At 73.2% G+C, this 115,343-nt stretch carries 99 protein-coding genes, 1 rRNA gene, 2 pseudogenes and 1 riboswitch (1 of these 103 running past the window's edge); of the genes and pseudogenes, 76 read left to right on the top strand and 26 right to left on the bottom strand.

Annotated elements, in window-relative coordinates; all coding sequences use genetic code 11:
• The 7 genes from aroC to nusB all read left to right on the top strand — a co-directional run.
• On the top strand, window positions 1–67 hold the final stretch of the coding sequence (aroC, locus tag VKA29_RS27130; protein WP_324788621.1) for a chorismate synthase. The gene continues 1,118 nt to the left of window position 1, outside the view; only the last 67 of its 1,185 coding nucleotides appear in the window; its start codon lies off the left edge, out of view; its stop codon occupies window positions 65–67.
• Entirely contained in the window at window positions 64–579 is a 516-nt protein-coding gene (locus VKA29_RS27125) for a shikimate kinase (protein WP_324788620.1), read from the top strand. Before aroC ends, VKA29_RS27125 begins: the two co-directional genes overlap by 4 nt.
• Window positions 576–1,667, top strand: coding sequence for a 3-dehydroquinate synthase (gene aroB, locus VKA29_RS27120; RefSeq protein WP_324788619.1), 1,092 nt, complete (start codon window positions 576–578; stop codon window positions 1,665–1,667). Before VKA29_RS27125 ends, aroB begins: the two co-directional genes overlap by 4 nt.
• Before the next feature lie 176 nt (window positions 1,668–1,843).
• On the top strand, window positions 1,844–2,719 hold the full coding sequence (locus VKA29_RS27115) for a Pro-rich N-terminal domain-containing protein (RefSeq protein WP_324788618.1): 876 nt from the start codon (window positions 1,844–1,846) through the stop codon (window positions 2,717–2,719).
• Window positions 2,720–2,850: 131 nt separating this feature from the next.
• Window positions 2,851–3,957: an aminopeptidase P family protein gene (locus VKA29_RS27110; RefSeq protein WP_324788617.1), complete on the top strand. Its 1,107-nt coding sequence runs from the start codon at window positions 2,851–2,853 to the stop codon at window positions 3,955–3,957.
• Window positions 3,958–4,004: 47 nt separating this feature from the next.
• The gene (gene efp / locus VKA29_RS27105) at window positions 4,005–4,571 is read left to right on the top strand and encodes an elongation factor P (RefSeq protein ID WP_324788616.1); all 567 of its coding nucleotides are present in this window, start codon (window positions 4,005–4,007) and stop codon (window positions 4,569–4,571) included.
• A 2-nt stretch (window positions 4,572–4,573) separates the two neighbouring features.
• Window positions 4,574–5,008, top strand: a complete 435-nt coding sequence (gene nusB / locus VKA29_RS27100) for a transcription antitermination factor NusB (protein ID WP_324788615.1) — start codon at window positions 4,574–4,576, stop codon at window positions 5,006–5,008.
• A 278-nt stretch (window positions 5,009–5,286) separates the two neighbouring features.
• Here nusB and bldD read toward each other — a convergent pair whose 3' ends face one another.
• The gene (bldD, locus tag VKA29_RS27095; RefSeq protein ID WP_324788614.1) at window positions 5,287–5,790 is read right to left on the bottom strand and encodes a transcriptional regulator BldD; all 504 of its coding nucleotides are present in this window, start codon (window positions 5,788–5,790) and stop codon (window positions 5,287–5,289) included.
• A 254-nt stretch (window positions 5,791–6,044) separates the two neighbouring features.
• Here bldD and pyrR point away from each other — a divergent pair, with 254 nt between their 5' ends.
• The 14 genes from pyrR (at window position 6,045) to VKA29_RS27025 (ending at window position 22,707) form a co-directional block, all read left to right on the top strand.
• Entirely contained in the window at window positions 6,045–6,617 is a 573-nt protein-coding gene (pyrR, locus tag VKA29_RS27090) for a bifunctional pyr operon transcriptional regulator/uracil phosphoribosyltransferase PyrR (protein WP_324788613.1), read from the top strand.
• Between the two features lie 88 nt (window positions 6,618–6,705).
• Window positions 6,706–7,683: an aspartate carbamoyltransferase catalytic subunit gene (locus VKA29_RS27085; protein WP_324788612.1), complete on the top strand. Its 978-nt coding sequence runs from the start codon at window positions 6,706–6,708 to the stop codon at window positions 7,681–7,683.
• A 5-nt stretch (window positions 7,684–7,688) separates the two neighbouring features.
• The gene (locus VKA29_RS27080) at window positions 7,689–8,975 is read left to right on the top strand and encodes a dihydroorotase (protein WP_324788611.1); all 1,287 of its coding nucleotides are present in this window, start codon (window positions 7,689–7,691) and stop codon (window positions 8,973–8,975) included.
• Entirely contained in the window at window positions 8,972–9,532 is a 561-nt protein-coding gene (locus tag VKA29_RS27075) for a hypothetical protein (protein WP_324788609.1), read from the top strand. Before VKA29_RS27080 ends, VKA29_RS27075 begins: the two co-directional genes overlap by 4 nt.
• Window positions 9,529–10,686, top strand: a complete 1,158-nt coding sequence (carA, locus tag VKA29_RS27070) for a glutamine-hydrolyzing carbamoyl-phosphate synthase small subunit (protein WP_324788608.1) — start codon at window positions 9,529–9,531, stop codon at window positions 10,684–10,686. The genes VKA29_RS27075 and carA overlap by 4 nt, the downstream gene beginning before the upstream one ends.
• Complete coding sequence (gene carB / locus VKA29_RS27065; RefSeq protein WP_324788607.1) at window positions 10,679–13,990, top strand: carbamoyl-phosphate synthase large subunit; 3,312 nt, start codon at window positions 10,679–10,681, stop codon at window positions 13,988–13,990. The genes carA and carB overlap by 8 nt, the downstream gene beginning before the upstream one ends.
• A gap of 57 nt (window positions 13,991–14,047) precedes the next feature.
• Window positions 14,048–15,154, top strand: coding sequence for a quinone-dependent dihydroorotate dehydrogenase (locus VKA29_RS27060; protein WP_324788606.1), 1,107 nt, complete (start codon window positions 14,048–14,050; stop codon window positions 15,152–15,154).
• Window positions 15,151–15,993, top strand: a complete 843-nt coding sequence (pyrF, locus tag VKA29_RS27055; protein WP_324788605.1) for an orotidine-5'-phosphate decarboxylase — start codon at window positions 15,151–15,153, stop codon at window positions 15,991–15,993. The genes VKA29_RS27060 and pyrF overlap by 4 nt, the downstream gene beginning before the upstream one ends.
• Window positions 15,994–16,324: 331 nt before the next feature.
• Entirely contained in the window at window positions 16,325–16,648 is a 324-nt protein-coding gene (locus tag VKA29_RS27050; protein ID WP_003977346.1) for an integration host factor, read from the top strand.
• 60 nt (window positions 16,649–16,708) lie between these two features.
• Window positions 16,709–17,266 (top strand): guanylate kinase, encoded by a 558-nt coding sequence (gene gmk, locus VKA29_RS27045; protein WP_324788604.1) that lies wholly within the window; start codon window positions 16,709–16,711, stop codon window positions 17,264–17,266.
• Window positions 17,267–17,315: 49 nt separating this feature from the next.
• A complete protein-coding gene (rpoZ, locus tag VKA29_RS27040) occupies window positions 17,316–17,588 on the top strand; it encodes a DNA-directed RNA polymerase subunit omega (protein WP_003977348.1) in 273 nt (90 codons plus the stop codon).
• A gap of 138 nt (window positions 17,589–17,726) precedes the next feature.
• Window positions 17,727–18,932 carry a bifunctional phosphopantothenoylcysteine decarboxylase/phosphopantothenate--cysteine ligase CoaBC gene (gene coaBC, locus VKA29_RS27035; RefSeq protein ID WP_324788603.1) on the top strand — a complete coding sequence of 402 codons (1,206 nt, stop codon included), beginning with the start codon at window positions 17,727–17,729 and terminating at the stop codon, window positions 18,930–18,932.
• Window positions 18,933–19,173: 241 nt separating this feature from the next.
• Window positions 19,174–20,382, top strand: coding sequence for a methionine adenosyltransferase (gene metK / locus VKA29_RS27030; protein WP_324788602.1), 1,209 nt, complete (start codon window positions 19,174–19,176; stop codon window positions 20,380–20,382).
• A 144-nt stretch (window positions 20,383–20,526) separates the two neighbouring features.
• Complete coding sequence (locus VKA29_RS27025) at window positions 20,527–22,707, top strand: primosomal protein N' (protein WP_420718573.1); 2,181 nt, start codon at window positions 20,527–20,529, stop codon at window positions 22,705–22,707.
• A gap of 174 nt (window positions 22,708–22,881) precedes the next feature.
• Here the strand turns inward: VKA29_RS27025 and VKA29_RS27020 are convergent, their stop codons facing one another.
• On the bottom strand, window positions 22,882–23,415 hold the full coding sequence (locus VKA29_RS27020; RefSeq protein WP_324788600.1) for a hypothetical protein: 534 nt from the start codon (window positions 23,413–23,415) through the stop codon (window positions 22,882–22,884).
• Between the two features lie 320 nt (window positions 23,416–23,735).
• Here VKA29_RS27020 and fmt point away from each other — a divergent pair, with 320 nt between their 5' ends.
• The 10 genes from fmt to VKA29_RS26970 all read left to right on the top strand — a co-directional run bounded on the left by fmt (window position 23,736) and on the right by VKA29_RS26970 (window position 35,109).
• Complete coding sequence (gene fmt, locus VKA29_RS27015) at window positions 23,736–24,674, top strand: methionyl-tRNA formyltransferase (RefSeq protein WP_324788599.1); 939 nt, start codon at window positions 23,736–23,738, stop codon at window positions 24,672–24,674.
• 127 nt (window positions 24,675–24,801) lie between these two features.
• Window positions 24,802–26,220 (top strand): RsmB/NOP family class I SAM-dependent RNA methyltransferase, encoded by a 1,419-nt coding sequence (locus VKA29_RS27010; RefSeq protein WP_324788598.1) that lies wholly within the window; start codon window positions 24,802–24,804, stop codon window positions 26,218–26,220.
• Between the two features lie 145 nt (window positions 26,221–26,365).
• Window positions 26,366–27,052, top strand: a complete 687-nt coding sequence (gene rpe / locus VKA29_RS27005) for a ribulose-phosphate 3-epimerase (RefSeq protein ID WP_324788597.1) — start codon at window positions 26,366–26,368, stop codon at window positions 27,050–27,052.
• Between the two features lie 90 nt (window positions 27,053–27,142).
• Window positions 27,143–28,186, top strand: a complete 1,044-nt coding sequence (locus tag VKA29_RS27000) for a sugar-binding transcriptional regulator (RefSeq protein ID WP_324788596.1) — start codon at window positions 27,143–27,145, stop codon at window positions 28,184–28,186.
• Between the two features lie 142 nt (window positions 28,187–28,328).
• A complete protein-coding gene (locus tag VKA29_RS26995; RefSeq protein WP_324788595.1) occupies window positions 28,329–28,643 on the top strand; it encodes a barstar family protein in 315 nt (104 codons plus the stop codon).
• A gap of 131 nt (window positions 28,644–28,774) precedes the next feature.
• On the top strand, window positions 28,775–30,217 hold the full coding sequence (locus tag VKA29_RS26990; RefSeq protein ID WP_324788819.1) for a GuaB1 family IMP dehydrogenase-related protein: 1,443 nt from the start codon (window positions 28,775–28,777) through the stop codon (window positions 30,215–30,217).
• A gap of 113 nt (window positions 30,218–30,330) precedes the next feature.
• Window positions 30,331–30,783, top strand: a complete 453-nt coding sequence (locus VKA29_RS26985) for an Lrp/AsnC family transcriptional regulator (protein WP_324788594.1) — start codon at window positions 30,331–30,333, stop codon at window positions 30,781–30,783.
• 231 nt (window positions 30,784–31,014) lie between these two features.
• On the top strand, window positions 31,015–32,220 hold the full coding sequence (locus tag VKA29_RS26980) for an MFS transporter (RefSeq protein WP_324788593.1): 1,206 nt from the start codon (window positions 31,015–31,017) through the stop codon (window positions 32,218–32,220).
• Window positions 32,221–32,519: 299 nt separating this feature from the next.
• Entirely contained in the window at window positions 32,520–33,308 is a 789-nt protein-coding gene (locus VKA29_RS26975; protein ID WP_324788592.1) for a carbon-nitrogen hydrolase family protein, read from the top strand.
• Window positions 33,309–33,396: 88 nt separating this feature from the next.
• Entirely contained in the window at window positions 33,397–35,109 is a 1,713-nt protein-coding gene (locus tag VKA29_RS26970; RefSeq protein ID WP_324788591.1) for an NAD(P)/FAD-dependent oxidoreductase, read from the top strand.
• Here the strand turns inward: VKA29_RS26970 and VKA29_RS26965 are convergent.
• Complete coding sequence (locus tag VKA29_RS26965; RefSeq protein WP_324788590.1) at window positions 35,070–35,798, bottom strand: DUF5995 family protein; 729 nt, start codon at window positions 35,796–35,798, stop codon at window positions 35,070–35,072. The two genes, VKA29_RS26970 and VKA29_RS26965, sit on opposite strands and share 40 nt — an antisense overlap.
• A 555-nt stretch (window positions 35,799–36,353) precedes the next feature.
• Window positions 36,354–37,733, bottom strand: a complete 1,380-nt coding sequence (locus VKA29_RS26960; RefSeq protein WP_324788589.1) for a uracil-xanthine permease family protein — start codon at window positions 37,731–37,733, stop codon at window positions 36,354–36,356.
• A 211-nt stretch (window positions 37,734–37,944) separates the two neighbouring features.
• Here VKA29_RS26960 and VKA29_RS26955 point away from each other — a divergent pair, with 211 nt between their 5' ends.
• Window positions 37,945–38,403 (top strand): acyl-CoA thioesterase, encoded by a 459-nt coding sequence (locus tag VKA29_RS26955; protein WP_324788588.1) that lies wholly within the window; start codon window positions 37,945–37,947, stop codon window positions 38,401–38,403.
• On the opposite strand, the gene VKA29_RS26950 is transcribed toward VKA29_RS26955, so the two are convergent.
• On the bottom strand, window positions 38,363–39,565 hold the full coding sequence (locus VKA29_RS26950) for an MFS transporter (RefSeq protein WP_420718579.1): 1,203 nt from the start codon (window positions 39,563–39,565) through the stop codon (window positions 38,363–38,365). The genes VKA29_RS26955 and VKA29_RS26950 overlap by 41 nt on opposite strands.
• 224 nt (window positions 39,566–39,789) lie before the next feature.
• On the opposite strand from VKA29_RS26950, the gene VKA29_RS26945 reads away from it, so the two are divergent.
• The 11 genes from VKA29_RS26945 (at window position 39,790) to VKA29_RS26895 (ending at window position 50,194) form a co-directional block, all read left to right on the top strand.
• Window positions 39,790–41,004 carry an ROK family transcriptional regulator gene (locus VKA29_RS26945; RefSeq protein WP_324788586.1) on the top strand — a complete coding sequence of 405 codons (1,215 nt, stop codon included), beginning with the start codon at window positions 39,790–39,792 and terminating at the stop codon, window positions 41,002–41,004.
• A gap of 263 nt (window positions 41,005–41,267) precedes the next feature.
• Window positions 41,268–42,032, top strand: a complete 765-nt coding sequence (locus VKA29_RS26940) for an SDR family oxidoreductase (protein WP_324788585.1) — start codon at window positions 41,268–41,270, stop codon at window positions 42,030–42,032.
• 464 nt (window positions 42,033–42,496) lie between these two features.
• Window positions 42,497–42,627: riboswitch (FMN riboswitch) on the top strand.
• 146 nt (window positions 42,628–42,773) lie between these two features.
• Complete coding sequence (locus VKA29_RS26935) at window positions 42,774–43,379, top strand: riboflavin synthase (RefSeq protein WP_324788584.1); 606 nt, start codon at window positions 42,774–42,776, stop codon at window positions 43,377–43,379.
• Entirely contained in the window at window positions 43,376–44,017 is a 642-nt protein-coding gene (gene pnuC / locus VKA29_RS26930; RefSeq protein WP_324788583.1) for a nicotinamide riboside transporter PnuC, read from the top strand. Before VKA29_RS26935 ends, pnuC begins: the two co-directional genes overlap by 4 nt.
• A complete protein-coding gene (locus VKA29_RS26925) occupies window positions 44,014–45,363 on the top strand; it encodes a bifunctional 3,4-dihydroxy-2-butanone-4-phosphate synthase/GTP cyclohydrolase II (protein WP_324788582.1) in 1,350 nt (449 codons plus the stop codon). Before pnuC ends, VKA29_RS26925 begins: the two co-directional genes overlap by 4 nt.
• A gap of 25 nt (window positions 45,364–45,388) precedes the next feature.
• Entirely contained in the window at window positions 45,389–45,874 is a 486-nt protein-coding gene (gene ribH / locus VKA29_RS26920) for a 6,7-dimethyl-8-ribityllumazine synthase (protein ID WP_324788581.1), read from the top strand.
• A gap of 34 nt (window positions 45,875–45,908) precedes the next feature.
• Window positions 45,909–46,181: a phosphoribosyl-ATP diphosphatase gene (locus VKA29_RS26915; RefSeq protein ID WP_028423093.1), complete on the top strand. Its 273-nt coding sequence runs from the start codon at window positions 45,909–45,911 to the stop codon at window positions 46,179–46,181.
• A 79-nt stretch (window positions 46,182–46,260) separates the two neighbouring features.
• Window positions 46,261–47,109 carry an ATP phosphoribosyltransferase gene (gene hisG, locus VKA29_RS26910; protein WP_324788580.1) on the top strand — a complete coding sequence of 283 codons (849 nt, stop codon included), beginning with the start codon at window positions 46,261–46,263 and terminating at the stop codon, window positions 47,107–47,109.
• Window positions 47,110–47,121: 12 nt separating this feature from the next.
• Complete coding sequence (locus VKA29_RS26905) at window positions 47,122–47,577, top strand: PH domain-containing protein (RefSeq protein ID WP_324788579.1); 456 nt, start codon at window positions 47,122–47,124, stop codon at window positions 47,575–47,577.
• Window positions 47,578–47,786: 209 nt separating this feature from the next.
• Window positions 47,787–49,112, top strand: coding sequence for a hemolysin family protein (locus VKA29_RS26900; protein ID WP_324788578.1), 1,326 nt, complete (start codon window positions 47,787–47,789; stop codon window positions 49,110–49,112).
• Entirely contained in the window at window positions 49,109–50,194 is a 1,086-nt protein-coding gene (locus tag VKA29_RS26895; RefSeq protein WP_324788577.1) for a hemolysin family protein, read from the top strand. The genes VKA29_RS26900 and VKA29_RS26895 overlap by 4 nt, the downstream gene beginning before the upstream one ends.
• A 20-nt stretch (window positions 50,195–50,214) precedes the next feature.
• Here the strand turns inward: VKA29_RS26895 and VKA29_RS26890 are convergent, their stop codons facing one another.
• Together VKA29_RS26890 and VKA29_RS26885 are read right to left on the bottom strand one after the other, a co-directional pair.
• Entirely contained in the window at window positions 50,215–52,074 is a 1,860-nt protein-coding gene (locus VKA29_RS26890) for an AAA family ATPase (protein WP_324788576.1), read from the bottom strand.
• Window positions 52,075–52,504: 430 nt separating this feature from the next.
• Entirely contained in the window at window positions 52,505–53,125 is a 621-nt protein-coding gene (locus VKA29_RS26885; RefSeq protein WP_324788818.1) for a hypothetical protein, read from the bottom strand.
• 414 nt (window positions 53,126–53,539) lie between these two features.
• Between VKA29_RS26885 and VKA29_RS26880 the strand changes: the two genes are divergently transcribed.
• From VKA29_RS26880 to VKA29_RS26865, 4 genes are all read left to right on the top strand, one after another.
• Window positions 53,540–54,892 carry a peptidase C39 family protein gene (locus tag VKA29_RS26880; RefSeq protein WP_324788575.1) on the top strand — a complete coding sequence of 451 codons (1,353 nt, stop codon included), beginning with the start codon at window positions 53,540–53,542 and terminating at the stop codon, window positions 54,890–54,892.
• A 218-nt stretch (window positions 54,893–55,110) separates the two neighbouring features.
• Complete coding sequence (locus tag VKA29_RS26875; RefSeq protein ID WP_324788574.1) at window positions 55,111–55,257, top strand: SCO1431 family membrane protein; 147 nt, start codon at window positions 55,111–55,113, stop codon at window positions 55,255–55,257.
• Window positions 55,258–55,323: 66 nt separating this feature from the next.
• Window positions 55,324–55,983: a TetR/AcrR family transcriptional regulator gene (locus VKA29_RS26870; protein ID WP_324788573.1), complete on the top strand. Its 660-nt coding sequence runs from the start codon at window positions 55,324–55,326 to the stop codon at window positions 55,981–55,983.
• Between the two features lie 343 nt (window positions 55,984–56,326).
• Window positions 56,327–57,499, top strand: a complete 1,173-nt coding sequence (locus VKA29_RS26865; RefSeq protein ID WP_324788572.1) for an acyl-CoA dehydrogenase family protein — start codon at window positions 56,327–56,329, stop codon at window positions 57,497–57,499.
• 424 nt (window positions 57,500–57,923) lie between these two features.
• On the opposite strand, the gene VKA29_RS26860 is transcribed toward VKA29_RS26865, so the two are convergent.
• Window positions 57,924–58,358: a hypothetical protein gene (locus VKA29_RS26860; RefSeq protein WP_324788571.1), complete on the bottom strand. Its 435-nt coding sequence runs from the start codon at window positions 58,356–58,358 to the stop codon at window positions 57,924–57,926.
• A gap of 270 nt (window positions 58,359–58,628) precedes the next feature.
• Between VKA29_RS26860 and VKA29_RS26855 the strand changes: the two genes are divergently transcribed.
• From VKA29_RS26855 to fxsA, 4 genes are all read left to right on the top strand, one after another.
• Window positions 58,629–59,069 carry an Lrp/AsnC family transcriptional regulator gene (locus VKA29_RS26855; protein WP_018548954.1) on the top strand — a complete coding sequence of 147 codons (441 nt, stop codon included), beginning with the start codon at window positions 58,629–58,631 and terminating at the stop codon, window positions 59,067–59,069.
• Window positions 59,070–59,158: 89 nt separating this feature from the next.
• Entirely contained in the window at window positions 59,159–60,772 is a 1,614-nt protein-coding gene (locus VKA29_RS26850) for an amidohydrolase (protein WP_324788570.1), read from the top strand.
• 534 nt (window positions 60,773–61,306) lie between these two features.
• Window positions 61,307–62,122: a polyprenol monophosphomannose synthase gene (locus tag VKA29_RS26845; protein ID WP_324788569.1), complete on the top strand. Its 816-nt coding sequence runs from the start codon at window positions 61,307–61,309 to the stop codon at window positions 62,120–62,122.
• Between the two features lie 47 nt (window positions 62,123–62,169).
• On the top strand, window positions 62,170–62,727 hold the full coding sequence (fxsA, locus tag VKA29_RS26840; RefSeq protein ID WP_324788568.1) for an FxsA family membrane protein: 558 nt from the start codon (window positions 62,170–62,172) through the stop codon (window positions 62,725–62,727).
• 194 nt (window positions 62,728–62,921) lie between these two features.
• Here fxsA and VKA29_RS26835 read toward each other — a convergent pair whose 3' ends face one another.
• The 4 genes from VKA29_RS26835 to VKA29_RS26820 all read right to left on the bottom strand — a co-directional run bounded on the left by VKA29_RS26835 (window position 62,922) and on the right by VKA29_RS26820 (window position 66,412).
• Window positions 62,922–63,296 (bottom strand): RNA polymerase-binding protein RbpA, encoded by a 375-nt coding sequence (locus VKA29_RS26835; RefSeq protein WP_003977404.1) that lies wholly within the window; start codon window positions 63,294–63,296, stop codon window positions 62,922–62,924.
• A 266-nt stretch (window positions 63,297–63,562) separates the two neighbouring features.
• A complete protein-coding gene (locus VKA29_RS26830) occupies window positions 63,563–64,897 on the bottom strand; it encodes an MFS transporter (protein ID WP_324788567.1) in 1,335 nt (444 codons plus the stop codon).
• 61 nt (window positions 64,898–64,958) lie between these two features.
• On the bottom strand, window positions 64,959–65,726 hold the full coding sequence (locus tag VKA29_RS26825; protein WP_324788566.1) for a glycerophosphodiester phosphodiesterase: 768 nt from the start codon (window positions 65,724–65,726) through the stop codon (window positions 64,959–64,961).
• Window positions 65,723–66,412: a hypothetical protein gene (locus tag VKA29_RS26820; protein WP_324788565.1), complete on the bottom strand. Its 690-nt coding sequence runs from the start codon at window positions 66,410–66,412 to the stop codon at window positions 65,723–65,725. The genes VKA29_RS26825 and VKA29_RS26820 overlap by 4 nt, the downstream gene beginning before the upstream one ends.
• A 64-nt stretch (window positions 66,413–66,476) precedes the next feature.
• On the opposite strand from VKA29_RS26820, the gene VKA29_RS26815 reads away from it, so the two are divergent.
• Window positions 66,477–67,976: a PLP-dependent aminotransferase family protein gene (locus VKA29_RS26815; RefSeq protein ID WP_324788564.1), complete on the top strand. Its 1,500-nt coding sequence runs from the start codon at window positions 66,477–66,479 to the stop codon at window positions 67,974–67,976.
• Between the two features lie 253 nt (window positions 67,977–68,229).
• On the opposite strand, the pseudogene VKA29_RS26810 reads toward VKA29_RS26815, so the two are convergent.
• Together VKA29_RS26810 and VKA29_RS26805 are read right to left on the bottom strand one after the other, a co-directional pair.
• Window positions 68,230–69,942: pseudogene (locus VKA29_RS26810) on the bottom strand (hypothetical protein); the annotation flags it as partial.
• Between the two features lie 39 nt (window positions 69,943–69,981).
• Window positions 69,982–70,176 (bottom strand): hypothetical protein, encoded by a 195-nt coding sequence (locus VKA29_RS26805; protein ID WP_324788563.1) that lies wholly within the window; start codon window positions 70,174–70,176, stop codon window positions 69,982–69,984.
• Window positions 70,177–70,426: 250 nt separating this feature from the next.
• Between VKA29_RS26805 and VKA29_RS26800 the strand changes: the two genes are divergently transcribed.
• The 5 genes from VKA29_RS26800 (at window position 70,427) to VKA29_RS26780 (ending at window position 75,929) form a co-directional block, all read left to right on the top strand.
• Window positions 70,427–70,819, top strand: coding sequence for an ankyrin repeat domain-containing protein (locus VKA29_RS26800; RefSeq protein WP_324788562.1), 393 nt, complete (start codon window positions 70,427–70,429; stop codon window positions 70,817–70,819).
• Window positions 70,820–71,131: 312 nt separating this feature from the next.
• Entirely contained in the window at window positions 71,132–72,550 is a 1,419-nt protein-coding gene (locus tag VKA29_RS26795; protein ID WP_324788561.1) for a HEAT repeat domain-containing protein, read from the top strand.
• A gap of 238 nt (window positions 72,551–72,788) precedes the next feature.
• Window positions 72,789–73,931, top strand: coding sequence for a glycosyltransferase family 1 protein (locus tag VKA29_RS26790; protein WP_324788560.1), 1,143 nt, complete (start codon window positions 72,789–72,791; stop codon window positions 73,929–73,931).
• The gene (locus tag VKA29_RS26785; protein WP_324788559.1) at window positions 73,928–75,079 is read left to right on the top strand and encodes a glycosyltransferase; all 1,152 of its coding nucleotides are present in this window, start codon (window positions 73,928–73,930) and stop codon (window positions 75,077–75,079) included. The genes VKA29_RS26790 and VKA29_RS26785 overlap by 4 nt, the downstream gene beginning before the upstream one ends.
• Before the next feature lies 1 nt (window position 75,080).
• On the top strand, window positions 75,081–75,929 hold the full coding sequence (locus VKA29_RS26780; RefSeq protein ID WP_324788558.1) for an SGNH/GDSL hydrolase family protein: 849 nt from the start codon (window positions 75,081–75,083) through the stop codon (window positions 75,927–75,929).
• A gap of 64 nt (window positions 75,930–75,993) precedes the next feature.
• On the opposite strand, the gene VKA29_RS26775 is transcribed toward VKA29_RS26780, so the two are convergent.
• The 5 genes from VKA29_RS26775 to VKA29_RS26755 form a co-directional block, all read right to left on the bottom strand.
• Entirely contained in the window at window positions 75,994–76,881 is an 888-nt protein-coding gene (locus tag VKA29_RS26775; protein ID WP_324788557.1) for a biotin-dependent carboxyltransferase family protein, read from the bottom strand.
• A complete protein-coding gene (gene pxpB, locus VKA29_RS26770) occupies window positions 76,878–77,495 on the bottom strand; it encodes a 5-oxoprolinase subunit PxpB (RefSeq protein ID WP_324788556.1) in 618 nt (205 codons plus the stop codon). Before pxpB ends, VKA29_RS26775 begins: the two co-directional genes overlap by 4 nt.
• Window positions 77,492–78,250 carry a 5-oxoprolinase subunit PxpA gene (locus VKA29_RS26765; RefSeq protein WP_324788555.1) on the bottom strand — a complete coding sequence of 253 codons (759 nt, stop codon included), beginning with the start codon at window positions 78,248–78,250 and terminating at the stop codon, window positions 77,492–77,494. Before VKA29_RS26765 ends, pxpB begins: the two co-directional genes overlap by 4 nt.
• A gap of 85 nt (window positions 78,251–78,335) precedes the next feature.
• Window positions 78,336–79,157 (bottom strand): putative hydro-lyase, encoded by an 822-nt coding sequence (locus VKA29_RS26760; RefSeq protein ID WP_324788554.1) that lies wholly within the window; start codon window positions 79,155–79,157, stop codon window positions 78,336–78,338.
• Window positions 79,154–80,449, bottom strand: a complete 1,296-nt coding sequence (locus VKA29_RS26755; RefSeq protein ID WP_324788553.1) for an MFS transporter — start codon at window positions 80,447–80,449, stop codon at window positions 79,154–79,156. The genes VKA29_RS26760 and VKA29_RS26755 overlap by 4 nt, the downstream gene beginning before the upstream one ends.
• A 176-nt stretch (window positions 80,450–80,625) precedes the next feature.
• On the opposite strand from VKA29_RS26755, the gene VKA29_RS26750 reads away from it, so the two are divergent.
• The 4 genes from VKA29_RS26750 to VKA29_RS26735 all read left to right on the top strand — a co-directional run bounded on the left by VKA29_RS26750 (window position 80,626) and on the right by VKA29_RS26735 (window position 88,686).
• Window positions 80,626–81,330 carry a GntR family transcriptional regulator gene (locus VKA29_RS26750; RefSeq protein ID WP_324788552.1) on the top strand — a complete coding sequence of 235 codons (705 nt, stop codon included), beginning with the start codon at window positions 80,626–80,628 and terminating at the stop codon, window positions 81,328–81,330.
• A 166-nt stretch (window positions 81,331–81,496) separates the two neighbouring features.
• Window positions 81,497–83,023 (top strand): hypothetical protein, encoded by a 1,527-nt coding sequence (locus VKA29_RS26745; RefSeq protein WP_324788551.1) that lies wholly within the window; start codon window positions 81,497–81,499, stop codon window positions 83,021–83,023.
• A 31-nt stretch (window positions 83,024–83,054) separates the two neighbouring features.
• Window positions 83,055–83,939, top strand: coding sequence for a hypothetical protein (locus VKA29_RS26740; RefSeq protein ID WP_324788550.1), 885 nt, complete (start codon window positions 83,055–83,057; stop codon window positions 83,937–83,939).
• 55 nt (window positions 83,940–83,994) lie between these two features.
• Window positions 83,995–88,686, top strand: coding sequence for a hypothetical protein (locus tag VKA29_RS26735; protein WP_324788549.1), 4,692 nt, complete (start codon window positions 83,995–83,997; stop codon window positions 88,684–88,686).
• A 142-nt stretch (window positions 88,687–88,828) separates the two neighbouring features.
• Here VKA29_RS26735 and VKA29_RS26730 read toward each other — a convergent pair whose 3' ends face one another.
• Window positions 88,829–89,332, bottom strand: coding sequence for a hypothetical protein (locus VKA29_RS26730; protein WP_420718578.1), 504 nt, complete (start codon window positions 89,330–89,332; stop codon window positions 88,829–88,831).
• A gap of 418 nt (window positions 89,333–89,750) precedes the next feature.
• Here VKA29_RS26730 and VKA29_RS26725 point away from each other — a divergent pair, with 418 nt between their 5' ends.
• The 5 genes from VKA29_RS26725 to VKA29_RS26705 are packed head-to-tail and all read left to right on the top strand — an operon-like array spanning window position 89,751 to window position 97,727.
• Complete coding sequence (locus VKA29_RS26725) at window positions 89,751–92,657, top strand: nitrate- and nitrite sensing domain-containing protein (RefSeq protein WP_324788547.1); 2,907 nt, start codon at window positions 89,751–89,753, stop codon at window positions 92,655–92,657.
• Window positions 92,654–93,091: a roadblock/LC7 domain-containing protein gene (locus tag VKA29_RS26720; RefSeq protein WP_324788546.1), complete on the top strand. Its 438-nt coding sequence runs from the start codon at window positions 92,654–92,656 to the stop codon at window positions 93,089–93,091. The genes VKA29_RS26725 and VKA29_RS26720 overlap by 4 nt, the downstream gene beginning before the upstream one ends.
• A 9-nt stretch (window positions 93,092–93,100) precedes the next feature.
• Window positions 93,101–93,496, top strand: coding sequence for a DUF742 domain-containing protein (locus tag VKA29_RS26715; protein WP_324788545.1), 396 nt, complete (start codon window positions 93,101–93,103; stop codon window positions 93,494–93,496).
• 24 nt (window positions 93,497–93,520) lie between these two features.
• Complete coding sequence (locus VKA29_RS26710) at window positions 93,521–97,138, top strand: hydantoinase B/oxoprolinase family protein (protein WP_324788544.1); 3,618 nt, start codon at window positions 93,521–93,523, stop codon at window positions 97,136–97,138.
• A complete protein-coding gene (locus tag VKA29_RS26705; protein WP_324788543.1) occupies window positions 97,119–97,727 on the top strand; it encodes a GTP-binding protein in 609 nt (202 codons plus the stop codon). Before VKA29_RS26710 ends, VKA29_RS26705 begins: the two co-directional genes overlap by 20 nt.
• A gap of 53 nt (window positions 97,728–97,780) precedes the next feature.
• On the opposite strand, the gene VKA29_RS26700 is transcribed toward VKA29_RS26705, so the two are convergent.
• Window positions 97,781–98,383 (bottom strand): TetR family transcriptional regulator, encoded by a 603-nt coding sequence (locus tag VKA29_RS26700; RefSeq protein WP_324788542.1) that lies wholly within the window; start codon window positions 98,381–98,383, stop codon window positions 97,781–97,783.
• A 140-nt stretch (window positions 98,384–98,523) separates the two neighbouring features.
• On the opposite strand from VKA29_RS26700, the gene VKA29_RS26695 reads away from it, so the two are divergent.
• Together VKA29_RS26695 and VKA29_RS26690 are read left to right on the top strand one after the other, a co-directional pair.
• Entirely contained in the window at window positions 98,524–99,447 is a 924-nt protein-coding gene (locus tag VKA29_RS26695; RefSeq protein ID WP_324788540.1) for an SDR family oxidoreductase, read from the top strand.
• 100 nt (window positions 99,448–99,547) lie between these two features.
• Window positions 99,548–100,531 (top strand): alpha/beta hydrolase, encoded by a 984-nt coding sequence (locus tag VKA29_RS26690; protein ID WP_324788539.1) that lies wholly within the window; start codon window positions 99,548–99,550, stop codon window positions 100,529–100,531.
• A gap of 190 nt (window positions 100,532–100,721) precedes the next feature.
• On the opposite strand, the gene VKA29_RS26685 is transcribed toward VKA29_RS26690, so the two are convergent.
• Window positions 100,722–101,330 carry an XRE family transcriptional regulator gene (locus VKA29_RS26685; RefSeq protein ID WP_324788538.1) on the bottom strand — a complete coding sequence of 203 codons (609 nt, stop codon included), beginning with the start codon at window positions 101,328–101,330 and terminating at the stop codon, window positions 100,722–100,724.
• Window positions 101,331–101,446: 116 nt separating this feature from the next.
• Between VKA29_RS26685 and VKA29_RS26680 the strand changes: the two genes are divergently transcribed.
• From VKA29_RS26680 to VKA29_RS26670, 3 genes are read left to right on the top strand one after another with little or no spacing between them, the layout of a single operon-like run.
• Window positions 101,447–102,907, top strand: a complete 1,461-nt coding sequence (locus tag VKA29_RS26680; RefSeq protein WP_324788537.1) for an MFS transporter — start codon at window positions 101,447–101,449, stop codon at window positions 102,905–102,907.
• Window positions 102,908–102,936: 29 nt separating this feature from the next.
• Complete coding sequence (locus VKA29_RS26675; RefSeq protein ID WP_324788536.1) at window positions 102,937–103,572, top strand: class I SAM-dependent methyltransferase; 636 nt, start codon at window positions 102,937–102,939, stop codon at window positions 103,570–103,572.
• Between the two features lie 32 nt (window positions 103,573–103,604).
• A complete protein-coding gene (locus VKA29_RS26670; protein ID WP_324788535.1) occupies window positions 103,605–104,414 on the top strand; it encodes an SDR family oxidoreductase in 810 nt (269 codons plus the stop codon).
• A 98-nt stretch (window positions 104,415–104,512) separates the two neighbouring features.
• On the opposite strand, the pseudogene VKA29_RS26665 reads toward VKA29_RS26670, so the two are convergent.
• Window positions 104,513–105,168 (bottom strand): annotated as a pseudogene (locus VKA29_RS26665) (beta-ketoacyl synthase N-terminal-like domain-containing protein); the annotation flags it as partial.
• 257 nt (window positions 105,169–105,425) lie between these two features.
• Between VKA29_RS26665 and VKA29_RS26655 the strand changes: the two are divergent.
• Both VKA29_RS26655 and VKA29_RS26650 read left to right on the top strand, forming a co-directional pair.
• Window positions 105,426–106,235 (top strand): M15 family metallopeptidase, encoded by an 810-nt coding sequence (locus tag VKA29_RS26655; RefSeq protein WP_324788534.1) that lies wholly within the window; start codon window positions 105,426–105,428, stop codon window positions 106,233–106,235.
• Between the two features lie 47 nt (window positions 106,236–106,282).
• The gene (locus VKA29_RS26650; RefSeq protein WP_324788533.1) at window positions 106,283–106,819 is read left to right on the top strand and encodes an NUDIX domain-containing protein; all 537 of its coding nucleotides are present in this window, start codon (window positions 106,283–106,285) and stop codon (window positions 106,817–106,819) included.
• Between the two features lies 1 nt (window position 106,820).
• Here the strand turns inward: VKA29_RS26650 and VKA29_RS26645 are convergent, their stop codons facing one another.
• The gene (locus VKA29_RS26645) at window positions 106,821–109,187 is read right to left on the bottom strand and encodes a glycoside hydrolase family 31 protein (RefSeq protein WP_324788532.1); all 2,367 of its coding nucleotides are present in this window, start codon (window positions 109,185–109,187) and stop codon (window positions 106,821–106,823) included.
• A gap of 213 nt (window positions 109,188–109,400) precedes the next feature.
• On the opposite strand from VKA29_RS26645, the gene VKA29_RS26640 reads away from it, so the two are divergent.
• Together VKA29_RS26640 and VKA29_RS26635 are read left to right on the top strand one after the other, a co-directional pair.
• Entirely contained in the window at window positions 109,401–111,377 is a 1,977-nt protein-coding gene (locus tag VKA29_RS26640; protein ID WP_324788531.1) for an acetoacetate--CoA ligase, read from the top strand.
• Window positions 111,378–111,538: 161 nt separating this feature from the next.
• Window positions 111,539–112,438, top strand: coding sequence for a hypothetical protein (locus VKA29_RS26635; protein ID WP_324788530.1), 900 nt, complete (start codon window positions 111,539–111,541; stop codon window positions 112,436–112,438).
• Window positions 112,439–112,517: 79 nt separating this feature from the next.
• Here VKA29_RS26635 and ptsP read toward each other — a convergent pair whose 3' ends face one another.
• Together ptsP and VKA29_RS26625 are read right to left on the bottom strand one after the other, a co-directional pair.
• Complete coding sequence (ptsP, locus tag VKA29_RS26630) at window positions 112,518–114,188, bottom strand: phosphoenolpyruvate--protein phosphotransferase (protein ID WP_324788529.1); 1,671 nt, start codon at window positions 114,186–114,188, stop codon at window positions 112,518–112,520.
• 77 nt (window positions 114,189–114,265) lie between these two features.
• A complete protein-coding gene (locus VKA29_RS26625) occupies window positions 114,266–114,715 on the bottom strand; it encodes a PTS glucose transporter subunit IIA (protein ID WP_324788528.1) in 450 nt (149 codons plus the stop codon).
• 554 nt (window positions 114,716–115,269) lie between these two features.
• Between VKA29_RS26625 and VKA29_RS26620 the strand changes: the two genes are divergently transcribed.
• Window positions 115,270–115,343, top strand: a 16S ribosomal RNA gene (locus VKA29_RS26620); the annotation flags it as partial.

The raw sequence follows: 115,343 nt of genomic DNA, 5'->3' as shown, positions 1-115,343 counted from the left end.
CGGCGACAGCGTGGCCGAGACCCGCCGCAACGTGCGGTCGTACCTCGACCACCTGCCGATCCGATGAGCGGGCCGCTGGTCGTCCTGGTCGGGCCGATGGGTGTGGGCAAGTCCACCGTCGGCCGGCTGCTGGCCGAGCGGCTCGGCGTGGCCTACCGCGACACCGACGACGACATCGTGGCCGAGCAGGGCCGCGCCATCGCCGAGATCTTCGTCGACGAGGGCGAGCCGGTCTTCCGCGCGCTCGAGAAGCAGGCCGTGCGCACCGCACTGGCCGCTCACGACGGCATCCTCGCGCTCGGCGGCGGCGCCGTCCTCGACGCCGACACCCGCGCGCTGCTGGCCGGACGGCGCGTCGTCTACCTCTCGATGGACGTCGAGGAGGCGGTCAGGCGCACCGGGCTGAACGCGGCCCGTCCGCTGCTCGCGGTCAACCCGCGCAGGCAGTGGCGGGAGCTGATGGAGGCGCGGCGGCACCTGTACGAGGAGGTCGCCACGGCCGTGGTGACCACCGACGGCCGCACGCCCGAAGAGGTCACCCAAGCCGCCCTGGACGCACTGGAGTTGAAGGAAGCATGAGCGAGGCAGTCACCCGCATCCAGGTCGGCGGCACCGCGGGCAGCGAGCCCTACGAGGTCCTGGTGGGCCGTCAGCTGCTGGGGGAGCTGGCCGGCTTGATCGGTGCGAAGGCCAAGCGGGTCGCCGTGATCCACCCGGAGGCGCTCGCCGAGACCGGTGAGGCGCTGCGCGCCGACCTCGCCGGGCAGGGCTACGACGCGGTCGCCATTCAGGTGCCCAACGCCGAGGAGGCCAAGACCGTCGAGGTCGCCGCCTACTGCTGGAAGGCGCTCGGCCAGTCCGGCTTCACCCGCTCCGACGCCATCGTCGGCGTCGGCGGCGGCGCGACCACGGACCTGGCCGGGTTCGTGGCCGCGACCTGGCTGCGCGGGGTGCGCTGGATCGCCATCCCGACGACCGTGCTGGCCATGGTGGACGCGGCGGTCGGTGGCAAGACCGGCATCAACACCGCCGAGGGCAAGAACCTGGTCGGCTCCTTCCACCCGCCGGCGGGCGTGCTGTGCGACCTGGCCGCGCTGGAGTCGCTCCCGGTCAACGACTACGTCTCCGGCCTCGCCGAGATCATCAAGGCCGGATTCATCGCCGACCCGGTGATCCTCGACCTGATCGAGTCCGACCCGCAGGCCGCCCGCGGCCCCTCCGGACCGCACACCGCGGAGCTCATCGAGCGCTCCATCCGGGTCAAGGCGGAGGTCGTCTCCGCCGACCTGAAGGAATCGGGCCTGCGCGAGATCCTCAACTACGGCCACACCCTCGGCCACGCCATCGAGAAGAACGAGCGCTACAAGTGGCGGCACGGCGCGGCCGTCGCCGTCGGCATGCACTTCGCCGCCGAACTCGGGCGGCTGGCGGGCCGTCTGGACGACGCCACCGCCGACCGCCACCGCACGATCCTGCAGGCCGTCGGGCTCCCGCTGCACTACCGCCACGACCAGTGGCCCAAGCTGCTGGAGAACATGAGGGTCGACAAGAAGTCCCGCGGTGACCTGCTGCGCTTCGTCGTGCTGGACGGCCTGGCGAAGCCCACCGTCCTGGAGGGCCCGGACCCGGCCGTGCTCGTCGCCGCGTACGGAGAAGTGGGCCAGTAGGCCCGGCCGGACACCGGCCACCCGAAAACCCCTGTCCCCGACGGGCACTTCGGACCGTCCCCGGCCGTTTCACCGAACGGCGGCGGGGGACGGTACCGTTCGGTGGCGAGCGGGGTCCGCGCAGAGCGTGCCCCGCGGCCAGCGCCAATTGCCTGTACGAGACGGAGTGGCACCGGATGCAGCACGCAGTGGGTTCTCCGCTGCCGCCGCCCCACCAGCCGGGGCACGGACCGGCCGCCGGCTGGTCGTCGGCCGCACACCACCCGGGCCAGCACCCCCCGGGCACCCACCAGGGCTCGGCACCCGTGCCCCCGCCGCCCGCGGCCCCGGGTTTCCCCGCCGCGACGCCCGCGGCTCCGGCTGCCGCCCCGCCCGCCCCGCAGCACGCCCCGGCCGCGCCGGTCCCGGAGACCACGGGCCACGTCCCGCTGCCGCCGGGCGGCCCGGTCGCCATGCCCAGCGCCCCGCCCGCCACCGCCGTGCCCGATCCGACCACCACGATCCTCGCGGTCCTGCTGATCGGTCCCGCGGGCGCCGGCAAGACGAGCGTCGCCAAGTACTGGGCCGACCACCGCCGGGTCCCCACCGCCCACATCAGCCTCGACGACGTGCGGGAATGGGTCCGCTCCGGCTTCGCCGACCCGCAGTCCGGCTGGAACGACAACTCCGAGGCGCAGTACCGCCTGGCCCGCCGCACCTGCGGATTCGCCGCGCGCAACTTCCTGGCCAACGGCATCTCGTGCATCCTCGACGACGCCGTCTTCCCCGACCGCCCGGTCGTCGGCCTCGGCGGCTGGAAGCGCCACGTGGGCCCCGGCCTGCTCCCGGTGGTGCTGCTGCCCGGTCTGGAGGTCGTCCTGGAGCGCAATGCCGAGCGCACGGGCAACCGCCGCCTCAGCGACGAGGAGGTCGCCCGCATCCACGGCCGCATGGCGGGCTGGTACGGCTCGGGACTGCCGATCATCGACAACTCCCAGCTGGACGTGGCACAGACCGCCCAGGTCCTGGACGAGGTGCTGGCCCGGGCGATCACCAGCCCCCCGAGCTGGTAGCCGCCGGGGTCCTCCGGGCCGGGTCCGCCGGACCGGGCGCCCCGGGCCGGGTCCGCCGGTCCGTCCCCCGTTCGGCACCCTTCACACCCTCCCAACCGGCACAAAACGGTCAGCGCTCCTAGGCTCATCTCATGTCAGAGATGCACGCCATCCGCCGAACCCGGCTCAGGGAGCAGTGCAACGCGGCCGGCAACGCGGCAGCGCTCGTCACCCGCCCCGCCAACGTGCGCTACCTCGCGGGCGCCGCCCCGCGCGGCGCCGTCCTGCTGCTCGGCAGGACCGAGGACCTGCTGGTCTGCCCCGGCCCGCCGGACGACCGCCCCACGCAAGGCCGCCCCGACGAGACACTGCGCGTGCACACGCTCCTGGGCGCCGGCGGCGACCCCGCGGTCGCCGCCGCCGGCCTCGCCGAGGCGCAGCGCGCCGACTCCCTCGCCGTCGAGGAACACCACCTCACCGTCTCCCGGCACCGCGCCCTCGCCTCGGTCGCGCCGCGGCTGCGCTTCGCGGACCTCTCGGCCGCGGTCGAACAGCTCAGAGTGGTCAAGGACGAGGAGGAGATCTCCTGCCTGCGCATCGGTGCCGAGATCGCCGACCAGGCCCTCGGCGAACTGCTGGAGTCCATCCTCGTCGGCCGCACCGAACGCCACCTCGCCCTGGAACTCGAACGACGCCTCGTCGACCACGGCGCCGACGGCCCCGCCTTCCCCACCTCCGTCGCCACCGGCCCGAACGCCGGCCGCCGCGCCCACCGGCCCACCGACCGGCGGGTCGAGGAGGGCGACTTCCTCTCCGTCTGCCTGGGCGCCATGTACCGCGGCTACCGCTGCGAGATCGGCCGCACCTTCGTCATCGGCACCACCCCGGCCGACTGGCAGATCGAGCTGTACGACCTCGTCTTCGCCGCCCAGCGCGCCGGCCGCGAGACCCTGGCGCCCGGTGCCGCCCACCGTGACGTGGACCGCGCGGCACGGCAGGTCCTGGACTCGGCGGGCTACGCGGAGGCCCTCCCGGCCCTGACCGGACACGGTGTCGGACTCGAAATCGACGAGGACCCGCAGTTGGCTCCCGCTTCCATGGGTAAACTGGACGCTTGCGTGCCGGTCACCGTCGAACCGGGGGTCCACCTCCCGGGCCGGGGCGGCGTCCGGATCGATGACACGCTCGTCGTCCGCCCCGAGGCGGACGGCGGACCCGAGCTACTCACCATCACGACCAAGGAGCTGCTCGCGCTATAGGTGCGTGCCCCGGGGTCGTCCACGTCAGTCCAGGAGATTCCGCAACCGTGGCTTCCACGAACGACCTCAAGAACGGCATGGTGCTCAAGCTCGAAGGCGGCCAGCTCTGGTCCGTCGTCGAGTTCCAGCACGTCAAGCCCGGCAAGGGCCCGGCCTTCGTGCGCACCAAGCTCAAGAACGTGCTCTCCGGCAAGGTCGTCGACAAGACCTTCAACGCCGGTGTCAAGGTCGAGACGGCCACCGTCGACAAGCGCGACATGCAGTTCTCCTACATGGACGGCGAGTACTTCGTCTTCATGGACATGGAGACCTACGACCAGCTCATGGTCGACCGCAAGGCCGTCGGCGACGCCGCCAACTTCCTCATCGAGGGCTTCACCGCCACCGTCGCGCAGCACGAGGGCGAGGTGCTCTTCGTCGAGCTCCCGGCCGCCGTGGAGCTGACGGTCGCGGAGACCGAGCCGGGCGTCCAGGGCGACCGCTCCACCGGCGGCACCAAGCCCGCCACGCTGGAGACCGGCCACCAGATCCAGGTCCCGCTCTTCATCACCACCGGTGAGAAGATCAAGGTCGACACCCGTACGAGCGACTACCTCGGCCGGGTGAACAGCTAACCGTGGCTGCCCGCAACACGGCCCGCAAGCGCGCCTTCCAGATCCTCTTCGAGGGCGACCAGCGCGGCGCCGACGCCCTGACGGTTCTCGCCGACTGGATCCGGCTGTCCCGGACCGACACCCGTCAGCCGCCGGTGAGCGAGTACACGATGCAGCTCGTCGAGGGCTACGCGGGACACGCGAAGCGCATCGACGAGCTGATCGCGCAGTACTCGGTCGGCTGGACGCTCGACCGGATGCCGGTGGTCGACCGCAACATCCTGCGCCTGGGCGCCTACGAGCTGATCTGGGTCGACGAGACCCCGGACGCCGTCGTCCTGGACGAGATGGTGCAGCTGGCGAAGGAGTTCTCCACGGACGAGTCGCCCTCGTTCGTCAACGGCCTGCTCGGCCGGCTGAAGGACCTCAAGCCCTCGCTGCGCCGCGAAGAGGCGTGAGGGGCACCAGCGACGCACCACGCCGGAGGGCCCGCGGCACGACCGCCGCGGGCCCTCCGGCGTTTCCGCGCGGGCTTCGAAGGCCCCGCGCAGGTGTCGAAGGCCCCGCGCAGGTGCCGAGGGCCGTTCCCGCGCAGGAGCCGAGGGCCGGTTCCGCGCGGGTGTGGAAGGCACCGTCTTCCGCGCAGGCGCGGCAGGCCGCACAAAACCGCCGGGGTGGCCGGAACCGTGAAGTTCCGGCCACCCCGGCGGCACGTTTCTGCTGAGGCGCCCGGGACTCAGTTCTCCTCGTGGGCCGCGACGGCACGCCGCGCGTCCGCGTCCAGCACGCCCCAGCTGATCAGCTGCTCGGTCAGGACCGACGGGGACTGGTCGTAGATGACGGCGAGTGTGCGCAGGTCGTCCTGGCGGATCGACAGCACCTTGCCGTTGTAGTCACCGCGCTGCGACTGGATCGTCGCCGCGTACCGCTGGAGGGGTCCCGCCTTCTCGGCCGGCACGGTGGCCAGCCGCTCCAGGTCCAGGACCAGCTTCGGCGGCGGCTCGGCGGCCCCGCCCGGGGTGGTGCCCGGCAGCAGCTCCTGCACCGGAACGCCATAGAAATCCGCCAGCTCGGCGAGGCGCTGCACGGTCACGGCGCGGTCGCCGCGCTCGTACGAACCGACCACGACCGCCTTCCAGCGGCCCTGGCTCTTCTCCTCGACACCGTGGAGGGAAAGGCCCTGCTGGGTGCGGATGGCCCGGAGCTTGGCCCCGAGCTGTTTGGCGTATTCGCTGGACATATGGCTCCCCGGACACTGTGTCGACGCGGCTGCGGGTGGGTCCGCGCCGCGCGTCTGGTAACTCACTGTGAGGTTACGCAGCGTGACTCTCGCGCGTCAAGCCGAATGGTCCACACCGACCCTTCCGTGGCGGCGGTGGCTGAATACGCCAGGGGGGTGATCAGGGATGTCACGTGCGCCTGCTACCGTGGATGGCGCAAATCCGACGTCCTTTAAGGTCCGTCCCGTGAGGCGGAGAAGGAGGTCCGTTTCTCATGGACACCCAAGCATCCGATGCGCGGCCCGTTCTCGAGGCTCCCGACATCGCGCGGGTCCTGACCCGCATCGCCCACGAGATCGTCGAGCGCGCCAAGGGCGCCGACGACGTGGTGCTCCTCGGCATCCCGACCCGAGGCGTCTTCCTCGCCCGGCGGCTCGCCGCGAAGCTCGAGGAGATCACCGACCGCAAGATCCCGGTCGGGTCGCTGGACATCACCATGTACCGCGACGACCTGCGCATGCACCCGCCGCGTGCGCTGGCCCGCACCGAGATCCCCGGTGACGGCCTCGACGGCAGGCTGGTCGTCCTCGTCGACGACGTGCTCTTCTCCGGCCGCACCATCCGCGCCGCCCTCGACGCCCTGAACGACATCGGGCGCCCGCGCGCGGTGCAGCTCGCGGTCCTCGTCGACCGCGGCCACCGCGAACTGCCCATCCGCGCCGACTACGTCGGCAAGAACCTCCCCACGTCGTTGCGGGAGACGGTCAAGGTCCAGCTCGCCGAGGAGGACGGTCGCGACACCGTGCTGCTCGGTGCCAAGCGGACCGCTCCGGGCGCGCAGCAGTAGCGCACGCGCGTACGTCACCGCCGTACCCGCGCGCAGTCGCGCCCCCGCCTGCCCGAAATCTCCTGAACTGCCTTACGGAGCCTGACAGATGCAGCGTCATCTCATCTCGGCCGCCGACCTCACCCGCGACGACGCCGTCCTGATCCTCGACACCGCCGAGGAGATGGCCCGGGTCGCCGACCGGCCGATCAAGAAACTGCCGACCCTGCGCGGCCGCACGGTCGTCAACCTCTTCTTCGAGGACTCCACCCGGACCCGGATCTCCTTCGAAGCCGCGGAGAAGCGCCTGTCCGCGGACGTCATCAACTTCTCCGCCAAGGGCTCCAGCGTGTCCAAGGGCGAGTCCCTGAAGGACACCGCCCAGACCCTGGAGGCCATGGGCGTCGACGCCGTGGTCATCCGGCACGGTGCCTCCGGAGCGCCCTACCGCCTCGCCAACTCCGGCTGGATCGACGCCGCGGTCGTCAACGCCGGCGACGGCACCCACCAGCACCCCACCCAGGCGCTGCTCGACGCGTTCACCATGCGCCGCCGCCTGGTCGGCCGGGACGCCGGCCTCGGCCAGGACCTGTCCGGCAAGCGGATCACCATCGTCGGCGACGTCCTGCACAGCCGGGTCGCCCGCTCCAACGTCGACCTGCTGCACACCCTCGGCGCCGAGGTCACCCTGGTCGCCCCGCCCACCCTGGTGCCGGTCGGCGTCGAGCACTGGCCGTGCGAGGTGTCGTACGACCTCGACTCCACGCTTCCCAAGTCCGACGCGGTGATGATGCTGCGCGTCCAGCGCGAGCGCATGAACGCCGCCTTCTTCCCGACCGAGCGCGAGTACTCCCGGCGCTACGGCCTCGACGGCGACCGCATGGCGCGGATGCCCGAGCACGCGATCGTGATGCACCCCGGGCCGATGGTCCGCGGCATGGAGATCACCGCCGAGGTCGCCGACTCCGGCCGCTGCACCGCCGTCGAGCAGGTCGCGAACGGGGTGTCCATCCGGATGGCCGTCCTGTACCTGCTGCTCGGAGGCAACGAGCCCGCCGTCACCCACACCCGTACCGAGGAGAAGTAAGACCCATGAGCAAGATCCTTATCCGTGGTGCGAAGGTGCTCGGCGGCGAGCCGCAGGACGTGCTGATCGACGGCGAGACGATCGCCGCGGTGGGTGAGGGGCTGAGCGCGGACGGAGCCGAGGTCGTGGAGGCGGCCGGCAAGGTGCTGCTGCCGGGCCTGGTCGACCTGCACACGCACCTGCGCGAGCCCGGCCGCGAGGACTCCGAGACCGTGCTGACCGGCACCCGCGCCGCGGCGAGCGGCGGATACACCGCCGTGTTCGCCATGGCCAACACCTTCCCGGTCGCCGACACCGCCGGCGTGGTCGAGCAGGTCTACCGGCTCGGGCAGGAGCACGGCTACTGCGACGTGCAGCCCATCGGCGCCGTCACCGTCGGCCTGGAGGGCAGGAAGCTCGCCGAACTGGGCGCCATGCACGAGTCGGCGGCGGGCGTCACCGTCTTCTCCGACGACGGCAAGTGCGTCGACGACGCGGTGATCATGCGCCGGGCGCTGGAGTACGTGAAGGCCTTCGGCGGCGTCGTCGCCCAGCACGCGCAGGAGCCGCGGCTGACCGAGGGCGCGCAGATGAACGAGGGCGTCGTCTCCGCCGAGCTGGGCCTCGGCGGCTGGCCCGCCGTCGCCGAGGAGTCGATCATCGCGCGGGACGTGCTGCTCGCCGAGCACGTCGGCTCCCGCGTCCACATCTGCCATCTGTCGACGGCGGGCAGCGTCGAGATCGTCCGCTGGGCGAAGTCCCGCGGCATCGACGTCACCGCCGAGGTCACCCCGCACCACCTGCTGCTCACCGACGAGCTGGTGCGCACCTACAACCCGGTCTACAAGGTCAACCCGCCGCTGCGCACCGAGCGCGACGTGCACGCGCTGCGCGAGGCGCTCGCCGACGGCACGATCGACATCGTCGCCACCGACCACGCCCCCCACCCGCACGAGGACAAGGACTGCGAGTGGGCCGCGGCCGCCATGGGCATGGTCGGGCTGGAGACCGCGCTGTCGGTGGTCCAGGAGACCATGGTGGAGACGGGCCTGCTGGACTGGGCCCAGGTCGCCGAGCGCATGTCCTTCACGCCCGCCCGGATCGGCCGGGCCACCGGTCACGGGCGTCCCGTCTCGGCTGGTGAGCCCGCCAACCTCACCCTCGTCGACACGGCATACCGTGGGACGGTGGACCCCACGGGCTTCGCCTCGCGCAGCCGCAACACCCCCTACGAGGGGCGTGAGCTGCCGGGCCGTGTGACGCACACGTGGCTGAGGGGCAAGGCCACCCTCGTCGACGGGAAGCTCACGTGACACCTGTAATCCTGCTCGCGGCCGAGAAGAAGTCGGCCGAGGTCACCGACTGGGCCGCCCGCGTCGGCTGGCTCGTCGGCCTCGCCCTGTTCGTCGCGCTCGTCTACTGGCTGATGCGCGAGGGCTGGAAGTGGCGCGGCACGCTCCAGGGCGACCTGCCCGAGCTGCCCAGCGCGCCGGACGAGCCCGGCGAGCCGAAACTGACCATGAGCGGCCGCTACCACGGCTCCACCACCGCCGGACAGTGGCTCGACCGGATCGTGGCGCACGGTCTCGGCACCCGCAGCCTGGCCGAGCTCACGCTGACGGACGCGGGACTGGACGTCGTACGCCCCGGCGCGAGCGACTTCTTCGTCCCGGCCGCACAGCTGCGCGGGGCCCGCCTCGACAAGGGCATCGCCGGCAAGGTCCTGACCGAGGGCGGCCTGCTCGTGGTGACCTGGGCGCACGGTGAGCGGCTGATCGACTCCGGGTTCCGCTCCGACCGGGCGGCCGAGCACACCGAGTGGGTCGACACCCTGAACGAGATGATCAACAAGACGGAAGGCGCACGATGACAACCTCCACCAAGGGAGCTGCCAGGGTTCCCGCCGTACTCGTCCTGGAGGACGGCCGGATGTTCCGCGGCCGTGCCTACGGGGCCGTGGGGGTGACCTTCGGCGAAGCCGTGTTCTCCACCGGCATGACCGGCTACCAGGAGACCCTCACCGACCCGTCGTACCACCGCCAGGTCGTCGTGATGACCGCACCGCACGTCGGCAACACCGGCGTCAACGACGAGGACCCGGAGTCCCGGCGCATCTGGGTCGCCGGATACGTCGTGCGCGACCCCGCGCGCGTGCCGTCCAACTGGCGCTCCCGCCGCTCCCTCGACGAGGAACTGCGCCACCAGGGCGTCGTCGGCATCAGCGGCATCGACACCCGCGCGCTCACCCGTCACCTGCGCGAGCGCGGCGCCATGCGCGTCGGCATCTTCTCCGGCCAGGCGCTGCCCGACGAGGGCACCATGCTCGCCGAGGTCCGCCAGGCCCCCGAGATGCAGGGCGCGGACCTGTCCGCCGAGGTCGCCACCAAGGAGGCGTACGTCGTCCCGGCGATCGGTGCGAAGAAGTTCACCGTCGCCGCCGTCGACCTGGGCATCAAGGGAATGACCCCGCACCGCATGGCCGAGCGCGGCATCGAGGTGCACGTGCTCCCGGCGACCGCGACCGCCGAGGACGTCTACGCCGTCAACCCCGACGGAGTGTTCTTCTCCAACGGCCCCGGCGACCCCGCCACCGCCGACCACGCGGTCTCCGTCATGCGGGCGGTCCTGGAGCGCGGCACGCCGCTGTTCGGCATCTGCTTCGGCAACCAGATCCTGGGCCGCGCCCTCGGCTTCGGCACCTACAAGCTCAAGTACGGCCACCGCGGCATCAACCAGCCGGTGCAGGACCGCACCACCGGCAAGGTCGAGGTCACCGCGCACAACCACGGCTTCGCCGTCGACGCCCCGCTCGACGAGGTCTCCGACACCCCCTACGGCCGCGCCGAGGTCTCCCACGTGTGCCTCAACGACAACGTGGTCGAGGGCCTGCGGCTCCTCGACCGCCCGGCCTTCAGCGTCCAGTACCACCCCGAAGCGGCCGCCGGCCCGCACGACGCCGCCTACCTGTTCGACCGCTTCACGTCTTTGATGAGCACAGCACTGATGGAGGGCCAGCGTGCCTAAGCGCACCGATATCCAGTCCGTCCTGGTCATCGGCTCCGGCCCGATCGTCATCGGCCAGGCCGCCGAGTTCGACTACTCCGGCACCCAGGCGTGCCGCGTGCTCAAGGCCGAGGGCCTGCGCGTCATCCTCGTCAACTCCAACCCGGCGACGATCATGACCGACCCGGAGATCGCCGACGCCACCTACGTCGAGCCGATCACCCCGGAGTTCGTCGAGAAGATCATCGCCAAGGAGCGGCCCGACGCCCTGCTGCCCACCCTGGGCGGCCAGACGGCCCTGAACACCGCGATCTCGCTGCACGAGAACGGCGTCCTGGACAAGTACGGCGTCGAGCTGATCGGCGCCAACGTCGCGGCGATCCACAAGGGCGAGGACCGCGACCAGTTCAAGGAGGTCGTGGAGGAGGTCCGCAGGAAGATCGGGCACGGCGAGTCCGCCCGCTCGGTGATCTGCCACACCATGGACGAGGTCCTCGCCGGCGTGGAGCAGCTCGGCGGCTACCCGGTCGTCGTCCGCCCCTCCTTCACCATGGGCGGCGCCGGCTCCGGCTTCGCCCACGACGAGGAGGAGCTGCGCCGCATCGCCGGCCAGGGCCTGACGCTCTCGCCGACCACCGAGGTGCTCCTGGAGGAGTCCATCCTCGGCTGGAAGGAGTACGAGCTGGAGCTGATGCGCGACAAGCACGACAACGTCGTGGTCGTCTGCTCCATCGAGAACTTCGACCCGATGGGCGTGCACACCGGCGACTCGATCACCGTCGCCCCGGCGATGACGCTGACCGACCGCGAGTACCAGATCCTGCGCGACATCGGCATCGCCGTCATCCGCGAGGTCGGCGTCGACACCGGCGGCTGCAACATCCAGTTCGCGGTGAACCCCGAGGACGGCCGGGTCATCGTCATCGAGATGAACCCGCGCGTGTCGCGCTCCTCGGCGCTGGCCTCCAAGGCCACCGGCTTCCCGATCGCCAAGATCGCCGCGAAGCTCGCGGTCGGCTACAGCCTCGACGAGATCCCGAACGACATCACGCGGGAGACCCCGGCCTCCTTCGAGCCGACGCTCGACTACGTCGTCGTCAAGGCCCCGCGGTTCGCCTTCGAGAAGTTCCCGAGCGCCGACTCCACGCTGACCACCACCATGAAGTCGGTCGGCGAGGCCATGGCCATCGGCCGCAACTTCACCGAGGCCTTCCAGAAGGCGCTGCGCTCGCTGGAGAAGAAGGGCAGCCAGTTCACCTTCGTCGGCGAGCCCGCCGGAGACAAGGACGAGCTGCTGGCGGCGGCCGTACGGCCCACCGACGGCCGGATCAACACCGTCATGCAGGCCATCCGCGCGGGCGCCACCCCCGAGGAGGTCTTCGAGTACACGAAGATCGACCCCTGGTTCGTCGACCAGCTGTTCCTCATCAAGGAGATCGCCGACGAGCTGGCCGAGGCCCCGGAGCTCACCCCCGACCTGCTCGCCGAGGCCAAGCGGCACGGCTTCTCCGACCAGCAGATCGGCGAGATCCGCGGCCTGCGCGAGGACGTCGTCCGCGAGGTGCGGCACGCGCTCGGCATCCGCCCGGTCTACAAGACGGTCGACACCTGCGCCGCCGAGTTCGCGGCGCAGACGCCGTACTTCTACTCCTCCTACGACGAGGAGACCGAGGTCGCGCCCCGCGAGAAGCCGGCCGTGATCATCCTCGGCTCCGGGCCGAACCGCATCGGGCAGGGCATCGAGTTCGACTACTCCTGCGTGCACGCGTCCTTCGCGCTGAGCGACGCCGGGTACGAGACGGTGATGGTCAACTGCAACCCGGAGACCGTCTCCACCGACTACGACACCTCCGACCGCCTCTACTTCGAGCCGCTGACGCTGGAGGACGTGCTGGAGATCGTGCACGCCGAGCAGCAGGCCGGCCCGGTCGCGGGCGTGATCGTGCAGCTCGGCGGCCAGACCCCGCTGGGCCTGTCGCAGGCGCTGAAGGACAACGGCGTGCCGATCGTCGGCACCTCCCCGGAGGCCATCCACGCCGCCGAGGACCGCGGCGCCTTCGGCCGCGTGCTCGCCGAGGCGGGCCTGCCGGCCCCCAAGCACGGCACCGCCACCACCTTCGCCGAGGCCAAGGCCATCGCCGACGAGATCGGCTACCCGGTCCTGGTCCGGCCGTCGTACGTGCTGGGCGGCCGCGGCATGGAGATCGTCTACGACGAGTCCCGGCTGTCGTCCTACATCGCCGAGTCGACCGAGATCAGCCCCTCCCGGCCGGTCCTCGTCGACCGGTTCCTGGACGACGCGATCGAGATCGACGTGGACGCGCTCTACGACGGCGAGGAGCTGTACCTCGGCGGCGTCATGGAGCACATCGAGGAGGCCGGCATCCACTCCGGCGACTCGGCGTGCGCGCTGCCGCCGATCACCCTGGGCGGCTTCGACATCAAGCGCCTGCGCGCCTCCACCGAGGCCATCGCACGCGGCGTCGGGGTGCGCGGCCTGATCAACATCCAGTTCGCGCTGGCCGGCGACATCCTGTACGTCCTCGAGGCCAACCCGCGCGCCTCCCGTACGGTCCCCTTCACCTCGAAGGCGACCGCGGTGCCGCTGGCGAAGGCCGCCGCCCGGATCTCCCTGGGCGCGACCGTCGCCGAGCTGCGCGAAGAGGGGCTGCTGCCGAAGAACGGCGACGGCGGCGAGCTGCCGCTGGACGCGCCGATCTCGGTCAAGGAGGCCGTGATGCCCTGGAGCCGCTTCCGGGACACCTCCGGACGCGGTGTGGACACCGTCCTCGGCCCGGAGATGCGTTCCACCGGCGAGGTCATGGGCATCGACTCCGTCTTCGGCACGGCGTACGCCAAGTCGCAGGCGGGCGCCTACGGGCCGCTGCCGACCAAGGGCCGTGCCTTCATCTCGGTCGCCAACCGCGACAAGCGCTCGATGATCTTCCCGGCGCGCGAACTGGTCGGGCACGGGTTCGAGCTGCTCGCCACGTCCGGCACGGCCGAGGTGCTCAAGCGCAACGGCATCAACGCCACCGTCGTGCGCAAGCAGTCCGAGGGCACCGGCCCCGACGGCGAGAGGACCATCGTCCAGCTCATCCACGACGGCGAGGTCGACCTCATCGTCAACACCCCGTACGGCACCGGCGGCCGGCTCGACGGCTACGAGATCCGCACGGCGGCCGTGGCGCGGTCGGTCCCGTGCCTGACGACGGTCCAGGCGCTCGCCGCCGCCGTCCAGGGCATCGACGCCCTCAACCACGGCGACGTGGGCGTCCGCTCGCTCCAGGAACACGCCGAGCACCTGACCGCGGCCCGCGACTAGCCACCGACGAGGGGGACACCGGAAACGGTGTCCCCCTCTTCATGAGGACACCGAGACATGTACCAGCTTTTCTTCCGCCTGCTCTTCCGACGGATGGACCCGGAGCGGGCCCACCACCTCGCCTTCCGCTGGATCCGCCTGGCCGCCCGCGTCCCGGGCCTGCGCACCTTCCTCGCGGCCGCCCTCGCGCCCCGCCACAAGGAACTGCGCACCGAGGCGTTCGGCCTGCGGATGCACGGCCCGTTCGGGCTCGCGGCCGGCTTCGACAAGAACGCGGTCGGCATCGACGGCCTGGCGATGCTCGGCTTCGATCACGTCGAGATCGGCACGGTGACCGGAGAGGCCCAGCCCGGCAACCCCGGGAAGCGCCTGTTCCGCCTCGTGCCGGACCGCGCGCTGATCAACCGCATGGGCTTCAACAACGAGGGCTCGCTGGCCGTCGCCGCCCGCCTCGCCTCCCGCAACCCGGCCTTCCGGACCGTCGTGGGCGTCAACATCGGCAAGACCAAGGTGGTGCCGGAGGCCGAGGCGGCCGCCGACTACGTGAAGTCCGCCGAGAGGCTGGCGCCCTACGCCGACTACCTGGTCGTGAACGTGTCGTCCCCGAACACGCCCGGCCTGCGCAACCTCCAGGCCACCGAGGCGCTGCGCCCGCTGCTCACGGCCGTCCGCGAGGCCGCCGACCGGGCGGTCCCCGCGCGGCGCGTGCCGCTGCTGGTGAAGATCGCCCCCGACCTCGCCGACGAGGACATCGACGCGGTGGCCGACCTGGCCGTCGACCTCGGCCTGGACGGCATCATCGCCACCAACACCACCATCGCGCGCGAGGGACTCGGCCTGACGTCCTCGCCCTCGCTGGTGAAGGAGACCGGCGGCCTGTCCGGCGCGCCGCTGAAGGCCCGCTCCCTTCAGGTGCTGCGCCGCCTGTACGCGCGCGTGGGCGACCGCATCACGCTCGTCGGCGTCGGCGGCGTCGAGACGGCCGAGGACGCCTGGCAGCGCATCCTGGCCGGTGCCACGCTGGTACAGGGCTACAGCGCCTTCATCTACGAAGGCCCCTTCTGGAGCCGCGCCGTCCACAAGGGGCTCGCCGCCCGGCTGCGGACGAGCCCGTACGCCACCCTCGCCGACGCGGTCGGCGCCGACGTGAGGAGGTCCGCATGACCCTGGAACCCTTCGGCGCCCGGCTGCGCCGCGCGATGGACGAGCGGGGCCCGCTGTGCGTCGGCATCGACCCGCACGCCTCCCTGCTCACCGAATGGGGCCTGAACGACGACGTGGCCGGCCTGGAGCGGTTCAGCCGCACGGTGGTCGAGGCGATGGCCGGCCGGATCGCCGTCCTGAAGCCGCAGAGCGCGTTCTTCGAGCGCTTCGGGTCCCGCGGCGTCGCCGTCCTGGAGAAGACGGTCGAGGAGGCGCGGGCCGCCGGCGCGCTGGTCGTCATGGACGCCAAGCGGGGCGACATCGGCTCGACCATGGCCGCCTACGCCGAGTCGTTCCTGCGCAAGGACTCACCGCTGTTCTCCGACGCGCTGACCGTCTCCCCGTACCTCGGCTACGGCTCGCTCAGCCCGGCCGTCGCGCTGGCGCGGGAGAACGGCACGGGCCTGTTCGTGCTGGCGCTGACCTCGAACCCGGAGGGCGGCGAGGTGCAGCACGCGGTCCGTGCGGACGGGCGGGACGTCGGCGCGACGATGCTGGCCCACCTGGCCGCCGAGAACGTGGGGGAGGAGCCCCTGGGGTCCTTCGGCGCGGTCGTCGGCGCCACGCTGGGCGACCTGTCGTCGTACGACCTCGACATCAACGGTCCGCTGCTGGCGCCCGGCGTCGGAGCCCAGGGGGCCACGCCGGCCGATCTGCCCCGGGTCTTCGGCAGCGCGATCCGCAATGTCGTCCCGAACGTCAGCAGGGGCGTGCTGCGGCACGGTCCCGACGTCGCCTCGCTGCGCTCGGCGGCCGACCGCTTCGCGGAGGAGATCCGCGCCGCGCTGGCCGCCGCGTGAGGCTTTCGTGACGGGCGTCAGGGGCGCTCGAGCCGCTCGTCCGGGCCCTCCGGTCGGTCTCCGCGGGCTCGTTCGAGTCTGAATACATCCTCAAATCCGGGGCATTATGTCCTAAATGTCCGTCCTGGTGGAGGCTGACCAGGACTTTTCCGCTGTTCTCGCTGACTCTGGCGGACTTGCCCGCTAGTCTCCGACGAGTGAGGGCAGCTCCCACGCCCTCCAGTCAGTGGGGGAGAACGGGCAGCGTGTTGCTCGCGGCTCCCCAGGTGTGGGGCGACTAGGTTCCTCACCGGTCCGTATCCGACAGTTCGACATCCGAGGTGACGTAGGCGTGGCTCTTCCGCCCCTTACCCCTGAACAGCGCGCAGCCGCGCTCGAAAAGGCCGCCGCGGCTCGCCGGGAGCGGGCCGAGGTCAAGAATCGACTCAAGCACTCCGGCGCCTCCCTGCACGAGGTCATCAAGCAGGGCCAGGAGAACGACGTCATCGGCAAGATGAAGGTCTCCGCCCTGCTCGAGTCCCTTCCCGGCGTGGGCAAGGTCCGCGCCAAGCAGATCATGGAGCGACTCGGCATCTCCGAGAGCCGCCGCGTGCGGGGTCTCGGGTCCAACCAGATCGCCTCTCTGGAGCGCGAGTTCGGCAGCACCGGCTCCTGATTCCGGGGCGCTGCGTACCTGGCGTCCCGGGCACCCCGGGAGTGCTGGAATAATCGCTGCATGAGCGAACGTCCGCGGCTGACCGTGCTCTCCGGCCCCTCAGGGGTCGGCAAGAGCACGGTCGTCGCCCATATGCGCAAGGAACACCCCGAGGTCTGGCTCTCGGTGTCGGCGACGACCCGCAAGCCCCGCCCCGGTGAGCAGCACGGAGTCCACTACTTCTTCGTCACCGACGAGGAGATGGACAAGCTGATCGCCAACGGCGAGCTGCTGGAGTGGGCCGAGTTCGCCGGCAACCGCTACGGCACGCCGCGCGCGGCCGTGCTGGAGCACCTGGAGTCCGGGGTCCCGGTCCTGCTGGAGATCGACCTCCAGGGCGCCCGGCAGGTCCGCGAGACCATGCCCGAGGGCCGGCTGGTGTTCCTGGCTCCTCCCTCCTGGGAGGAGCTGGTGCGCAGACTCACCGGGCGGGGCACCGAGCCGCCCGAGGTGATCGAGCGCCGGCTGTCCGCCGCGAAGATCGAGCTGGCGGCCGAGCCCGAGTTCGACACGACCCTGGTCAACACCTCCGTCGAGGACGTGGCGCGCGAGCTGCTAGCCTTGATGGATGTGGTCTGACCGGCACCGGTCACCGCACATTTCTTTCCCACCCATCGGAAGGTAGAGCGTGTCCTCTTCCATCTCCGCGCCCGAGGGCATCATCAACCCGCCGATCGACGAGCTCCTCGAGGCCACCGACTCGAAGTACAGCCTCGTGATCTACGCGGCCAAGCGGGCCCGCCAGATCAACGCGTACTACTCGCAGCTCGGCGAGGGCCTCCTCGAGTACGTCGGTCCGCTCGTCGACACCCACGTGCACGAGAAGCCGCTCTCGATCGCCCTGCGCGAGATCAACGCGGGTCTGCTGACGTCCGAGGCCATCGAAGGCCCGGCGCAGTAATATCAGCAGCTTCGCGGTCGACTTTTCCACAGGCCCGGCGGCACGTCCGCCGGGCCTGTGGTCTGCTCGGGGGAGCGGGATCCGTTCCCGCGGTGATGCAGCATGTAAGGCGTACGTTTCCTAGGCCGGGGAGAGACGGTGGACAAGCCGAAGGTCGTTCTGGGGGTCAGCGGTGGCATCGCCGCGTACAAGGCCTGTGAGCTGCTGCGGAGGCTGACGGAGTCGGGACACGACGTGCGCGTCGTGCCCACCGCCTCCGCGCTGCACTTCGTCGGCGCCGCGACCTGGTCCGCGCTGTCCGGACATCCCGTCGCCACCGAGGTCTGGGACGACGTCCACGAGGTGCCGCACGTGCGCCTCGGCCAGCAGGCCGATCTGGTGGTCGTCGCCCCCACCACCGCCGACACGCTCGCCCGGGCGGCCCACGGCCTCGCCGACGACCTGCTCACCAACACCCTCCTCACGGCCCGCTGCCCGGTCGTCTTCGCCCCGGCGATGCACACCGAGATGTGGGAGCACCCGGCCACCCAGGAGAACGTGGCGACACTGCGCCGTCGCGGCGCCGTCGTCATCGAGCCGGCCGTCGGCCGGCTCACGGGCGTCGACACCGGCAAGGGACGGCTGCCCGACCCGGCCGAGATCTTCGAGGTCTGCCGCCGGGTGCTCGCCAGGGGGGTGCGGGAGCCGGACCTCGCCGGCCGGCACGTGGTGGTCAGCGCGGGCGGCACCCGCGAGCCCCTCGACCCGGTCCGCTTCCTCGGCAACCGCTCCTCCGGCAAGCAGGGCTACGCCCTCGCCCGCACCGCCGCCGCGCGCGGCGCCCGGGTCACGCTCGTCGCCGCCAACACCGGCCTGCCCGACCCGGCGGGCGTGGACGTCGTCCGGGCCGGCACCGCGGTGCAGCTGCGCGAGGCGGTGCTGAAGGCGGCGGCGGACGCCGACGCCGTCGTGATGGCCGCCGCGGTCGCCGACTTCCGCCCGGCTCAGTACGCGGCCGGGAAGATAAAGAAGCAGGACGACGGCCGGGACCCCGATCCCGTCGTCCTGGTACGGAATCCGGACATCCTCGCGGAGGTGTCGGCCGACCGGGCGCGGCCCGGACAGGTGATCGTCGGCTTCGCCGCGGAGACCGACGACGTCCTGGCCAACGGCCGCGCCAAGCTGGTCCGCAAGGGCTGCGACCTGCTCGTGGTGAACGAGGTGGGCGAGCGGAAGACGTTCGGCTCCGAGGAGAACGAGGCCGTGGTGCTCGGCGCCGACGGCACCGAAACGCCCGTGCCGTACGGCCCCAAGGAGGCCCTGGCCGAAATCGTGTGGGACCTGGTGGCGCAGCGCCTGCACTGAGTGCTTGATTCACTTCCCGGCCCGTTCGAACCACGCACTCGGGGGATGCGGCGACCCTGGCCAAGCCCCCCGGTGATTGGGCAGAATGCCCGTGCCGCAGGTCACAGCGCTCCCGAGAGGCGAGACAGGGGGCCCGGTGGCCAGGTGTGACCGATAAACTGTTCTCGGACGATGCCGGGCGCAGCCCCCGAGCCCGTCCGCCAATGATCAGCCAGCAGCCGCTGCAACCCCAGGGAGCGTTGTGTCCCGTCGCCTGTTCACCTCGGAGTCCGTGACCGAGGGTCACCCCGACAAGATCGCTGACCAGATCAGCGACACCATTCTCGACGCGCTCCTGCGCGAGGACCCGACCTCCCGGGTCGCCGTCGAGACGCTGATCACCACCGGCCTGGTGCACGTGGCCGGAGAGGTCACGACCAAGACCTACGCGGACATCGCGACCCTCGTCCGCAACAAGATCCTCGAGATCGGTTACGACTCCTCCAAGAAGGGCTTCGACGGAGCCTCCTGCGGCGTCTCGGTGTCCATCGGCGCCCAGTCCCCGGACATCGCGCAGGGCGTCGACACGGCGTACGAGACCCGTGTCGAGGGCGACGACGACGAACTGGACCGCCAGGGCGCCGGCGACCAGGGCCTGATGTTCGGCTACGCGAGCGACGAGACGCCGACCCTGATGCCGCTGCCGATCTTCCTGGCGCACCGCCTGTCGAAGCGCCTGTCCGACGTCCGCAAGAACGGCACCATCCCCTACCTGCGCCCGGACGGCAAGACGCAGGTCACCATCGAGTACGACGGCGACAAGGCGGTCCGCCTGGACACGGTCGTGGTCTCCTCGCAGCACGCGAGCGACATCGACCTGGACTCCCTCCTGGCGCCGGACATCCGCGAGTTCGTCGTCGAGCCCGAGCTGAAGGCGCTGCTCGACGACGGCATCAAGCTCGACACCGAGAACTACCGCCTGCTGGTCAACCCGACCGGCCGCTTCGAGATCGGTGGCCCGATGGGCGACGCCGGCCTCACCGGCCGCAAGATCATCATCGACACGTACGGCGGCATGGCCCGCCACGGCGGCGGCGCCTTCTCGGGCAAGGACCCGTCCAAGGTGGACCGCTCGGCCGCGTACGCGATGCGCTGGGTGGCGAAGAACGTCGTGGCGGCCGGCCTGGCCTCCCGCTGCGAGGTCCAGGTGGCGTACGCGATCGGCAAGGCCGAGCCCGTCGGCCTGTTCGTCGAGACCTTCGGCACCGCCAAGATCGACCACGAGAAGATCGAGAAGGCCATCGACGAGGTCTTCGACCTCCGCCCGGCCGCGATCATCCGCGACCTCGACCTGCTCCGCCCGATCTACGCCCAGACCGCGGCATACGGCCACTTCGGCCGTGAGCTGCCCGACTTCACCTGGGAGAAGACGGACCGCGTGGAGGCGCTGCGGCAGGCCGCCGGCCTGTAAGGGCCCACGCACACCTGGAGTGCCCCCGAGCTTCTGCGGAGCGCGGGGGCGTCTTCATGTCCGGGGGCGGGGTGCGACGCCGGCTCGCGGTGACGGTGACCGCCGGGCGTCCCGGGCGTCCCGGGCGTCCCGAGCGCGCGGCGGATGTCAGTGCCGTTTGGTAAGAATGCAAGCGTGAGCAGCGACGACGGGCAGGGCGACGAGGCGCGGTCGGCGCCGCCCGAGCAGCTCGCGCTCATCCGCGAGAGCGTGCGCCGGGCCAGGGAACCGCGGGCCAAGCCGCGGACGTGGCGGGGGGCCGCGCTGGCCGGGGAGCTGCCCGTCGCGCGGGTGCTGGTCGACAAGGGCGTGCTGCATCTCGACCGCTACTTCGACTACGCCGTGCCCGAGGAGCTGGACGCCGACGCGCAGCCCGGGGTGCGGGTGCGGGTGCGCTTCGGGGCCGGGCGGCACCGGGTGCGGGAAGGCCGGCGCGAGGGCGGCGGGCTGATCGACGGGTTCCTCGTCGAGCGGCGCGCCGAGTCCGACTACTCCGGGCCGCTCGCCGCGCTGGCCCAGGTCGTCTCGCCGGAGCGGGTGCTCAGCGAGGAACTGCTCGGGCTCGCCCGAGCCGTCGCCGACCGGTACGCCGGGAGCCTCGCCGACGTGCTGCAGCTCGCCGTGCCGCCGCGCAGCGCGCGGGCCGAGCAGCGGCCGTCGCCCGAGCCGCTGCCGCCGCCCGGCGCGCCGGAGGCGGGATCGTGGACGCGCTACGAGCGGGGGGAGGGGTTCCTCCGGTCACTGGCTTCCGGGGGATCACCGCGCGCCGTGTGGAACGCGTTGCCCGGCCCCGAGTGGAGCGAGGAGCTGGCGAGGGCCGTGGTGGCGACGCTGGCGTCCGGGCGCGGGGCCCTGGTCGTGCTGCCCGACGGGCGGGCGGTCGCACGGGTCGACGCGGCACTGACCGCGCTGCTGGGTGCGGGACGGCACGCGGTGCTCACCGCCGACGCCGGGCCCGAGAAACGCTACCGGGAGTGGCTGGCCGTGCGGCGGGGTTCCGTGCGGGCCGTCGTGGGCACGCGGGCCGCGATGTTCGCGCCGGTGCGGGACCTCGGACTGGTCGCCGTCTGGGACGACGGCGACGACAGCCACAGTGAGCCGCACGCGCCGCAGCCGCACGCGCGGGAGGTGCTGCTGCTGCGGGCCGCGCACGACAAGTGCGGCTTCCTGCTGGGTGCCTGGAGTTGCACCGTGGAGGCCGCGCAGCTCGTCGAGACGGGCTGGGCCCGGCCGCTGGTGGCCGCGCGCGAGCAGGTGCGGGCCGCCGCCCCGCTGGTGCGGACCGTCGGCGACGGGGACCTCGCCCGGGACGAGGCCGCGCGCGCCGCCCGGCTGCCGACGCTCGCCTGGCAGGCCGTCCGGGAGGGCCTGCGGCACGGGCCGGTGCTGGTGCAGGTGCCGCGGCGGGGATACGTGCCGCGGATGGCGTGCGCCGGGTGCCGGGCGCCCGCGCGGTGCCGGCACTGCTCCGGACCGCTGGAGGGGCAGGAGCCGGGGGCGGCGCTGCGGTGCGGGTGGTGCGGGCGGGCGGAGGGCGCCTGGCACTGTCCGGAGTGCGGGTCGTTCCGGCTGCGGGCCCAGGTGGTGGGGGCGCGGCGGACCGCCGAGGAACTGGGGCGGGCGTTCCCGGCGGTGCCGGTGCGCACCTCGGGCCGCGAGCAGGTGCTCGACACCGTCCCGGACACGCCCGCGCTGGTGGTGAGCACTCCGGGGGCCGAGCCGGTCGCCGAGGGGGGCTATGCGGCGGCCCTGCTGCTGGACGGCTGGGCGATGCTGGGGCGGCCCGATCTGCGGGCCGGCGAGGACGCGCTGCGGCGGTGGACCGGGGCGGCGGCGCTGGTCCGTCCGCACGGCGCCGGGGGGACGGTCGTGGTGGTCGCCGAGCCGACGCTGCGGCCCGTGCAGGCCCTGGTGCGCTGGGACCCGGTCGGGCACGCGGTGCGGGAGCTCGCCGAGCGGGCCGAGCTGGGTTTCCCGCCGGTGTCGCGGATGGCGGCCGTGTCGGGGGTGCCGGAGGCGGTCGCGGACTTCCTGGCCACGGTGGCACTGCCGCCCGAGGCGGAGGTGCTGGGGCCGGTTCCGCTGCCGGTCACGTCCCCCGGAAGCCCCCGCAGGACGGGTGCGCCGCCTCCCGGTGAGCACTGGGAGCGCGCGCTCGTCAGGGTGCCGCCGGGCAGCGGGTCCGCCCTGGCCTCCGCCCTGAAGGCCGCGCAGGCGGCACGGATGGCGCGGGGCGGCGGGGAGGCGCCGGTACGGATCCGGATCGATCCGCCGGACATCGGGTGACGGGCGGGTCCGGGCGGGTCCGGGTGGGGACCGGTCCGGCGCCGGGCGGGGCCCGGTCGGGGAGCCGGGGCGGGCGAAGGCGCCGGGTCGGGCCGGGGCCGGAGCGGTCCGGTCCGGTCCGGGGCCGACCTCCCGGGGTGCCGGGAGGGCCGGGGGAGGGGAGCGGACGGCGGCTCAGCCGTTGCGCGGGCCGGGGAAGGCCGTCGGCCTGGCGTCGTCGCGCAGGCCGGGGCTGCCCGCCGTGGGCTGCGACGGCATGGAACGGGCGGCGGGGACCGTCGGGATGCCGGAGTTGACGCCGACCGTCCTGCTGCCCGACGGCTCGGTGGGCCGCTCGGCCTCGGGGGACGCCTGGGCCCCCGCGCGGCGCGCACCGTAACGGCGGTGCACCGCCTGCTTGGTGACGCCGAGCGCGGAGCCCACCGCGTCCCAGGAGAAGCCGAGCGAGCGGTCGAAGTCGACCGCGGCCGTGACCAGGGTCTCGACGCTGTCGCGGAGTTCCTGCGCGAGGCGGACCGTCGGGGCGGGGGCACGCCCGTAGACGACGAAGCCCGTGGCGGGGCCGGAGCGGCGCGGGCGGTAGACGTTGCCCAACTGGGCGGTGAGCGTGCGCAGTGCGTCCACCTGCCGGCGGACCCGCTCGATGTCCCGCACCAGCAATTGCAGGCTGGCCCGAGCCTGGGCGTCGTGAGTTGCGTGGTCGGCCATGAACAAGCCTCTCGAACCGGCGTTGAAAGGGATCGGGCAGCGCGATGTGCGGCCCTTGGGGGTCAACTCTTCCTTGACCAACGCCGATCAGCGCCGCAGGTCACGCATCGGGGGCGTACGGGCATATGCGTACGCCCCCGATGCGCCGCCGTGGCCGGGGGCGCCGCGGGCGGGAGGCGGCTGCGCGCGGGCGGGAGGCGGCCGCGTGCGGGCGGGAGGCGGGCCGCGTGCGGGCGGACCTCCTCGGCGGCGGGCCGCGGTGGCGGGCCATAGACTTGGGGGCCGCCGTCGTCACCGCCCGGAGAGGCCCCAACCCACCCATGAAGCTCGTCTTCGCCGGTACCCCCGAGGTCGCCGTTCCCGCTCTGGACGCCCTGATCAACTCCGGGCGGCACGAGGTGGCCGCCGTCGTCACGCGGCCCGACGCGCCGGCCGGGCGGGGGCGCAGGCTGGTGGCGTCCCCCGTCGCCGAGCGGGCGGCCGAGGCAGGCATCGAGGTGCTGAAGCCGGCCAAGCCGCGGGACACCGAATTCCTGGAGCGGCTGCGGGAGATCGGGCCGGACTGCTGCCCCGTCGTCGCCTACGGGGCCCTGCTGCCGCGCGTCGCGCTCGACATCCCCGTGCACGGCTGGGTCAACCTGCACTTCTCGCTGCTGCCCGCCTGGCGGGGCGCCGCGCCCGTGCAGCACGCCGTCATGGCCGGGGACGAGATCACCGGGGCCTCCACCTTCCTCATCGAGGAGGGCCTGGACTCCGGGCCCGTCTACGGGACGGTCACCGAGGAGGTCCGGCCCACCGACACCAGCGGCGACCTGCTGACCCGGCTCGCCCTCGCCGGGGCGGGACTGCTCACCGCGACCATGGACGGCATCGAGGACGGCACCCTGAAGGCCGTGCCGCAGCCCGCCGACGGCGTCAGCCTCGCCCCGAAGATCACCGTCGAGGACGCCCGGATCGACTGGGCCGCCCCGGCGCTCAGGGTCGACCGGGTGGTGCGCGGATGCACCCCCGCGCCCGGCGCCTGGACCACCTTCCGCGCCGAGCGGCTGAAGATCGTCCAGGTCAGGCCGGTGCCGGAGCGCACCGACCTCGCTCCGGGACAGCCGGCCGTCGGCAAGAACAGCGTCCACGTCGGCACCGGTTCCTACGCCGTCGAGCTGCTGTGGGTGCAGGCGCAGGGCAAGAAGCCGATGCGGGCCGCGGACTGGGCGCGCGGCGTGCGCGTCGCCGACGGCGAGACCCTCGGCGACCGGCACTGAGGCGGGCAGAGGCGAGCGGACATGCCAGGAACCAGGGTGGGGAAGGCGAGGGCCGGAGCGCGTCACGGAGGCGGGGCCGACGTACCCTTGGCGGGTATCCCCGCCTGACATCCGGAGCACCTTTTTCGTGAGCGACCAGCCCCGCCGCCCCCGCAAGCCCTACCGCCGGCCCAAGAAGGACCCCGTCCGCATGCTCGCCTTCGAGGCGCTCAGGGCCGTGGACGAGCGGGACGCGTACGCCAACCTCGTCCTGCCGCCCCTGCTGCGCAAGGCGCGGGAGAAGGAGGGGCCCGACCGGTTCGACGGGCGGGACGCGGCGCTCGCGACCGAGCTGGTGTACGGCACGCTGCGCCGGCAGGGGACGTACGACGCGATCATCGCCGCCTGCGTGGACCGGCCGCTCCGGGAGGTCGACCCGCCGGTGCTCGACGTGCTCAGTCTCGGCGTGCACCAGCTGCTCGGGACGCGGATCCCCACCCACGCCGCCGTCTCCGCCTCCGTCGAGCTCGCCCGCGTGGTGCTCGGCGACGGGCGGGCCAAGTTCGTCAACGCCGTGCTGCGCAAGGTCGCCCAGGACGACCTCGCCGGATGGATCGAGAAGGTCGCCCCGCCCTACGACGAGGACCCCGAGGACCACCTCGCCGTCGTGCACTCGCACCCGCGCTGGGTCGTCTCCGCGCTCTGGGACTCGCTCGGCGGCGGCCGGGCCGGCATCGAGGAACTGCTGGAGGCCGACAACGAGCGGCCCGAGGTGACCCTGGTGGCGCGTCCCGGCCGGGCCACGACCGGGGAACTGCTCCGGGAGGAGGCCGCCGTGCCGGGGCGCTGGTCGCCGTACGCCGTGCGGCTGGCCGAGGGCGGCGAGCCCGGCGCGATCGAGGCGGTGCGCGAGGGCCGTGCGGGCGTGCAGGACGAGGGCAGCCAGCTCGTCGCGCTGGCCCTGGCCAACGCGCCGCTGGAGGGGCGGGACGAGAAGTGGCTCGACGGGTGCGCCGGGCCCGGCGGCAAGGCCGCGCTGCTCGGAGCGCTTGCCGCCGAGCGCGGGGCCGTGCTGCTCGCCGCCGAGAAGCAGCCGCACCGGGCGGGGCTGGTGGCCAGGGCGCTGCGCGGCAACCCGGGGCCGTACCAGGTCATCACCGCGGACGGGACCCGGCCGCCGTGGCGTTCCGGCTCCTTCGACCGCGTGCTGATGGACGTGCCCTGCACCGGTCTCGGCGCCCTCAGGCGGCGGCCCGAGGCACGCTGGCGGCGCCGTCCCGAGGACCTGGACGGGTTCGCGCCGCTGCAGCGCGCCCTGCTGCACACCGCGCTGGACTCCGTGCGCGTCGGCGGGATCGTCGGCTACGCGACCTGCTCCCCGCACCTCGCGGAGACCAGGGCCGTCGTGGACGACGTGGTCAAGCAGCACCCCGACGCCGAACTCGTCGACGCCCGTCCGCTGCTGCCCGGCGTGCCGGACCTCGGCGAGGGCCCCGACGTGCAGTTGTGGCCGCACCGGCACGGGACCGACGCCATGTACCTGGCGCTCGTCCGGCGGACCGGCTGACCTGCTCCGCCCCGCCCGCGGCCGGCGCCGGACCCACCTGACGGGCGGCCGGTGCCGGCGGGCGCCGAGGTGCTGCCGTACCCGGAGAAGGTCCCGGGGCAGCACCGACGCGAACAAACGTGCCCGGACATGGCAGGCTTGGGTCATGGCCGTGCAGATCAACCCCAGCATCCTGTCCGCCGACTTCGCCCGCCTCTCGGACGAGGCGAAGGCGGTCGAGGGAGCCGACTGGCTCCACGTCGACGTCATGGACAACCATTTCGTCCCGAACCTCACACTCGGCGTGCCGGTCGTGGAGTCCCTCGCCCGCGCGACGGACACCCCGCTGGACTGCCATCTGATGATCGAGGCTCCTGACCGGTGGGCGCCCCAGTACGTCGAGGCGGGGGCCGGTTCCGTCACCTTCCACGTCGAGGCGGCCAGCGCTCCGGTGCGGCTCGCCCGTGAGATCCGGGCCAAGGGCGCCCGCGCCTCCATGGCGCTCCGGCCCGGCACGCCGATCGAGCCGTACGAGGACCTCCTGCCCGAACTCGACATGCTGTTGATCATGACCGTGGAGCCGGGCTTCGGCGGCCAGGCGTTCCTCGACATCATGCTGCCGAAGATCCGCCGCACCCGCGAGTTGATCAGCAAGCACGGTCTGGAGCTGTGGCTCCAGGTGGACGGCGGTGTCTCGGACGGCACCATCGAGCGCTGCGCCGAGGCCGGCGCGGACGTCTTCGTGGCGGGATCCGCGGTGTACGGGGCGGCCGATCCGGCCGAGGCGGTCCGTGCGCTGCGCGACCGGGCGGAGGCGGTGACCGCGCAGGCGTCGTGGGCGTGCGGCCACTGAACCGACCACTGAACCAAGGGAACGTGAACGCCGTCCATCAGGGCGAATCAACCGCGCCGGATCTGACAGGATGAACGGCGAATCCAGAGTGTGAACAGCAGTGAGGAGATCGCCGTGTCGGGTATGTCGGCGGGCCGGTCAGCAGTGCGGATGGGACCCGCTGAGCTGGTGCAGGCGGCGGCCATGGCCCGCCGCTTCTACCTCGAGGGCAAGTCCAAGATCCAGATCGCGGAGGAGTTCGGCGTCAGCCGCTTCAAGGTGGCCCGGGTGCTGGAGACGGCCCTCGAACGGGATCTCGTACGCATCGAGATCCGCGTCCCGGCCGAGCTGGACGCCGAGCGCTCGGACGCGCTGCGCGCCCGCTACGGCCTCCGGCACGCCGTCGTGGTGGAGTCGCCGGCCGACGCCGAGGAGTCGCCGGACCCGGAGAACCTCGGCGAGGTGGCCGCCGACCTGCTCGGCGAACTGGTGAACGAGGGCGACGTGCTCGGGCTCGCCTGGGGCCGCTCCACCATCCACATGGCCGCGGCCCTGGACCGGCTGCCGCCGTGCACCGTGGTGCAGCTCACGGGGGTGTACGACGCCGGCACCGCCGAGCGCGGCTCGGTGGAGGCCGTGCGCCGTGCCGCCCAGGTCTCCGGCGGCGACGCGCACCCCATCTACGCGCCGATGCTGCTGCCGGACGCGGCGACCGCGGCGGCGCTGCGCCACCAGACGGGGATCGCCCGGGCCTTCGAGTACTTCGACAAGGTCACCGTCGCCTGCGTGTCCATCGGCTCCTGGGAACCCGGCATCTCCACCGTGCACGACATGCTCAGCGACGAGGAGCGGGCGCACTACGCCTCGCTCGGCGTCGCCGCCGAGATGTCCGCGCACCTCTTCGACGCCGAGGGGCGCCGCATCGGACGCGACCTCGGCGAGCGGTGCATCACGGTCAAGGCGGACCAGCTCCGTCGCATCCCCGAGGTGGTGGCGATAGCGGGCGGGCAGCGCAAGGCGTCCGCGATCGACGCGGTGCTGCGCTCCGGGCTGGTCACCAGCCTGGTGACGGACACCTCGGCGGCGGACTATCTGATGACGGCCGGCTCCCCGCCCAAGCCCGCCCTCAACAGGGCCGACCCCGACGGGCCCTGACGGCACGTCAGGCCAGAAGGACCGGCACATCTCGTCACGCGCCGGGCCCACGCGACCGCGGGGCCCGGCGCGTTGTCATGGGACGGGACGGCCGGATCCACCACACCGGTGATCACGACAAGCCCCACAGGACGGTGCCGAGATGACGGAACACGTCGTCACGCTGGACCTCGACGGCGTCACGGACAAGGCGGGCCTGATGGACCGCTGCGCCCGCGCCCTCGACCTGCCCGACTGGTTCGGGCGCAACTGGGACGCCCTCGCCGACAGCCTCTCCGACCCCACCGTCTGGCCCCGCGGCGCACCGGAGCGGGGGCTGCTGGTCGTCGTGCGGAACTGGCGGCCGTACGCCGAGGCGCGGCCCGCGGAGTGGCGGACCGCGCGGGAGGTGTTCGCGCAGGCGGTGGACCGCACGCCGGGACTGTCCGTGGCGCTCGCCCTTGGAGGATCCTCCTGACCCGGCCCCGACCTGCTCGGACGATCCGACCGGGCAGCGCACCGAGGCCGCCGTGGGAGAATGAAGTACGTGCTCTTCCCCCTGGCTGACCTGCCCGGGGGCCACCTCTGATCGACTGGGATGTGCAGCACGTGCGTTTCCTCAACGATGTCCAGCCCGCGTACGACCTGACCTACGACGACGTGTTCATGGTCCCGAGCCGCAGCGCGGTCGGCTCCCGGCAGGGCGTCGACCTCAGCTCCCCGGACGGCACGGGCACCACGATCCCGCTCGTCGTCGCCAACATGACCGCCATCGCCGGCCGCCGCATGGCGGAGACGGTCGCCCGGCGCGGCGGGCTCGTGGTCATCCCGCAGGACATCCCGATCGAGGTCGTCACCGACGTCGTCGGCTGGGTGAAGAGCCGTCACCTCGTGCTGGACACCCCGATCGTGCTCACCCCGCACCAGACCGTCGCGGACGCGCTGTCGCTGCTGCCGAAGCGCGCGCACAACGCCGGCGTGGTCGTCGACGAGGGCGGCCGGCCCGTCGGCGTGGTCACCGACCGGGACCTGACCGGCGTCGACCGCTTCACCCAGCTCGAGGTCGTCATGTCCAAGGACCTGCTGCTCCTGGACGACGGCATCGATCCGCGCGAGGCCTTCAACACCCTCGACGCGGCCAACCGCCGCTACGCCCCGGTGGTCGGCCCGGACGGCCGCCTCGCCGGCATCCTCACCCGCAAGGGAGCCCTGCGCGCCACGCTGTACACGCCGGCCACCGACGCGCGGGGCAAGCTGCGCATCGCCGCCGCGGTCGGCATCAACGGCGACGTGGCGGGCAAGGCCGAGCAGCTCCTCGACGCGGGCGTCGACACGCTCGTCATCGACACCGCGCACGGCCACCAGGAGTCGATGATCAGTGCGATCAAGCTGGTGCGCGACCTCGCCCCGCGGGTGCCGGTCGTGGCCGGCAACGTCGTCGCCGCGGAGGGCGTGCGCGACCTGATCGAGGCCGGCGCGGACATCGTCAAGGTCGGCGTCGGCCCCGGCGCCATGTGCACCACCCGCATGATGACCGGCGTCGGCCGGCCGCAGTTCTCGGCGGTGCTGGAGTGCGCGGCCGAGGCGCGCAAGTACGGCAAGCACGTGTGGGCCGACGGCGGCGTCCGCCACCCGCGCGACGTGGCGATGGCGCTCGCGGCCGGGGCGTCCAACGTGATGATCGGCTCCTGGTTCGCGGGTACCTACGAGTCGCCGGGCGACCTCCAGCAGGACGCGGACGGCCGGCTCTACAAGGAGTCCTTCGGCATGGCGTCCTCCCGCGCGGTGCGCAACCGCACTTCCGAGGAGTCGGCCTACGACCGCGCCCGCAAGGCGCTGTTCGAGGAGGGCATCTCCACCTCCCGCATGTTCCTCGACCCCGCCCGCCCGGGCGTCGAGGACCTGATCGACTCGATCATCGCGGGTCTCCGCTCCTCCTGCACCTACGCCGGCGCCGGCTCCCTGGAGGAGTTCGCCGAGAAGGCCGTCGTCGGCATCCAGAGCGCGGCCGGCTACGCGGAGGGCAAGCCGCTGCACGCCAGCTGGAACTGAACGGGACCCGGGCGGTCTCCGGGGTCCGACGGCCGTCGGGCTCGTGTTCTACTTCCGGTACGGCCACCGCCGCTCCCGTCCCGCCGCGCCAGAAGTGAAGTGAACCACCCGCAGTGCTGAACGAACTCGACGAACGCATCGTGCACGCCCTCGCCGAGGACGCCCGCCGCTCCTACGCGGACATCGGGCAGTCGGTCGGCCTGTCCGCGCCCGCCGTGAAGCGCCGCGTGGACAGGCTGCGCGCCACCGGGGCCATCACCGGCTTCACCGTACGGGTGGACCCGTCGGCCCTCGGCTGGGAGACCGAGGGGTTCGTCGAGGTCTACTGCCGCCACAACACCTCGCCGGAGACCATCCGGCGGGGCCTGGAGCGCTACCAGGAGGTGGTCGCCGCGTCGACCGTCACCGGCGACGCGGACGCGATCGTGCAGGTCTTCGCCTCCGACATGCGGCACTTCGAGCGGGTCCTGGAGCGCATCGCCGGGGAGCCGTTCGTCGAGCGCACCAAGTCCGTGCTGGTGCTGTCCCCGCTGCTGCGCCGCTTCTCGTCGGGTTCACCGACGTGACCGGCGGACGCGACGATCCGCGGACGCGGTGACCGGCGGACACGACGATCCGGGGACGCGGCGATCCGCGCAAGGACGATCCGCGGGACGCGACGATCGGCGGACGCGCGCGCCGGGTCCGCCTGGCATCGGTGACATGACCTGGCGACATTGATCCCACCGCCGTGCCTCCCGAGGGCCGCCTCGGACGCCGTACCCCCGGCATCCGATCCGTCCCTGCGGGAAGGCCTCATGACACTCACCCCTGTGCGTGCGTCCGCCGTCGGCGTCCGGCGGCTCACGGCCACGCTGTACGGCTACGCGTTCCTCGACGACTTCGTCCTGCTCTACCCGGTGTACGCGCTGCTGTTCAGCGACACCGGACTGTCCGTCTGGCAGATCTCCTCCCTCTTCGCCCTGTGGTCGGCCACCGGCGTCCTGCTGGAGGTGCCCTCCGGCGCCTGGGCCGACGCCGTCTCCCGGCGGCTGCTGCTGTGGCTCGGCCCGCTGCTGACCGCCGCCGGCTTCGCGCTGTGGGTGCTCATCCCCTCGTACTGGGCCTTCGCGCTCGGCTTCGTCCTGTGGGGCGCCCGCGGAGCGCTCGGCTCCGGGGCGCTGGAGGCGCTGGTGTACGAGGAACTGGAGCGGCTCGGCGCGGCCGGCCGGTACGCCCGGGTCATGGGGCGGGCCCGGGCGGCGGGGCTGCTGGCCGTCATGGCCGCGATGGGCCTCGCCGGGCCCGTGTTCGCCCTCGGCGGCCACCCGGCCGTGGGGGCGGCGAGCGTGCTGTCCTGCCTGGCGGCCGCGGCGGTCGCGTCCCGGTTCCCGGAACACCGGGCCGCGCCGCGGGACCGGGCCGGGAACTGGGCGGCCGGCCTGCGGGCCGCGGTCGGCGAGGTCCGCCGCGACCGGTCCCTGCGCAGGGCGCTGCTCCTCGTGCCCGCCGTCGGCGCGGTGTGGGGGGCGCTCGACGAGTACACCCCGCTGCTGGTGCGGGAGACCGGCGTGCCGGAGGGGGCGGTGCCGTACCTGCTCCTGCTGATCTGGGCGGGAGCCACGGCCGGCAGCCTGCTGGCCGGCGTCTGCGCGCGCCTCGGCCGGGCCGGGTTCGCCGCGCTGCCGGCCGGCTCCGCGCTCGCCCTGGCCGGGGGAGCGGCGATGCGGACACCGGCCGGGCTGGGCCTCGTCGCCGTGGCCTTCGGCGGCCTCCAGCTGGCGACCGTACTGGCGGACGTCCGGCTGCAACGGCGCATCGACGACTCCGGCCGGGCCACCCTGACGTCGGTCGCCGGCCTGGGCACGGAACTCGCCACGATCGCCGTCTACGCCGGCTACGCGGCCGTCGCCACGCGAACCACCCACGGCACCGCTTTCGCGGTGTTCGCCGCGCCGTACCTGGTGACGGCCGTCCTGTCGGCCGTCACCCGCACCTCGCAGCGCGACGAGGCCGCCCCGTAGCCCACGGGTCCGGGCGGGCCGGTACGGGGGTCCGCAACGAATCGCCGCCGCACCGGCGTCGCCGCGTGCGCCGGGCGGTACCTGGTGACGGCCCTGCCCGTGACCGTGGGAGCGGCGCTTGCGGACCGCACCTCTCGCGGTCCGGAGCGAGGCCGTGCAACGAATCGCCGCCGCACCGCCGTTCCGCGCAACGATCAGCCCGGCGGTGCGCAACGGCTGCTTCTTGTCCGGCCGAGGACGCCGACCGTACGGTCTTTCTGGCCCCCCTACCCCCCTTCCGTACCGGCGAGGAACTACCCATGCGCACCGCCCTGCTCCAGAGCTCCGGCCGTCCCGGATCGGTCGAGGAGAACCTCGAGGTCCTCGACGAAGCCGCGGGCCGTGCCGCCGCCGCGGGCGCCGGGCTGCTGGCGGCGCCGGAGATGTTCCTGACCGGGTACGCGATCGGCGACGACATCGCCCGCCTCGCCGAGCCCGCCGACGGCGCCTCGGCGGCCGCGGTCGCCGGCATCGCCGCGCGGCACGGCGTGGCCGTCGTCTACGGCTACCCCGAGCGGGCCGGCGAGGCCGTCTTCAACTCCGCCCAGTTGGTCTCCGCCGACGGCGACCGCCTCGCCCACTACCGCAAGACCCATCTCTTCGGCCCCTTCGAGCGCGCCCACTTCACGCCGGGCGAGCAGCCGGTGGTGCAGGCCGAGCTGGACGGCCTCCGCGTCGGCCTCATGATCTGCTACGACGTGGAGTTCCCGGAGAACGTCCGCGCCCACGCGCTCGCCGGCACCGACCTCCTCGTCGTGCCGACGGCGCAGATGCACCCGTACCAGTTCGTCCCCGAGTCGCTGATCCCGGTGCGCGCCTTCGAGAACCAGATGTACGTCGCGTACGTCAACCGGGTCGGCCCGGAAGGGGAGTTCGACTTCGTCGGCCTCTCCACGCTGGCCGGACCCGACGGAGTCGCCCGCACCCGCGCCGGCCGCGGCGAGGAACTCGTCCTCGCCGACGTCGACCCCGCCTTCCTGGACGCCTCCCGCGAGGCCAACCCGTATCTGACGGACCGCCGCCCGGGCCTGTACGGGGCCCTCGTCTGACCCGGCCGCGCCTTTCGTCCCCCTGTTCCTCTCTTTTCTCTCTTCTCCCCTTCCTCTCTTTTCTTCTCGCGCAAGGAGTCCGCACCCCATGACGTCCACGGTGCCCAACGCCGTCGAGCACGCAGACGAGCAGCAGCCGCCGATCACCATGTTCGGTCCGGACTTCCCGTACGCGTACGACGACTTCCTCGCCCACCCGGCGGGCCTGGGCCAGATCCCCGCGACCGAGCACGGCACCGAGGTCGCGGTGATCGGCGGCGGCCTGTCCGGCATCGTGGCCGCGTACGAGCTGATGAAGATGGGCCTGAAGCCGGTCGTCCACGAGGCGGACCGGATCGGCGGGCGGCTGCGCACCGTCGGCTTCGAGGGCTGCGACCCCTCCCTCACCGCCGAGATGGGCGCGATGCGCTTCCCGCCGTCCTCCACGGCGCTGCAGCACTACGTCGACCTGGTGGGCCTGGAGACCCGTCCCTTCCCCAACCCCCTCGCCGAGGCGACCCCTTCGACCGTGGTCGACCTCAAGGGCGAGTCGCACTACGCCGAGACCATCGACGACCTGCCCCAGGTGTACCGGGACGTCGCCGCGGCCTGGAACGCGTGCCTCGAGGAGGGCGCCGACTTCTCCGCGATGAACCGCGCCCTGCGCGAGCGCGACGTGCCCCGCATCCGCGAGATCTGGGCGGGGCTCGTCGAGAAGCTCGACAACCAGACCTTCTACGGCTTCCTCTGCGACTCCGAGGCGTTCAAGTCCTTCCGGCACCGCGAGATCTTCGGCCAGGTCGGCTTCGGGACGGGCGGCTGGGACACCGACTTCCCCAACTCCATCCTGGAGATCCTGCGCGTCGTCTACACCGAGGCCGACGACCACCACCGCGGCATCGTCGGCGGCTCCCAGCAGTTGCCGCTGCGCCTGTGGGAGCGCGAGCCGGAGAAGATCGTCCACTGGCCGTACGGCACCTCGCTGAAGTCCCTGCACGTGGACGGCGAGCCGCGTCCGGCCGTCACCCGGCTGCACCGCACCGCCGGCAACCGCATCACCGTGACGGACGCGAGCGGCGCCGTCCGCACCTACCGGGCGGCGATCTTCACCGCCCAGTCCTGGATGCTGCTGTCGAAGATCGCCTGCGACGACTCGCTGTTCCCGATCGACCACTGGACGGCGATCGAGCGCACCCACTACATGGAGTCCAGCAAGCTGTTCGTCCCGGTCGACCGGCCCTTCTGGCTCGACAAGGCCGTCGACGACAGGGGAAACCCGACCGGCCGGGACGTCATGTCGATGACGCTCACCGACCGCATGACCCGCGGCACCTACCTCCTCGACAACGGCCCGGACCGGCCCGCCGTCATCTGCCTGTCCTACACCTGGTGCGACGACAGCCTGAAGTGGCTGCCGCTGTCCGCGAACGAGCGGCTGGAGGTCATGCTGAAGTCGCTCGGTGAGATCTACCCGAACGTCGACATCAGGAAGCACATCGTCGGCGACCCGGTGACCGTCTCCTGGGAGAACGAGCCCTACTTCATGGGCGCGTTCAAGGCCAACCTGCCCGGCCACTACCGCTACCAGCGGCGGCTGTTCACCCACTTCATGCAGGACCGGCTGCCCGAGGACAAGCGGGGCATCTTCCTCGCCGGCGACGACATCTCCTGGACGGCCGGCTGGGCCGAGGGCGCGATCCAGACCGCGCTGAACGCGGTCTGGGGCGTCATGCACCACCTCGGCGGCGCCACCGACGCGTCCAACCCGGGCCCCGGCGACGTCTACGACGAGATCGCCCCCGTGGAACTGCCCGAGGACTGACGGCAGTCCGCGAGCGGTGTGAGGAGGATGCGGCCCGCGAAGCCGACCGCCGCGTCGAGCCGTCCGGTGAACTCCTCGGCCACGTCGGGCACCCGGCGCAGCGCCCACAGGGCACGCGCGGCCGCCCAGGTGGCCTCGCGGGCGCGTTCCAGGCTCCACGAGCCGAGCAGATGGGTGAGCGGGTCGGCGATCTGCAACAGGTCGGGGCCCGGCATCAGGTCCTCGCGGACGCGCTCCTCCAGCGAGACGAGGAGATCGCCCACGCGGTCGAACTCGTCCTCCAGGTCGGCCGGTTCGCAGCCGAGCGTGCGGCAGCTGTCCACGACGGCGAGCGCCAGGTCGTGGCCGATGTGCGCGTTGATGCCCGCCAGCGCGAACTGCAGCGGCCGTACGCCCGGGTGGCGGCGGAGCTGGAACAGGGGCCGCCAGCAGGCCGGTGCCCGCCGTCCGTCGGTCACCGCGTCGACGGCGGCGAGGTAGCGCTCGGCGAACCGCACGTCCAGCGTGATCGCCGCCCGCCGGTCCTCGAACCGCCCGGCGTCGATGGACCGGTCGACGGCCTCGGTGACGGTGAGGTAGACCCGGTTGAAGACCGCGACGCCGTCCCGCTCCGGCAGGGCCGCGTCCAGGGCGCGCATCCGGGAGACGACCGCGTCGACGGGGGTGGTGAACTGTTCGCGTTGCGCCATGCCGGAAGCGTCCCAGGCTGAGGGCGGCCCGAGTGGCGGCGGACCCGGCGCTTCCCCGGAACGGGGGAACGCGCCCGCCGTGGGGGAGGGGAGCAGCACCGTGCCAGGCGTACGTGCCCGCCGCCGGGCGGCACGCGGGGCCGGACGCCGGCCTGCCGCCCGGCGCGGCGCCATGGTCGCGGCGGCCTATGTCGCGGTCGCCGTGGCACGGCGTCCGGGACGACGTCGGCGCCCGACGACGGACGCGCCGTCGACGAGGCCCGGCCCCGGATCACCGGATCGCCGCGCCCGGAGCGGCTGCCGGTGGTGCCGTCGTCGTGGCAACGGCGCGTCGGCCGACGGCGCGTCGGCCGACGGCGAGTCGTGCGACGGCGAGTCGTGCGACCCGGTGGGTCGCAGGACCGGGCGGGTCGCAGGACCGGGCGGGTCGCAGGACCGGGTGGGCGCCCGCGCCCGGCACCGGCGAGGCCAGGACCGTCACCCACCTGGGGTGACGGTGCCGGGGGAGTCGGACGGCTGCGAGGGGGCGCCGGGCACGTTCAGCCCGTCGTACGCCTACGAGCCGGCCTCGTCGTAGGAGGACGTGCCCTCGTCGAGCAGCGGCTCCTGCGGCTTGAGGTGGGCGGGCGCGAGCGCGCGCAGCACGTGGTAGCCGGTGATGACGACCAGCGTGCCGAGCGCGATGCCGCTGAGCGAGAAGGTGTCGGTGAACTTCATGGTGACGTTGCCGACGCCGATGATGATGCCCGCCGCGGCCGGCACCAGGTTCAGCGGGTTGCGCAGGTCCACCTTGGCGTTGAGCCAGATCTGCGCGCCGAGCAGGCCGATCATGCCGTACAGGATGACCGTGATGCCGCCGAGCACGCCGCCCGGGATCGCGGCCACCACCGCGCCGAACTTCGGGCACAGGCCGAACAGCAGCGAGAAGCCGGCGGCGGCCCAGTAGGCGGCGGTGGAGTAGACGCGGGTGGCGGCCATCACGCCGATGTTCTCGGAGTACGTCGTGTTCGGCGGGCCGCCGACCGCGGTGGACAGCATGGAGCCGATGCCGTCGGCGGAGATCGCCGTACCCAGCTTGTCGTCCAGCGACTCGCCGGTCATCTCGCCGACCGCCTTCACGTGTCCGGCGTTCTCGGCGACGAGGGCGATGACGACCGGCAGGGCCACCAGGATCGCCGACCACTGGAAGGACGGGCCGTGGAAGGACGGCAGCCCGAACCAGTCGGCGCGGGAGACGCCGGAGAGGTCCAGGCGCCAGTGGTCGGTGATCTTCCCGCTCGCGTCGGCCGAGTGGATGCGGCCGAAGATCCGGTCGAACGCCCAGGAGGCGGCGTACCCGAAGACCAGGCCGAGGAAGATCGCGATGCGCGACCAGAAACCGCGCAGGCCGACCACCGCCAGACCGGTGAACAGCATCACCAGCAGGGCGGTCCACTGGTCCTGCGGCCAGTAGGTGGAGGCGGTGACGGGCGCGAGGTTGAAGCCGATCAGCATCACGACCGCGCCGGTGACCACCGGCGGCATCGCGATGTGGATGATCCGCGCCCCGAAGCGCTGCACGGCGAGCCCCACCAGGAACAGCGCGACGCCGACGACGAACACCGCGCCGGTGACGGTGGCGCTCGAACCGCCCTGTGCCCGGATGACGGCCGCCACGCCGACGAAGGACAGCGAGCAGCCCAGGTAGCTCGGGACCCGGCCGCGGGTGGCGAGCAGGAAGATCACGGTCGCGACGCCCGACATCATGATCGCGAGGTTGGGGTCCAGGCCCATCAGGACCGGGGCCACGAAGGACGCGCCGAACATCGCCACCACGTGCTGGGCGCCGAGTCCGACCGTGCGGGGCCAGGAGAGCCGTTCGTCGGGGCGTACCACCGCTCCGGGCGCGGGCGTACGCCCGTCTCCGTGCAGCTTCCAGCGCACGCCGAGGTCCATGATGAGGTTTCGCTTTCTCTGTACTGTGCAGCTTGTTCCGGACCAATTGTCGGTGGTGCCCGCGGTCCGCCCGCACCCGCCCCACCCCGACGCACCTCGCCCGGCTGTCTGACCAGGCCCTTCCCGGCGGTGCACGCTGAGCGTCCGCTTAGGATGGAGTGCACCCCGAGGCGCCGCGGCGCCCCACCAGCAACGCTCAGGAGCCCCGCCCGTGACCGCCGAAGCCTCGACCGCCCCCGCCCTGTCCTACGGCCGGCTGATCCCCGTCACCGTCCACTTCGACGACCTGGACGCGCTCGGCCTGCTGCACAACGCCCGCTACCCGCTGAAGGTCGAGCAGGCGTGGACGGAGCTGTGGCAGGGGCACGGCATCCACTTCGAGGGCGACTGGGCGGCGGCCGGCGACGCCTGCAACGCGGTCAAGGACCTCCGCATCACCTACGAGGCGCCCGTCACCCGCCCCGGCACCTACGCCGTCCACCTCTGGCTGGAGCGGCTGGGCACCACCGGCCTGACCTACGGCTTCCGGTTCTGCTCGCCGGACGGTTCGACGACCTACGCGCGGGGCGCCCGCGTGCTGGTCCGGCTGGACGCCGAGACGCTGCGGCCGGCGCCGTGGAGCGAGACGTTCAGGGCCGCGGGTCGGGAACTGCTGCGCCAGGAGAGCTGACCCGCGCACGGTCCCGCTCGCCGGGGCGCAGCACCCCCGCGAAGGCCACGAGACCGAAGGCCAGCACCGTCACCAGCGCGAACGACACCGTCAGGCTGGTCACCTGGGCCAGCCCGCCGATCGCGCTCGGCGCGACCAGGCCCGAGGTGTAGGTGATGGTCGCGACGCCCGCGATCGCCTGGCTGGGGTTCGGGCCGCTGCGCCCCGCCGCCGCGAAGCACAGCGGCACGACGACCGCGATGCCCAGGCCCACCAGGGCGAACCCGCCGATCGCCACCGCCGGGTGACCGGCGGCGACGATCAGCGCTCCGCCGAGGACGGCGAGACCGCCGCCGGCCCGGACGGTGCGCACGGCGCCGCAGCGGTCGACCACCGTGTCGCCCACCAGCCTGGCGATCGCCATGGTGAGCATGAATCCGGTCGTGCACGCGGCCGCCAGACCCGCCGAGGTCTCCAGCCGGTCGCGCAGGTAGACCGCCGACCAGTCGAGGCTCGCCCCCTCCGCGAACACCGCGCAGAAGCCGACCGCGCCGATCAGCAGCGCCGACCGGGGCGGCAGGGTGAACCGCGGCGGCGGCTCCTCGTCCTCGGCGGGCTGCAGGTCGAGCACCCAGCGGCAGGCCAGCAGGCCCAGCAGGGTGAGCACCGCCGCCGCCAGCGCGTGGTGCAGCCGGGCGTCCGAGCCCAGGTGCGCGGCGAGCGTGCCGGCCGCCGAGCCGATCAGCGCGCCCGCGCTCCACATGCCGTGCAGACCGGACATGATCGACTTGCCGAGCAGCCGCTCCACCTCGACGCCGAGCGCGTTCATGGCCACGTCGGCCATCCCCGCGGTGGCCCCGTACGTGAACATCGCCAGGCACAGGGTGAGCAGGTTCGGCGAGAGCGACGGCAGGACCAGCGACACCGTCCAGGCGGCGAGCAGGGCGCGCAGGGCGGCCCGGCTGCCGAAGCGGTGGGTGACACGGCCGGCCAGCGGCATCGCGCAGGAGGCGCCGAGCGCCGTGAAGGCGAGGGCGAAGCCGAGCTGACCCGCGCTGACCGAGGCGTGGTCCTGGATCCACGGGACCCGGGTCGCGAACGAGCCGGTGACGGCGCCGTGCACGGCGAACACGGCCGCCACGGCGTACCGGGCGCGCCTCACCTCGCGCTGGTCGTGGACCATGTCCTTCATTCTCCGGTCCTCCCGCACTCCCGGCCCATGACTGCTCTTCCCACGGCGCCGTAAACTATCAGGAACCCTGCCTGATAGATAGTCCGCAATCAGCTCCGTACGAACGACCGAAGCACGACGAAGCACCGACGACCGAAGCACGACGACCGAAGCACGACGACCGGAGGCGCCGACCGTGTGCCGCGCGCCCCGGCGCCATCTGGAAGGATCCCGGCATGCCCGCGTCCCCGAGCACCGCCCGGGCCATCAACGACCGGCTCGCCCTGCGTCTGCTCCAGCAGGAGGGCCCGTTGACGGCAGGGCAGTTGAAACAGCTGACCGGCCTGTCCCGGCCCACCGTCGCCGACCTCGTCGAACGGCTCACCGCCTCCGGTCTGGTCACCGTGGTGGGGGAGGCGGGCGAGGCGCGCCGCGGCCCCAACGCGAAGCTGTACGGCATCGTCGCCGACCGTGCGCACCTCGCTGCGCTGGACGTGCGCACGGAGAGCGTCACGGTGCTGGTGTCCGACCTGGTCGGCCGGGTGCTGGCCGAGGCGTCCGTACCGATCGGCGGCGACACCGGGACGGGCACGGCCGTGGAGCACGCGGTCACCCTGGTCGAGCACGCGCTGAAGGAGGCCGGCGCCGACCGGCTGCACACCGTCGGGATCGGCGCGCCCGGCCTGATCGACCCCGCCAGCGGCGAGCTCCGCGACACCACCGGCCTGCCCGCGTGGCACCGCAGCCTGGTCGCGGCCCTTCAGCATCGGCTGCCCGGGGCCCGCGTCAGCGTCGAGAACGAGACCAACCTCGCCGCGCTGGCGGAACAGCGCGAGGGCGCGGCGCGGGACCGCGACACCTTCGTCCTGCTCTGGCTCGGCCACGGCACCGGCGCTGCCGTGGTCCTCGACGGCGTGCTGCGCCGCGGCGCCTCCGGCGGCACCGGGGAGATCGGCTTCCTGCCGGTGCCGGGCGCGGTCGGCCTGCCGTCGGCCACGGACTGCGAGGGCGGCTTCCACTCCCTGGCGGGCGCGGCGGCGGTCGCGCGGCTGGCTGCGGAGTACGGGCTGACGGCCGGGGCGACGGGACACGAACCGCGGGCCGCCGGGGCGGTGCGGGAGGCGGCGCGCCTGGTGGCGGCACCGCCCGCCGGGCCGGGGACCGGCGCCCGGGAAGCCGCGGGATTCCTCGACGCCCTCGCCGGCCGGGTCGCCGTCGGTGTCGCCTCAGTCGTGTCGATCCTCGACCCCGGTTGCGTGGTGCTGGGCGGCGAGATCGGGCAGGCCGGCGGCGAGGCACTGGCCGGCCGGGTCGCCCGGCGGCTGCGCCGGATGTCGCCGCTGCCGACGGAGGTACGGCCCGGCAGCCTGGGCGGCGGCGCGGTACTGCGCGGGGCCCTGCTGACGGCCCGGGACCGCGCCCAGGACGAACTCTTCCCGCCGGCACGCTGACTGTTCCCGTCGGCACGCTGAGCGACGGCCGGCACGCGCGACGGCGTGACGGCGGGGTGGGCGAAGGCGTGACGGCGGGGTGGGCGAAGGCGTGACGACGGGGTGGGCGAAGGCGTGACGACGGGGGTGACTGCGGGGATGCGCGACGGCGCGAACGTCACGTCTCGCGGGGGCCGTGTCACGTTTCGCGGGGGCCGGTCCGTCCCAGTCGGAGGAAGGGCGCTCCGTCCGGGGGCGTCCGACGTCCGAAGGGACTCGACAGCATGACCACGATCCTGGTGACCGGTGGCACCGGAACCCTCGGCCGGCTCGTCACCGAGCGGCTGCGGGCGGACGGCCACGAGGTGAGGGTGCTCAGCCGGCACGCCGAGCCGTACGCCGTGGACCTGCGTGAGGGCGGCCCCGGCCTGGACCGGGCCGTCGACGGCGTGGACACGATCGTGCACTGCGCCACCTCCCAGACCGGCGGGGACGAGAAGGCGGCCGGGCACCTGATCGCCGCGGCACGGCGGGCCGGGGTGGGCCATCTGGTCTACATCTCGATCGTCGGCGTCGACCGGGTGCCGTTCGGCTACTACCGGACCAAGCTCGCCGTGGAGCGGCAGATCGAGCAGTCGGGACTGGGCTGGACCGTGCTGCGCGCGACCCAGTTCCACGACCTGCTGGTGACCGTCCTCGGGTCGTTGGCCAGGCTGCCGGTGATGCCGCTGCCGGCCGGGGTGCGGGACCAGCCGGTGGAGGTGGCGGAGGTCGCGGACCGCCTCGCCGAACTCGCCCTCGCCGCACCCGCCGGGCGGACCGCGGACATGGGCGGCCCCGAGGCGCGCACCCTGGAGTCGCTGGCCCGCGCGTACCTGCGGGCGACGGGCCGCCGGCGGGCGGTGGTGAACGTCCCCCTGTGGGGCAGGGCCTACCGCGCCTTCCGCTCCGGCGGCCACCTGGCCCCGCGGCAGGCCGTGGGGAAGGGCACCTTCGAGGACTACCTGGCCCGGCGCTTCGGCGACGGCCGACGGGGCGGACAGGACTGACGAGGCTGACATGCCGGACATGCTGGACAGGTCAGGCAGGCCGGACAGGCCAGGCAGGCCAGGCAGGCCAGGCAGGCCAGGCAGGCCGGACAGGCCGGACAGGCCGGACAGGGCTGACGGGGGCTGGGGCTGACGCGGGGCTGACGGGGCCGGCGCGGGATCCGGGGACCCGGCGGCGGGCAAGGGCCGTCGTCACCGCCGCCGGGCCGGTCAGCGGGGTACCCGCGCGGGGACCCCGAGAAAGGTCTAGACCATGCGGAAGCATGCCGTCAACGGGTCTGGATCAATCGCCGGTTCGGTCGGTTCGGTCGGCAGGTCGATCGTCCGACGGCTCCGGCCCGACCCCGGGGAACCCCGGGAACCCGGGGGAATCCGGGCGGACGCTCGTGTGAGCCACCCCACAGCCCCTCCCTCATATGGACGCCGATCGGGCATGGCACACTGACTCTGTACCTTTTAAGCAGCAGCGCACTCCGGGGTCGGTGAAATTCCGAACCGGCGGTTACAGTCCGCGACCCGGTCGCCTCCAGCGGCCGGTTGACCAGGTGAAATTCCTGGACCGACGGTTAAAGTCCGGATGGGAGGCAGTGCGCGGCGGGCGGGCATTCGTGCGCGCCGCCGTACCGGTTCGTCCAGTCGACGAACCCCGTCCGGCGTCGCCCCCGGTGTCCCTGCCCGTACATCCTGTCGTCTCGACAGCCCCGGAGTCCGTGCCCGAATGAGGCAGGGAGGACCCGGGAAGTGTTCACCGGAATCGTCGAAGAGCTGGGCGAAGTCACCGCTGTCGAGAACCTCGGCGACGCCTCCCGTTTCCGGCTGCGCGGCCCCGTCGTCACGGAGGGCGCGAAGCACGGCGACTCCATCGCCGTCAACGGCGTGTGTCTCACGGTCGTCGAGCACGAGGGCGACGAGTTCACCGCCGACGTCATGGCCGAGACCCTGAACCGCTCCAGCCTGGGCGCCCTCACGGCCGGCTCCCGCGTCAACCTCGAACGTCCCACGGCCGTCGGCGCGCGCCTCGGCGGGCACATCGTGCAGGGCCACGTCGACGGCACCGGCGAGGTACTGGAACGCAAGCCGTCCGACAACTGGGAGATCGTCAAGATCTCGCTGCCCGCGGACCTCGCCCGCTACGTCGTCGAGAAGGGCTCCATCACCGTCGACGGCATCAGCCTCACCGTTGTCGACGCCGGGTCGGACCACTTCACCGTCAGCCTCATCCCCACCACCCTCGCCCTGACCACGCTCGGCCTCAAGCAGCCCGGCGACCCGGTCAACCTCGAGGTCGACGTCGTCGCCAAGTACGTCGAGCGGCTGCTCGCGGCCGGTCAGGGGGTGACCCGGTGAACTGGCTCAACTCCGAGGCCTTCACCCTGTTCGGCCAGCACATCATCTGGTCGGACACCATCGGCAACATCCTCGGCCTGATCACCCTCGCCCTCGGCTGGCGGCGCTCGCTGCTGACCTGGCCGGTGCAGTTCCTCTCCGGCCTGATCCTCTTCATCGCCTTCTACGGCCACCTCGCCGGCAGCGCCGGCAAGCAGGTCGTCGTCATGGTCGTCGCCCTGTACGGCTGGTGGCGGTGGAACCGCGACAAGGGCCGGTCCGCGGACGGCCAGATCGTGCCGAGGTTCGCCACCTGGCGCGAGCGCGCCGCGATGGCCGGCGCCGCCGCCCTGGGCACGGTCGCCGTGGCCCTGCTCTTCAAGGCCTACCCGTCCCTGTCCTGGGACCCCTGGCCGGACGCCTACATCTTCGTCGGCACCGTCGTCGCCATGTACGCGCAGGCACGCGGCATGGTCGAGTTCTGGATCGCCTGGCTGCTCGTCGACGTGGTCGGCGTGCCCCTCAACTTCGCCAACGGCTACGCCTTCTCCGGCTTCGTCTACGTCATCTACGGCGCACTCGTCCTGTGGGGCATGCGCGACTGGTGGCTGCGCTCCCGCGAGGACGCGCGGCCCGTCCTGGAAGGAGCGCCGGCATGACCACGGCACCGATCCTGTACAGCACCGACGACCCCGACGGCATCGAGGACTGGTCGCTCGACCCCGTCGAGCAGGCCATCGCCGACATCGCGGCCGGCCGCCCGATCGTCGTCGTCGACGACGAGGACCGCGAGAACGAGGGCGACCTCGTCGTCGCCGCCGAGAAGATCACCCCCGAGATCGTCGCCTTCATGATGAGCGAGTGCCGCGGGCTGATCTGCGCGCCCATGGAGGGCGAGGAACTCGACCGGCTGAAGCTGCCGCAGATGGTCGAGGACAACACCGAGTCGATGAAGACCGCCTTCACCGTCTCCGTCGACGCCTCCGCCGCCCACGGCGTGACCACCGGCATCTCCGCCGCCGACCGCGCCACCACGCTGCGGCTGCTGGCGAGCGGCGAGGCCGAGCCCACCGACCTCGTCCGCCCCGGCCACGTCTTCCCGCTGCGCGCCCGGCCCGGCGGCGTGCTCGTCCGCGACGGCCACACCGAGGCCGCCGTCGACCTCGCCCGCCTCGCCGGCCTGCGCCCGGCCGGCGCGATCGTCGAGATCGCCGGGGAGGACGGCCGCATGCTGCGCCTGCCCGAGCTGTTCCCCTTCGCCCGCAAGCACGGCCTGACGATCATCTCCATCGAGGACCTGATCGCCCACCGCCGCGCCACCGAACCGCGCCCGGGCGTTCCCGCGCAGCAGAAGCCCGCCGCCGAGCCCCTCGTCCGCCGCGAGGCCGAGACCCGCCTGCCCACCGCGCACGGCACCTTCACGGCGTACGGCTACCGATCCACCGCCGACGGCGTCGAGCACGTCGCCCTCGTGCACGGCGACATCGGCGACGGCGAGGACGTCCTGGTGCGCGTCCACTCCGAGTGCCTGACCGGCGACATCTTCGGCTCCCTGCGCTGCGACTGCGGCCCCCAGCTGGACGCCGCCCTGGACCGCGTCCACGCCGAGGGCCGGGGAGTGGTGGTCTACCTGCGCGGCCACGAGGGCCGCGGCATCGGCCTGCTCTCCAAGCTGAGGGCCTACGAACTCCAGGAGCGCGGCCGCGACACCCTCGACGCCAACCTGGAACTCGGCCTGCCCGCCGACGCCCGGGACTACGGCGCCGGCGCCCGGATCCTCCAGGACCTCGGCGTGCGCAGCGTGCGCCTGATGACCAACAACCCCGAGAAGACCGACGCGCTGCTGCGAAGCGGCCTGCGCGTCACCGGCCGCGAGCCGATGCCCGTGCAGGCCGGCGAGCACAACCTCCGCTACCTGCGCACCAAGCGGGACCGGATGGGCCACGACCTGCCCTGGCTGGAGACGGCCGGCGCGGGCACGGCGACGACCTGCAGCGACCAGTGAGAGCACACCGAGGAGACACGAGAACGTGAGCGGCAAGGGCGCACCGGAACTGTCCGTACGCAACGTGGGTGACCTGCGGGTCGCCGTCGTCGCGGCCCAATGGCACGAGAAGGTGATGGACGGTCTGGTGGACGGCGCCCTGCGCGCCCTGCACGACCTGGGGATCGACGAGCCGACCCTGCTGCGGGTCCCCGGCAGCTGGGAACTCCCGGTGGTCGCCAAGGCCCTCGCCGGCCGCGGCTACGACGCCGTCGTCGCCCTCGGCGTCGTCATCCGCGGCGGCACCCCCCACTTCGACTACGTGTGCCAGGGCGTCACCCACGGACTCACCCAGGTCTCCGTCGACACCGGCGTGCCCGTCGGCTTCGGCCTGCTGACCTGTGACACCGAGGAGCAGGCGCTGGACCGGGCCGGCCTGCCCGGCTCCAACGAGGACAAGGGGCACGAAGCGGTGACGGCGGCGGTGGCCACAGCGGCCACCCTCCGCTCAGTATCCGAACCCTGGCGCTGAGGAACCCCGGCTTGCGCGTAGGGTAAGGACCACCATGTCCAAGAAGACGTTCGAGGAGCTCTTCACCGAGCTCCAGCACAAGGCCGCCCACGGCGATCCCGCCAGCTCCCGCACCGCAGAACTGGTCGGCAAGGGCGTCCATGCCATCGGCAAGAAGGTCGTCGAAGAGGCCGCCGAGGTCTGGATGGCCGCCGAGTACGAGGGCAAGGAGGCGGCCGCCGAGGAGATCTCGCAGCTGCTGTACCACGTCCAGGTGATGATGGTCGCCCGCGGGATCTCCCTGGACGACGTCTACGCCCACCTGTAGTCCCCGGTCCCCTCGGGTCCCCGGTTCCGTCAGACACGCTCCACCCACCTCACCCCGTCACGCAAAGGAAGCCGACCTCATGCTGCGCATCGCCGTCCCCAACAAGGGTTCCCTGTCAGGCCCTGCGGCGGAGATGCTGCATGAGGCCGGCTACCAGCAGCGCCGCGAGTCCAAGGAGCTCCGGATCGTCGACCCGGCCAACGAGGTCGAGTTCTTCTACCTGCGCCCCCGCGACATCGCGATCTACGTCTCCTCCGGCCGCCTCGACATCGGCATCACCGGCCGAGACCTGCTGATCGACTCCGGCGCCAAGGCCGAGGAGATCCTCCCGCTGGGCTTCGCCCGCTCCACCTTCCGCTACGCCACCAAGCCGGGCACGGCGAACGGCGTGCGGGACCTGACCGGCATGACGGTCGCCACCTCCTACGAGGGGATCGTCGCGGGGCACCTCGCCGACAACGGCATCGACGCCTCCGTCGTCCACCTCGACGGCGCCGTCGAGACCGCCATCGAACTCGGCGTCGCCGAGGTCATCGCGGACGTCGTCGAGACCGGCACCTCCCTGCGCAACGCCGGCCTCGAGGTCATCGGCGAGCCGATCATGCAGTCCGAGGCCGTCGTCATCCGCCGCGTCGGCGCCGACGCCGAGGAGCCCAAGGTGCAGCAGTTCCTGCGCCGCCTGCAGGGCGTCCTGGTGGCCCGCACGTACGTGATGATGGACTACGACTGCCGGGTCGAGCAGCTGGAGAAGGCCGTCGACCTGACCCCCGGCCTGGAGTCCCCGACCATCTCCCCCCTGCACAACGAGGGGTGGGTCGCCGTCCGCGCCATGGTGCCCGCCAAGGACGCCCAGCGCATCATGGACGACCTGTACGCGATCGGCGCCCGGGCCATCCTGACCACCGCGATCCACGCCTGCCGTCTCTGAGAGGCCGCGCAGATGTCCGACCTGCCCGCTCTCCCCGTCACGTTCCGGCCCCGCCACACCCGGGTCGTCCTGCTCGCCGCCGGTGCCGCGATCTTCGCCGTCATCACCACGGTCGCGTTCCTGCTGGACCAGCTGAGCCCCGGCGAACGCCTCAGCTTCGTCCTCACCGGGGCGATCCTGTTCGCGGTGCTCGCCCTGCTCGCCCGGGTGAAGGTCGTCGCGGACGAGTCCGGGGTGACCGTCGTCAACATCGTCAGCAGGCGGCGCCTGGACTGGGCGGAGATCGTCCAGGTCAACCTCCGCCCCGGCGACCCCTGGGTCTTCCTCAACCTCAGCGACGGCACCAGCCTGCCCGTGCTCGGCATCCAGCCGGGCATCGCCAGGGAGCACGCCATCGCCGACGCGCGGGCCCTGCGCGCGCTGGCCGACGCCCGCTGCGCCAGGGATCCCGAGCCGCCCCGGGGCTGACTCGGCGCGTTCACCCGCGTTCACCCTGCCGTCCGGACCCATGTCTTGATTAATCTGTTGGGGGAGACGTCGTTCGAGACGTCTCCGCCGCGACGGGCCCGCCGGCCCGTCGGAGGCTTCCTGCTACCCGAGGAGTGACTCCCTCCAGCGATGGACGGATCGTCCTGTAGTACCTGCGCCGCCACCTCCCGGCCCTTCGAGGCGGCGGCATGACCATCCCCCTGCTCCTCCTGTCCGCCGCCTTCCTGCTGATCCTCGCCAACGGATTCTTCGTGGCCGCCGAGTTCGGCCTGGTCACGGTCGAGCCGACGGACGCCGAGAAGGCCGCCGCCGAGGGCGACCGACGGGCCCGCACCGTCGTCGAGTCGCTGAAGGAACTGTCCTTCCAGCTCTCCGGCACCCAGCTCGGCATCACCATCACCTCCCTCGTCGTCGGCATGCTCGCCGAACCGGCGCTCGCCGAGCTGCTGCACGGCCCGTTCACGGCCGTCGGCCTGCCCGGGGGCGCGGTGTCCGGCCTCGCCGTGGTGGTCGGCATGCTGCTGGCCTCCGCCGTGCAGATGGTGATCGGCGAGCTCGTGCCCAAGAACTGGGCGGTGTCCCGGCCGCTGCAGGTCGCCCGCTTCGTCGCGGGTCCGCAGCACGTGTTCGCGCGCCTGTTCCGCCCGGTCATCGCCGTGCTGAACGCGGTCGCCAACCGGCTCGTCCGGGTACTCGGCGTCGAACCCACCGCCGAGCTGGCCTCCGCCCGCACCCCCGGTGAGCTGGTCTCCCTCGCCCGGCACTCCGCGCAGGCCGGCGCCCTGGAGCAGGACACCGCCGACCTCTTCGTACGGACCCTGTCCCTCGGCGAGCTGACCGCGCAGCACGTGATGACCCCGCGCGTGAAGGTCAGCGCGCTGCAGTCGTCGGCGACGGCCGAGGACGTGGTCAACCTGACCCGCGCCACCGGCCTGTCCCGCTTCCCCGTGTACCGGGAGAAGATCGACGAGGTCGTCGGCATGGTCCACCTCAAGGACGCGCTGGCCGTCCCGGCGCCGGACCGGCTGCGCACACCCGTCGGCGACATCGCGCGCCCGGCGCTGCTCGTCCCTGAGACCCTGCCGGTGCAGCCCCTGCTGGGCCGGCTGCGCAGCGAGCAGCCCATCGCCGTCGTCGTCGACGAGTACGGCGGCACGGCGGGTGTGGTGACCCTGGAGGACATCGTCGAGGAGATCGTCGGCGAGGTCCGTGACGAGCACGACGGGCAGGACCTGCCCGAACTCGCGGCCGCACCGCCGGAGGACGGCCGCCCCGCATGGGACGCCGACGGCAGCTGCCGGGTGGACATCCTCCGGCGCATCGGCCTCGACGTGCCCGAGGGACCGTACGAGACCGTCGCCGGCCTGGTCGCCGACCTGCTGGGCCGGATCCCGGCCGTCGGCGACAGGGCCGAACTGCCGGGCTGGCGGCTGACGGTCCGCCGCGTCGGCCACTACCGCGCCGAGCGGGTCCGGCTGGTCAGGACCGGTCCGGTCATGGAGGTCGTCCGATGAGCGTGCTGCAACTGCTGTTCGCCGGGCTGCTCGTGCTCGCCAACGGCTTCTTCGTCGGCGCCGAGTTCGCGCTGGTCTCCGTGCGCCGCAGCCAGATCGAGCCACTCGGCACGGCCCGGTCCCGCCAGGTGCTGTACGGGCTGGAGCGGCTGCCGCAGATGATGGCCGCCGCCCAGTTCGGCATCACCGTCTGCTCGCTGACCCTGGGCGCGGTCGCCGAGCCGACGGTGGCGCACCTGTTGGAACCGGTCTTCGCGTGGGTGCGGCTCCCCGAGGGGATGATCCACCCGCTCGGCTACGTCATCGCGCTCGTCGCCGTCGTCTTCTCCCACCTCGTCGTCGGCGAGATGGTCCCGAAGAACCTGGCGATGGCGGCCCCGGAGAAGGCGGCGCTGTGGCTCAGCCCCGGCCTGGTCGCGTTCGCCCGCCTGTGCAGGCCCATCACCGTCGCGCTCGGCGCCTGCGCCCAGGGCATCCTGCGGCTGTTCCGCGTCGAGCCGAAGGACGAGGTGGAGGCCGTCTTCACCAGCGAGCAGCTCAACCGGCTGGTGGAGGACTCCGGCCAGGCCGGCCTGCTGGACCCGGAGGAGCAGGAGCGCCTGGAGGACGCGCTGGAGCTGGGCTCCCGCCCGGTGACGGACGTGCTGCTGCGGCGGGAGTCGCTGATCACGGTCAGCCCCTCGGTCACGCCGGGGGAGATCGTGCGGCTCACCGCCCGCACCGGCTACTCCCGCTTCCCGATCGCCGCGGACACCGGCGCCTTCATGGGATACCTGCACGTCAAGGACGTCCTCGACCTGGAGGACTCGGAGCGGGCGGTGCCGCAGCAGCTGTGGCGTCCGATGACGACGCTCCGCTCGGAGCTGCCCCTGGACGACGCCCTGACCGTGATGCGCCGCGCGGCGACCCACCTCGCGCAGGTCGCCGACGCCTCCGGCAGGGTGCTCGGCCTGGTCGCGCTGGAGGACGTGCTGGAGCTGCTGGTCGGCGAGGTACGGGACCCGGCCCACCGGGACCTGCCCGAGGTGAAGGTGACGGAGCCGCGGGGGAGCGGTACCCCGGAACAGGCGCTGGCCGGCTGACCGGCGGGCGGGGCCCGGGGTCACATCGCCGACGGATCCTGCGGCCCCCGCCCCGACAGCACCTCCCCGTACGCCTGCATCAGGTCCGGCAGCCGCAGCGTCGACAGATCGTCCCGCGACGGCGTGCCCGGGTACGTCGACAGCCGCAGGTCCCGGTAGGCGCAGCTCTTCTCGTACAGCGTGCGCAGGAACCGCCCGTTGCCCAGTTCGTCGATCCAGCCCTGGTCCACGACGTGCCCGGCGATGGAGCGCAGCTCGTCCAGCGCCTCCTCGTCCCACGCGTCGCCGTTCTCCGCCGCCAGCACCTCGCCGATCGCGGTCAGTTCGAGGGGGCGGTAGGACGGGAAGTCGACGCGGCTGGTGAAGCGGGAGGACAGGCCGGGGTTGGCGGCCAGCAGACGGTCCATGCCCTCGGGATAGCCGGCCAGGATCACCACCAGGTGGTCGCGGTTGTCCTCGGCCCGCTTCAGCAGCACCTGCAGCGCCTCGTCGCCGTAGGCGTCGCCCTTGCCGTAGCCGGAGTTGGACAGCGAGTACGCCTCGTCGACGAACAGGACGCCGCCGATCGCGGAATCGATCAGTTCGTTGGCCTTCACCGCCGTCTGCCCCAGGTACTCGCCGACCAGGTCGGCGCGCTGCGCCTCCACGAGGTGGTCGCCGCCGAGCAGGCCGAGGGCGTAGAAGACGCGGCCCAGGATGCGGGCCACCGTGGTCTTGCCGGTGCCGGAGGGACCGGAGAAGACGAAGTGCCGCTTGGGCGGCTGGACCGGCAGGCCCTGCGCCGCCCGCAACCGCGCCATGTTCAACTGCGCGGACAGCGCCTTCACCTGGCGCTTCACCGGCTCGAGGCCCACCATCCGCTCGAGCTCGGCGAGCGCCTCCTCGAGCAGCACCGGATCGGTCGGGCCGGCGGGCAGCGTGGGCGCCGCCGCGTTCTTCTCGCGCACCGCCGGATCGGCCACCGTCGGCAGTGGGCCGGCCGGGGGCAGGTCGGCCTCGGAGATGCGCAGGTCACGGCCCTCGATGCCGAAGAGCGGATCGAAGGTGTCCGGTCCCTCCAGGGCGTCCTGGCCGCCGGAGAGCGTGATCGCGGCGAGGTCGGCCGAGTCGTCGTAGCCGTCGCCCTCGGCGATCGCCGTGAGCCGGGCCGAGGTGTCCATGAAGGCCGGGTCGACGCGGTGCACGGCCCGGTACAGCGGGAGGGCGGCGGCGCTGCGGCCGGTTCCCTCGTGCGCCCGGGCCAGCCAGTAGCGCAGCTCCTTGCGCTGCGGCTGCTCGCTGCGGCAGCGCATCAGGGCCGCCGCCAGCAGGGGCTCGGCCTGCCCGTACATCTCCAGCCGGACCCGGGCCATGCCGCCGAACAGGCCCGCCTCGATGCCCAGCAGGGAGTCGTCGATCAGCGGATCGGTGTGGCGGACGAGCTGTTCCCAGTCCTTCACCAGGTAGGCGCGGCAGGCGTGCAGGAAACGGACCTGGGGGTCGGTGTCCACGGGCGGCAGCCCGGCGAGGGCCCGGTCCAGTTCCGGGACGTGGCGGCCGTCGAGCCAGTGGGAGGCGTGCGCGAGCAGCAGGTCGCGCGGGCTCTCCAGCACCGGCTGCACCCACCAGCCCAGCCAGTACCAGGAGTTGAGGGCCCGACGGTGCCGGGCGCGCTGCTCGCCGAAGCGTTCGCGGTGCCGGAACATCCGCAGCAGGGCGGTCGTCGTGTCGACGCGCAGCGCGTGCAGCCCGAGCCAGCCGTCGGCCATCCCGGGGTCCATCCGCACCGCGGCCCGGAACTCCTCCTCCGCCTGCGGGTAGGCCCCCATGGTGTAGGCGTCCACGCCTCGCAGCCAGGCGAGGTCGGCCGGGGCCTCGGGGCCCCGCGTGCCGAAGTCCATCACGTCCCCCACGAACCGTGCCCCCGTCGGTTCACCGCCGGGCCGTCGCCCGTCGGCCGCCTTGGTCCAACGGCTGTGCCGCGGACCGGAGTTGCAACGGTGCGCGGAGCGGCGTCCGCCGGTCGCACCGAGGGCATCGTACCTGCGGTGGTGTCGCCCGCCGTAGGGTGCCGCACAGGCCGTTCGGCGAGGTGGGAGCGCCTGGGACGGATCCCGGACGGTGACGGAGGGTGAGCGGATCGCGCCGCACGGCGTCCGGAGCGCAGCCGGAGGCAGAACGAAGCCCCCGGTCACGGGGGAACAACCGGGGGCTTCGCGTCTGCGGGCGGCCTCGGACGGCCGCTCATTGAGAACGTAAGACCTGTATGGCCTGCCGGTCAAGCGGAGTTGAAGCACTCCGGGAAGTTCGCCCGCAAGCCCTTTCACGGGTTCACCACATTGCGGGTGGTCCGTCACTCCACGTGACCGGCCGGTCCGGCCCGACGGTGGTCACCGGCCCCGGAAGCACCTCATATCCGTCGGTCGACTGCCGTACCAGGAGGTCGGCGAAGGGCCTGGAGGGGTCCTCGGCGAAGTGCCGGCGCTCCGCCCCGACCCACCCGTCCCAGAACTCCCGCTGCTCCTCCCCGTCCCGCGTCCTGCCGCGCGTCCACGACTCTTCCGCCGGCAGATCCATCCACAGCAGGTGCGCCAGATGGGGCCGCAGCGCGCGGCGGCCCGCGCCGACGCCCTCGACGAGGACGACCGGGGCGGGAGGCAGCGGGCGGGGCGGTGCGAAGCCGCGGGCACGCCAGTCGTAGGGGGTGTAGTGCGCGGTCTCGCCGCGGCGGAGCGGTGCGACCACCTGGGTCAGCAGCCGCCCGGTCCACTCGAACAACTCGTCGTGCGTGGCCAGGTCGTCCAGGTGCAGGACCGGCGCGCCACCCAGTTCCCGGGCCAACCGCCCGGCGAAGGTGGACTTTCCGGATCCGGCGTGCCCGTCGACGCCGACCAGGCGGACCGGCCCGCAGGACGGGGGGAGGCGGCGGAGCCGGGAGGCGAGAGGGCGGATGACGCTTCCTTGGGGGAGACGGGAGACGGGAGACGGGAGACGGGAGACGGGCTCGGCACATTCTCTCGAGAACCCACCGGAAAGGCACGGCCCGGCCGGCCGGCGTCCCCCGTGACCTGTGGCTCGAACGGCCGGCCGGACGGCCGGACCGGATGGACCGGATGGACCGGATGGACCGGATGGACCGGACGGACGGGGCGGTCGGGCGGGGCGGCCGGACCGGGCCGTGTCGACCGGCCGGACGCAGGTCACGCCAGTGGTCCGGACCAATATTGGTGGGCGCGGCATGACCGGAAGCGCTGGCACGACGTGCCGCCTCCGGCCATAGTTGGCGCACAACCGTGCAGCGCCACCGTGCAGCGCGACCGTGCATGTGGCCCGCACCGACTCGATCACCTGGGGGTCATTCCGCCCATGAGCAGAGCCGAACAGCCGTCCCGCAGAACAGTCCTGGCAGCCGCGATGGCGGCGGCGGTGACCGCACCCATGGCCGTCGCCGGCCCCGCAGCGGCCGTGGCCGCGGACACCACCCCGGACCGCCCGGTCGACAACCGGGCCTGGACCACGCACGCCGACTGGCGCAGCGGCACCGCGCAGGGCGTCCGGCCCGTCGCCGGGCCCCGTCCCGGCGTGGCCATCGCCGCACCCGTCGGCACGGCCGACTACACGGACCCGCACACCGGGACGACCGCCGCGTGGGAGTACGCGACCTGGACCTCCCCGGTCCACCGGCTCTCCGTCCCGTCCGCGGAGGCGATCGCCTCCTGGAACGCGCACACCCCGGCCGGCACCTGGCTCCAGGTCGAACTGCGGGGGACGTACTCCGACGGCACCGACACCCCCTGGTACGTGATGGGCCGCTGGGCGGCCGGCGACCAGGACATCCGGCGGACCTCGGTGGACGACCAGACCGACGGCAAGAGCAGCATCTGGACCGACACCTTCGCCATCGACGACGCCGCCACCGGCCTGCGCCTGACGTCGTACCGGCTGCGGCTCACCCTCTACCGCAAGCCCGGCACCCGGCTCACCCCGACCGTCTGGCGGCTCGGCGCGATGGGCTCCGACATCCCCGACCGCTTCACCGTCCCGGCCTCCGCTCCCGGCCTCGCCCGGGAACTGGACGTCCCGCGCTACTCGCAGGAGATCCACAAGGGGCAGTACCCCGAGTACGACAACGGCGGCGAGGCCTGGTGCAGTCCCACCTCCTCGCAGATGATCATCGAGTACTGGGGCGGCCGGCTCACCCCGGAGCAACTCGCCTGGGTGGACCCGTCGTACGCCGATCCGCAGATCTGCCACGCGGCCCGGTTCACCTACGACCACCAGTACCAGGGCTGCGGCAACTGGCCGTTCAACGCGGCCTATGCGGGCACCTTCCACGGCATCCAGGGCGTGGTCACGCGGCTCGGCTCGCTCACCGACCTGGAGACGCTGATCGCGGCCGGCGTCCCGGCCATCACCTCCCAGTCCTTCCTCGCGACGGAGCTCACGGGCGCCGGCTACGGCACCTCCGGGCACCTGATGACGGTGATCGGCTTCACCGCCGACGGCGACGTGATCGCGAACGACCCGGCCTCACCGAGCGACGAGGCGGTGCGACGGGTCTACCGGCGCCGGGAGTTCGAGAACATCTGGCTGCGCACCAAGAGGTACGACGCCAACGGCCGGGTCAGAAGCGGTACCGGCGGCGTCTGCTACCTCTACTTCCCGGTCAGGCCGACCCCACGACAGCGCCGCGCCCTCGCGGCCGTCGGGGTCGCCTGACGGCCCGTCACGCCCGCAAGGAGTGACGCAACGGGTGAGGCCGCCGGGAGGCGGTGCGGCCTCGCGGCCGAGGGCGTGTGACCAAGCTCTCGGCCGCCGAAGGCGGCGAGCGGTGGCAAGGTGGACGAAACGGTGGGGAACCGGCCGGTGCGCCCGGTCGGCGTGCCGGACCGGCTGTCCCACCGGTACGTTCGCACGCCCCGGACCGGTGAGAGGCCATGACCGCACACTCAGCCACCGCAGCCCGTGCCCGCGCCCGCACCGGCGGTCCCGGGGGTGACGGGCCGAAGGTCCTCGAACACGTCATGGGCTGGATGCTCGCCGTGGTGATCGCGGTCCTCGTGACCCGGCTCGGTCTGCTGTGACCTGATCCCTACCCCGACCTGCCATACTGCGGATGTCCCGCCGCCCCTCGGACATCAGGGTCGAAATTGAGTATCAGCCAGCAGAGCGAGACCGTAAGCCCACCGGCCCGCGGCACCGAGCGGTCGGTCGCGCGCCGGGCCGAACTCATCTCCATCGGGCGGAAGTTGTTCGCGGACACACCGTACGACGCGCTCTCCATGGACGACATCGCCCGGCAGGCGCGGGTCGCCAAGGGGCTGATCTACTACTACTTCCGCTCCAAGCGCGGTTACTACCTGGCGATCGTCCGGGACTCCGTGGCCGACCTGGTCGCCTTCGCCGCGAGCGGCCTCGAACTGCCGCCGGTGGACCGCGTGCACCGCACCATCGACGGCTACCTCCGCTACGCGGAGCACAACCACGCCGCCTACCGCACCATCGTCAGCGGCGGCGTCGGCTTCGACACCGAGGTGCACGCCATCCGGGACGGCGTGCGCGAGACGATCGTGGCGACCGTGGCGGAAGGGGCGTACGGCCGCGGTGACATCGCCCCGCTGGCGCGTATGGGCCTGCTCGCCTGGGTGTGCAGTGTGGAGGGCGCCACCCTCGACTGGATCGCCCGTCCGGAGCTGAGCCGTGAGGTGATGTGCGAGTTGCTCGTCAGGACGCTGGGCGGTGCGATGCGCGCCATCGCGGAACTCGACCCCGCCTACCCGGCCCCGCGGTCCGCCCGCCACGGCGGATGACGAAAGCCCGCCACGGGCGGGCTCCGCGACGGCCGTGGGCGGATGCCCGCTTCTTGTCATGCGCGCAACAATCTCGGCCAATGTCGGTCCGCGGGAGGCCCGAGCCCTCCAGGAGCGATGGTGCCGCCAGATCCCCGGCGGTACGATTTTCTTGAAGTAAGCGGTCGTTAACTGGTGACGAGGTGTCGCCGATCGGGCATACTCACAGCGCGCAGCCGCTGGTCAGCAGCTTCCGTGACCCGGAAGCGCGGGCACCGGCCGCGCCCGGAGTACGACCCGGCGGCGCCGCCCCCACCCAAGGTGCACGTCCGCCCATGCGCCCGACAGGGAGGAGAGCGTCGCCATGCCCGACCGCGCCCCGCAGCCGGTGGACCGGCAACTGCCCACGGACGAGGCCCGGGACCTGATCTCGCTCGTCCGCGACATCGCGCAGCGTGAGATCGCCCCCGAGGCGGCCGCGGAGGAGGACGCCGGGCGCTTCCCGCGCGAGGTCTTCTCCCTGCTGTCCGAGGCGGGCCTGCTCGGCCTGCCCTACGACTCCGAGTACGGAGGCGGCGACCAGCCGTACGAGGTCTACCTCCAGGTCCTGGAGGAACTCGCCGCGGCCCGTCTCACCGTCGGTCTCGGTGTCAGCGTGCACACCCTCGCCTCCTACGCGCTCGCCGCCTACGGCACCAAGCAGCAGCAGGTCGAGCACCTGCCCGCGATGCTCGGCGGCGGGCTGCTCGGCGCCTACTGCCTGTCCGAACCCGCGTCCGGCTCGGACGCGGCGTCGCTGCGCACGAAGGCGGTCCGGGACGGCGACGAGTGGGTGATCACCGGCACCAAGGCGTGGATCACGCACGGCGGCATCGCCGACTTCTACACGGTCATGGCGCGCACCGGCGAGGAGGGGCCGCGCGGGATCACCGCCTTCCTGGTGCCCGGCGACGCCGAGGGCCTCAGCGGAGCCGCGCCCGAGAAGAAGATGGGCCTGAAGGGCTCGCCCACGGCGCAGGTCCACTTCGACGGCGTGCGGGTCTCCGACGACCGGCGCATCGGCGAGGAGGGCCAGGGCTTCGCCATCGCGCTGGCCTCCCTCGACTCCGGCCGGCTCGGCATCGCGGCCTGCGCGATCGGCGTCGCCCAGGCCGCGCTCGACGAGGCGGTCGCCTATGCCGCCGGGCGGCGGCAGTTCGGCCGGCCCATCGCCGACTTCCAGGGGCTGCGCTTCATGCTCGCCGACATGGCGACCCAGATCGAGGCGGGCCGCGCGCTGTACCTGGCGGCGGCGCGGCTGCGCGACGCGGGGCTGCCGTTCGCCAAGCAGGCCGCCATGGCGAAACTGCACTGCACCGACACGGCCATGAAGGTGACGACCGACGCCGTGCAGATCCTCGGCGGGTACGGCTACACCGCCGACTTCCCCGCGGAGCGCTACATGCGCGAGGCCAAGGTCCTGCAGATCGTCGAGGGCACCAACCAGATCCAGCGGATGGTCATCGCCCGTCATCTCGCGGGTCCGGAGACGCGCTGAACTGACCCGGTCTGACCTGCGGCGCCGCGAGCCGGACCCACTCCGGGTCGTGGCGCCCCGGCAGGGTGCGGCCCCGGTCGGCCCAGGTACGCATCAGGTCCCGGTAGATGGGCGGGTCATGGGGCGCCGACGGCGCAGGCGAAACCGTTCCCGCGGGCGGCGGCACGAACACCCGGCGCAGACGCCCGGTCGCTCGGTAGGTGGCGGTCATACCACACCAACGCGCCGGAGGGCGTCGAGGTCACCGTCGGAGAACCGGCCGTTCGTCCACGAGTGCCCGGCGAACCACGTCACGGCCGCCGGGTCCGGCGGATCCGGGCATGTGCAACCTGCACCGCGGCGCTCCGCGGGCCATGGTGCAGGACGACGACCGGGACGGCCGGAACGACCGGGGAAGGCGTGACGGCCCGTTCGGGGCGGACGCTCAGGCGGCGTGACGCCGCATCACGGGGACCCGCATCGGGCGCGAGCCCGGGCCGCCGACGTGCGAGAACGGCTGCATCCGCCAGTCGAGTCCCTGGGGGAGCGTCAGCAGCAGGGCGGTCTCCTGCTCCTGCGGCTTCACCGACTCGTCCGCGGGGCGGGCGTCGGTGGCGCTGCGGCCCGTGCCGGCGCAGACCGTGAGGCCGAACGGGTTCCACGGCGAGGCGCACAGCGCGTGCTCGGGCAGGACCTCCTCGTCCGTCAGCAGGGCGATGGGCTGCGCACAGTCCGGGCAGATGACCCGGTACATCTCGAAGGTGTCGTACGCGTCGAACTCGTCGTCGTAGGCGTCGGGTTCGACGCCCTCCGGCTCGGGTTCGACGACCGCCTGGAGACGCTTGGGCGCGGTACGACCAGGACGCTTAAGACTCTGCATGGGATTCTCCCCCTCGGGCTGGGCCGTGAAGGCGCTGCGGCCTCGACCACAGCAAGCATTTCCCTCCCGCCACCGGCGGTAATCACGAGAGCATCACGGAGAGCGCCCATTGGGTGTGGCATTCGTCACACGCCGCCCGCGGGTGCCCGTGGCGGACGCTTTTGTCCCACAGGCGCCTCACGTCCTCCGGCCGGGCCACATCACGAACCGGGTGTGACCTGGGCTGCTCAGGTATCGGAGGAGATCAGGCGCACTGTAGGTTCTTGCGCCATGGAGGAGCTGGACCGACAGATCGTGCAGCTGCTCGTCAAGGACGGGCGGATGAGCTACACAGACCTGGGCAAGGCCACGGGCCTGTCCACGTCGGCCGTGCACCAGCGGGTGCGCCGGCTGGAGCAGCGTGGGGTCATCCGCGGCTATGCCGCGGTCGTCGACCCCGAGGCCGTGGGGCTGCCCCTGACCGCCTTCATCTCGGTGAAACCGTTCGACCCCAGCGCCCCCGACGACATCGCCGACCGCCTGGCCGGCGTACCCGAGATCGAGGCGTGCCACAGCGTGGCGGGCGACGAGAACTACATCCTCAAGGTCCGCGTGGCCACCCCGCACGAGCTGGAGGAACTGCTGGCCCGGCTGCGCTCCCTGGCCGGCGTGTCCACCCGGACCACCGTCGTCCTGTCGACCCCGTACGAGGCCCGGCCGCCGCGCATCTAGGGGTGCTGTCCCGACAGGACCCCTCCGGTCCGGCCCCCGGACCTGCCCCAGGTGCTGGCCCGGCGCCGCCGCGCGAGAAACTGTCGGTCATGAGTGAACGCACCGACCAGCCCGAGACCGTCCTGCTCCGCCGCGGCGAGATCCACAGCCCCGCCGACCCCTTCGCCACCGCGATGGTCGTCGAGCGCGGCCAGGTCGCCTGGGTCGGCTCCGAGGGCGCCGCCGACGCCTTCGCGGACGGCGTGCGGGAGATCGTCGACCTGGACGGCGCCCTGGTCACCCCCGCGTTCACCGACGCCCACGTGCACACCACCGCCACCGGCCTCGCCCTGACCGGCCTCGACCTGTCCGACGCCCCGTCCCTCGAGGCGGCCCTCGCCCGCGTGCGCGACTTCGCCGCCGCCCGCCCGGACGACCGGGTGCTGCTCGGCCACGGCTGGGACGCCGCCCGCTGGCCCGGCGGACGCCCGCCCACGCGCGCGGAACTCGACGAGGCCGCCGGCGGACGCCCGCTGTACCTGTCCCGCATCGACGTGCACTCGGCCGTCGTCACGACGGCGCTGCTCGACCTGGTGGGCGGCGACCTCGGCCCGGCGGACGGCCCGCTCACCGCCGACGCCCACCACGCCGTACGCGCCGCCGCCCTCGCCGCGATCACGCCGCGGCAGCGCACCGAGGCCCAGCGTGCCGCCCTCGCCCGTGCCGCATCCCTGGGCATCGGGTCGGTCCACGAGTGCGCCGGCCCCGAGATCTCCTCGGCGGACGATCTCGCCGGCCTGCTGCGGCTCGCGGCCGAGGAGCCCGCGCCTCGGGTCGTCGGCTACTGGGCCCAGCAGGGCGAAGAGGGGGTCGCCAGGGCCCGGGAACTGGGCGCGGCCGGCGCCGCGGGCGACCTCTTCGTCGACGGAGCCCTCGGCTCGCACACCGCCTGCCTGCACCGGCCCTACGCCGACGCCGAGCACACCGGCACCGCCTACCTGGACGCGGCCGCCGTGGCGGCCCACGTCGCCGCCTGCACCGAGGCCGGTCTCCAGGCGGGATTCCACGCCATCGGCGACGCGGCCGTGGACACCGTCGTCGAGGGGGTGCGCGCCGCCGCCGACACGGTCGGCCTCGCCCGCGTCCGCGCCGCCCGCCACCGCGTCGAACACGCCGAGATGCTCGCCCCCGAGACGGTCGCGGCCTTCGCCGAACTGGGCCTGACCGCCTCCGTGCAGCCCGCCTTCGACGCGCTGTGGGGCGGCGACGACGGCATGTACGCCCAGCGTCTGGGGACGGAGCGGGCGCGCGCCCTCAATCCGTTCGCGGCGCTGCTGCGCGCCGGCGTCCCGCTCGCCTTCGGCTCCGACAGCCCGGTCACGCCCCTCGACCCGTGGGGCACGGTCCGCGCCGCCGCCTTCCACCGCACGCCCGAGCACCGCGTCTCCGTGCGGGCGGCGTTCACCGCGCACACGCGGGGCGGCTGGCGGGCGGTCGGACGGGACGACGCGGGCGTCCTGGTGCCCGGCGCGCCCGCGGACTACGCCGTGTGGCGCACCGGCGAACTGGTGGTCCAGGCCCCCGACGACCGGGTCGCCCGCTGGTCCACCGACCCCCGCTCCGGCACCCCCGGCCTGCCCGACCTGACACCCGGCCGGGACCTCCCGGTGTGCCTGCGCACCGTGGTCGCGGGGCGGACGGTGTTCGTACGGCCGGGCGAGTGATCTACGGCCGCGGTGCGGGCGTGGGAGGCCGCCGCCACCCGGTCGCACGACCTGCGTTTCCTCGGCCCTGACCAGGGATTTCTCCGAGAACCCGCAGGTCGAACGGCTGTTGACAGGCGACGGCAGGGGGCCGGTAGGTTCGGCCGGGTCCACCACCGGACGCCCGACCGGGGAACGTCCGCGCAGTCGCCGCGGCGCCGCTGGGTCAGGGACGGTGTGCCGCACCGGGGCACCGTCGCTGGCAGCCAGGCCCAGTGCCCGCGCCGCGACGAGGGAAGGTTCCGGCCGGTCGGGAGGTGCGACCCGGGTGGGGCCCGGGTGCTCAGTAGACAACGGCTTCAGGTCGACCCGCAGCCGGCGGGTCCCAGGTCGGCCCGAAGGGTGCCGGGCCCCCACTCCGCAGCGCGCGGGTCACCGACGCGCGCTCTTACCCCGCTTTTGCGGAAACGACACCACCGTACGAACCTGCTGTCACGTCATCGCAGGCCGCGACCACTATGGTGGACCTCTGCGTACGGAGATGAAGGGGCAGCAGTGAACGACGGCGACGGGACCCACGCGGCACGGGCCCAGGAGGGGCGCTTCGGCCCGCTCGGCACGGCGTTGGTGATCATTCCGACCTACAACGAGGCGGAGAACGTCAAGGCGATCGTCGGCCGGGTGCGCAAGGCCGTCCCCGAGGCGCACGTCCTCGTGGCCGACGACAACAGCCCCGACGGTACCGGCAAGCTCGCCGACGAACTGGCCGTCGAGGACGACCACGTCCAGGTGCTGCACCGCAGGGGCAAGGAGGGGCTGGGCGCCGCCTACCTCGCGGGCTTCCGCTGGGGCCTGGAGAACGGGTACGGCGTCCTGGTGGAGATGGACGCCGACGGCTCCCACCAGCCCGAGGAACTGCCCCGTCTGCTGACCGCGCTCAGGACCGCCGACCTCGTCCTCGGCTCCCGCTGGGTGCCCGGCGGACGGGTGGTGAACTGGCCGCGCAGCCGGGAGTTCATCTCCCGCGGCGGCAGCCTCTACTCGCGGCTCGCCCTCGACCTGCCGCTGCGCGACATCACCGGCGGCTACCGCGCCTTCCGCCGCGAGACCCTGGAGGGCCTCGGTCTCGAGGAGGTCGCCTCCCAGGGCTACTGCTTCCAGGTCGACCTCGCCCGACGCGCGGTCAAGGCCGGCTACCACGTGGTCGAAGTCCCCATCACCTTCGTCGAGCGCGAACTCGGCGACTCCAAGATGAGCCGCGACATCCTGGTCGAGGCACTGTGGCGGGTCACGGCCTGGGGCGCGACCGAACGGGTCGGCAAGATCCTCGGACGCGACAAGAAGCCCCAGGACCACCCCCAGGGACCGTGAGGCCGCGGCTTATCCCGTGCTGAGCCGGGGCCAGGCACACTGGGGGCATGACGACTGGCGCTCCGACCCCCACGTACCCCGCGCGGCCCCGGCGCTCCCGGCTGCGGACCTGGCTGCCGCTGGGCATCGCGGCCTGGCTGGTGCTGGAGATCTGGCTGCTGACGGTGGTGGCCGACGCGTCCAGCGGGCTCGTCGTGCTCCTGCTGCTCCTCGCGGGCGCCGTGCTCGGCTCCGCGGTGATCAAGAAGGCCGGCCGACGTGCCTTCCAGAACCTGAACGAGGCACTGCAACGCGGCGGCAGCCCCTCGCGCGGCGGCGGCAACGGCCTGCTGATGCTGGGCGGCCTGCTTCTGATGCTCCCCGGTCTCATCTCGGACGCGGTGGGGCTGGCCCTGCTGGTCCCGCCGGTCCAGAAGGCTCTCGGCCGTTACACGGAACGCACCCTGGAGCGCAAGCTGCGGACGGCCTCCCCGGGCAGCCTCGGCGACGCCTTCCGACAGGCCCGCATCCACCGCCCCGACGGCAAGGTCGTGCGGGGCGAGGTGATCCGCGACGACGAGCCGGGGGACGCGCAGCCGGGCCCGCGGCCGCCGTTGACGCGCTGAGCTCGTCGCGCGGCACACGACCGAGACCTGCGACCGGGACCTGCGGCCGGGACCTGCGGCCGAGACTTGACACGAGCGACCTGCGGCCGGGACCTGTGGGAGCGGCAGACGACTGCGGGCGCCCACGTGGAACTCCACGTGGGCGCCCGCAGTCGCGTGCGTGTGCTGTCGTCGTCCGCCTGACCGTGAGGGCCTTACGCCGACTTGCGGCTGTCCCGCGGATGAACGGCGATGTTCATCGCGCCGGAGCGCAGTACCGCCAGACGCTCCTCGAGGACCTCTTCGAGTTCCTCGCGGGTGCGCCGCTCCATCAGCATGTCCCAATGCGTACGCGCGGGCTTGGCCTTCTTCTCTTCCGGGCCGTCGCCGTCGACCAGGAGTGCCTGGGCCCCGCAGACCTTGCACTCCCACTCCGGCGGGATCTCCGCCTCGACCGAGAAGGGCATCTCGAAACGGTGCCCCTTCTCACATGCGTACTCCACGGCCTGGCGCGGGGCCAGGTCGATGCCGCGGTCCGTCTCGTAGCTGGTCACCACGAGGCGCGTGCCGCGAAGAGCTCGCTCACTCATGAATCGTGCCTCCCGGGCTTGTCGCCCACAGGACAGGTGTCGCTGTCGTCGTCATCCGGTCAACGTCCGGTCGGCGGTAAAGATTCCCGTTCCGAGTCCCGTTCCGGGTCATGCGTCGCCGTCGTAGCCGCCCTTGTTCTACCCACCCGCGCCCGGTTTGTCACATCTGATGGCAGATGTCACCCAGTGCTTCGGCATCTTTGACGCGCAGTAACGGTACGCCTGGCAGGCCAAACGCGTACACTACCGCTCTTTCGCCGTGAGCGCTAAATCCTCTCGGGAACCGGATTGCCCGCCTCGCCGATCGCCCGGCGTACCGGAACCCGTGCGAGCAGGATGAACCCGATCACGAAGAACGCCACCAGCGACAGGATCGCGTCCCGGTAGCTCCCGGTGAGCTGGTAGGTGAGCCCGAACAGCAGGGGGCCCAGCCAGCTCATGCCGCGGTCGCTCAGTTCGTACGCCGAGAAGTACTCGGCTTCCTTGCCCGGCGGGACCAGGTGCGAGAACAGGGACCGGGACAGTGCCTGGCTGCCGCCCAGCACCAGGCCGATGCCGGCGGCGAGCACGAAGAACCACGACGGCGCCCCGGCCGGCAGGAAGAACCCGGCGCCCAGCGTCACCGTCCACGCCACCAGCGATCCGAGGATCGTGCGCTTCGCGCCGTAGGTCCGGGCCAGCCGTCCCATCGCCAGCGCTCCCGCCACCGCCAGCACCTGCACCAGGAGCACGGCCCCGATGAGGGTCGACTGGCCGAGGCCGAGTTCCTCGGATCCGTACACCGAGGCCTGCGAGATCACCGTCTGGATGCCGTCGTTGTAGATGAGGTACGCCAGCAGGAAGGCCAGCGTCAGCGGGTGGCGGCGCATGCCGCGCACGGTCGCCGCGAGCTGCCGCAGGCCGGGGGCCGTCGCCTCCTCCGGCCGGGACCGGCGGTCGCGCAGCCGCCGCAGGGGCACGAGCGTGAACGCGCCCCACCACAGGCCCGCGGAGGCCAGGCAGACCCGTACGGCCGCGGTCTCCGTCAGGCCGAAGGAGTCGTGCGCGCTGTAGAGGACGAGGTTCACGACCAGGACCAGCGAACCCGCCGCGTACCCGAAGGCCCAGCCCCGGGAGGAGACGGCGTCGCGCTCCTCGGGCGGGGCGATCTGGGGCAGATAGGAGTTGTACAGCATCATCGCCACGGACTGCGCCGCGTTCGCGACCACCAGCAGCAGCCCGCCGAGCAGATAGCGGTCGCCGTCCAGGAAGAACATGCCCGCCGTCGCCGCGGCCCCCACGTAGGCGGCGGCCCCCAGCAGCGGCTTCTTCCGGCCGGTGCGGTCGGCCGCGGCGCCCACCACGGGCATCACCAGTACCGCCACGATCACCGACAGGGACACCGCGTACGCGAAGAACGACCCGGCGCGCACCGGTATCCCCAGCGGGTGCACGAACCCGTCCGGGTCCGCCGCCGACTCCGCCACCGACGTCAGGTACGGGCCGAGGAACACCGTGAGCACGCTCGTGGAATAGACCGAGCAGGCCCAGTCGTAGAAGTACCAGCCGCGCTGCTCGCGCCGCCGGTCGGTGGGCTCCGCCCGCACGGTGTCGATGGTCACCCGTGCCCTCGCTTCCCCGCTGAAGGTGCCGCGCGCGGGCACGGGGCCGCGCTCCGGATGCTCAGACCCAGACGCCGCGTTCCTCCATGACCTCGCGCAACGTGTCGATGTGATCGGTCATGATGCCATCCACGCCCAGGTCCAGCAGCCGGTGCATGCGATCCGGCTCGTTGACGGTCCACACGTGCACCTGCAGCCCGCGCGCGTGGGCGGTGCGTACGAAGCGGCGGTCGACGACCTGGATGCCGGACTGCGCCTCGGGCACCTGCGCGGCGACGGCGGAGCGGCGCACCGCGGCCGGCACTCCCCAGGACCGCAGCCGCAGGCCGAGCACGCCCCGCGTCCCGTACGACGTCGCCAGGCGAGGCCCGGCGAGGCGCTGCGCCCGCACGACGCGCGCCTCGGAGAACGAGCCGACGCAGACCCGGTCCCAGGCGGCCGTGCGCTCGACCAGGTCGAGGAAGGGGCGCAGCGCGGCTTCCGCCTTGACGTCGACGTTCCAGCACACCTCGGGGAAGGTCTCCAGCAGTTCCTCGAACAGCGGCACCGGCTCGGCGCCCGCCACGCGCGCGCCCGCCACCTCCCGCCAGGGCAGGTCGGCGATGCGCCCCGCGCCGTCGGTGACCCGGTCGAGCGTCTCGTCGTGGAAGGCGACCAGCTTGCCGTCCGCCGTGACGTGGACGTCGGTCTCGATGTACCGGTAGCCCGTCCGCACCGCGCGCCGGAACTGGAGCACGGTGTTCTCCAGCCCGTCCGCCGCCCCGCCCCGGTGGGCGAAGGCGATCGGGCCGGGGTGGTCGAGATAGGGGTGGCGTATCCGCGTGGTCACGGTCGCAGTATCGCGCCCAGCGGTTGCCCCTCGGCAACGACCGTGCTGCCGCCCGATGCCGACGGGACGTCGAACACGCGCAGGAAGAGCTGGGCGAGCGGGCCGATCGACACCGCGTACAGGACGGTGCCGACACCGACCGTGCCGCCGAGGGCGAAACCGGTCGCGACGACGGCCACCTCGAGCGCCGTGCGGATCAGCCGGATCGAGCGTCCGGTGCGCCGGTGCAGCCCGGTCATCAGTCCGTCGCGCGGCCCCGGGCCGAGGCGGGCGGCGATGTACAGGCCGGTGGCCACGCCGTTGAGCAGGACGCCGCCGAGCAGCAGGGGTACGCGGACGGTGAGGGAGTGCGCGTCCGGGACCAGGGCGAGCGTGCCGTCCATCGCGAGGCCCACCACGAACACGTTGGACACCGTGCCGAGGCCGGGGCGCTGGCGCAGCGGGATCCACAGCAGCAGCACCGCCGCGCCGACGACGATCGACACGGCCCCGATCGTCAGGCCGGTGAGCTCGGCCAGACCCTGGTGCAGCACGTTCCACGGCTCCAGCCCCAGTCCCGCCTCGACGAGGAGCGCGGAGCTGGCCCCGTACAGCACGAGCCCGGAGTACAGCTGGATCAATCGCCGCCCGAGACGGCTTCTTGCGGACAACGGTGCCCCCCGCGTGGTGGTAATGGCCTGACGCATGACACCCTGTGGCCTGGGGAGAAACGCCATCCATGGCCAATCCGGGGAAGGTGGACTGATTTCTGTGGCGCAGTGGACTTCGGCGATGGGCGTGGCGCAGCTCGCCCGGCTGCTCAACTCCCAGCAGGAACGCCCGGCGGGCCCCGGTTCGCGACGCCCGCCCGCCTACCGGGCGCTGGCCGACGGCATCCGGCTGCTGGTCCTGGAGGGACGGGTGCCGGTGGCCGCCCGGCTGCCCGCCGAGCGCGAGCTGGCGCTGGCGCTGTCGGTGAGCCGTACGACGGTGGCGGCCGCCTACGAGGCGCTGCGCACCGAGGGGTTCCTGGAGTCCCGGCGCGGCGCCGGAAGCTGGACGGCCGTACCCGCGGGCAACCCCTTCCCGGCACGCGGTCTGGAACCCCTGCCGCCCGAGGCCCTCGGCTCGATGATCGATCTGGGCTGCGCCGCGCTGCCCGCCCCGGAACCGTGGCTGACCCGCGCCGTGCAGGGCGCCCTGGAGGAACTGCCGCCGTACGCCCACACGCACGGCGACTATCCGGCCGGGCTGCCCGCGCTGCGCTCGATGATCGCCGAGCGCTACACCGCCCGCGGTATCCCCACCATGCCCGAGCAGATCATGGTGACCACGGGCGCCATGGGCGCGATGGACGCGATCTGCCACCTGTTCGCGGGCCGCGGCGAGCGCATCGCGGTCGAGTCGCCGTCGTACGCCAACATCCTGCAGCTGATGCGGGAGGCGGGCGCGCGGCTCGTCCCGGTCGCGATGGCCGAGGGGCTGGCCGGCTGGGACATGGACCGCTGGCGGCAGGTGCTGCGCGACGCGGCGCCCCGGATCGCGTACGTGGTCGCCGACTTCCACAACCCGACCGGCGCCCTCGCCGACGAGGACCAGCGGCGGCGGCTCGTCGAGGCCTCCCGGTCGGCGGGGACGGTGCTCATCGCCGACGAGACGATGAGCGAGCTGTGGCTGGACGAGGACGTCTCGATGCCCCGTCCGGTGTGCGCCTTCGACCCGGCCGGCTCCACGGTGATCACGGTCGGCTCGGCCAGCAAGGCATTCTGGGCGGGGATGCGCATCGGATGGGTGCGGGCGGCGCCGGACGTGATCCGCAGCCTGGTCGCCGCGCGGGCGTACGCGGATCTCGGTACGCCGGTGCTGGAGCAGTTGGCCGTGAACTGGCTGTTCGGCACCGGTGGCTGGGAACAGGCCGTGCAGATGCGGCGCGCCCAGGCCCGCGACAACCGGGACGCCCTGGTCGCCGCGGTGCGGCGCGAGCTGCCGGACTGGGAGTTCGAGGTGCCCGGGGGCGGGCTCACGCTGTGGGTGCGGACCGGGGGGCTGTCGGGATCGCGGCTCGCGGAGATGGGGGAGCGGGTCGGCGTGCGGGTGCCGTCGGGGCCGCGGTTCGGGGTGGACGGCGCCTTCGAGGGATATGTGCGGCTGCCGTTCACGGTGGGCGGCGCGGTGGCCGAGGAGGCCGCGGTGCGGCTGGCCGCGGCGGCGCGCGCGGTGGAGACGGGCGCGTCGGGGGCGGGGGAGGCGCCGCGCACGTTCGTGGCGTAGCGGCGACGACCGCGGGGGTCACGGGGGCCGTGAGGCGCGCCGGGGGCGGGGCCACACGGACGGCGGAACACGTCGGTCGCGGCGAGCGGCCTCTCGGGCCGGACCCCGGCCGTCGGTTGCGTCTGGGCGGTCGGACCTTCCCGGTCGGACACCCCCGGCCCGGTCCGGCCGTTCCCGTCTGTCGGCCCTTCCGGTTCGGCCGTTCCCGTCTGTCGGCCCTTCCGGTCCGGCCGGTCCGCCCGGGTCCGGGGGACTACGACCTCTCGGCCGCCCCGGCCTCCGCGTGCACCGGTACGGGTGCCGCGTCCACGGGCACCCGGTCGACCGCGGCTGCCGCCTCCGTCCTCTTCGCCGGCGTCGTCTCCTGCGCCTCCGCCGACTCCTCTCCCTCCTCTCTCTTCGCCTTGCCGGGTGTCTCCCTCTTCTCCAGTGACGGCACGGCCTCCCCGTCGGCCGGCGTGGTCCGCGGCGGCAGCAGCGCCAGTACGGCCTGCCGGTCCGCGTCGCTCGTCGCGTCGTCGTACGGGTCCGGCGTCGCCGGCACCTGGAGACGGTGGACCGGGCCCGTGCCCAGGCGGGCGTAGCCGCGGCCCGGCGGGATCTGCGCGATCGGGGTGGTGTGCGGCGGGGCGCCGAGGACCGTCCGCAGTTGCTCGGCCGTGGCGGTGCCCAGCACGACCCGCGCGCGGGTGTGCCGGCACACCGCGTCGCTCAGGGCGTCCGCGGCGTCGAACTGTTCGGCCACCACCACCGTCACGTTCGCCGCGCGCCCGTGCCGGAGCGGAACCTGCAGCAGCGTCTGCGGATCCTTGCGGCCGTCCGCGGCGGCCAGATGGGCGAAGGCGCTCGGGCGGTCCACGACGATCCACAGCGGCCGCCTGGTGTCGTCCGGCGGCGGGTGGCCGGCCTGGCGGGCCCGGTTGGCCTCGACCAGCCGGCGCTCCGTCTCGGCGGCGGCCCACTCCAGGCTGGCCACGGCCCCGGGCAGTGCGCACTCGACCGCCAGGACGCCGTCCCGGCCGGTCAGGCACGCGTACTCGCCGGTGGCGCCGCCGTCGACGATCAGGACGTCGCCGTGCTGGAGCGCCTGCAGCGCGAGCGAGCGCAGGAGGGTGGAGGTGCCGCTGCCCGGCTGGCCCATGACCAGCAGATGCGGCTCGGTGGAGCGGATGCCGGTGCGCCAGACGACCGGCGGCATGTCGCGCTGTTCGTCACCGTAGGCGAGGGGGAGGGTGCGCTGGACCTCGGAAGGATCGGTGAAGCCGAGCACCGTCTCGCCGGGCGCCGTCACGAAACGCTGGGCGGCGATACCGGTGGGCAGCGGGTGCAGCGCGCTGACCGTGAGCTGGTTCGCCTCCTCGTCCCAGGTGAAGCGGTACTCGCGGCTGCGGCCCGACTTGGCGTGCAGCAGGTGCTCGATCCGGGCGCGGGATTCGGCCTCCCCGTCAGGGAAGTAGGCCGGATACCGGACCACGAGGTACGTGATCCGTCCCGACGCGTCGAACTCGTACTCGGGGAACGCCTGGTCCCACTCGCCGCCGTGCGCGTACAGAGGCGCGGGATCCTCGGCGACCGAGAAACAGGGGACCAGGGCCTCGTAGAGGGACCGCAGCCGTTGGGTCTGCGGCTCGTCGGGTCCCTCCGGGGCCGCCGGGGCGCGGTCGCGGCCGTGCCAGGCCGCCGCCGCCATCAGGCTGACGGCGGCGAGCAGCGGGCCGTACGGCATGAGCGCCACGACCAGGACCACCGACGCCACCAGGAACATGAGCGGTCCGCGTCTGTCCTTGGGGGTGCCGGCCCATTTGCGCCGCCCGGCCGAGGCCAGCCGGCGCAGTCCGCGCATGATCGTCAGCAGCGGGTGGAGGACGTCGGTGGCGCTGTCGGCCGCCGTCCGGGCCAGCTCCCGGCTCCGGGCGAGGTGCGCGCTGCCTGTGCTCAGGATGCGGGGGAGAGGGCGCCGGGCCACTGCTGTCTCCTGTGGGTGCGTACGGGCGGGAGGACGGCGTCAGAACTTGATGCCGCCGAGCAGGCTCGCCAGGCTCTCGCCGCCGGCCTTGATGCTCGGGGCGATGGCCGTGCTCGACAGGTAGAAGCCGAACAGGACCGAGACCATGGCATGCGAGCCCTTGAGCCCGTCCTTGCGGAAGAAGAGGAAGACGATGACGCCGAGCAGGACCACGCCTGAGATGGACAGGATCATTTGGGGTCTCCTGGTTCGTGGGGACAGTCACCATGAGTACTTCCAGGATCACAGCATGTATCCATACGATAAAAGGTGCAAATGGGTGAAATTCGCGTGATTTCCCCCGGTTGGCCGAGCTGCCGTGCACCGGACGGGCCGGGTACGCGCCGCGCCGGGGCCGCGATGACCTCACCCCGGCGTGTCGGACCCGGGGCGGTACGAGCCAGTACCCTGGCGGTTCACCTGAACGGTTGTGAGGAGAGGCGTGATGACTGAAGCCCCCGACCCCGAGGTCGTGGAGCTGGCGACCAAGATCTTCGATCTGGCCCGGCGCGGGCAGACCGAGGCGCTGGTGGCGTACGTCGACGCGGGTGTTCCGGCCGACCTCACCAACGACCGCGGCGACTCGCTCGTCATGCTCGCCGCCTATCACGGGCACGCGGAGGCGGTGCGCGCGCTGCTCGCCCGGGGAGCCCAGGCCGACCGGGTCAACGACCGGGGCCAGACCCCGCTCGCCGGGGCGGTCTTCAAGGGCGAGACGGAAGTGATCGAGGTCCTGCTGGAAGGCGGCGCCGACCCCGCCGCCGGTACCCCGTCGGCCGTCGACACGGCCCGGATGTTCGGCAAGCGGGAACTGCTCGAGTTGTTCGGCGCGCACTGACCGGCACGGTCTGTCGCACGCTCTGACCAGCGAAGACACGGGAAACGGGGGAGGCGGTGCAGGGTCGCGGAAATTTCGGTCGCGGCAGGTCGGACCGCCGGGTCATCATGACGAAGTGATTCACGGACGCGAGGGCTGGGCAGGTGTTGCCGCACCGCGCGGACCGTGATGCGGTCCGCACGGGCCACCGACGAGAGGCAGAGGAAGATGGTCTACAGCAAGCAGGAAACGGCGGGCGCCCCGACGTGTTGTCACGCGGCCAGGTAGTGCAGGTCCCCGGTTGCGTCGACGCTTGATGTGAGGCTGTTTCCCATGTTCGATCCGGTCATAGCGCCCAGCGGCACCCTGCTCGGCCTGCTCCAGCGGGGCCGCGGCGACGGGACGCTGCACGCACTCACCGCCCCCCGCGCGGAAGCGCTGGCGGCCCTGAACCACTGTGTGCTGCGCGACCCCCGCCACGACTGGCAGGTGGAGAACCGCTCCCTCTACTACGCCCGTCTCTTCCTCGACCTCAACGGCGAGTTGGACGAGATCGAGGCACACCTCTTCGACACCGAGGACGTCTTCGACGCCGACGAGTCCCGCACCGGCCTCGCGCTGGCCGTGCTCGGTCACCTCGCCTCCTACGGCAGGCGGGACGCCCTCCTGCTGCTGCGCCGATACGCGGCCTCCGGCGCGAACTGGGCCTGGGCCCTGGACGAGCTGGCGCTGCGCGACGACGACGCGGGCCTGCGGGCCCTCGCGGCGCCCGTGCTGGCGCGCTTCGCCACCGATCCGGAGGGCGAGGCCGAGCTGGCCGCCGCCGTGCGCGACGCCTTCGAGCCCCGGCCATGGCGGCTGTGGGCCGAGGATCCCCGCGAATCCATCGCCACGCGCGTGCGTGCCGCCCAGGAGGCCGGCTGTTTCGACCGCTGGCAGCGGCAGCTGCGACCGACCGGACCACGCCCCGGCTGGAGCGTGCAGGCCGTCCTCGACTGGGCCCAGCAGGGCACCGAACGCGGCGCCGCGCTGCACGTCCCGGCCGCCCGCTGCCTCCTGGCCGTGGCGGGTCCGGAGGACCGGCCCGAGATCCTCCGTGCCGCCGCAGGCGGCGCCGACGGAGCCCGCTGCGCCGCCCTGCGCTACCTCGCCGACCGCAACGATCCGGCCGCCCTGGACCTGATCGAGGGCGCGGTGGTCACCGGCTCCGCGACCGTCGCGGAGGCCGCCGTGGACGCCTTCGAGCGGATGCGGAGTGTCGCCGCCGTCGACCGGGCACGCGGCTGGGCCCACCGGCCCGACCCGCTGGGCGCCGCCGCCGGCCGGGTGCTCGCCTGCCGGGGCGGGACCCGGGACAAGGACCTCGTCCTCGGGGCGCTGCGCGAGGCCGTACGCGGTGAGGGACCCGACGCGCCCACGCTGTGGACCCTCGTCGACGGCACCGGCCGGCTCGGCATCGCCTGCGCCGCCCCCGTGCTCCGCCATGTCTACCGCGAGACCGCCTCCTCCCATCTGCGCGGCCGGGCCGCGCGCGCCCTGGCCGCCACCGACCCCTCCTTCCCGGCCGGCTTCGCCGTCGAGTGCCTGTGGGACTGCGAGGAGTCCACCCGCGAGATCGCCGCCCGGCACGCCGAGACCGGTGACGCCCGCGTCGTCGAACGACTCCGCCGGCTGGCCGCCGACCCGGCCGAGGAGGCCGAGGTCCAGACAGCCGTACGCAGCCGCATCGGGCCCGACGGAGCCGGCGTGTGAGCCGGGGTGTGTGCCAGGGGGCGCACGCGGGCGGGTGAGCGGGGGCGGGTGAGCCGGCCACGCGGCCGCGGACCGGGGGCCGGCGCGGCCCGCGGATGAACGACGGGTGACCCGCGGATCAGGCGGTCGTGGACACGGCCTGACCAGCGCGGGCGCGGCCCGCAACGCTCATGGGACGTTCCTCGCCCGGAAAGATCCACGTTGACGCGGGCACGTCCGGTCCGGCGAGAACACCCGTATGCGTGTCGTCATCGTGACCGAATCCTTTCCCCCCGACGTGAACGGCGTGGCACACTGCGCGCTCCAGACCGCCCGGCACCTCGTAGATCGCGGTCACACCCCTGTCGTCGTCGCCCCCGCCCCCGCCCCCGGAACCAAGTCCGACGGGAACATGTTCGACGCCCTCGCGCCGTGCCCCGTCGTCCGCGTCCCCTCCCTCCCGCTGCCCGGCTACCCCCAGGTGCGCGTCGCCCTTCCCAGCAGGCGCCTCGCCGCCACCCTCGCCGAGCACCGCGCCGATGTCGTCCACCTGGCCGGCCCCTTCGTCCTCGGCGTCCGCGGCATGGCCGCCGCGGCCCGGTTCGGCGTGCCCGCCGTGGCGGTCTACCAGACCGACCTGGCCGGATACGCCCGCACCTACATGGGCGCCGGCGAGGCAGCGGCCTGGCGGCGCATCCGCTCCGTCCACTCCGCCGCCGACCTCACCCTCGCGCCCTCCAGCGCGGCCCTGCACGACCTGGAGGCGCACGGCGTGCCCCGGGTGCGGCTGTGGCCGCGCGGCGTGGACACCGTCCGCTTCCGCCCCTACCTGCGCGACGAGGCGCTGCGCCGCGAACTCGCCCCGAACGGTGAGCTGATCGTCGGCTACGTCGGACGGCTCGCCCCCGAGAAGCAGGTCGAACTGCTGGCCGGTGTCTGCGGCCTGCCGGGCGTCCGCGTCGTCGTGACCGGAGACGGACCGAGCCTGCCCGGCCTGCGGCAGCACCTGCCGGGCGCCGTCTTCCTGGGCCGTCGCACCGGCGACGACCTCGCCCGGATCTTCGCCTCGCTGGACGTCTTCGTCCACACAGGTCCCTTCGAGACCTTCTGCCAGACCGTGCAGGAGGCCATGGCGAGCGGTGTGCCGGTCGTCGCGCCCGCGGCCGGCGGGCCCCTCGACCTGGTCGCCCACGGGAGCACCGGGCTCCTGGTGCCGCCGCGCGACGCGGACGCGGTACGGGACGCCGTACGGGCCCTGGCCGCCGAACCCGGGACACGGGCCGCCTACGGCGCCGCCGCGCGCGCCACCGTCGAGGGGCGCACCTGGGCGGCCGTCGGCGACCGGCTGATCGAGCACTACCGAGCCGTGCTCGCCGCCCGCAGAACGGCGGTGGCGGCATGACCTCGCTGCGGATCGTGCGGCTGGCCAACTTCGTCGCACCCGCGTCCGGCGGGCTGCGTACCGCCCTGCGTGAACTGGGCAAGGGCTTCCGGGCCGCCGGACACGACCCCGTGCTCGTCGTGCCGGGCGAGCGCGCCGAGGACCGGGAGACCGAGCAGGGGCGGGTGATCACCCTGCCCGGGCCGCTGCTGCCGGGCACCGGCGGGTATCGCGTGCTCACCGACAGGCGGCGCGTGGCGCGGCTGCTGGAGGAACTGGCACCCGACCGCCTGGAGGTGTCCGACCGTACGACCCTCCGGTGGACCGGCAGGTGGGCGAGGCGTGCCCGGGTGCCCGCCGTGATGGTGTCCCACGAGACGGCGGACGGCGTGCTGCGCACCTGGGGCGTGCCGGAGGGCGCCGCCCGGCGTGCCGCCGACGCCCTCAACGTCCGCACGGCGCACACGTACGCGCGCGTGGTGTGCACGACGGAGTTCGCCGAGCGGGAGTTCGTGCGGATCGGCGCGCGCAACGTCGTACGGGCCCCGCTGGGCGTCGACCTGGTGGAGCGGCACCCCGCGCTGTGGGACGCGGGGCTGCGGGCCCGGTACGCGCACGCGGCCGAGACGCTGCTCGTGACGTGCACCCGGCTGTCGGTGGAGAAGCGCCCCGGCACGGCGCTGGACGCCCTGGAGGCGCTGCTGCGGCGGGGCAGGAAGGCGGTGCTGGTGGTCGCCGGGGACGGGCCGCTGCGCCCGCGCCTCGAACTGCGGGCGAGCGAGCGGGGACTGCCGGTCACCTTCCTCGGGCACGTCGGCGACCGCGGCGCGCTCGGTGCCCTGCAGGCGGTCGCCGACGTGTGTCTGGCACCCGGGCCCGCCGAGACCTTCGGGCTCGCCGCGCTGGAGGCCATGGCGTGCGGGACGCCCGTGGTGGCCAGCGCCTCCTCCGCGCTGCCCGAGGTCATCGGGCCCGCGGGAGCCGTCGCGGCCGACCGGGGCGACGCCTTCGCGGACGCCGTCGAGATGCTGCTGGACCTCCCGGAGCGGGCGCGGCGCGAGGCCGCACGCGCGCGTGCCGAGTGCTTCGGCTGGGACGGGGCCGTCGACGCGTTCCTCGCCGCGCACGACGCGACGGTGCCGGCGCGTCCGCACGTGCCGGGAGCGTGACATGGCACCCCTGCGTTTCGTCGCCCTCGGCGACTCGCTGACCGAGGGCGTGGGCGATCCCGTCGGCGGCGGGTGGCGCGGCTGGGCCGCGCTGCTGGCCGACGGGCTCGCCGAGGACGGCGTGGCGTTCACCAACCTCGCGGTCAGCGGCGCCCTGACCCGGGAGGTGCTCCAGCGGCAGACGCCGGCGGGCCTGGCCCTGCGGCCGGACGTCGTGTCGGTGGTCGTCGGCGTCAACGACACCCTGCGCCACACCTTCGACATCCGCGCCGTGGCCGGCCGGCTCGACGAGGTGTACGCCGCGTTCACCGGCCGGGGCGCGGTGCTGCTCACCGCCTGCCTGCCCGACCCCGGCGCGATGCTCGGGCTGCCGGGAGCGCTGGCCCGTCCGCTGGCCCGGCGGCAGCGCGCGGTCAACCGGGTCGTCCACGCCCTGTCCGACCGGTACGGCGCCGTGCACCTGCACGCGTGCGAGGGCGCCTGGCTCACCGACCGCGCGATGTGGAGCGTGGACCGGCTCCATCCCGGCGAGCGGGGCCACCGGGCGCTGGCCGTGCGCTTTCACGCACTGCTCGCCGAGGCCGGCCTGGCGACGGGGGCCGCGCCCTCGGCCGAGCCGGAATCCCCGGCGCCCAGCCGGGCGGCGAACCTGCGGTGGCTGGCCACCTCGGGCACCGGCTGGGTGGCCCGGCGGTGCACCGACCTGCTGCCGCAGCTGCTGCGGCTGGCCGCCGACGAGACGCGCCACCGCGCGCGGGGCACCGGCGCCCGCCTCGACGCGCGGGCGTCGGCGGCGGTGTCGGCGGCCCTCTCCGCGCTGTCGGCGGCGGAGCGGGCGGACGCCGTGTGACCGGGGACGCCGTGTGACCGGGAACGCGTCGCGGTACGACGGAGGCGCGGCGGTACGGGGAGCCTCAGCGCCGTCGTTCCGCCACGAGCCGCCGTACCGCCACGAAGCGCACCGGTGTGCCCGGCGCCGCCTGGGCCGCCCGCGGGAGATCGCCGGCGCGGACCACCCCGATCACCGGGTAGCCCCCGGTGGTCGGGTGGTCGGCCAGGAAGACCACGGGCCTGCCGTCCGGCGGCACCTGGACCGCCCCCAGCACCATGCCCTCGCTGGGCAGCTCGCCGGGCACGGCACGTTCCAGGGCAGGCCCCTCCGTGCGCAGTCCGATGCGGTTGCTGGCGGGAGACACCCGGAAGGTGCGGGAGGTGAAGGCGCGGACCGCCTCCGGCGTGAACCAGTCGTCGCGGGGTCCCGGCGTCACGCGCAGGACGACCTCGGCGGGCGGCGCCGGACACGGGGCGACGTCCACACGCGCGTGCGGGCTCCCCGGCGTCCCCAGGGGCAGCACGGCGCCGTCCGTGAGCGGCGCCGGACCCAGCCCGGACAGCAGGTCCGTGGAGCGGCTGCCGAGCACCGGCTCGACGGCGACGCCCCCGGAGACGGCCACGTAGCCGCGTACGCCCGACGTGACGGTTCCGACGTCCAGGACCGCGCCGGCGGGCACCCGCACGGGCGCGCCCCAGGACACCGGCCGGCCGTCCACCGTGACCGGGCAGGGGGCGCCCGCGACGGCCACCGTGACCGCCGAACGCGGCCGCAGCGCGCAGCCGGTGACGGTGGTCTCCAGGACGGCCGCCTCGGGCCGGTTGCCGACCAGCCGGTTGACGAGCGCCGCCGCGGGCCCGTCCAGCGCACCGGAGCGGGGCACCCCGAGGTGGGCGTGTCCGGGGCGCCCCCGGTCCTGCACGGTGGTCAGCGCGCCGGCCCGGACGACGACGAGTGCGCGGTCCGTCATGGGCACCCCACCGGGACGAAGCGCACCCGGGTGCCCGGCGACAGCAGCGCGGCCGGCACGCGCGAGTGGTCCCACAGCACGGTGTCCGTCCGCCCGATCAGCTGCCAGCCGCCCGGCGACGAGCGCGGGTACACGCCCGTGTACGGGCCCGCCAGCGCCACCGAACCGGCCGGGACGGCGGTGCGCGGGGTGGCCCGGCGCGGGACGTCGTAGCGCCGCGGCAGACCGGTGAGGTAGCCGAAGCCGGGCGCGAACCCGCAGAAGGCGACGCTGAACTCGGTCTCCGCGTGGATCCGGGCCGCCTCCCGCGCCGAGACGCCCCAGTGCTCGGCGACGTCCGCGAGGTCGGGGCCGTCGTAGCGCACCGGGATCTCGACCGCGGCACGCGCGTGCGGGGGAGCGGGAGGGACGTCGGACGTGGCGAGTTCCCGGGCCAGCCGCTCCGGATCGTCGAGTCCGTCGAGGAGCACGGTGCGGGCCGCGGGGACGATCTCGCGCGCGCACAGCGCGCCGTCGGCGCGGCGGCGCGACAGCTCCGCGTGCAGCGCCCGGGCCTCCTCGTCGGAGGGCACCTCGACGAGCAGGGCGCTGTCGCCGACGGGCAGCACCCTCATGCGAACGCCTCCACCCGGACGCCCGACTCCTGCAGACGCTGCCGCACCCGCCGGGCCAGCTCCACGGCGCCGGGGGTGTCCCCGTGCAGGCACAGGGAACGCGCGCGTACGTCGACGCGGGCGCCCGAGTGGGAGGTGACCGTCCCGAAGCGGGCCAGCGCCACCGAGCGTTCCACGACGGCCTCCGGGTCGGTGACGACGGCGCCGTCCCGGCCGCGCGGCACGAGCGTGCCCTCCTCGGTGTACGCGCGGTCGGCGAACGCCTCCGGGACGGTTCCCAGCCCGGCCTTCCCGGCCAGCTCCAGCAGACGCGAGCCGGGCAGGCCGAGCACCGGCAGCGTGGCGTCGGCCAGCAGCACGCCGTCCACGACGGCCTCCGCCTGCTCCCGGTCGTGCACGACGCGGTTGTAGAGCGCGCCGTGCGGCTTGACGTAGGACACGCGCGTGCCCGCCGCACGCGCGAAGACCTCCAGGGCGCCGATCTGGTACGCCACCTCCGCCGCGAGTTCCCCGGGCGGCACGTCCATGGCGCGCCGCCCGAACCCGGCGAGGTCGCGGTAGGAGACCTGGGCGCCGATCCGGACGCCGCGCTCGGCCGCCAGTTCGCACACCCGCCGCATGGTGGCCGCGTCCCCGGCGTGGAAGCCGCAGGCCACGTTGGCGCTGGTGACGACCGACAGCAGCTGTTCGTCGTCGGTGAGCTGCCAGCGGCCGAAGCCCTCGCCGAGGTCGGCGTTCAGATCGATGGGTGTCATGGATCCTTCGTGTCTCCTTCTCGGGCCGCGCGGTTCTCGGGCCGCGCAGTCTCTCAGCCACGCGGTTCTCGGGCCGCGCGGACTCTCAGGCCACGCGGTAATGCTCGTCGCGGGCGTCGGTGAGGAACATCTGTCCCGGCGCGTGGGTGATGGCGAACGGCGGACGCGAGGCCATCACCGCCGCCTGCGGGGTCACGCCGCAGGCCCAGAACACCGGTATGTCGTCCGGCTCGGCGTCCACCGGGTCGCCGAAGTCGGGCCGGCCGAGGTCCTCGATGCCGAGCCCGGCGGGATCGCCGCAGTGTACGGGGCTGCCGTGCACCGCCGGCAGCAGGCTGCTCTCCCGGATCGCCGCCGCCAGGTGCTCCGGCGGCACCGGGCGCATGGAGACCACCATCGGACCGTGCAGCCGCCCCGCCGGACGGCACGGACGGCCGGTCACGTACATCGGCACGTTGCGGCCCTGCTCGACGTGGCGGATCGGGACGCCCGCCCCGGTCAGCGCCCACTCGAAGGTGAAGCTGCAGCCGATCAGGAACGACACCAGGTCCTCGCGCCAGTGCGCGCGCACGTCGGTGGGCTCCGCCACCAGCTTCCCGTCCTGCCACACCCGGTAGCGCGGCAGGTCGGTGCGCAGGTCCGCGCCGTCCGCCAGGACGGTCGTGTACGAGCCGGCGTCCGTCACGTCGAGCACCGGGCAGGGCTTGGGGTTGCGCTGGCAGAACAGCAGCATGTCGTACGCCCATTCGGCGGGCACCGAGATCAGGTTCGCCTGGGTGTGGCCGGCGGCGACCCCGGCGGTGGGGCCCGTGAGTCCCTGGCGGAAGCGGGCCCGGGCGGTTTCCGGGCTCCACGCGTGTGCTTGCTCGTCGACCAGGGTCAGCGGGCGGTCCTCGGTCCGGTTCACGAGAGCTCCTTCCCGCGCGTCTCCGGCAGCCCCAGCAGCGCCAGCGCGGCGATGCCGTAGCCGATCGCGCCGAACACCAGGGCGCCGCCCACGCCCCAGCCGTCGGCCAGGAAGCCGACCGTGGTGGGGAAGACCGCGCCCACCGCGCGTCCGGTGTTGTACGTGAAGCCCTGCCCCGTGCCGCGCACCGCCGTCGGGTACAGCTCGCTCAGGTAGGAGCCGAAGCCGCTGAAGATCGCCGACATGCAGAACCCGAGCGGGAAGCCGAGCACCAGCAGCAGGGTGTTCGCGCCGCTCGGGATGTTCGCGTACGCCAGGATGCAGACGGCCGACAGCAGCGCGAAGAGCCAGATGTTGCGCCGCCGGCCCAGCCGGTCGGTGAGGTGGCCGCCGGTCAGGTAGCCGAGGAAGGCGCCGGAGATCAGGAACGTCAGATACCCGCCGGTGCCGACGACCGACAGGTCGCGCTCGGTCTTCAGGTACGTCGGCACCCAGGTGGCGAGCGTGTAGTAGCCGCCCTGGACGCCGGTGGACAGCAGGCCCGCGAAGACGGTGGTGCGCAGCAGACCGGGTTTGAAGATCGCCGCGAACGAGCCCGTGCGCGGGCCGTGTTCGCGTACGGCGACCGCCTGCGGGGCGTCGTGCACCCGGCGCCGCATCCAGATCACCAGCAGCGCGGGCAGCGCGCCCGTCCAGAACATGACGCGCCAGGCCAGGTCGTCGCCGGCGAACGAGAAGACCAGCGTGTACACGATCACGGCCAGCGCCCAGCCGACCGCCCACGAACTCTGGATCGCGCCGAGCGTACGGCCGCGGTGCCTGGCGCTCGCGTACTCGGCGACGAGGATCGCGCCGACCGCCCACTCGCCGCCGAAGCCGAGGCCCTGCAGGGCCCGGAAGACCAGCAGTGTCTCGTAGTTCGGCGCGAAACCGCAGGCGACGGTGAAGACGGCGTACGTGATCACCGTGATCATCAGCGCCCTGACCCGGCCGACCCGGTCCGCCACCACGCCCGCGAGGGCGCCGCCGACCGCGGAGACCACGAGCGTGACGGTGGTGAACAGGCCGGTCTGACCGCTGTCCAGGCCGAAGTACGCGGCCAGCGCGACCATGCTCAGCGGCAGCGTGAAGTAGTCGTACGAGTCCAGGGCGTAGCCGCCGAAAGCGCCGGCGAAGGCGCGGCGGCCGCGCGGGCCGAGCGCGCGCAGCCAGCCCAGCGCGCCGTCGTCGGGGGTGGGTTCGGCGGTTCGTGGCCCGGTGGCCAGGGCCTGCGGTGGAGGGGTCGTGCTCATGGGCACCTCGCAGAGGGAGGACGAAGGGTGCGGAACTGAGCCGTGCCGTGCGTTGCGGGAAGCGGTGGCGCCGTACTGAGGGAACGGCGCCACGCAGAGAGCACCGTAGAGGATTGTTCAACGATCCCTCAATACTCATGTTGTTTCGTTCTTGTTCTCTGCGATTGAATTCCGGCATGGCAGAGCAGCTGACCTCCCTGGCCGAGGACCGGGCGCTCCTGGGGCGCACCAGCACCGCGGAGCGGGTCTCGGACATCCTCAGAAGCCGCATCGCCGAGGGGTTCTTCCCGCCCGGGACCCGGCTGTCGGAAGACAGCATCGGCGGCGCGCTCGGGGTCTCCCGCAACACGCTGCGGGAGGCGTTCCGGCTGCTCACGCACGAACGCCTGCTCGTGCACGAGCTCAACCGGGGCGTCTTCGTGCGGGTGCTGACCGTCGAGGACGTGGAGGACATCTACCGCACCCGCGGCCTCGTCGAGTGCGCCGTCGTCCGCGGCCTGGGCGAGCCCCCCTACGCCCTGGACGGGCTCACCGAGGCCGTCCAGGAGGGCGAGCGGGCGGCGCGCGAAGGTGACTGGAAAGGTCTGGGTACCGCCAACATCCACTTCCACCGGGAACTCGTCGCCCTCGCCGGCAGCGCCCGCACCGACGAGTTGATGCGCAGCGTCTTCGCCGAACTGCGCCTCGCCTTCCACCTCGTGGACGAGCCGAGGCGGCTGCACGAGCCCTACCTCGCCCGCAACCGGAAGATCCTCCAGGCGTTGCGGGAGGGCGACCGGCACGAGGCCGAGGAACTGCTCGCGGTGTACCTCACCGACTCGCTGGAGCGGGTGGTCGACGTGTACCGGCGGCGGTTCGGGGAGGGCGAAGCCCTCCCGTAGGGGCGGGGCGAAGCCCTCCCGCGGAAGCGCGGGTGACTCGCGGGAACGGCGCGATCGACCTCCACCGGTTCGCACCCGGCGCACGACCGGTGGTCGCCCGGCCCGCCGCCGGCGGCGATCCGCGCCGTTTGGGTCGTTGTCAGACCGAGGACCTAGTCTGTGCACCGTGACTTCGCCAGCATCGACGGACAGCGTTCCGCCCCAGCTCAGCGCGGGGCCGCGCCCCGCGCCGGGCCCGGCCGCCGACGAGGGACTGGCGCGGCGGCTGCGCGCGCTCGCCTGCACCGCGCCGCTGCACGACCTCGACGCCCGCAAGGGCAGCCTCGCGGGCGAGTACTCGGTCTACGGCATGGCGGAGGTGGCCCTCGCCGCCATCGACCTGGTCACACTGAACATGGACTTCGACACCGGCGCCGACCACGAGCAGATCGTCGCCCGCCTCGTCCCCCGCATCGCCGCGCAGGCCCCGCGGCGCCCGGTCGCCGAGCACGAGCGGGTGGCCCGCTGGGTGCTGGAGAACCTGATCAACGTCGGCAGCGTCGACCGCGGCTTCCGGGCCGTGTACGGCACCTTCGCGCCGGACGGCAGCTACGTCCGCCGCGACTACGACTTCAAGCTGGTCGAGGAGGTTCCCGGGCCCGGCGGCACCGTCTACCTGCGCACCACGGACGAGGCGGTCAACGTCCTGGTCGGCGCCCTGGACACCGACGTCACCAGCGCCCAGATCGCCGCCGAGGTCAAGCTCGAGATCCTGATCAGCCGCGGACGCCTCGCCGACGCCCAGCTCGCCGCCGAACAGGCCCGCTACCGCACGGTGCAGTACTCGGAGACCCTGCGCAGAGCCCTGGAGGCCACCCGGCGCAACGTCCGCGCGGTGGACTGGCTCAACTCCGTCCCGGACATGATCGCCGAGGCCCTGGACCACGTGGCCGACCGCTACCGCCACGAGAACGCCATCCTCACCAACATCCGCAAGGCCAGGGACGAGACCGAGGACCCCGAGCACAAGCGGCGCGCCGCCGAACTCGTCGACATCGTCAAGGACTGCATCCGGCGCCACACCCAGCTGCAGTCGCGCCTGCTGGAGGCCGGCCCGCTGTTCCGCGCCGAGCAGGACCGGCAGGCCTTCGCCACACCCACGACGACGTCCGGGATCGACCTGTACGGCCAACTGGTCGCCCCGGTGCTGCCGTTGCCGCTGGAGCAGGCCGTCCGCGTCACGGACGCGTTCTTCGCGCGCGGGACCGGACTGCGCACGCCGGTGTCGGTGCGGGTGGGCGACCTCGTCGACCTGCTGCTGACGCCCCCGGTGGAGCGCGAGCACCTCGGCGCCGAGATGCCGGAGCCCGACCTCGTCGCCACCCCGGACGACAGCCGCTTCAGCGAGGAACAGCTCGCCGCCGCCATGGAACTGCTGGACCTGCCGGCCGACGCGCCGCGCCGGCTGTCGGGGCTGCTGGCGCAGGCCCGGCGTCAGGACCCCGACCTGCCCTACCTGGTGGCGCTGCTGGCCGTGCACGCCGCCAGCCCGCCGGTGGGGACGGCCTACCGGCAGGGCGAGGAGAAGCTGCTGTTCGCCGTCGACGACGGGACCGAACTGGACGACCCGGAGTTCGGCGGAGCCGACCTCATAGTCGGCACGGCCCTGCTGGACGCGGCGGGGATGGCGGCCGACCGGACGGAAGCAGCATGACCGAGCACCAGCGCGACAAGGAGCCCCAGCCGTGACCGAGCACGCCGAGTGGAGCGATGCGGACGCCCCCGCCCCGGCCCCGTCGGCGAACGGCGCCGTCACGCCCGCCGACGCCGCCGACGCGGCGCGGCTCGTCGCCTTCGGACTGCAGCCCAGACTGCAGCCCGCGCGCGACCAGGAGTACACGGAACTGCTGCGCCGCTACCGCGAGGACCCGCCGTTCGCCCGGCTCGCGGACGCCGTGGCCGCCGGACTCGGGCTGGTCGTCCTCGAGGTGTCCCCGCGCGCGGGGATGGCCGTGACGGCCGCCGAGGACTCGGTGTTCGCCGTCCGCATGAGCGACTACGCCCGCCGGACCTCCGCCGACGGCGGGGACCGCTTCCTGCACGGGCTGGCCCATCTCGCCGTCGCCGCCCTGGCCTTCCCGCGCCCCGAGGACCTCGCCGACGACGGGTACATCGGCCGCGTCACGGTCAACGGCGTCGACGCCTTCGTACGGCAGGCCTGCCGCCGGCTGGAGGAACGGGCCGAGGAACAGGGCGAGAACACCGACCCGGCCACCGACACGCCCGGCCTGGAGGCCGCCTGGCGGGTCTGGGCCAGACGCAGCGCCACCGGCGCCACCAAGGACGCGCGCAGACTCGCCGGTTCCACCACCGGCATCGTGGGCAAGGCGGTCGCCTTCCTCACCGACTCCGGCTTCCTGCAGCGCACCGGCGACGACAACGGCGGCACCTACCGGACCACGGCCCGCTATCAGCTCCAGGTGCGGGACATGGCGAGCAACGCCGCCATGGCCGAGCTGCTGGAGCTGGGCGTGGTCCCGGTGACCGACGGCACGCCGACCCTGCTGCCCGCCGAACAGACCGACGACCTGGAGCTGGTGGCCGACGCCGGGCTGCCGTTCCACTCCTGAAGCACCTGAAGCACCTGAAGCACCGCACTTCCCCCCATAGTCACGAGAGTCCGCCATGTACGAGCTGTCCCGGGTCCGCCTCTACTCCATCGGGCCCGCCGGTGCGCGCTACGCCGACACCGTGCTTGACCTGCGGGGCGTGGGCGCCGTCGTGCCCGACCCCGCGCCCACCCAGGCGGAGTTCTTCGAGGACGAGCCCGTCGGCCCGCCGCGCCGGCCCGCACCCGCCGGCGTGCTCTTCCTGGAGAACGGCGGCGGCAAGTCGGTCCTGCTGAAGCTGATCTTCTCGGTGATGCTGCCGGGCCACCGCAACACCCTCGGCGGCGCCAGCTCCGGCGTGCTGCGCAAGTTCCTGCTCGCCGACGACTGCGGGCACGTGGCCCTGGAGTGGCAGCACGTGCAGACCGGCGAGTGCGTGGTCGTCGGCAAGGTCAGCGAGTGGCGCGGACGCCAGGTCTCCAGCGACCCGCGGAAGTTCGCCGAGGCCTGGTACTCCTTCCGGCCCGGCCCCGGGCTGAGCCTCGACAACCTGCCCGTCGCCGAGTCCACCGCGGTACGGCCGCCCGTCGAGGGCAGCTCGGGCGCACAGGGGCGGCGGCGCACCATGAAGGGTTTCCGGGACGCGCTCACCGAGGCGGGCAAGGCCTATCCGCACCTGGAGGTGCACTGGGAGGAGATCCACGACCGCTGGATCGAGCACCTCGGCGACCTCGGCCTGGACCCCGAACTCTTCCGCTACCAGCGGGAGATGAACGCCGACGAGGGCGAGGCGGCCGGCCTGTTCGCGGTGAAGAAGGACTCGGACTTCACCGACCTGCTGCTGCGCGCCGTGACCGACACCCGGGACACCGACGGGCTCGCCGACCTGGTCAGCGGTTTCGGCAACAAGCTGGGGCGCCGGGCCGAGCTGATCGCCGAACGCGACTTCACCGCCGGGTCGGTCGACCTGCTCGGGCGGATCGTGGAGGCCGCCGACGCCCGCGCCCGCGCGCGTGACGTGCACGCCGCCGCCGAGCGCCGCACGCGTACCCTGGCCCGCCGGCTGTCGGCGCGGGGCGTGCGGGAGCGCGTACGGGCCGCCGACCTCGCCCAGCGCGTCACCGCCGCCGCGTACGCGGTCACGCACTCCGACGCCGCCCGCGGGCGCAGCGCCCTGATCGCCGCCGAACTGGCCTACCGCAACGCCTCCCTGGCGCTCGCCGCGGCCGAGAAGTCGGCCGCCGCGCAGAAACGCGAACTCGCCGACGCGCGCACCCTGCACGCCGCCTGGCAGGCCGCCGAGGCCGTGCTGCGGCACCGCGCGGCCGCCGACCGCGTCGCACGCGTGGCCGCCGCCATCCAGGAGGCCGAGCGGGACGCCGCCCCCGCCCTCGCCGCCCGGGCCAAGGCCGCCGTGGACCTCGTACGGGCCCTGCACGCTGCCGCGGAGCGGGCCGAGAACCTCGCCAACGAGGAGGAGGAGCGGTCCGCCGCCCTCCAGGAGGTCGGCGAGTCGGCGTACCGCGACTCGACCGCCGCCGCCACGGACGCGCAACGGGCCCGCAGCGAGGCCGGACACCTGCGGCAGCGCCTGTCCGAGGTCGAGCAGGAGACCGCCGAGGCGGTCCGCGCGGGCTGGCTCGACGACAGCGCGCCCGACGCCGATCCGGCCCGCGCCGCCCTCGCGGCCAGCGACGCGGAGAAGACGGCCGTCACTGCCTGGGACGCCGCCCGCGAAGCCGCTCGCAGGGCCACGGACCACGCGCGCGAGGCAGCCGCCGCGGAGTCCCGCGCGGAGCTGACGGCCGCCCGCGCGGCCGACGCCGCCACTGCCACCCAGCGCTCCTACGAGGCCGAGCGTCGCATCGCCGAGGCCCTGGCCGCCGAGCAGCGGCTCGCGGAGCTGCTGAGCCTGTCCGGCAGCGGCAGCGGCAGCGGCAGTGGCAGTGGCAGTGGCAGCGGCAGCGGCAGTGGCAGTGGCAGTGGCGGCGGCGCCGCACGGCCCGCGGTCCCGCACCCGCGCGCCGCGGCCGAGGACGACGAGGCGGCCCTCACCCCCGAGGAACTGGACCGCTTCGCCGACGAACTGCGCGAACTCCTCGACGACGCCGTCGCCTCCGCCGAACGGCAGCTGTTCGACCTGCGCACCGCGGCCGCCGACGACGCCCGCATCCTCGGGGCGCTCGGCGACGGCGGGCTGCTGCCGCCCGGCCCGGACGTGCTGGCCACCGTGGAATTCCTCGGCGAGCACGGCATCCCGGCCCTGCCCGGCTGGCGCTATCTCGCCCAGGCCGTCGACCCCGCCGACCACGCGCGCGTCCTCGCGGCCCGGCCGGAGCTGGTCGACGGCGTGATCATCACCGACCCCGGCACGCACGCGCGTGCCCGCGAGGCGCTCTCCGACGCCGCCCTGCTCCCGCGCTCCGCCGTGGCCGTCGGCACGGCCGCCGCCCTGCTCGCCCCGACGCCGGCGCCCGGCGCCGGTGAAGGGGACGTGTTCCTCGTACCGCCGAACCCGGCCATGCACGACGAGCACGCCGCCGACGAGGAGCGGCAGGCACTGCGCGCCCGGGCCACCGAGCGGGACGGGGAGATTCGCACTCTCGCCGCCCGCCTCGGCAAGGACCGGGAGCTGGCGGCGCGGCTCGCCTCCTGGCGGACTGGCTGCCCGGCCGGACGGCTCGCCGAGTTCGCGCGGGCCGCGCACGACGCGCGCGGGTTCGCCGAGGAGGCCGAGGCCGAGCTGGCGGAGGCGCGTACCGTCCGGGCCGAGGCCGACGAAGCCGCCGCCGAGGCCGCACAGGTGCGCGACGAGCGGCAGGAGGCCGCACAGAAGGCCCGGCGTGCCGCCGACGCCCTGGCTGGACTCGCCTTCCGGCTGCGCGAGCGCGCCGGCTGGCAGGCAGGACTCCGCGAACTCGCCGACGAGGCCGCCGAGTCGGAGGCCCGCGCCCAGGCATGCCTGGAGCGCGCCCGGGCCGCCGACGAGGACCGGCGCGCCGCCCAGCGGGCCGCCGACGACGCCCGCCGCACCGCCCGCGCGCTGCGCGCCGAGCGCGCCGAGATCGCCGGCGCCCCCGACGACGTACCGGACACGGACGCCGATGCCCCCGAGACGTCCCTGCCCGCACTGCGCGAGGCCTACCGGGCCGCGTCGCAGGTGTACGAGAAGGTCGGTGTCGGCGCCGACCTGCGGGCCGAGCAGGCCCGCGCGGAGAGCGACGAGAGCGCGGCCCGGGCCGAACTGGACCGGCTGAGCAACAAGGTCCGCACGCGCGCGGAGCAGTTGCTGCAGTCGCCCGACGGGTCCGACGGGCCGTCCCGGCAGGCCGCCGCTGCCCGGGCCGAGGAACTCGTGCAGTTGCTGGAGACCCGCATGTCCACCGCCAGCGAGCAACTCGGCCGACTGCGCGGCGAGGCGGAGCGGCACGCGCCCGAGGACGGCGAGGCGCACACCGAACTGCCCGAGGAACTCGTCCCGCGCGACGCCGAGCACGCCCAGGCGCTGCTGCGCACGGCGACCGCCGAACTCGCCTCACGCACCGAGGCGTTGACGCAGGCACGGGAGGCGCACGCCGAACTGCTGGAGGCCCACCGCGCCGCCGAGGACGCGGCGAGCGGGTTCGACGAGACGGCGGCGATGCTCCGTGACCTGATGCGCGAGCACGCGAGCGAGGAGGAACAGGAGCAGCCCGAGCCGTATCCGGGCAGCCTGGAGGAGGCCCGGCAGTCCGCCGCCGAGGTGCGCCGTTCGCTGCGCGGCTGCGCCGCCGACCTGTCGGCCGCCGAGGCCGCGGTGCGCGAGGCGAGCGACGTCCTCGTCCGGCACGCCAACTCCACGCGCTACGAGCAGGTCCGCACCCCCGCCCGGCAGCAGATCCGTGAACTGCCCGCCTCCGCGCTGCCCGAGCACGCGCAGCGCTGGGCGGACGCCTTCGCGCCCCGGCTGCGCGTACTCACCGACGAGTTGGCGCAGCTGGAGCGCAACCGGGACTCGATCGTGGACCGGCTGAGGGGCCTGGTCGAGTCGGCGCTCGCGACGCTGCGCTCCGCCCAGCGGCTGTCCCGGCTGCCCGAGGGGCTCGGCGAGTGGTCCGGACAGGAGTTCCTGCGCATCCGCTTCGAGGAGCCCGACCAGGCCACGCTCACCGAACGGCTCGGCGAGGTCGTCGACGAGGCCACCCGGGCGGCCGTGAAGAAGAACTCCGATCTGCGGCGTGACGGCATGTCCCTGCTGCTGCGCGGGGTCGCGGCCGCGCTCCAGCCCAAGGGCGTCGCGGTGGAGATCCTCAAACCGGACGCCGTACTGCGCGCCGAACGCGTCCCCGTCGGGCAGATGGGCGACGTGTTCTCCGGCGGCCAGTTGCTCACCGCTGCCATCGCCCTGTACTGCACGATGGCGGCGCTCAGGAGCAACGACCGGGGCCGCGACAGGCACCGGCACGCCGGCACGCTGTTCCTGGACAACCCCATCGGCCGCGCCAACGCCACCTACCTGCTGGAGCTCCAGCGGGCGGTGTCCGACGCGCTGGGCGTCCAGCTCCTGTACACCACCGGCCTGTTCGACACGACCGCGCTCGCCGAGTTCCCGCTGGTCATCCGGCTGCGCAACGACGCCGACCTCAGGGCGGGCCTGAAGTACATCAGGGTGGAGGAACATCTGCGCCCCGGCCTCCCGCAACCGGCCCCGGCCGGAGAGGGCGAAGGGGTGCACAGCGAGATCACGGCGACCCGGATGTTCAAACGGCCGACGCCCAGCGCCCCGTAGCCGCCGGGCGGCGCGGTGGGGTGGGCCGGAACCGGCGCGGCTGCCCGCCCCTTTCCTGTCCTGATCGGACGCCTTTCAGGCAATCAGCTGCCACTCAGGGCTTCACGGCTTCAGGGCTTCACGGCTTCACGGCTTCACGGCTTCAGGGATGGGACAGCTGTCCGGCACCGCCCCGCCTGCGTATCCGCGCCTGGGCGCGCTCCGCGGCCCTGGCCTGGCGCCGGGCGCGGCGCCGCTCACGCCGCAGGGCGCGAGCCGTGCTGCTCGGCGTCGACACCACGCCGTTGCGCTGGTTCCACACCTGACGCGTCACCCAGACGTCGAGCGCGCCCCACGTGGCCGCGACGGTGCTGACCACGCTGCTGATGACCATCGGGAAGGCCAGCCACGAGCCCGCCATGGTGCACAGGAAGGCCACCATCGCCTGTATCAGCGTCACGGCGATGAACAGCACCGCCCGCACCGCCGCGGTCCGCACCGGATCGGGCAGCCTGCGCCGCCGGGCCGGCTCCTCGACCCACAACGGCCGGGCCCGCGGCGGCACGGCCGCCGCCATGTCGTAGTCCGGCGCCTCGGGGCTCCGCGGCTTCGCCCCCTGTGCCCTCACACCGCCCCGGTGCGCCTGATGCCGCTCCGCCGTGCCCATCAACGTGTCACTCCCCATCCCCAGCAGACCACCTGCCCCGTGCCCGGATCACACGGCTCCCCTGTGATTGCCCGGCTTGCGCTGTTTCACGCAGCCCGGGTGCGGGATGCGGCTCCTGTGGCCGATTCCGCCCCGTCTCCCATGGATAAGGACGAACGGCAGGTCCCGAAGATTCCCAGGACCGCCAAATTCCGGCCAACTGGCCGGTCATCCGCTCGGAGTGGTTTCGTCGCCCGGCGCGGGAATCGCGGGAGGCAATCTCCCGCAATGGCCGGACAACTCCGCATCTCCCTTCCCACGAGCGGAAGTTAAGCCTCCGGATGGCTCTTCGAGTTCGCTCTGCGTCGGTAGTAGGCTCGCGCCGTTTATTGACGCACGTCCGTGCCCCCGGCCGAGGGGGGTCGAGCTGGGGGAGGCCATGCGCTTTCGCGGGAAGTCGATCCGCCGGAAGATCGTGGCGCTGCTCCTCGTGCCGCTGGTGTCCCTGACCGCCATCTGGGGTTTCGCCACGGTCCTGACGGGACGCGAGGCCCAGCGGCTGTTCAACTTGTCCGACGTGGTGGAGAAGATCGGCTACCCCATCGAGGACACCGTCCGCGTCCTGCAGCAGGAGCGCCGGCAGACCCTCGTCTACCTCGCCGACCCCCGAGCCTCCGACGGGCTCGCCGACCTCCGGCGCAGCCGCGGCGTCACCGACGACGCCGTCTCCGAGATCCGTAGGAACGCCCGCGACGCCGACGTCCGCGACGCCCTGGGGGACGGCATCGGCGAGCGGCTGACGGCGGTACTGGACGCCTTCGACGGCATCGATTCCCTGCGCCGCAGCGTCGAGGACGGCACCGTCGACCGGGCCCAGGCCCTCGATCTGTACAACCGCCTCGTCGACCCCTGCTACGTCCTGCTCGCCAATCTCCACGTCGTCGACAGCGTCGAGATGGACAAGCAGTACCGCGCGCTCGTCAACCTCGCCCGCGCCCGTGAACTGCTCGCCCGCGAGGACGCCCTGCTCGGCTCGGCCCTGATCGTCGGCAAGCTCTCCCGCGGCGAGATCCGCGCCGTGTCCGCCCTCGTGGCGCAACGCACCCTGCTCTACGACGTCAGCCTGCCGCTGCTGCCCTCCACGGAACGCGAGCGGTACGAGGGGTTCTGGAAGAACGCCGCCACCGCCCCGCTGCGCGTCGCCGAGGAGGCGGCCGTCTCCTCCGGGCCCGGCGTCCCGCACGACGTGAGCGCCAAGAGCTGGGACACCACCGCCGGTGACGTCCTCGACGAACTCGGCACCCTCAACGACCAGGCCGGCGACCGCTACCAGGACCGCGTCCGTCCGGTCGCCATGGGCGTCATCGCCAAGGCAGCCGTCGCCGGCGTCCTGGGACTGGCGGCCCTGCTCCTGTCGCTCTTCCTGTCCGTGCGCGTCGGCCGGGGCCTCATCCGCGACCTGCGGCAACTGCGTCTGGACGCGCACGACGCGGCAGGCGTGCGGCTGCCCAGCGTCATGCGCCGGCTGTCCGCGGGCGAACAGGTCGACGTGGAGACCGAGGTACCGCGCCTCGAGTACGACAAGAACGAGATCGGCGAGGTCGGCCAGGCCCTCAACACCCTTCAGCGTGCGGCGGTCGAGGCCGCGGTCAAGCAGGCCGAGCTGCGCGCCGGAGTCTCCGAGGTGTTCGTCAACCTCGCGCGCCGCAGCCAGGTCCTGCTGCACAAGCAGCTCACCCTGCTCGACACCATGGAGCGCCGCACCGAGGACACCGAGGAACTCGCCGACCTGTTCCGCCTCGACCACCTGACCACCCGCATGCGCCGGCACGCCGAGGGCCTGGTGATCCTCTCCGGCGCCGCCCCCTCCCGGCAGTGGCGCAAGCCCGTCCAGCTCATGGACGTCGTACGGGCCGCCGTCGCCGAGGTCGAGGACTACGAACGCATCGAGGTCCGGCGCCTGCCACGGGTCGCCGTCACCGGACCGGCCGTCGCCGACCTCACCCATCTCGTCGCCGAACTCCTCGAGAACGCCACGGTGTTCTCCCCGCCGCACACCGCCGTCCAGGTCGTGGGCGAGCGGGTCGCCAACGGATTCACCCTGGAGATCCACGACCGCGGTCTCGGCATGGCGGCCGACGCGCTGCTGGACGCCAACCTCCGGCTCGCCGAGACACCGGAGTTCGAGCTGTCCGACACCGACCGGCTCGGCCTGTTCGTGGTCAGCCGACTCGCCCAGCGGCAGAACGTCCGGGTCTCTCTGCAGCCGTCGCCGTACGGCGGCACCACCGCCGTCATCTTCATCCCCGACGCCCTGCTGACCGACGACGTCCCGGACACCAACGGCATCGGTTTTCGGCTGGACCGCCCGCGCCGCGCCAAGGAGGCCGAACCGGCGGAGGGCCGCCGAGGCGCGCTCTCCCCGGCCCCCGTCCAACTGCCCGGTCTGACCGCCTCGCTGCTGGACGGCCCCGTCGAGCTGGAGGCCCCCGTCGACCTGGACGCCATCGGGGACTTCCCCGGGGCCCTCGACGACGAGGACGGCGAACGCGGCGGGCTGTTCCGCCCCCGCCGCTCCCTCACCCTCGCGGACCAGCAGCCCGCCGGCCCGCACGGCGACCCGCTGCGCGAGGCGGCCGACGCCCGCGGCCCGGGCCAGGGCGCCTCCGCCGGCGACGCGGCCGCCGGCGCCCCGGTCCCGCTGCCCCGCCGCCGCGCTCCCAAGCTGGTCAGCTCGCACGGACGCCCGGTCGTCGAGCAGTGGTCGCGCCGCGAGGACGCCGACGACCGGCGCACCACCGGCCCGGCCAGGTCCCAGGCGCAGGCCGCCGGACCGACCCGCCGACCGGTCGAGGAGTTGCCGGCCGGCGGTGGACCGGTCCGGCCGGAGCAGGACCCCACGCCACCACTGCCGACCCGCCGGCGCGGCGCCTCGCCGCTGCGCCCCGGCGTGGGCGGAGCCGACCGGCCCGGTGAGCAGACCGCACCCGCGGCGCCGTCGGGCCGCGGCCCCCGTGAGGCGGGGGACACCACCGCACTTCCCGGCCGTGGCCGCCGTGCCGAGGCCGCCCCCGGCGACGCCTCCGCGGACGCGCGGGAACCCGGCCCCGGCGCGGCGGCGCTGCCCCGGCGCGTCCGGCAGGCCAGCCTGGCCCCGCAGCTGAAGCAGGGCCCCGCCCCGCGCACGGCGGACACCACCGACCTCGCGGACCGGGACGCCGACGAGGTACGCAGCCGTATGGCCGCACTCCAGCGCGGCTGGCAGCGCGGCCGCGAGGAGAACGCCGCGGGCGACGACGCCCACGGCGGCACAGCACGAGGAACGAACAAGGGGGACGGTCGATGACCGCACCGAAGGCGACCGGCCACACCGCGACCGACAGGAACGGGGAGCTCAACTGGCTCCTCGACGAACTCGTGGACCGCGTCGCGAGCATCCGCAAAGCCGTCGTCCTGTCCAGCGACGGCCTGGCGACCGGCGTGTCCAAGGACCTGACCCGGGAGGACAGCGAGCACCTCGCCGCCGTGGCCTCCGGTTTCCACAGCCTCGCCAAGGGCGTGGGCCGCCACTTCGAGGCGGGCAGCGTCCGCCAGACGGTCGTCGAACTCGACGACGCCTTCCTGTTCGTCACGGCCGCCGGCGACGGCAGCTGCCTCGCCGTGCTCTCCGACGCCGATTCGGACGTCGGCCAGGTCGCCTACGAGATGACGCTGCTGGTCAAGCGGGTCGGAGTGCATCTGGGCGCGGCTCCGCGCACCGATCTGCCCGCGGGCGGGTAGTGGAATGTCATGAGTGCTGACGATCAGGGAAGAAGCCACTGGTTCGACGACGAGGCCGGACCGGTCGTGCGTCCGTACGCGATGACGCGCGGCCGCACCTCCGCTCCCGGCCAGCACCGCCTCGACCTGATCGCGGTCGTCGTCACCGAACCGCGCGCCGCCGACCCGGAAGCGGACCCGACGCTGTCCCCGGAACACGTGGACATCGTCGGGCTGTGCCGCGACGCCCCGCAGTCCGTCGCCGAGCTCGCGGCGGAGCTCGCCCTGCCCATCGGCGTGGTGCGGGTCCTCGTCGGGGACCTCGTGGACGCGGAACTCGTCCACGTGAACCGGCCCGTGCCCCCGGCAGAGCTGGTGGACGAGAGTATCCTGCGCGACGTGATCAACGGCCTGCGGGCGCTGTGAGCGGCGCGGAAGCGGGGTACTGACGTGACCGGCTGGCAGTTCTGGGTCGACCGAGGCGGCACCTTCACCGACATCGTCGCGCGCCGCCCGGACGGCCGCCTGCTGATGCACAAGCTGCTGTCGGAGAACCCCGCCCGGTACTCCGACGCGGCCGTCGCGGGTGTCCGCGAACTCCTCGACGGCTCCGGGGACCCGGTCGAGGCCGTCCGCATGGGGACCACGGTCGCCACCAACGCCCTCCTGGAACGCAAGGGCGAGCGCACCCTCCTGGTCGTCACCCGGGGCTTCCGCGACGCCCTGCGCATCGGCTACCAGAACCGGCCGCACATCTTCGCGCGCCGCATCGAACTGCCCGAGCTGCTGCACGAGCGGGTCGTCGAGGCCGACGAGCGCATCGCCGCGGACGGGACCGTCCTGCGCCCCCTCGACCCGGACTCCCTCGTGGGCCCGCTCCGGCAGGCATACGACGAAGGGATCCGTGCCGTCGCCGTCGTCTGCATGCACAGCCACCTCCACCCCGCCCACGAACAGGCCGTCGGACGGCTCGCCGCCCGCATCGGCTTCCCGCAGATCTCGCTGTCCAGCGAGGTCAGCCCGCTGATGAAACTGGTCCCGCGCGGGGACACCGCCGTCGTCGACGCCTACCTGTCGCCCGTGCTGCGCCGCTACGTCCAGCACGTCGCCGACCAGCTCGCGAGCGTCCGCCTGCTGTTCATGCAGTCCAACGGCGGCCTCGCCGAGGCCGGCCAGTTCCGCGGCAAGGACGCCATCCTCTCCGGCCCGGCGGGCGGCATCGTCGGCATGGCCCGCATGTCGCAGCTCGCCGGCTTCGACCGGGTCATCGGCTTCGACATGGGCGGCACCTCCACCGACGTCTCCCACTTCGCCGGCGAGTACGAGCGCGTCTTCACCGCGCGGATCGCCGGGGTCCGGCTGCGCGCTCCCATGCTGGACATCCACACCGTCGCGGCCGGCGGCGGCTCCGTCCTCCACTTCGACGGCTCCCGCTACCGCGTCGGACCGGACTCGGCGGGCGCGGACCCGGGACCCGCCTGCTACCGCGGTGGCGGCCCGCTCGCCGTCACCGACGCGAACGTCATGCTCGGCCGCATCCAGCCCGCCCACTTCCCGAGGGTCTTCGGGCCCGGCGGCGACCAGCCCCTCGACGACGCGCTCGTCCGCGAACGCTTCACCGCCCTGGCGCACGAGATCCGCGGGAAGACCGGCGACGACCGCACCCCCGAGCAGGTCGCCGAGGGCTTCCTGCAGATCGCCGTCGCCAACATCGCCAACGCCGTCAAGCGGATCTCCGTCCAGAAGGGCCACGACGTCACCCGCTACGCGCTCACCACCTTCGGCGGCGCGGGCGGCCAGCACGCCTGCATGGTCGCCGACTCGCTCGGCATCCGCACCGTCCTGGTTCCGCCCATGGCGGGCGTCCTGTCCGCGCTCGGCATCGGTCTCGCCGACACCACCGCCATGCGCGAGCAGTCCGTCGAGGCGCCGCTGCGGCCCGCCTCGATGCCCGCCGTCCGGAGAACGGCCGACGACCTCGAAGCGGCGGCCCGCGCCGAACTCCTCGCCGAGGACGTGCCCCACGACCGTGTCCGGGTCACCCGTCGCGCCCAACTGCGCTACGACGGCACCGACACCACCCTCACCGTCGAGCTGACCGAGCCCGACGCGATGAAGCGCGCCTTCGAAGAACGTCATCGCGCCACGTACTCCTTCACCCTCGACCGGCCGATCGTCGTCGAAGCCCTCTCCGTGGAAGCCACCGGCATCACCGAACCCCCCGATCTGTCCGCCCTCGCCCCGTACGAGGGCCGCCCCGCCGCCCCGGACACCGTGCGCCTGCACACCCACGGCGCCTGGCACGACGTACCGCTGCACCGCCGCGAGGACCTGCCCCCCGGCCACACCGTCACCGGACCCGCGATCATCACCGAGGCCAGTGCGACGACCGTCGTCGACGACGGCTGGCGGGCCGTGGCGCGGGACGACGGGCATCTGGTCGTGGAACGCCTGGCGGTCACGCAGAGTTCCGACCTGGACACGAAAGCGGACCCGGTCCTGCTCGAGGTCTTCAACAACCTCTTCATGTCCATCGCCGAGCAGATGGGCGCCCGCCTGGAGTCCACAGCCCAGTCCGTCAACATCAAGGAGCGCCTGGACTTCTCCTGCGCCCTCTTCGACCCCGACGGGAACCTGGTGGCCAACGCCCCGCACATCCCCGTGCATCTGGGGTCGATGGGCACCAGCGTCAAGGAGGTCGTGCGGCGCCGGGGCGCCTCGATGCGGCCCGGCGACACCTACGCCGTCAACGATCCGTACCACGGCGGCACGCACCTGCCGGACGTCACCGTCATCACCCCGGTCTTCGACACGCAGGGTGACCGGATCCTGTTCCACGTGGCCTCCCGCGGCCACCACGCGGAGATCGGCGGCATCGCCCCGGGCTCCATGCCCGCCGACAGCCGCGCCATCGAGGAGGAGGGCGTCCTCTTCGACAACTGGCTGCTCGCCGAGAACGGCCGCTTCCGCGAGGAGGAGACGCTGCGGCTGCTCACCGAGGCGCCCTACCCCTCCCGCAACCCCAGGACCAACCTCGCCGACCTGCGCGCCCAGATCGCCGCCAACCGGAAGGGCGTCGACGAGGTCGCCCGCATGATCGACGATTTCGGCCCGGACGTCGTGCAGGCCTACATGAAGCACGTCCAGGACAACGCCGAGGAAGCGGTCCGCCGGGTCGTCGACGCCCTCGACGACGGCGAGTACGCCTACGAGACCGACGCGGGCGCCGTCATCCGGGTACGCGTGCGCGTGGACCGTGGCGACCGGTCCGCCACCATCGACTTCAGCGGCACCTCGGCGCAGCTGGCCGGCAACTTCAACGCCCCCTTCGCGGTCGTCAACGCGGCCGTCCTGTACGTCTTCCGTACCCTGGTCGCCGACGACATCCCGCTCAACGACGGCTGCCTGCGCCCCCTTCGCATCGTCGTGCCGCCCGGCTCCATGCTCGCGCCCGACCCCCCGGCCGCCGTCGTAGCGGGCAACGTCGAGACGTCCCAGGCCATCACCGGCGCCCTGTACGCGGCGCTCGGCGTACAGGCGGAGGGCTCCGGCACCATGAACAACGTCACCTTCGGCAACGAACGCCACCAGTACTACGAGACCGTGGCCTCCGGATCCGGCGCGGGCGACGGCTTCCCCGGCGCGCCGGTCGTCCAGACGCACATGACCAACTCGCGGCTCACCGACCCCGAGGTGCTGGAGTGGCGGCTGCCGGTGCTGCTCGAGGAGTTCGCCGTCCGGCACGGCAGCGGCGGAGCCGGACGGTGGCGGGGCGGTGACGGCGCCGTACGCCGCATTCGCTTCCTGGAGCCCATGACCGTCTCCACGCTGTCCCAGCACCGCAGGGTGCCGCCGTACGGCATGGCGGGCGGCGAGCCGGGCGCGCTGGGCGCCAACCGCGTGGAGCGCGCGGACGGCACCGTCACGGTTCTGGCCGGAAGCGACTCGGCGGACGTCGGCCCCGGCGACGTACTCGTCATCGAGACACCCGGCGGCGGAGGCTACGGGCCGCCGTCGTCCCACCCCCATCGAGCAGGAGAAGAAATCGATGATCTTCGGGCGTTCTGAGCGCGGCAAGCCGCCGGTCGAGCCCGTCACGCTCAAGATCCTGGTGGCGGGCGGCTTCGGCGTGGGCAAGACCACTCTCGTCGGGGCGGTCAGTGAGATCAGGCCGCTGCGCACCGAGGAACTGCTCACCGAGGCCGGACGGCCCTTCGACGACACGAACGGCGTGGAAGGCAAGCACACCACCACCGTGGCCATGGACTTCGGCCGCATCACGCTGCGCGAGGACCTCGTCCTGTACCTCTTCGGCACCCCCGGCCAGCAGCGCTTCTGGTTCATGTGGGACGAGCTGTCCGAGGGCGCGCTGGGCGCCGTCGTGCTCGCCGACACCCGCCGCCTGGAGGACTGCTTCGCCGCCGTCGACTACTTCGAGCGGCGCTCCATCCCGTTCGTGGTCGGCGTCAACTGCTTCGAGGACGCCGCCCGTTATCCCGCGGATGAGGTCCGCCAGGCGCTCGACCTGGACGAGGGGGTGCCGCTGCTGCTGTGCGACGCCCGCGACCGCGAGTCGGTCAAGGAGCTCCTCGTCGGGGTCGTCCAGCACGCGATGGCGTACGGCGCCCGAGGCCGGCAGGCCGCCGTCACCACCTGAGGCGCCGCGAGCGGCCCGTGCCTCCGCAGGCCGGGGCACGGGAAGAACCGGAATCAGCCCGGGAGACTCCCGTCGTCGGTCGCGACGGCGGGTCCGGCCGGTGCGGTGAGGTGCCCGGTGGCGTCCAGGGTCTCCCGGATCAGCGGGGCCAGGGGCTGCCGGTCGGGGCCGTCGATCCAGCGTTCGAAGGCGACCTTGAAAGCGGCGATCCCGATTTCGGCGGCGAGTGCCGCGGTGGTGGGCTCCAGCCCGCGTTCGCGAAGCGCGTGGGCGAGGGTGGCGACGAGTGAGGCCAGTTTGGCCAGTTCGCGTTCCTGCAGTTCGGGATTGGCGGCGATGACGGCCTGCCGCTGCCGTATCAGTTCCGCACGGTCCTCGAAGACGGGAGCCGCTTCGGTCAGGGCGTGGGCGATCACCTCCAGCGGCGCCAGCGGGCCGGCGGCGGTGGCCGTGGCCTTCGCGAGGACGTCGGCCAGGGCGTTGGGCTGGAACAGGACTTCCCGCTTGTCGGCGAAGTGCCGGTAGAAGGTGCGCTCGGTGACGCCGGCCCGGGCGGCGATCTCCGCCACGGTGGTGGCGTCGAAGCCCTTGTCGTTGTAGAGCTCCATCGCCGCCTTCTCCAGGCGGCCTCGTGCGTCGGGCTTCCATCGGCTCATGCTCCGATCCTACACATCGATGACAGAAGCTGACATCAAAGTGATGGCAGAGTCTGACATGACTGCTACGGTGATGTCACGAACTGACATCAGGGTCTCCGCCGCCGGTGGGGAGCCCGCAGCAGGAAGGCCGCACCACCATGCGCGTATTCGTCACCGGAGCCTCCGGACACGTCGGCTCCGCCGTAGTCCCCGAACTTCTCGAAGCGGGACACCAGGTCGTCGGGCTGGCCCGCTCGGACAGCTCCGCCGCCGCGTTGACGGCAGCCGGTGCCGAGGTGCACCGAGGCGACCTCGACGATCTCCACGGCCTCGCCGCGGCCGCGGCCGCGGCCGACGGGGTCATCCACCTGGCCTTCAAGCACGACGCCATGTTCGCCGGCGACTTCGACGGCGCGGTGGCAGCGGATCTGCGCGCCATCGACACCCTCGGGGACGCGCTCGCCGACACCGGCAAGCCTTTGGTGACCACGTCGGGAACCATGCTGCTCGCCTTCGCGGGACTGGAAGACGCCGCCACCGAGGCCGACGCGCTCGACGCAGGGCCGCGGATCGACGCCGAGAACGCGGTGGTCGCACTCGCGGAACGCGGCATCCGCTCGTCCGTCGTCCGGCTTCCTCCGACCGTGCACAGCGCGCTCGACCACAACGGATTCGTCCCGACCTTCATCTCCATCGCCCGGTCCAAGGGCGTCTCCGCCTTTGTGAGCGACGGGGCCAACCGCTGGCCCGCCGTGCACACGCTGGACGCGGCACGCCTGTACCGGCTGGCACTGGAATCCGCGCCGGCCGGGTCACGGCTGCACGCGGTCGACGACGAGGGCATCACCTTCCGCCGGATCGCCGAGGGCATCGGCCGCGGGCTGAACCTGCCCACGGTCAGCATCCCGCCGACCGAGGCCGACGCCCACTTCGGCTTCCTCGGTGCCCACGCCCAGGCCGACAACCCGTCCCGGAGCGCGCTGACCCGGGACCTCCTCGGCTGGAAGCCCGTCCAGCCCGGCCTCATCGACGACCTCGGCCGGGGCCACTACTTCGACGCCTCCGCCGCCACCCCGCGCTGAGCCGTCCCCCCTTCCCGTCCGCCCGGCCCGGCGGAACCGCCCGAACGACCCGGCACACCCGTACGACCGGCTGCCGCGCAGCCGCGAGGAGACGAACGACATGAACACCAAGACCGCACCCGAGCGGATCGACCCCGAACTCGCCGAGGCCCTGAAGGCGGTGCCGATGACCGAGGCGGGGGTGTTCGACCTCGGCGACCTGGAGGGCACGCGCGTCGGCGTCCGCGCCTTCGCCGAGGCGATAGCGGCCCGGATACCGGATGAGCCGGCCGTGTCGGTCGAAGAGGCCGACGTGGTCCGCCCGGACGGATCCACCCTCCCTGTCCGGCTGCTGCGGCCCACCGAGGCAGCCGGGCCGCTTCCGGCGCTGCTCTGGTTCCACGGCGGCGGGCAGGTCCTCGGATACGCGGCCCAGGACGATCCCACCCTCAAGCACCTGGTGCTGGAGGTCGGCTGCGTCGTCGCCGCCGTCGACTACCGGCTCGCGCCGGAGGCCCCCGCCCCGGCCGCCGCCGAGGACGGACTGCTCGCCTTCCGCTGGCTCCGCGGTCAGGCAGCCGCGCTCGGCATCGACCAGGACCGCGTCGCCCTGGCGGGGCAGAGCGGAGGCGGCGGCATCGCCGCGGCCACCGCGCTGATGATCCGCGACCAGGGCGAGCCGGCGCCGTTGTTCCAGGCGCTGAGCTACCCGATGCTCGATGACCGCAACACCACCGCTTCGAGTCACGAGGTCACCGGCATCGGCATCTGGGACCGCGCGACCAACATCGCGGCCTGGAACCTGATCCTCGGGGACCGCGCCGACGCCGACGAGGTGCCGCCGTACTGCGCGCCCGCACGCGCGACGGACCTCACCGGCCTGCCGCCCACCTTCATCGCGGCCGCCGAACTCGACGTCTTCCGCGACGAGGACCTGAGCTACGCGACCAGGCTCCAGGCCGACGGCGTACCCGTCGAACTGCACCTGTACCCCGGCGCGTACCACGCCTTCGACCTCTTCGCCCCCGAAGCCGCGGTGAGTGCCGCGTACGTCCACGCCTGGTACGGATACCTGCGCCGCCGGTTCTCCGCCCGCCGGCCCTGAGCGCCCGGTTCGCGGACCGGCCGCGCGGCGACGGCGGCTGAGGCTCGCCGCTCGCCGCTCGCCGCGGCGTTCGCCGGCAGGCCGCCACCCGGACCTGCCGGCAGCCGGTCCCCGGGCCGTCATGACCGCGCGCATGCCGAGCCGGACGGCGGCGTACACGTTCGCAGGGGCCTCGGCCGCTGTGCCTGTGTCACCCGGTCCCTGCTGCGGTGCCCTCAGGCCGTACGGTCCGGGCCCGGAGGTGTGCGCGCTCTCCCTGGCGGCCCAGGAGGCTGAGGATTTCGACGGGGTTCTCGTCGGCGTTGCCGAACCAGTGGGGGGTGCGGGTGTCGAACTCGGCCGCTTCACCGGGCCCCATGACCAGGTCCTTGTCTCCCAGGACCAGGCGCAGGCGGCCGTCGAGGACGTAGATCCACTCGTAGCCCTCATGGCTGGACTGCTCGGGCTCGGGTGAGCGCATCCTGGGCGAGATGATCAGTTTGTAGGCTTGCAGGCTTCCCGCTCGGCGAGTCAGCGGCAGCATGGTCATGCCGTGGCGGGTGACGGGCTTGAGCCGCAGACGGGGATCGCCGGTCTGCGGCGCCCCGATGAGTTCGCCGATGTCCACGCGCAGTTCCCGCGCCAGCGGCAGCAGCAGTTCGAGGGTGGGGCGGCGCTGACCGGTCTCCAGGCGGGAGAGCGTGCTCAGGGAGATCCCGGTGGACCGGGCCAGGAAGGTCAGCGACAGGTTGCGCTGAGTGCGCAGCCCTTTCAGGCGGGGCCCGACCGCCGCCATCGTCGATGCGGTCTCTTCGTCCATGCCCCCACCTTGCCACCGCAGCAAGGATCTTTGCACTTCGATCTGCCTGGTCCGACTGTGTCGGCAGACGCCCCCGATGCGGTCGCGGGCGATGACACAGGATCAGGAGACGTGCGATGACCCGAGGCAGCTCGCCCACCGCCCCGGCGGGTGGGCCCGATACCGCGCCGGCGCCGCCGGCCGGTGCGATGGTCAGCGTTCGACGCGGCTCGGTGGCGTCGGCCGTGGCGGTCCTGGTGCTGACGCAGCTGATGTTCGTCGTGGACACCTCGATCGTGCACGTGGCCCTGCCCGACATCCGCCGCGAACTGGGCTTTTCCAGCGCAGGTCTGTCCTGGGTCGTCACCGCCTACGCGCTGGCCTTCGGCGGGCTGATCCTGCTGAGCGGCAAGGTCGGCTCCATGATCGGTCCTCGCCGCGCCCTCGTCCTCGGAGTGGCCGTCTTCGTGATCGCCTCCGTCGCCGGAGGCCTTGCCGGCTCGGCGGGAACGCTGGTGGCCGCGCGCACTCTCCAGGGAGCCGGGGCCGCGCTGGCCGCGCCCAGCGTGCTGGTGCTGCTCATGGGCATCACCGCCCCCGGCCCGCAGCGCTCGCGCGCGATGGCGATGTTCGTCCTCGCCGTCGGTGCCGGAGCCGCGCTCGGTCTGCTCGCGGGCGGGGTGCTGACGCAGACGCTGGGATGGCGATGGGTGATGTTCGTCAACGCCCCGATCGGCGTCCCGGTCCTGCTCGGCGCCGTGCGCAACCTGCCGGAGACGGAGCGCCGGCGCACCTCACCGGACGTCGGCGGAGCCGCTGCCTCGATCCTGGCGATGGTGGCCCTCGTCTTCGCCTTCACCTCCGCCGCCGACCGGGGATGGACCAGCCCCCCGGTACTGGCCGCGTTCGCCGTCGCCGTGCTGTCCCTCGTGCTGCTCGTGGTGTGTGAGCGCAGGCATCCGCACCCGGTGATGCCCCTGGCGTTCCTCTCCCGGATGCGCAGCGCGGGCCCCCTGCTGTCCATGCTGGTCGTCCCGGCCGGTCAGGTCGGCTTCCTGTTCTTCACCACGCTGCTGACCCAGCAGGTCCTCGGTTTCACCCCGGTGCGGACCGGTCTCGCACTCGTGCCCTTCACGCTCGGGCTGATCGCCACCAACCAGCTCACCCCGCGGCTGCTGCCACGGCTGGGCGAACGCGTCATCGGCAGCGCCGGTCTGTCCGGCCTGGTGCTGGGCATCGCCTGGATGGCGCTGGTGGCCGCCGACGCCGGCCCGGACACCTCGATCGTCACCGTGCTGCTGCCCTCGGTCCTGCTCGGTGCGGGCGCGGGCGCGACCTTCGCTCCGGTCACCGCCGTCATCATGAACCAGGCCCCCGCCGAGCACATCGCGGCCGCCGCCGCACTCAACCAGGGCCTGCAGCAACTCGGCGGCGCCATGGGCCTGGCCGTCCTCACCAGCGTCCTGGCCGCCACCGGCGGCCTGGACCGCGGCTTGGGCACGACCCTCTTGGCCACCGCGGCCTTCCCGCTGGCCGGCCTCGTCCTCTTCGGCGTGTGGGCACGACCCGTCCCCGCCCCCGACACCACCCGCGCATGACCCTGCCCCACCGTTCGAAGGAGTCCGTGATGACGGAGAACGACCCGCGTTTCAGTGCCGCCTTCTGGGACCGGCGCTACAGCGGCACCGGCCAGGTGTGGAGCGGTGAGCCCAACTCCGCGCTCGTCGAGGAGGCCGCGCCCCTCGCCCCCGGAACGGCGCTGGAGGCGGGATGCGGTGAGGGCGCGGACGCCATCTGGCTGGCCGGTCAGGGCTGGCAGGTCACCGGCGTCGACTTCTCCTCCCGGGCCCTCCACCGGGCCGCCGGGCACACCCCCGCCCACCTGGCCGGCCGCATCACCTGGCGGCAGGCGGACATCCGCCACTGGCGGCCCGGCGAAGGTCCCCGCTACGACCTGGTCACCGCATCGTTCATCCACTTCCCCCGACCGGTACGGGAATCGGTCTTCGCGGCCCTCGCCGGCCGAGTCGCCCCCGAAGGGCACCTGGTGATCGTCGGCCACCACCCCGGCGACCTCGACACCGCCATGCCCCGCCCGGCCGAACCCGGCCTCTTCTACACCGCCGACGACCTCGCGGCCGACCTCCCCGAACACGAGTGGGAGGTCCTCACCCGAACCGCGCGCCCACGCGCAGCCACCACGCCCGACGGCACGCCGGTGACCATCCACGACACCGTCCTCACCGCCCGGCGCACCCGCTGAGCGACCCGCACGACGGAGAAAGAAGCACGATCATGAGCAACGACCTCGCCCGGCGGACCGCCCTGGTCACCGGAGCCACCGCGGGCATCGGCCGCGCCACCGCCCTGGCCCTGGCCGCACGCGGCGCCGACATCGTCGTCCACGGTCGCGACAAGGACCGCGCCGCCGACACCCTCCAGCAGATCGAGGCCTTCGGAGTCACCGCCCGCCTCGAACTCGCCGACCTGTCCGACCCCGCACAGGTGACCGCCCTCACCGAACGCGTCGGCCACGTCGACATCCTGGTCAACAACGCGGGCATCTTCCGCTTCGCCCGCACCGCCGACACCGACCCGGCCACCTTCGACGCCCACATCGCCGTCAACCTGCGCGCCCCCTACCTCCTCGTCCAGGCCCTCGCCCCCGGCATGGCCGCACGCGGACACGGCGCCATCGTCAACCTCAGCAGCGGCGCCGCCACCACCCCCGGCCCCGGCAGCGGCATCTACGGCGCCACCAAAGCCGCCCTCGAATCCCTCACCCGCGTCTGGGCCGCCGAATACGGTCCCGACGGCGTCCGCGTCAACGCCGTCGCCGCAGGCCCCACCCGCACCGAGGGCACCGCCGCCTACGGCGACGCATTCGAAGCCGCCGGACAGTCGGTCGCCCTCAGGCGCCTCGCCGACCCCGAGGAGATCGCCGCCACCGTCGCCTTCATGGCCTCCCCGGACGCCGGCTACGTCAACGGCGCCACTCTCAGCGCCATGGGCGGCCAACCCGCCCTCGGCCAGGCAGGCGGCACCGCCGCGGCCGGGGACGGTGCGGCGGCTGGAGCGATGCGGCGACGAACCCGTCCGTCATGACGTTCCGCTCGCCGGTCCGCCCATGAGGCCGCGCGGACGACGGGCCCGGTCGCCTCACCGCACCGCGATCACCGCCGACCCGTGCCCGAACACCCGGCGCCGACGCCGGCCTCCTGGTGCACCGCCCGCGCGATCGACGCCCTGAAGATGCCGGCCGGGGGCGCCACCTCGGCCGCGGAGTCCGTCGCGATGCCCGGCAGGTCCGGCCCGGTGGCGGGACAGCGCGGCGTCACCGTCGACACCGCCCGGATCCGCACCGGTTCGGCCCGTCCGTGCCGACGCGCGCTCCATGCCGGACAGCACCGGGCCGCCCCTCCGTCCGACGTCGCGCAGGTGTCCAGCAGGCGCGGGGGATCGGCGACCACGGCGGAGGCGGCGACCTCCCGCGCGGTCACCCGCTTGCGGTGGCGCGCGTACGGATTCAGCGCGCGCGGCCGGGTTCTTCACCCCGGCCTGTGCCGCGTCGGCCCCCACCGCGAGCACCACGTCCGCGAGACCCGGGAGGATCTGCGCCCGCGCGGCGTCGACGGCCTGCGCCCCGGACGCGCACGCCGCGTACACGCTCGCCACCCGGCCCCCCTGCCGGCCCAACTGCCCCGGCGAACGTCGCACCCACCACATGCCGCGCACGGTGTCCGCGCCGACCACCGAGCCCACCCCCCCGCCACTCCAGCCCGGCGTCGGCGGGCGCCGCGCGGGCCGCCGCCACCCCGTACTCGACGAAGCCGCGCCCCCACTTGCCCCAGGGGTGCATGCCCGCGCCGAGCACCGCCACCTCGCCCACTCGCCGCCGACGCAGCCGGGGTTGCGGCGGTGGACGTCCGCACGCGGGAAGAAGACCGAGGAGCAGTCGGCACAGCGGACGCCGAAGACGCGGAAGCCGTCACCGTCACCGGCGAACCGGCCCGCCACCAGGGGTGTGTGCGTACGCGTCACGATTCCTCCCGCAGCCAGACGTGATGGAGCGTCAGAAAGTGTCACGGCAGACCGGAGATGGGCAGAGGCAGAGACATGACACGACTCTCCACCGCCTCGCGCGGCCTGGTCACCGTGCTCGCGGCCCTGCTCTGCCTGACCGCCGCCGGCGCCACCGCCCGCGCGGACACCGAGCCCCGGGCCCCGGAGGACTTCGTCGCGCTCCGAACCATGGACCCGACGATCCTCCAGGAAATGCGCTACTTCACCCCGCACAACTTCGTGGGGGAGCGCATCGACGGCTACCGGCAGCCGATCTGCGTCCTCACCCGCCCCGCGGCCGAGGCCCTCCACCGGGCCCAGACCGAGCTCCTGCGCGAGGGCTACACCCTCAAGGTCTACGACTGCTACCGGCCGCAGCGTGCCGTGGACCACTTCGTGCGCTGGGCGGAAGACCTCGACGACCAGGCGATGAAGAGCGAGTTCTACCCGGACGTCGACAAGACCCGCCTGTTCGAGGACGGGTACATCGCGGAGAAATCCGGCCACAGCCGCGGCTCGACCATGGACCTCACGATCGTGCGGCTCCCGGCCCGGCCGACCAGGCCGTACCACCCGGGAGAGCCCCTGGTCCCCTGCTACGCGCCCGAGGACGAGCGCTTCCCCGACAACTCCGTCGACATGGGTACCGGTTTCGACTGCTTCGACCCCCTCGCCCACACCCTCGACCCGCGTGTCCAGGGCGTACAGCGGGCCCACCGCATGCTGCTCAAGAACACCCTGGAGCGCCTCGGATTCGTGAACCTCGCCGAGGAATGGTGGCACTACACCTTCAAGCCCGAGCCCTACCCGGACACCCATTTCGACTTCCCGGTCTCCTCGAAGTCGCTCGCCGGCCCCCGCTGAGCCGCCCCCCGGCAACTCCCTCTCCGCGATCGGATACAGTCCGCCGCGTGTCCGAAACTCAGCACTCCAACCCCAACTCCGCACCTGGTTCCCACTGTTCGAGCTGCGGAGCGCCCTACGGAGAGGGCGTCACCGGCTGGCCCCGCACCTGCCCGGCCTGCCATGCCGTGGGCTACCGCAACCCGCTGCCGGTCGCGATCGCGCTCCAGCCCGTGTACGACACGCAGGGCACGGCCCTCGTCGTCATCACCCGGACCGTCGCCCCCGCGCAGGGCGGCGTCGCGCTGCCCGGCGGCTACATCGACGACCGCGAGGACTGGCGGCAGGCCGTCGTCCGCGAGCTCAAGGAAGAGACCGGCATCGACGCGGCGAGCCGCGACGTACGGCTCATCGACGCCATGAGCTCGCCCGACGGGCACCTGCTGCTGTTCGGCCTCCTGCCCGAACGCCCGGCCGAGGGCCTGCCGCAGTCCGCCGCCACGGACGAGACGGAGGGCTGGCACCTCCTGCGCAGGCCCGAGGAACTCGCCTTCCCCCTGCACACCCTGGCCGTACGGGCCTGGTTCGAAGGCCGGTACATCTGACTCAGGTCCCCTGAAGCCCGCGTACACGCACCGGGTAGGGCGGTTCGCTCACGCCGTTCTCGCCCTCCCGCTCCACCACCACCCGTCCGCCCTCCCAGCGGGAGACGTACCGCTCCAGCTCCGGCTCCGCCCATCCGTCGCCCGCGTCGGGCACCACCAGGCAGCCCCCGGCCCGACCCCGGTCCGGCGCCCACACCTCCAGCTCCAGCCCGCCCCCGGCCCCGCGCACGGGTATGACGGCACCCGCGCGCGCGAGCACCGGAATCCGCGACAACGGCGCGTCCACCAGCACCCGCCCCGGCCCCTCGTACGCCCGCTCCGTCGCCGTGTCGTACCACCGGCCCCGCGGCAGCCGCACCGCACGGCGCTCCGTGCCCGGACCGAGGACCGGCGCCACCAGCAGGCAGTCGCCCAGCAGGAACGCGTCCTCGCAGTCGCGCAGCGCGCGGTCCTCCGGGGACCCCCACCACAGCGGCCGCACATACGGCGCGCCGGTACGCCGGGCGACATGCGCCAGCGTCACGAAGTACGGCAGCAGCCGCCGGCGCTCCACGAGCGCCGCCCGCGCGTGCTCCAGCACCTCGGCACCGAACTCCCAGGGTTCCCGGTGCCCCGCGCGCACGCCCGCGTGCGTGCGGAACAGCGGCAGGAAGGCGCCCAGCTGGAACCAGCGCAGATACAGCTCGGGCGACGGATTCCCGTCGAAGCCGCCCACGTCCGGCCCCGAGTACGGCACCCCGCACAGCCCCAGCCCCAGGACCAGGGACAGTGACGCCCGCAGCCCCGGCCAGCCGGTCGCCACGCCGCCCGACCACGTCCCGCCGTAACGCTGCATGCCCGCCCACCCGGAGCGCGAGAACACGAACGGCCGCTCCCGCGGCAGCAGCTCGCGCAGTCCCTCGTGGGCCGCCCTGGCCATGCACAGGGCGTAGACGTTGTGCGCCTCACGGTGATCGCCGCCGCGTCCCTCCAGGGAGTGCCTGGCCGATCGCGGGAGCGTCGGCTCACCGAAGGCGGCGAAGGAGGTGGGCTCGTTCATGTCGTGCCAGAACCCGGCGAACCCCTGAGTCAGCCGCTCCTCGTACAGCCCGCCCCACCACTCACGCACGCGCGCGTGCGTGAAGTCCGGGAACACCGCGTCCCCGGGCCACGCCACACCGCGCACCACCCGCCCCGAGGCCTCCCGCACGAACGCGTCCGCGGCCGCACCGCTGTCGTACACGGCGTTGCCCGGCGCGGCCTTCACCGCCGGGCCGACCACGGACACCAGCCGTATCCCGTCCCGGCGCAGCTCGTCGGCGAGCACCGGCAGCTTGGGGAAGCGGTCCTCGTCGACCGTGAACACCTGGTGCCCGTCGTAGTGGTCGATGTCCAGATGGACGGCGTCGAGCGGCAGGTCGCGCTCCTGGTAACCCGCGACGATCCGGCGCACCTCCTGCTCGCCGCCGAAGCCCCGGCGCGCGTGGTGATGGCCGAGCGCCCACGCGGGCGGCAGCGCCGGCGCACCCGTCAGCGAGGCCCAGGCGAGCAGCACGCGCGCCGGGGCGCCCACCATCACCCAGCAGCGCAGCGGCCCGCCGTCCATCCGCAGTTCGCACGTCCCCGCCCGGTCGTGACCGGAACCGGCACCCTCCTCCCCCTCGCGCAGGGTCACCGTCCCGTCCCACGACGTGTCGTGGAACACCAGGTGCGTGGCCGCGTCGGCCACCACCAGCTGCACCGGCATCGTGATGTGCAGCGGATCGTCGCCGGGACCGAACGGCCGGCCCGGATCGGTGTTCCACAGCCGGTACGTGCCGTCGCGCAGCCGTGGCCCCGACGCCCGCCCGCCGAGCCCGAAGAACCGCGCGTCGGCGGGCACCTCGGTCCGCTGCATCCACCGCGCGCCGCCGCCCCCGGCCGGTTCCCACCAGCGGGGCGGCAGATCACGGCGCACGGTCACACCACCCGGGGTGAGCACCTCGACCGCGCCGTGCCGCGAGACGGCCACCGTCGCCCGCTCGGCCACGACCCGCCAGCCGCCGTCCTTGTCGGGCTCCAGCACCGCCCGCGGATCCGGCTCCGGGCAGCGGCCGGCGAGCGCGTACGAGGGCTCGGGGCCCGCCCCGTCCCAGCCCCAGAAGACCGCCCCGTTCACCGCCACCACGATCCGCAGCTCGGAGCGGGCGAACCGGACGACACCGCCCCCCGGGCCCGGCTCCACCTCCCGCACCGGGCCGGGCACCCGTGCGCGCTCGGCGCCCCGCGGCGGCAGCGCACCGGCGTCGGCACGCCGCCTCCGCCAAGCGGCCCGCACGGTGCGCAGCCCCTGCGCCGCCCCCGCCGAACCGACCTTTTTCACCGAACGCACCAGGTCACGACCGTCCATGCTGCTCAGCCTGCCATTGCCGACGCCACGCGCGCGGCTCGTTCAACTGCCGTTCACCCGTGCCTGGGCCACATCGTCATGACAGCGACTATGTGGGGCGCGCCCTGGTGCGGAAGTCGATCACATGGCATCGTCCGTGTCAGCCGCGTCACGCGCACACCCCAGCCCGTGCGCGGAGGACGCACACGACGCGCACAGCCCGGGAGCCGCCCCATGTCGACCGAGAACCCCCAGCCCCTCTGGCAGCCCGATCCGGAGCGTATCGCGCGTGCACAGGTCACGAAGTTCCAGGCCTGGGCCGCCGAACGTCACGGCGCCCCGTCCGAGGGCGGCTACGCGGCACTCCACCGCTGGTCCGTCGACGAGCTGGAGACCTTCTGGAATGCCGTCACCGAGTGGTTCGACGTACGGTTCTCCACGCCGTACGCGCGGGTGCTCGGCGACCGCTCCATGCCGGGCGCCGAATGGTTCCCTGGGGCGACGCTGAACTACGCGGAGCACGCCCTGCGCGCGGCCGCCACCCGCCCGGACGAACCGGCCCTGCTGTACGTCGACGAGACCCACGAGCCGACCCCGGTGAGCTGGTCCGAGCTGCGCCGTCAGGTCGGCTCGCTGGCCGCCGAACTGCGCGCCCTGGGTGTACGGCCGGGAGACCGCGTCAGCGGCTACCTGCCGAACATCCCGCAGGCCGTGGTCGCCCTGCTCGCCACGGCCGCCGTGGGCGGCGTCTGGACGTCCTGCGCCCCCGACTTCGGCGCGCGCAGCGTCCTCGACCGCTTCCAGCAGGTCGAGCCGGTCGTCCTGTTCACCGTCGACGGCTACCGCTACGGCGGCAAGGAGCACGACCGCCGCGACATCGTCGCCGAACTGCGCCGCGAACTGCCCACCCTGCGGGCCGTGGTCCACATCCCCCTCCTGGGCACCCAGGCCCCCGAGGGCGCCCTGGAGTGGTCCGCCCTGACGGGCTCCGACGTCGAGCCCGTCTTCGAGCAGGTCCCCTTCGCCCACCCCCTGTGGGTGCTGTACTCCTCCGGCACGACCGGCCTGCCCAAGGCCATCGTCCAGTCCCAGGGCGGCATCCTGGTCGAGCACCTCAAGCAGCTGGGCCTGCACTGCGACCTCGGCCCCGAGGACCGCTTCTTCTGGTACACGTCCACCGGCTGGATGATGTGGAACTTCCTCGTCTCCGGCCTCCTGACGGGCACCACGATCGTCCTGTACGACGGCAGCCCGGGCTACCCGGACACGGCCGCCCAGTGGCGGATCGCCGAACGCACGCGGGCCACCGTCTACGGCACCTCGGCCGCGTACGTCATGGCGTGCCGCAAGGCCGACGTGCACCCCTGGCGCGACTTCGACCTGTCCGCGGTGCAGTGCGTCGCCACGACCGGTTCACCGCTGCCGCCCGACGGCTTCCGCTGGCTGCACGACGAGTCCGCCGGGAACGGCGCCGGCCTGTGGATCGCGTCCGTCAGCGGCGGCACGGACGTCTGCTCCTGCTTCGCCGGAGCCGTGCCGACGCTCCCGGTCCACATCGGCGAGCTCCAGGCCCCCGGCCTCGGGACCGACCTGCAGTCCTGGGACCCCAGCGGCGAACCCCTGGTCGACGAGGTCGGCGAACTCGTCGTCACCAACCCCATGCCGTCGATGCCGATCTACTTCTGGAACGACCCCGAAGGCAGCCGCTACCGGGACAGCTACTTCGAGACCTACCCCGGCGTGTGGCGCCACGGTGACTGGATCACCATCACCTCCCGCGGCTCCGTCGTCATCCACGGCCGGTCCGACTCGACGCTCAACCGCCAGGGCGTCCGCATGGGCTCGGCCGACATCTACGAGGCGGTCGAGCGCCTGCCCGAGATCAGGGAGTCCCTCGTCGTCGGCATCGAACAGCCCGACGGCGGCTACTGGATGCCCCTGTTCGTGCACCTGGCCCCCGGCGCCGTCCTGGACGAGGCCCTGCTGAACCGCATCAAGCAGACGATCCGGGAGCAGCTCTCGCCGCGTCACGTCCCCGACGAGATCATCGAGGTGCCGGGCGTCCCGCACACCCTCACCGGCAAGCGCATCGAGGTCCCGGTCAAGCGCCTCCTCCAGGGCACTCCGCTGGAGAAGGCGGTGAACCCGGGCTCGATCGACGACCTCGACCTGCTGCACCACTACGAGCAGCTCGCCCGCAAGCGCGGCTGAGAACCGCGAGTCGACCGCCGCAGGCGCCCCGGCCCCCGGACAGCGGGAGCAGGAGCCTGCGGACGGTCGTCGCACGGTCCGCGACCGTCCCGCCCGGACGCCGTTGTCAGTGCACCCGGTTACTGTGAGTGAGCATTGATCGACTGCGCACAGGGGGACACATGTCAGCGCACACCGACCACCGGACCATGCGACGCGTCCTGCACCGCGAGATCGCGGGCACGATCGGACTGCTCACCGACGAGCACGACTTCCGCGCCATGCGGCGCTACCGCAGCTTCGCCTTCCACGACCACACGGCCTACCTCCAGCAGGTGGAGGCGCTGCTCAGGACGCGAGCCTCCGAAGGCAGCCACACCGCGGTCGCCCTCTTCGACCCGCAGGAGTACGCGGCCTTCTGCGCCGACACCGGCCTCGACCCGGACCAGGCGTCGAGCCGCACACGCTTCACGGCCGAACTGGCGGCCGCGGGACCCACCCTGCCCTACGAGGGCCAGCCACTGGCAGACCTCGTCCCCGCCCTCGTCGACGAGGCCGTCCGCCGGGCCACCTGGGAGTACGCCTCCACCCTGCTGACCCGGCTCGGCGCCTGTGCCTCCTGCGGCGAGGACATCGGCCGCGCCGCCTTCACCCGCGCCTCCCACCTCCTGGTCCGCATCCTCGACACGGCGGGGCCGGGAGACCGGCACCTCGTATGCAGCGTCACCGGAACCCCGGAGACCCTGGTCGCCGTCCTCCACGCCGACCAGGACCCGGACGGTGAAACCCGGCTCGACGAGGCCGAGGCCCTCGAATTCGCCACCGTCCTCGCGCTGGGCATCGCCACCCGGGGTCCCGCGGGCCTCGTCATGCGCACCAGCGCGCCGGGCACCGCGGACCGCGTCTACGGCTGGCGTGTCCGCGGGGAGGGCCTCGAGCCCCTGACCGCGGGCGAGGTCTTCGACGCCTACTGCACCGACATCGACTCCGGAGACCTCATCTCGCCTGAATCGGACGTCGACTACTGCGTACCCCCCGACCTGGGCGAGGAGGGTGGCCCGGCGCCGGGCCACCTCCACTGAAACGACAGCGGGGCGCCCCCTCCGGGGCGCCCCGCCATGGAGCCGGCAGGCTGCGCGGGCCGGCGAACCGGCCGGACGGCTACTCGCCGGAGAGCACCGCCTGAGCAGCGTTCCGCGCCTCCTCGGCACTGTCCGTGGCCCGCGCCGCCGCGGCCGCACGCTCGCACTGGGCCAGCGTGTACTTGCTCAGCGCCGCCCGGACATACGGAATCGACGCCGCGCCCATGGACAGGGAGGTGACGCCCAGACCGGTCAGCACACAGGCGAGCAGCGGGTCGGACGCGGCCTCACCGCACACGCCACAGCTCTTGCCCTCGGCCCTGGCAGCCTCGGCGGCCAGCGCCACCAGGTCGAGCAGCGCGGGCTGCCACGGATCCTGCAGCCGGGACACGGCGCCCACCTGACGGTCCGCGGCGAACGTGTACTGCGCGAGGTCGTTGGTGCCCAGCGACAGGAACTCGACCTCCCGCAGGATCGAGCGCGCCCGCAGCGCGGCGGACGGGATCTCGACCATCGCACCGAACTTCGCGTGCAGCCCCGCCTCACGGCAGGCGTCCGCGAACGCCTTGGCGTCGGCACGGTCCGCCACCATGGGGGCCATGACCTCGAGGTGCACCGGAAGCCCTTCGGCGGCCTTCGCCAGGGCGGTCAGCTGGGTGCGCAGCACCTCGGGGTGGTCGAGCAGTGTCCGCAGACCGCGCACGCCCAGTGCCGGGTTCGGTTCGTCGGCCGGGGTGAGGAAGTCCAGCGGCTTGTCCGCGCCCGCGTCGAGGACCCGGACGACGACCCGCCCCTCGGGAAAGGCCTCGAGCACCTGCCGGTAGGCCTCGACCTGCTTGTCCTGCGACGGCGCCTTCTTGCTGTCGTCCAGGAAGAGGAACTCGGTGCGGAACAGACCGACACCCTCGGCCCCGGCCTCCACGGCGGCCGGCACATCGGCGGGACCGCCCACGTTGGCCAGCAGCGGCACCTTGTGTCCGTCCGAGGTGGCACCCGGCCCGGTGGAGGAGGCCAGCGCGGCCTTGCGCTCCGCGGCCGCGGCCTCCAGCTCGGCCCTCTTCTCGGCACTCGGGTTCACGAAGATCTCGCCACTGCTGCCGTCCACGGCGATCACGGTGCCCTCGGCCAGCTCGCCGGCGCCCGGCAGCGCGACCACGGCCGGAACGCCGAGCGCCCGCGCGAGGATCGCACTGTGGCTGGTCGGGCCGCCCTCCTCGGTGACGAAACCGAGCACCAGCGTCGGGTCCAGCAGCGCCGTGTCCGCGGGCGCGAGGTCCCGCGCGATCAGGACGTACGGCTCGTCACTGTCCGGAACCCCGGGCATCGGAACCCCCAGCAGCCGGGCGACGATACGATTCCGCACGTCGTCCAGGTCGGCCACCCGCCCGGCCAGGTACTCACCGGCACCGGCCAGCAGGGCGCGGTAGGCCGCGAACGCGTCGTACACGGCGCGCTCGGCCGTGCTGCCGACGGCGATACGCCGCTCCACATCCGCCATCAACTCGGGGTCCTGGGCCATCATGGCCTGCGCCTCGAGTACCCCCTGGGCCTCTCCGCCGGCCAGATTGCCGCGCGCGATCAGGTCGGCCGCCACCGCGTCCACGGCCTTGCGGGCGCGCCCCTGCTCGCGCTCCGCGTCCTCCGCCGGGATCTGCTGGGCAGGCGGTTCGAGGACCGCCGTTCCCATGTGCCGAACCTCGCCGACCGCCACACCGTGGCTCACACCGACGCCTCGCAGCGTTGTCTCCATCTCACCCTTCTCCGGTAGTGCGGCGGGTCCCGCCGCCGCGGTGGTCGTCCTGCCGCCGTCGGACGGCGGCACCGGCGTCACGCCCATACGAAGAGGCTGTCGCCGGCCTTCACGTCACCGTCTTCGCGGAGTTCGGAGAGAGCGTCGGCCGTGGCCTCGAGCGCCACGACCGGGCAGACGGAGGACTTGCCGGCGGCCTCCACGGCAGCCGGGTTCCAGCGCACGATGCCCTGGCCACGGGTCACGGTGTCGCCCTTGTTCACCAGTACCTCGAAGCCCTCGCCGTTGAGCTGCACGGTGTCGATGCCGAGGTGGGTGAGCACCCCATGTCCCTGCTCGTCCACGACCACGAAGGCGTGCGGGTGCAGGGAGACGACGACTCCGTCCACCGGGGCGACGGCCTCGGAAGGCTCGCGCACGGGGTCGATCGCGGTGCCCGGGCCGACCATGGCCCCGGAGAAGACCGGATCAGGCACTGCGGTCAGTCCGATGGCGCGTCCTGCCAGCGGGGACGTCACGGTGGTCATGGGAAGCCTCCCAGGGGTGGAGATTCATGTAGGGGCCGTCACCGCATGTCCCTGACGGCGCACTGTGCAGCAGGGTATGTCATACGAAGTGCCGGTTCGGAGGGAAGATACCGCTTAGAGGTCTAGACCACCACCCCGACAGATTTGCACCCGATCGGCGGCCCCGTGTACAGTCGTATCCCTGCTTGAGGACGAGCGACGCGGACCAAGCGTCCTCGCTCGGCAGGCACCCATACTCGTCAGATCCTATCCCGGGTCGCGTTCTGCATGTCCGCAGAACGGTGGTCAGGGAGACGGAAAAACACTGATAGAGTTTGGAACACCGAAGGGAAGCCCGGAGGAAAGCCCGAGAGGGTGAGTACAAAGGAAGCGACCGTTCCTTGAGAACTCAACAGCGTGCCAAAAATCAACGCCAGATATGTTGATACCCCGTCTCCGGCCATCATGACCGGGACGAGGTTCCTTTGAAAAAACACAGCGAGGACGCTGTGTGCGAGAGGATCATTCCTCCTCTCGCACCGCTCTCGTGGTGTCATCCCGATTACGGGAAAACATTCACGGAGAGTTTGATCCTGGCTCAGGACGAACGCTGGCGGCGTGCTTAACACATGCAAGTCGAACGATGAAG

This window comes from Streptomyces sp. H51 (genome assembly GCF_035656535.1).
GTDB lineage: Bacteria > Actinomycetota > Actinomycetes > Streptomycetales > Streptomycetaceae > Streptomyces.
The sequence above is the reverse complement of the archived record's forward strand: the minus strand, read 5'-3'. Positions and strand labels throughout refer to the sequence as shown.

Coding starts and splice junctions, on each gene's coding strand:
- VKA29_RS27060 (WP_324788606.1), top strand. CDS start 14,048: ATGTACCAGCTTTTCTTCCGCCTGCTCTTCCGACGGATGGACCCGGAG.
- fmt (WP_324788599.1), top strand. CDS start 23,736: ATGAAGCTCGTCTTCGCCGGTACCCCCGAGGTCGCCGTTCCCGCTCTG.
- VKA29_RS26625 (WP_324788528.1), bottom strand. CDS start 114,715: ATGACCACCGTGACGTCCCCGCTGGCAGGACGCGCCATCGGACTGACC.
- VKA29_RS26865 (WP_324788572.1), top strand. CDS start 56,327: ATGCCCGACCGCGCCCCGCAGCCGGTGGACCGGCAACTGCCCACGGAC.
- VKA29_RS26905 (WP_324788579.1), top strand. CDS start 47,122: ATGTCCGACCTGCCCGCTCTCCCCGTCACGTTCCGGCCCCGCCACACC.
- VKA29_RS26780 (WP_324788558.1), top strand. CDS start 75,081: ATGGCACCCCTGCGTTTCGTCGCCCTCGGCGACTCGCTGACCGAGGGC.
- VKA29_RS26945 (WP_324788586.1), top strand. CDS start 39,790: ATGCCCGCGTCCCCGAGCACCGCCCGGGCCATCAACGACCGGCTCGCC.
- VKA29_RS27125 (WP_324788620.1), top strand. CDS start 64: ATGAGCGGGCCGCTGGTCGTCCTGGTCGGGCCGATGGGTGTGGGCAAG.
- VKA29_RS26915 (WP_028423093.1), top strand. CDS start 45,909: ATGTCCAAGAAGACGTTCGAGGAGCTCTTCACCGAGCTCCAGCACAAG.
- ptsP (WP_324788529.1), bottom strand. CDS start 114,188: ATGGAGACAACGCTGCGAGGCGTCGGTGTGAGCCACGGTGTGGCGGTC.
- VKA29_RS26680 (WP_324788537.1), top strand. CDS start 101,447: ATGACCCGAGGCAGCTCGCCCACCGCCCCGGCGGGTGGGCCCGATACC.
- rpe (WP_324788597.1), top strand. CDS start 26,366: ATGGCCGTGCAGATCAACCCCAGCATCCTGTCCGCCGACTTCGCCCGC.
- VKA29_RS26750 (WP_324788552.1), top strand. CDS start 80,626: ATGGCAGAGCAGCTGACCTCCCTGGCCGAGGACCGGGCGCTCCTGGGG.
- VKA29_RS26890 (WP_324788576.1), bottom strand. CDS start 52,074: ATGGACTTCGGCACGCGGGGCCCCGAGGCCCCGGCCGACCTCGCCTGG.
- VKA29_RS26960 (WP_324788589.1), bottom strand. CDS start 37,733: ATGGACCTCGGCGTGCGCTGGAAGCTGCACGGAGACGGGCGTACGCCC.
- hisG (WP_324788580.1), top strand. CDS start 46,261: ATGCTGCGCATCGCCGTCCCCAACAAGGGTTCCCTGTCAGGCCCTGCG.
- VKA29_RS26950 (WP_420718579.1), bottom strand. CDS start 39,565: ATGGTCCACGACCAGCGCGAGGTGAGGCGCGCCCGGTACGCCGTGGCG.
- VKA29_RS26725 (WP_324788547.1), top strand. CDS start 89,751: ATGCGCTTTCGCGGGAAGTCGATCCGCCGGAAGATCGTGGCGCTGCTC.
- VKA29_RS26715 (WP_324788545.1), top strand. CDS start 93,101: ATGAGTGCTGACGATCAGGGAAGAAGCCACTGGTTCGACGACGAGGCC.
- pxpB (WP_324788556.1), bottom strand. CDS start 77,495: ATGAGGGTGCTGCCCGTCGGCGACAGCGCCCTGCTCGTCGAGGTGCCC.
- carA (WP_324788608.1), top strand. CDS start 9,529: ATGACAACCTCCACCAAGGGAGCTGCCAGGGTTCCCGCCGTACTCGTC.
- VKA29_RS26895 (WP_324788577.1), top strand. CDS start 49,109: ATGAGCGTGCTGCAACTGCTGTTCGCCGGGCTGCTCGTGCTCGCCAAC.
- VKA29_RS26775 (WP_324788557.1), bottom strand. CDS start 76,881: ATGACGGACCGCGCACTCGTCGTCGTCCGGGCCGGCGCGCTGACCACC.
- VKA29_RS26800 (WP_324788562.1), top strand. CDS start 70,427: ATGACTGAAGCCCCCGACCCCGAGGTCGTGGAGCTGGCGACCAAGATC.
- VKA29_RS26965 (WP_324788590.1), bottom strand. CDS start 35,798: ATGGCGCAACGCGAACAGTTCACCACCCCCGTCGACGCGGTCGTCTCC.
- VKA29_RS26975 (WP_324788592.1), top strand. CDS start 32,520: ATGCGCACCGCCCTGCTCCAGAGCTCCGGCCGTCCCGGATCGGTCGAG.
- VKA29_RS26855 (WP_018548954.1), top strand. CDS start 58,629: ATGGAGGAGCTGGACCGACAGATCGTGCAGCTGCTCGTCAAGGACGGG.
- VKA29_RS26765 (WP_324788555.1), bottom strand. CDS start 78,250: ATGACACCCATCGATCTGAACGCCGACCTCGGCGAGGGCTTCGGCCGC.
- VKA29_RS26700 (WP_324788542.1), bottom strand. CDS start 98,383: ATGAGCCGATGGAAGCCCGACGCACGAGGCCGCCTGGAGAAGGCGGCG.
- VKA29_RS26900 (WP_324788578.1), top strand. CDS start 47,787: ATGACCATCCCCCTGCTCCTCCTGTCCGCCGCCTTCCTGCTGATCCTC.
- VKA29_RS27025 (WP_420718573.1), top strand. CDS start 20,527: ATGTCAGTGCCGTTTGGTAAGAATGCAAGCGTGAGCAGCGACGACGGG.
- VKA29_RS26645 (WP_324788532.1), bottom strand. CDS start 109,187: ATGGACGGTCGTGACCTGGTGCGTTCGGTGAAAAAGGTCGGTTCGGCG.
- VKA29_RS26940 (WP_324788585.1), top strand. CDS start 41,268: ATGACCACGATCCTGGTGACCGGTGGCACCGGAACCCTCGGCCGGCTC.
- VKA29_RS26970 (WP_324788591.1), top strand. CDS start 33,397: ATGACGTCCACGGTGCCCAACGCCGTCGAGCACGCAGACGAGCAGCAG.
- VKA29_RS26685 (WP_324788538.1), bottom strand. CDS start 101,330: ATGGACGAAGAGACCGCATCGACGATGGCGGCGGTCGGGCCCCGCCTG.
- bldD (WP_324788614.1), bottom strand. CDS start 5,790: ATGTCCAGCGAATACGCCAAACAGCTCGGGGCCAAGCTCCGGGCCATC.
- VKA29_RS26805 (WP_324788563.1), bottom strand. CDS start 70,176: ATGATCCTGTCCATCTCAGGCGTGGTCCTGCTCGGCGTCATCGTCTTC.
- VKA29_RS26785 (WP_324788559.1), top strand. CDS start 73,928: ATGACCTCGCTGCGGATCGTGCGGCTGGCCAACTTCGTCGCACCCGCG.
- VKA29_RS27085 (WP_324788612.1), top strand. CDS start 6,706: ATGCAGCGTCATCTCATCTCGGCCGCCGACCTCACCCGCGACGACGCC.
- gmk (WP_324788604.1), top strand. CDS start 16,709: ATGAGCGAACGTCCGCGGCTGACCGTGCTCTCCGGCCCCTCAGGGGTC.
- VKA29_RS26925 (WP_324788582.1), top strand. CDS start 44,014: ATGACCACGGCACCGATCCTGTACAGCACCGACGACCCCGACGGCATC.
- VKA29_RS26695 (WP_324788540.1), top strand. CDS start 98,524: ATGCGCGTATTCGTCACCGGAGCCTCCGGACACGTCGGCTCCGCCGTA.
- VKA29_RS27020 (WP_324788600.1), bottom strand. CDS start 23,415: ATGGCCGACCACGCAACTCACGACGCCCAGGCTCGGGCCAGCCTGCAA.
- pyrR (WP_324788613.1), top strand. CDS start 6,045: ATGGACACCCAAGCATCCGATGCGCGGCCCGTTCTCGAGGCTCCCGAC.
- fxsA (WP_324788568.1), top strand. CDS start 62,170: ATGACGACTGGCGCTCCGACCCCCACGTACCCCGCGCGGCCCCGGCGC.
- VKA29_RS26720 (WP_324788546.1), top strand. CDS start 92,654: ATGACCGCACCGAAGGCGACCGGCCACACCGCGACCGACAGGAACGGG.
- VKA29_RS26640 (WP_324788531.1), top strand. CDS start 109,401: ATGTCGACCGAGAACCCCCAGCCCCTCTGGCAGCCCGATCCGGAGCGT.
- pyrF (WP_324788605.1), top strand. CDS start 15,151: ATGACCCTGGAACCCTTCGGCGCCCGGCTGCGCCGCGCGATGGACGAG.
- VKA29_RS26675 (WP_324788536.1), top strand. CDS start 102,937: ATGACGGAGAACGACCCGCGTTTCAGTGCCGCCTTCTGGGACCGGCGC.
- VKA29_RS26880 (WP_324788575.1), top strand. CDS start 53,540: ATGAGCAGAGCCGAACAGCCGTCCCGCAGAACAGTCCTGGCAGCCGCG.
- VKA29_RS26735 (WP_324788549.1), top strand. CDS start 83,995: ATGTACGAGCTGTCCCGGGTCCGCCTCTACTCCATCGGGCCCGCCGGT.
- VKA29_RS26755 (WP_324788553.1), bottom strand. CDS start 80,449: ATGAGCACGACCCCTCCACCGCAGGCCCTGGCCACCGGGCCACGAACC.
- aroB (WP_324788619.1), top strand. CDS start 576: ATGAGCGAGGCAGTCACCCGCATCCAGGTCGGCGGCACCGCGGGCAGC.
- VKA29_RS26835 (WP_003977404.1), bottom strand. CDS start 63,296: ATGAGTGAGCGAGCTCTTCGCGGCACGCGCCTCGTGGTGACCAGCTAC.
- VKA29_RS26690 (WP_324788539.1), top strand. CDS start 99,548: ATGAACACCAAGACCGCACCCGAGCGGATCGACCCCGAACTCGCCGAG.
- VKA29_RS26820 (WP_324788565.1), bottom strand. CDS start 66,412: ATGCGTCAGGCCATTACCACCACGCGGGGGGCACCGTTGTCCGCAAGA.
- VKA29_RS27115 (WP_324788618.1), top strand. CDS start 1,844: ATGCAGCACGCAGTGGGTTCTCCGCTGCCGCCGCCCCACCAGCCGGGG.
- VKA29_RS26655 (WP_324788534.1), top strand. CDS start 105,426: ATGACACGACTCTCCACCGCCTCGCGCGGCCTGGTCACCGTGCTCGCG.
- VKA29_RS26790 (WP_324788560.1), top strand. CDS start 72,789: ATGCGTGTCGTCATCGTGACCGAATCCTTTCCCCCCGACGTGAACGGC.
- VKA29_RS27110 (WP_324788617.1), top strand. CDS start 2,851: ATGTCAGAGATGCACGCCATCCGCCGAACCCGGCTCAGGGAGCAGTGC.
- VKA29_RS26980 (WP_324788593.1), top strand. CDS start 31,015: ATGACACTCACCCCTGTGCGTGCGTCCGCCGTCGGCGTCCGGCGGCTC.
- VKA29_RS26995 (WP_324788595.1), top strand. CDS start 28,329: ATGACGGAACACGTCGTCACGCTGGACCTCGACGGCGTCACGGACAAG.
- VKA29_RS26635 (WP_324788530.1), top strand. CDS start 111,539: ATGTCAGCGCACACCGACCACCGGACCATGCGACGCGTCCTGCACCGC.
- VKA29_RS26875 (WP_324788574.1), top strand. CDS start 55,111: ATGACCGCACACTCAGCCACCGCAGCCCGTGCCCGCGCCCGCACCGGC.
- VKA29_RS26850 (WP_324788570.1), top strand. CDS start 59,159: ATGAGTGAACGCACCGACCAGCCCGAGACCGTCCTGCTCCGCCGCGGC.
- VKA29_RS27080 (WP_324788611.1), top strand. CDS start 7,689: ATGAGCAAGATCCTTATCCGTGGTGCGAAGGTGCTCGGCGGCGAGCCG.
- VKA29_RS26705 (WP_324788543.1), top strand. CDS start 97,119: ATGATCTTCGGGCGTTCTGAGCGCGGCAAGCCGCCGGTCGAGCCCGTC.
- VKA29_RS26670 (WP_324788535.1), top strand. CDS start 103,605: ATGAGCAACGACCTCGCCCGGCGGACCGCCCTGGTCACCGGAGCCACC.
- VKA29_RS26730 (WP_420718578.1), bottom strand. CDS start 89,332: ATGGGCACGGCGGAGCGGCATCAGGCGCACCGGGGCGGTGTGAGGGCA.
- VKA29_RS26795 (WP_324788561.1), top strand. CDS start 71,132: ATGTTCGATCCGGTCATAGCGCCCAGCGGCACCCTGCTCGGCCTGCTC.
- VKA29_RS26860 (WP_324788571.1), bottom strand. CDS start 58,358: ATGCAGAGTCTTAAGCGTCCTGGTCGTACCGCGCCCAAGCGTCTCCAG.